The organism is Streptomyces sp. Pv4-95 (genome assembly GCF_045782725.1).
GTDB lineage: Bacteria > Actinomycetota > Actinomycetes > Streptomycetales > Streptomycetaceae > Streptomyces.
On record NZ_CP127172.1, the window covers coordinates 4,928,528 to 5,043,013 of the forward strand.

The window sequence follows — 114,486 nt, forward strand, 5'->3', positions numbered from 1 at the left end:
TCGCGGACGGCGAGGACACCCGGCTGATCGCGGCGGGTATGGCGATCGCGCCGAGTACCGCGCGCACCCACGTCCAGCGGGTGCTGATGAAGCTTGAGGTGGGCTCGCGGCTGGAGGCCGCCGCGCTGGCCGCGCGTACGGGGCTGCTGGAGCGGGCGGCGGCCGGCGGGGCGGCGGCAGCCGCGGCGGCGGGGACGGAGGAACCGGAGGAACCGGAGGGTGGCGCCCCGCCGCCGTAGCGGACGGTGGGTCAGGCCGCGGGGCCGTCCCCGGTCTCCTCCTGGAGTTCCGAGACCGTCGGCGGTACGGCCGGCCGCAGCTTCAGCCAGATCAGGAAGAAGAGCCCGAGGGCGAGCATGCCCAGGCCCGTCCACAGGTTGATGTTGATGTCCTGGGCCTTCTTGAGGTCCGCGTCGGAGGCCGTGATGCCGGCGATGGTGACGATCACGCCGTAGACGACGAACAGGCCGCCGATGATGCGCCGTACGTCGAAGAGTCGCGCGGCGGTCGCGGACTCGCGTTCCAGTTCCTCGACTTCGTGCTGGTAGTCGCTCATGGTGCGTTCCTCGGCAGGCTCAGAAGGAGAAGGGGATGTAGCAGACGGCGGCCAGGACGACGGCGCCCCAGCCCAGCAGGGCCGGCTTGCGGTACCACGCGTCGTCGCCCTCGGCGGGCAGCTCTTCCATACCGGGTGACCTGGAGCCGTAGACCAGGCCGGCGAGGGACGCGGCCGGCTTGGGCTTGGTGACCAGGGTGACGATCAGCATCACCACGGCGCCGACGACGAACGCGACGATCGAGGAGACGAAGTTGGCGCCCTGCTCGGAGGGGATCGAGATGATGCCCTGCTTGTAGAGCCAGAAGTAGTTCACCATCGCGGCGACGGTGCCCGACAGCAGTCCCCAGAAGCCGGCCGCCGCGGTGGTCCGCTTCCAGAACATGCCGATGATGAAGACGACGAACAGCGGCACGTTGAAGAAGGAGAACAGCGTCTGGAGGTAGTTCATGATGTTGCTGAAGGACGAGGCGATGAACGCCGTGCCCATGCCGATCAGCACGCCGACGGCGGTGACCACCCGGCCGGTCTTCAGGTAGTACCCGTCCTCGCGGCCCTTCTTGAGGTACGCGGCCCATATGTCGTTGGTGAAGACCGTGTTGAAGGACGACACGTTCGCGGCCATGCCCGCCATGAAGGCGGCGAGCAGACCGGTCACGGCTATGCCGAGCACGCCGTTGGGCAGCAGGTCGCGCATCAGCACCGGAATGGCGTCGTTGTACTGCAGCCCGTCCTTGGACTTGCCCAGGGTCGGCTCCATGACCAGCGCGATCAGGCCGGGGACGACCACGACCAGGGGGATGAAGATCTTGGGGAAGGCGGCGATCAGCGGGGTGCGCTTGGCGGCGGAGAGGTTCTTCGCCGACAGCGCGCGCTGGACCTCGGCGAAGTTGGTCGTCCAGTAGCCGAAGCTCATCACGAAGCCCAGGCCGAGCACGATGGTCAGCCAGTTCGCGCCGAGCGGGTTGCCCTCACCGATGCCGGTGCCCTCCCAGGCGGTGAGGAACGCGCCGCCGTGCGAGGAGGAGAGCGAGTCCGTCAGGCCGTCCCAGCCGCCGACGCGCTTGAGGCCGACGATGGTCAGCGGGATCAGCGCGGCGAGGATGACGAAGAACTGCAGCACCTCGTTGTAGATCGCCGAGGAGAGGCCGCCGATGGTGATGTACGCCAGGACGAAGAAGCCGGCGATGACGATCGCCACCCACTGCGGCCAGCCCAGCAGGGCCTGCAGCACGATTGCCATGGCGTAGAGGTTCACGCCCGCGATCAGCACCGAGGAGACGGCGAAGATGACCGACGACAGCAGGTGCGAGGACGGGCCGAACCGGTGCAGCAGGAACTCCGGTACGGAGCGGACCTTGGAGCCGTAGTAGAACGGCATCATCACCAGGCCCAGGAAGACCATCGCCGGGATGGCGCCGATCCAGTACCAGTGGACCGTATAGGCCCCGTACTGCGCTCCGTTGGCGGCCATACCGAGGATCTCGGTCGCGCCGAGGTTCGCGGCGACGAACGCGAGACCGGTGACCCAGGCGGGCAGTGACCTGCCGGAGAGGAAGAAGTCCAGGCTCGTCTTCACGCTTCGTTTGGCCGCGAACCCGATGCCGAGGACGACGACGAAGTAGATGGCCAGGATGGTGTAGTCGAGCCCGTTGGTGGGCAGCCGGAGCCCTTCGGCCAAGGTGATCATGGGGCACTCTCTTCGAGAATCTGGGGTTGCCCCCAGGACACAGCGGTGTGCTCGATCTGAACGAACAAAAAGCTACGCGTGGGTCCTCCGAAACTGAACACTTTTGTTGGTTCAGTTTGTTGGATAGTGATCCACTACGTCGTTTTGCCCAAGCCTGCCCCTGTATGGCGATCGGGCTGTTCCTCGGGGTGCCCCTTGATCTCCGCCGCGACTCCCTCGACATTGACGCCGCTGTTGCCTTGTGCTTCATTGTGTTTGTTTGTGTTTGGTCAGAGCGTGGAGGAGCTCCCGTGAAGAAGACGTCGACCCGGCTCGCGGACGGCAGGGAACTCATCTACTACGACTCCCGCGACGACGCGGTCCGCGACGCATACGACCGCCGCCCCCTCGACCCCGTGTCCACCGCCTCCGAGATCCGCCACGACCGGCTGCTCGGCGACTCCGTCGCCATCGCCTCGCACCGCCAGGGCCGCACCTACCACCCGCCGGCCGACGAATGCCCGCTGTGCCCCTCCCGCGACGGCCGGCTCTCCGAGATCCCCGCGCCCGACTACGACGTGGCCGTCTTCGAGAACCGCTTCCCCTCCCTCGCCGGCGACAGCGGCCGCTGCGAGGTGGTCTGCTTCACCTCCGACCACGACGCGTCGTTCGCCGACCTCACCGAGGAGCAGGCCGCCCTGGTGCTGGAGGCATGGACCGACCGCACCGCGGAGCTGTCCCAACTCCCGGACGTGGAGCAGGTCTTCTGCTTCGAGAACCGCGGTGCCGAGATCGGCGTGACCCTCGGGCACCCGCACGGCCAGATCTACGGCTACCCGTTCGTCACCCCGCGCACCGAGCGCATGCTCGCCTCGCTCGCCGCGCACCGCGAGGCCACCGGCGGCCGGAACCTCTTCGACGACGTCCTCGCCGACGAGACCGCCGACGGCCGCCGTGTCGTGCTGGAGGGAGAGCACTGGACGGCGTTCGTCCCCTACGCCGCCCACTGGCCGTACGAGGTGCACCTCTACCCCAAACGTAGGGTTCCTGACCTGCTCGCCCTCGAACAGGCCGCGCGCACAGAGTTTCCACAGATCTATCTGGAAGTCTTGCGTCGGTTCGACCGGATTTTCGGCGCAGGCGAGAGCGGGAAGGCGGGGGAGGGCGATAGCTCGCAGGGTCGGACCGGCGCAGCCCGTACGCCCTACATCGCCGCCTGGCACCAGGCGCCGGTGCGGGCCGCGGACCGCACCGGGTTCGCGCTCCACCTCGAGCTTTTCACCATTCGCCGCACTTCCGGCAAGCTGAAGTTTCTCGCGGGTTCCGAATCCGGCATGAACGTGTTCATCAACGATGTGCCGCCGGAGGCCGCGGCCGAGCGACTGCGAGAGGTAGCGAGCGAGTGAGCAAGAAGTACCTGGTCACAGGCGGTGCGGGATATGTCGGCAGTGTCGTCGCGGCACATCTTTTGGAGGCCGGCCACGAGGTGACCGTGCTGGACGACCTGTCCACCGGCCACCGCGAAGGCGTCCCCGACGGCGCCCGCTTCATCGAGGGCCGCATCCAGGACGCCGCCCGCGTGCTCGACCCCTCGTACGACGCGGTGCTGCACTTCGCCGCGTTCTCCCAGGTCGGCGAGTCCGTCACGGACCCCGAGAAGTACTGGCGCAACAACGTCGGCGGGAGCATGGACCTGCTGGCGGCCATGCGCGACGCCGGTGTGCGGACCCTGGTCTTCTCCTCCACCGCCGCCACCTACGGCGAGCCCACCGTCACCCCGATCACCGAGGCCGCCGCCACCGCGCCGACCAGCCCCTACGGCGCCGGCAAGCTCGCCGTCGATCACATGATCACCGGTGAGGCCACCGCCCACGGCCTGGCCGCCGTCTCGCTGCGCTACTTCAACGTGGCGGGCGCCTACGGTGCCTGCGGCGAGCGCCACGACCCCGAGTCGCACCTCATCCCGCTCGTCCTCCAGGTCGCCCAGGGCAAGCGCGAGGCGATCTCCGTCTTCGGCGACGACTACCCCACCCCCGACGGCACCTGCGTACGCGACTACATCCACGTCGCCGACCTCGCCGAGGCCCACCTCCTCGCGCTGGACGCGGCCACCGCCGGTGAGCACCTGATCTGCAACCTCGGCAACGGCAACGGCTTCTCCGTGCGCGAGGTCATCGAGACCGTGCGCAAGGTCACCGGGCACCCGATCCCCGAGATCGTCGCCCCCCGCCGCGGCGGCGACCCCGCCGTCCTGGTGGCCTCGGCCCGGACCGCCATCGACCGGCTCGGCTGGTCGCCCAGCCGCGCCGACCTCGCCGGAATCGTCGCCGACGCCTGGGAGTTCGCCCAGTATCTCGACCGGACAAAGGAGTCCTGATGACCGTTCACGAAGCCGCTGTCCCGGCCACCGAGCACCCGCACGGCGCACCCCGCACCGCCGCGGCGTTCCGCGCGGTGTACGGCGCCGCGCCCGAGGGCGTCTGGGCGGCGCCCGGCCGGGTCAACCTGATCGGTGAACACACCGACTACAACGACGGCTTCGTGATGCCCCTGGCCCTGCCGCACACCACCATCGCCGCCGCCTCGGCCCGCCCCGACGGCGTGCTGCGCCTGCACTCGGGCGGCGCCGAGGGCGGCGTCGTCGAACTGCGCGTCGACGACCTGCGGCCCGCCTCGGGTGGGGGGTGGGCCGCCTACCCGGCCGGCATCGCCTGGGCGATGCGGGAGGCCGGCCTGCCGGTGGGCGGCGCGGACCTGCACTTCGACAGCACGGTGCCCACCGGCGCCGGACTGTCCTCCTCCGCCGCCCTGGAGGTCGTCACCGCGCTCGCCCTCAACGACCTGTACGCGCTCGGCCTCGAACCGCTGCGGCTGGCCCGGCTCGCCCAGCGGGCCGAGAACGCGTTCGTCGGAGTTCCCTGCGGGATCATGGACCAGACCGCCGCGGCCTGTTGCACACCGGGCCATGCCCTCTTCCTCGACGCCCGCGACCTCTCCCTGCGCCAGGTCCCGTTCGACCTGGCGGGCGAGGGGCTGCGGCTCCTGGTCGTCGACACCCGGGTCAAGCACGAGCTGGGGGACGGCGCGTACGCGGAGCGGCGCGCCGGCTGCGAGCGTGGCGCGCGGGCGCTCGGAGTGAGTGCCCTGCGCGAGGTGCCGCACGCGCTTCTGCCCGAGGCGCTGCCGAAACTCGCCGGCGAACCGGTCGTCCAGGACCTCGTACGCCACATCGTCACCGAGAACCACCGCGTCGAAGAGGTCGTCGCGCGGCTCGACGCGGGCGACACCCGCGCCATCGGCCCGCTGCTGACGGAAGGCCACCGCTCGCTCCGCGACGACTTCAAGATCTCCTGCGTCGAGCTGGACCTCGCCGTCGACACGGCCGTCGCGGCGGGGGCGTTGGGAGCGCGGATGACCGGCGGCGGCTTCGGCGGCTCGGCCGTCGTGCTGGTCGAGGAGGCGGACGCGCAGCGTGTCACCGACGCGGTCACCACGGCCTTCGCGGCGGCCGGCCACACCGCGCCGCGGATCTTCACCGCGGTGCCCGGCGCGGGGGCGTGCCGCCTGGCGTAGTACGCCCCCGGGGCCCGGCCGCGGCCGCACCGGGCGGCCGCACCCCGGGCCCGGGGCGGAGCAGTTTCGCCAATCCCCTTCCGCTGTCCCACCTCGTCCGTACCCTGAGTCCAGCGCCGGTGGGGGCCGGCTACGACAAGCGGGCGAGCTGGGCTCCTCCTCGTCGAGCGGGCGAGGGGGGAGGGCGCGAGCACCGGGGTGGGGTAGTCATGCGGCACGGCGCGAGCCGTGCGGCCGAGGCGATCTTCAATACCGGCGTCGTGCCCGCTAAGGTCCGTTCACCGAGACAGGGGGTCTCCGTGCAACGCATCCGGGTTCTGGTGGTCGACGACCACCGCATCTTCGCCGAATCCCTGGCGGCCGCGCTCGCGGCGGAACAGGACGTCGACGTGGCCGCGGCGGGCAGTGCTCCGGCCGCCCTGCGCAGTCTGGAGCGTGCGGCAGCCGAAGGCCGCCGCTTCGATGTGCTGCTCGTGGACGCCGATCTGGCCGCCGTCGGCCCGCCGTTGGCGGTCGTGCCACCGCAGCCTTCCGTCCGCGACGGCGCACCGCGCGGCACCCCGCCGGCCGGCATCGCGCTGGTCTCCGGCCTGCGCACCAGCCATCCGTACCTGCGCACCGTCGTCCTCGCCGAGCGCGACGACCCGCGCCGCGCGGCCGTCGCCCTGCAGGCCGGCGCCTCGGGATGGGTCGCCAAGGACTGCTCGCTCTCCCGGCTGCTCGCCGTCATCCGCGGCGTGCTGCGCGACGAGACGCATCTGCCGCCCGCGCTGCTGACGGGCGTGCTGCGGGAGCTGACGGCGGCCCGCAAGCACCGTTCGGACAGCGAGCGGCTGGTGGAGTCGCTGACGCCGCGTGAGCGCGAGGTGCTGCGCTGCATGGTGGCGGGCCTGGGCCGGAAGGCGGTCGCGGAGCGGCTGTTCCTCTCCCCGCACACGGTGCGTACCCATATGCAGAACGTGCTCGGCAAGCTCGGTGTGCACTCCACCCTCGCGGCGGTGGCGCTCGCCCGGCGGGCCGGTGTCGGGCCGGTCGAGATCGAGACGGTGACGGCCGCGGCGGCCACGGTCCCGGTGCCCTGACAGGCCCTCCCGCGGCTATCCGCGGGAGGCCGGGCCCTCGGCGCCTTCGTCCGTTTCCGCTGCCGGCTCCGGGGCGGTCAGGACGGCGACGCCCCGGGCGGGCAGGGTGATCCGCTCCGTGGGCGCGGTGCTGCCCGCGCCGGTCGCCGCGGCGAGGGCGTCCGACAAGGGCCGGGGCAGCGCGACATCGACGGCCTCGGTCCGGTGGTTGAGCAGGAAGGTGTACTTCCGGGACGGTGCGTGCGGCCCGCCGTCGGCCTCCCGGACGGTGGCCTGGACGCCCTCCGGCAGGTCCGGCAGTACGGGCGTCACCCCGGCGTGCGCCCGTACGTCGTCCAGCAGTGCGCGCAGCGGGCCCGGTTCGAGCCGGGTGCCGAGGTACCAGACCGTGCCGCGGCCGTACGCGTGGCGCGTCACCGCGGGCCGTCCGGCGAGGTCCCCTTCGGTGAAGTGCGCGAGCGCCTCGGCCCCTTCGAGGTCGATGGCCTCCGACCACAGGTCCGCCCGCCCGGCGCAGGGCCCGCCCTCGACCGCCACCGTGCTGCCCGCCTCCAGCGGCCAGAACTCCTCCACGCGCAGCCCCAGCAGCTCGCGCAGCGGCGCCGGATACCCGCCGGGGTGCACGCGGTCGTGCTCGTCGACGATGCCGGAGAAGAACGACACCACCAGCCGGCCGCCGCCGCGTACGTAGGTGGCCAGCCGGGTCGCGTCGCGCGCCGTGAGCAGATAGAGGTTGGGCACGACCACCAGGCGGTATCCGGACAGCTCCCGGTCCGGCGGCACCACGTCGCAGGCCACGCCCGCCTCGAAGAGCGGCCGGTAGTGCGCCAGCGCGATGCGGGAGTGGTCGAGCGCGGTGGACGGTTTGGAGTCCAGCTCCAGGGCCCACCAGCTGTGCCAGTCCGCGAGCAGGGCCACATCGGCGCGCGAACGCGTCCCGGCGATGTCCGGCAGGGCCTTGAACTCCGCACCCAGGGCGGTGACTTCGCGGTGGACGCGGGTGCGGGTGCCGCCGTGCGGCAGCATCGCCGAGTGGAACTTCTCCGCGCCGCCCAGGGACTGCCGCCACTGGAAGTAGAGCACCGCGTCCGCGCCCTGGGCGACGGCCTGCCAGCTCCACAGCCGCATCGCGCCCGGCGGCTTGGGGCCGTTGCGGGGACGCCAGTTGACCGCGCCCGGGGCCTGTTCCAGCAGCAGCCAGGGCTGCCCGGAGCGCGCAGAACGCATCAGGTCGAAGGCATAGCCCGCCCGTACGTGGTCGTCCGGCTCGTGCGGGTCCTGGTAGAAGTCCAGCGCCATCACGTCCATGTGCGTGGACCAGGCGAACGCGTCGACGGGCTTGTGCTGCGGCATCAGGTTGGTGGTCACCGGCACCCCGGGGGTGCGGCGGTCCAGCACCGCCTTCTCGGCGAGGTAGCAGGCGCGCAGCGCGTCGTCGCCGAACCGCAGGTAGTCCAGCTGCTGCGCGGGGTTGGGGAAGGTCGGCGCCGCACGCGGCGGCAGCACCTCGGCGAAGTCGCTGTACGCCTGCGACCAGAAGGCCGTCGACCAGGCGTCGTTGAGGGCGTCGACGGTCTCGTAGCGCTCGCGCAGCCAGCGCCGGAAGTCGGCTGCGGAGACGTCGCAGAAGCACTGCCGGGTGTGGCAGCCGTACTCGTTGCCCACGTGCCACAGGGCGAGCGCCGGATGGCCCGCGTAGCGGTCGGCGAGCTGCTCGACGAGGCGGACGGCGTGCTCGCGGTAGACGGGGCTGGAGGGGCAGTAGTGCTGCCGGCCGCCGGGCCAGCGGCGCTGCCCGTCGGGGCCCTCGGGCAGGATCTCGGGGTGGGCGCGGGAGAGCCAGGGCGGCGGTGAGGCGGTCATCGTCGCCAGACAGACCTCGATGCCGGCGCCGGCCAGCCCGTCCATGACGCGGTCGAACCAGCCGAAGTCGTAGGCGCCGGGCCGGGGTTCGACCTTGGCCCAGGAGAAGATCCCGGCGGTGACCATGGTGACGTGGGCCGCCTTCATCAGCTTCAGATCCTCGGCCCACACCTCCTGCGGCCACTGCTCGGGGTTGTAGTCGCCGCCGAATCGGATGCCCATCGGACCCCCTGGGTCGAAGTTCACAACGCGGTTCGCGCCCTGGGCGGGCAGTGGTTCACGAGGAGTTCTTGTACACGCTCCAGCCGCCGTCCACGACGAGGTTCGCGCCGGTGACGAACGACGCCTCGGGGGAGAGCAGGAAGGCGATGGCGGCGGCGACCTCCTCGGGCCGCCCCAGCCGCCGGGCCGCGGTCTCCTCGGCGGTGGCCTGGCGCTCCTCGTCGCCGATGCCGTCCCACGCGGCGGTCAGGACCGGGCCCGGCAGCACGCTGTTGACCCGCACCTCGGGCCCGTACTCCACAGCCAACTGCCGCCCCAGGCCGGTCAGTCCGGCCTTGGACGCGGCGTAGGCCGGGCGGCCCGGCAGCCCCATCAGGGCATGCACGGACGAGGTCAGCACCACGCCGCCGCGCTGGGCGCGCAGGTCGTCAAGCGCGGCGCGGACGCCGAGGAACGAGCCGGTGAGGTTCACCGCGAGCTGCCGTTCCCAGTCCGCGAGCGGGGTGCGGTCGGCGGCCGCGACGTAGGGCAGGAAGGCGTTGCTCACGAGTCCGCCGACGGGCCCGTAGCGCTGCCGCGCCGCCTCCACCGCCCGCTGCCAGTCGTCCTCGCGCACCACGTCGCAGTGCTGGTAGGAGGCCAGGCCGCCGGCCGCCCGGATGCGCCGCGCGGTGTGCTCCCCGCGCCCGTCGTCGATGTCCAGCAGGAGTACGCCCGCGCCCTCCGCCGCCAGCCGGTCGGCGGTGGCCGCACCGATGCCGCCCGCCGCGCCGGTGACCAGGACCGTACGGCCCTGGAACCGCCTGCCGTAGGGGCCACCGGGCGCCGGGTGCGGTGGGTGCTGGCTCATGGCGCGAATCCAAGCCCACCGGCGGGCGGCGGGCAAGAGGACCTCGGGCGGGCGGAAGCCGTGCGCCCGGCGGCCGTCAGCCCGGGATGTTGTCGAACGGGCCGGTCAACCGGCGTAGCAGACCGGCCAGTTCGCTGCGTTGCTGACGGGAGAGTTCGGCCAGAATGGCCCGCTCCTGGGCCAGTAGTCCGGCCAAAGAACGGTCGGCCCTGTCGCGGCCCTCGGCAGTGAGCCTGACCAGCACTCCGCGCCGGTCACTGGGGTCGGGCAGCCGCTCGACGAGATCCTTCTTCGCGAGCCGGTCGATGCGGTTGGTCATGGTGCCGGACGTGACCAGAGTCTGCGTCAGCAGCGCGCCGGGGGAGAGCTGATAGGGCGCCCCGGCCCGGCGCAGCGCGGTGAGGACGTCGAACTCCCACGGCTCCAGGCCGACCTCGGAGAAGGCGATGCGGCGAGCCCGGTCGAGGTGTCTGGCCAGCCGGGAAACACGGCTGAGGACCTCAAGTGGTTCCACGTCGAGGTCCGGGCGCTCGCGGCGCCATGCTGCGACCAGTCGGTCGACCTCGTCCTCCATGACGATCAGTGTAAAGGGTCTGTCGATGTGGAGTCTCTTGACGTCGAGATATATTTTCCCGGACTATTGGGCATCGTCGGCGCGAGCCCGGGTTCTGCCCGAGGCGGCCTGAAACAACCTGTGCCAGCCTGCATTCCCGCAAAGGGGTTTTGAACATGCACGTCGCACCAACCTGGGACCCGCAGCAGTACCTCCGCCACTCCGAGCTCCGCACCCGCCCCTTCCTCGACCTGCTCGCCCGGATACCCGACCTGCCCCGGCGCGAACGCCCCGCGCGCATCGCCGACCTCGGCTGCGGTCCCGGAAACGTCACCGCCCTGCTCGCCGCACGCTGGCCCGACGCGCACATCACCGGCTACGACAGCTCCCCCGAGATGCTCAAGGAGGCCGAGACCCACGCCGGACCCACCGCGGGCGGCGGCCATCTCGACTTCGCCCCCGCCGACGCGGGCGACTGGGTGCCCGACGAGCCGTACGACCTGATCGTCTCCAACGCCGCACTCCAGTGGGTCCCCGACCACCCCGAGTCCTTCGCGCACTGGATAAAGGGCCTCACCCCCGGCGGCACCCTCGCCTTCCAGGTCCCCGGCAACTTCACCGCGCCCAGCCACGCCCTGCTCGGCGAACTGTGCGACGCACCCCGGTGGCGCGAGCGCCTCGACACCCACGGGCGCCGCTTCGTCCACATCCTGCAGCCCGCCGACTACCTCCAGCGCCTCACCGGCCTCGGCTGCGACACGGACGCCTGGGAGACCACCTACGTCCAACTGCTCCAGGGCGACGACCCCGTCCTGGACTGGGTCAAGGGCACTGCCCTGCGCCCCGTCCTCACGGCCCTGGAGGACGATCCCGCAGCAAGCGACGCCTTCCTCGCGGAATTCCGCGACCTGCTGCGCGAGGCGTACCCCACCGGCAGTCACGGCACGGTCTTCCCCTTCCGCCGCATCTTCGCCGTGGCCCGCAAGCCCGAAACGGCCTGAGCCGCCCCTCCCTCGGAGCTGACGCCATGATCACCGGCCTCGACCACGTCCTGCTCGCCGCGCTCCCCGGCACCGAACCCGCTCTGCGGGCCTTCTACGGCGACCTCCTCGGCATGACGGAGATCGCCAAGCCCCCGGCGCTCGCCGCCCGCGGCGGCTGCTGGTTCGAGGCCGGCACGGCCCGGCTCCACCTCGGCGCCGACCCCGACCACCGCGCCGCCCGAAAGGCCCACCCGGCCTTCACCGTCACCGACATCGACGCCCTCGCCGCCCGCCTCACCGCCGCTGAGGTCCCCGTCGCGTGGGACCACGACCTCCCGGGCCGCGGCCGCTTCCACTCGACCGACCCGGCGGGAAACCGACTGGAGTTCCTGGAGGACACCGGGGACGGCGTCGAGCCCTGAGCGGGTGTGCCGCGCTCCCGGTCGGCCCCGGGCGTACGGCGCAGCCGGGCAGTCGCGGCGGCGGTGCCCCGCCGAGCCGTCACCGGGGCACTTCGCGAACACCTGTGAGGGAGATCACGACGCGTTGATCCACGGGCAGTGCAACCTGCCGATGGGCCGATGGGTCAGGTAAGCGCCCAGGTTCGGTCCATGAAAGAGATCCATGCTTCCTCGTGCTCTGTCGGCCGCTGCTGTCCTCGCCGCCGTCTGTTCCGTGTCACTGCTCGCTTCTCCTGCCGCGCACGCGAGGGGAGCGGACCCCACGGCAGGCGGTGCGCCCTCGGTCTCGGCCACCACCGGGCCCTCGGCCGCACCGTCCACCGGTCCTGCCGAGGAGGGCTCCGCGGCCGGGCAGCCGGGCGACGCGGCGGCCTCTCCCGAGCGGGCCGAGCCGAAGCCGCCGGCGGCGACGACGTCGGCACCCTCCCCCTCCCCGACGTACACCCGCCCGGCGTTCTGCACCGGCATCCCCGAGGAGGAGCGGGGAAAGACGGAGCTCCGCGACCTCCCGAGCAAGATCGTCGCCGGGTCCGGATGGCACGGGTTCACCTATCGCGTCAGCAACGTCTCCACGGTCACGCTGCGGGAGACGGACGTGACCCTCTATCTCGGCACCGCCGACCCGGACATCGACGACGTGTCCGAACTCGCCGTCACCGTCGAGTGGTTCGACCCGCGAAGCGGCGCGTGGAAGCCCGTCGAGGGAGAGGGCGCGGAGTGGGACGACAACCAGGACTTCGCCACGGTGGGCAACCTCGAACCGGGCGACTACGCGGACGCCAGGATGCGCATCAAGATCGCCGCGAGTGCGAAGGCGGGCACGGGCTACTTCTTCACCACCGGGCACTCCTACGGCGAGGACGGCCAGTGCGGCCACGACGAGATCAGCCAGTTCGACTTCACCGTCCTGTCGGCGGGCAGTGAGCCCGGCAAGGTCGAGGACGCCGAGGGCAAGCCGGGCAGCGCGGACGGTAAGGCCGGGCCGGCCAAGGGCCGAAGCGCGATCAGCAGGGGGCACCATGCCCCGCAGGGCGGTCTCGCCGAGCTGCCGGTCAGCGGCAACCTCGCCGAGACCGGCGCGTCGAGCGCCCTGCCGACCGCGGCAGGCATCGGCGGCGCCGCGGTCCTCGCGGGCGCGGGCGCCATATTCGCCGTACGCCGCCGCCGGGCCGCGGTGAGCGAGTAGGGCAAGCGCAGGCCCTGAGGGTCGCCGGCGGCAGGGCCCACCCTCCGGGGGCCCGCCGCGCCGTATGACCGGCCGGGCGGGGCCGGGCGGCCCCGCTCAGGCCCGCCGGTGTCCGATCAGGCGGGGCTTGGCCTCCAGGCCGTCGAGGCCGTGCCAGGCGAGGTTCACCAGGTGGGCGGCGACCTCGGACTTTTTCGGCTTGCGGACGTCGAGCCACCACTGGCCGGTCAGGGCGACCATGCCGACCAGGGCCTGGGCGTAGAGCGGGGCCAGTTTCGGATCGAAGCCGCGGGCCTTGAACTCCAGGCCCAGGATGTCCTCGACCTGCGTGGCGATATCGCTGATCAGCGACGCGAAGGTGCCCGTCGACTGGGCGACGGGGGAGTCCCGGACCAGGATCCGGAAGCCGTCGGTGAACGTCTCGATGTAGTCGAGCAGGGCGAACGCGGCCTGTTCGAGGAGTTCGCGGGGATGGCCGGCGGTCAGGGCGCTGGTCACCATGTCCAGCAGCTGCCGCATCTCGCGGTCCACGACGACCGCGTACAGGCCCTCCTTGCCGCCGAAGTGCTCATAGACCACCGGTTTGGACACACCGGCCTTCGCCGCGATCTCCTCCACGGAGGTGCCTTCGAAGCCGCGCTCGGCGAAGAGTGTGCGACCGATGTCCAGCAGCTGCTCACGGCGCTCCGCGCCGGTCATCCGGACCCTGCGGGTCCGCCTGGAACCCGTGCCGGAGGAGTTCGTGCCCTTGCTGTTGCTCACGCTGCTGCCGTCGATCGCCACCCGTCAATCATGCAGCCTGAGCGGCCTTGTCCTTGCGCCGGGACTCGACGCGCGCCGCGCTCGGCCACCGGACGTCGTACGCCCAGCCCGCCTTCTCGAACCAGCGGATGAGCCGGGCGCTGGAGTCCAGCTGCCCCTTCAGCACGCCGTGCCGGGCGCACGTCGGGTCGGCGTGGTGCAGGTTGTGCCAGGACTCCCCGCAGGAGAGCACCGCCAGCCACCACACGTTCCCGGAGCGGTCCCGCGACTTGAACGGGCGCTTGCCGACCGCGTGGCAGATGGAGTTGATCGACCACGTGACGTGGTGCAGCAGCGCCACCCGCACCAGGGAGCCCCAGAAGAACGCCGTCAGCGCGCCTGTCCAGGACCAGGTCACCAGACCGCCCACCAGCGGCGGCAGCGCGAGCGAGACCGCCGTCCACAGGACGAACTGACGGGAGACGGCACGGATCGCGGGATCCTTGATCAGGTCCGGTGCGTACTTCGCCTGCGACGTCTGCTCCTCGTCGAACATCCAGCCGATGTGCGCCCACCACAGGCCCTTCATCAGGGCCGGCACCGTCTCGCCGAAGCGCCACGGCGAATGCGGGTCGCCCTCGGCGTCGGAGAACTTGTGGTGCTTGCGGTGATCGGCCACCCAGCGCACCAGCGGCCCCTCCACCGCCAGCGAGCCCATGACGGCCAGCGCGATACGCAGCGGCCGCTTGGCCTTGAAGGCGCCGTGGGTGAAGTAGCGGTGGAAGCCGATCGTGATGCCGTGGCAGCCGATGTAGTACATCGCCACCATCAGCCCCAGATCCAGCCAGCTCACCCCCCAACCCCAGGCGAGCGGCACCGCCGCGACCAGGGCCAGGAACGGCAGCGTGATGAACAACAGCAGCGTGATCTGTTCGACGGACCGCTTGCTGTCACCGCCCAGCGTGGCGGACGGAAGCGGTGTACCGGCGGAGATCGGGGACTCTTCGGCGGTCTCTGGTCCTGCGGTCATGTGGTGTCCCTCGTCGGGGGGCTCGGGGGCACGGCTACGGCTACGGGACCGTAACCTACGGTTTCGTAAGTATGGCAGCGACACCGCCACGAGCAAGGCCGTGACACCGGCCCGCACGCGGGGTGACAGCGCTGCCGACGCGGGGTGACAGGGCTCACACCAGCGCCGATAGCAATGATGCCCAGCAATCGGACGGTGTGATCCGCCGAGATTGGGGAGACCTATCCTGGGGACGTCGGACAGCGCGGTCCGCAACCCGCCCGCTAATCAGACGTGCTCAACACTGCAAGGAGCCGCACCTGTGAGCAGTGCCGACAACACCTCCGCCGACCTCGCGTCCACGCAGTCCGGCCGGTACGACCGGCCCGGCGTCGAGAGCGACGGCAGCGGTGTCACCGACCACAAGGACAACGTCGCCCTGCGCGCCGACATCCGGCGCCTGGGCGACCTCCTCGGCGAAACCCTCCTCCGGCAGGAGGGCCAGGAACTCCTGGACCTCGTCGAGCGGGTCCGCGCGCTGACCCGCTCCGACGGTGAAGCCGCCGCCCGGCTCCTCGGCGACACCGACCTCGCCACCGCCGCCAAGCTCGTCCGCGCCTTCTCCACCTACTTCCACCTCGCGAACGTCACCGAGCAGGTCCACCGAGGCCGCGAGCTGCGCTCCCGCCGCGCCGCGGAGGGCAGCATCCTCGCCCGCACCGCCGACATGCTCAAGGACGCCGACCCCGAGCACCTGCGCGACACCGCGCGCCACCTCGGCGTCCGCCCGGTCTTCACGGCGCACCCCACCGAGGCCGCCCGCCGCTCCGTCCTCACCAAGCTCCGCAAGGTCGCCGAACTGCTCGACCTCACGGACTCCGCCGAGCGACGCCGCGCCGACCTCCGCCTCGCCGAGAACATCGACCTCATCTGGCAGACCGATGAGCTGCGCGTCGCCCGCCCCGAGCCCACCGACGAGGCTCGCAACGCCATCTACTACCTCGACGAGCTCGGCCGCGGCGCCGTCGGCGACGTCCTGGAGGACCTGGCCGCCGAACTGGAGCGCGCCGGCACCGAGCTGCCCGCCGGCACCCGCCCGCTGACCTTCGGCACCTGGATCGGCGGCGACCGCGACGGCAACCCCAACGTCACCCCCCAGGTCACCTGGGACGTCCTGCTCCTCCAGCACGAGCACGGCATCACCGACGCGCTGGAGCACGTCGACGAACTGCGCGGTGCCCTGTCGAACTCCATCCGCAACTGCGGAGCCACCGAGGAGCTCCTGGAGTCCCTCCGCCGCGACCTGGAACTCATCCCGGAGATCAGCCCCCGCTACAAGCGCCTGAACTCCGAGGAGCCCTACCGCCTCAAGGCCACCTGCATCCAGCAGAAGCTCGTCAACACCCGCGAGCGCCTCGCCGGGGACACCCCCCACGTCCCCGGCCGCGACTACCTCGGCACCGCGGAACTCCTCGACGACCTCGCGCTCATCCAGAACTCGCTGCGCGAACACCGCGGCGGCCTGGTCGCCGACGGCCGCCTGGAGCGCACCCTGCGCACCATCGCCGCCTTCGGCCTGCAGCTCGCCACCATGGACATCCGCGAGCACGCCGACGCCCACCACCACGCCCTCGGCCAGCTCTTCGACCGCCTCGGCGAGGAGTCCTGGCGCTACGTCGACATGCCGCGCGACTACCGCCGCAAGCTCCTGGCCAAGGAACTGCGCTCCCGCCGGCCGCTGGCGCCCACCCCCGCGCCCCTCGACGAAGCCGGCGCGAAGACCCTCGGCGTCTTCCGCACCATCGTCAAGGCCAAGGAGACCTTCGGACCCGAGGTCATCGAGTCCTACATCATCTCGATGTGCCAGGGCTCCGACGACGTCTTCGCGGCCACCGTGCTCGCCCGTGAGGCCGGCCTCATCGACCTGCACGCCGGCTGGGCCAAGATCGGCATCGTGCCGCTCCTGGAGACCACCGACGAGCTGAAGATCGCCGACCAGCTTCTCGACGAGATGCTGTCCGACCCCTCCTACCGGCGCCTCGTCGCCCTGCGCGACGACGTCCAGGAGGTCATGCTCGGCTACTCCGACTCCTCCAAGTTCGGCGGCATCACCACCTCCCAGTGGGAGATCCACCGCGCCCAGCGCCTGCTGCGCGACGTCGCCCACCGGCACGGCGTACGCCTGCGCCTCTTCCACGGCCGCGGCGGCACCGTCGGCCGCGGCGGCGGCCCCTCCCACGACGCGATCCTCGCCCAGCCCTACGGCACCCTCGAAGGCGAGATCAAGGTCACCGAGCAGGGCGAGGTCATTTCCGACAAGTACCTCGTGCCGTCCCTCGCCCGGGAGAACCTCGAACTGACCGTCGCGGCCACCCTGCAGGCCTCCGCCCTGCACACCGAGCCCCGCCAGTCCGACGAGGCCCTCGCCCGCTGGGACGCGGCCATGGAAACGGTCTCCGAGGCCGCCCACGGCTCCTACCGCAGGCTCGTCGAGGACCCCGACCTGCCCGCGTACTTCTTCGCCTCCACCCCCGTCGACCAGCTCGCCGAACTCCACCTCGGCTCGCGCCCCTCGCGCCGCCCCGACAGCGGCGCGGGACTCGACGGCCTGCGCGCCATCCCGTGGGTCTTCGGCTGGACGCAGTCCCGCCAGATCGTCCCCGGCTGGTTCGGCGTCGGCACCGGCCTCAAGGCCGCCCGCGAGGCCGGACTCGACAGCGTCCTGGACGAGATGCACGAGCACTGGCACTTCTTCCGCAACTTCCTGTCCAACGTCGCGATGACGCTGGCCAAGACCGACCTGCGGATCGCCCAGCACTACGTCGACACCCTCGTCCCGGACAACCTCAAGCACGTCTTCGAGGTGATCAAGGCCGAGCACGAGCTCACGGTCCAGGAAGTCCTGCGCATCACCGGAGAGAGCGAACTGCTCGACTCCAACTCCGTTCTGCAGCAGACCTTCCACATCCGCGACGCCTACCTCGACCCGATCTCCTACCTCCAGGTGTCCCTGCTCGCCCGTCAGCGCGAGGCGGCAGCCCGTGGCGAAGAGGCCGACCCGGTCCTCGCCCGCGCCCTGCTGCTCACCGTCAACGGCGTCGCCGCCGGCCTGCGCAACACCGGCTGACCCCGGCACGGCACACGGCAGTCGCACCACACGGCAGCGGCCCGCCCCCTCGCACGAGGGGACGGGCCGCTGCCGTCTGCCGTACCGGGAACACCCGGTGTCTGGCTAAAACCCTTGCAACGCCGCGAACGCCGCCCCCAGCAGCACCGCACCGCACAGGCCCATCACCCACGCCGTACGCCGCAGCCGCATCCCACCGGCCACCACCAGCGCGGCCAGCAGCAAGGCGCCCGCGAACGGCACCCACGCGTGCAGAATCCCCGCAGGACCGGTCCGCACCGCCTGCGCCGTACCCGGCTCCACCGTCACCTCGACGCGTTCGCCCTCGGCGGGCGCGGCGGCCTCCACGATCGACACCTTCGACCGGGTCTTGCCGTCCCCCTCGGTCGGCACATACGGACCCGTGCACCGGTCGTCCTCGCAGCGCGCCACCGTCATCGTGCCGCGCTCCTGCGCCTTGACGAGCATCGCGTACTGGGCGGTGTTCCACGACGTCCACACCCCCGCCGCCAACAGCAGCAGCGCCAACAACCCCATGAGCACCGTCCGCACGACGAGCAACGCGCCATAGGCGCTCTCACCCGCCCGCCGGGTGCGGCTGCGGCGGACGGAACGGGTGCGTGTAGTGCTACTGGGCATGGCGGCGATCCTTGGCCATCCGACAGCGGTCGGTCAACCTGTCACCTGCGGTTCGTCAGGGCCTGACCCGCGTTGTCCGGATCAGGTGTTGTACGTGCTCTGCGCCCGTTCCAGACCCTCGATCACCAGGGCCTCCACCGCGTCCGCCGCACGGTCCACGAAGTAACCGAGTTCCTTGCGCTCCGCCGACGAGAAGTCCTTCAGCACGAAGTCGGCCACCTGCATCCGCCCCGGCGGACGCCCGATCCCGAACCGCACCCGGTGATAGTCCGGACCCGAGGACTTCGTGATCGACTTCAACCCGTTGTGCCCGTTGTCGCCGCCGCCCGTCTTCAACCGCAGCGCACCGTAGTCGATGTCCAACTCGTCATGAATCACCACGATGTTGGACACCGGCACCTTGTAGAAGTCCCGCAAGGCCGTGACCGGCCCGCCCGACACGTTCATGAACGACATCGGCTTGGCCACCACCACCCGACGGCCCGTGGGCCCCGGCGCGCCGATGCGGCCCTCCACGACCTGTGCCCGAGACTTGTGCGCCTTGAAGCGGCCGCTCATCCGCTCCGCCAGCAAGTCCGCCACCATGAAACCGACGTTGTGGCGGTTCGCCGCATACTCCGGCCCCGGATTGCCCAGCCCCACCACAAGCCACGGATCTGCGTCCGTCATCTCTCCCACTCCCACAACCGCCACCACACCGAACCCCGTCAACCACCTGCCGCCCACCGCGCATCGAGCGGCCGGCCACGGGCAACTGCCCATGAAACAGCCCAACCGCCACCCCGCACCCAAAGGCGCGCGGCAGCGGCTGGACAGAGCGCTGTACTGCTACGGCAATCAGGCCTGCTCGGCCTCGTCGGCCGCCTCGGCGGACTCCTCGGCCGGAGCCTCCGCCTGCGCCGCGACAACCTGCAGCACGACGACGTCGTCCTCGACGGCCAGCGTCGAACCGGCCGGCAGGGTGATGTCCTTCGCCTGCACCGAGTCGCCGGCGTCCAGGCCCGCCACGGAAATCGTGACCGACTCCGGGATGTGGGTCGCCTCGGCCTCGACCGGCAGGGTGTTCAGCAGGTGCTCGAGCAGGTTGGCGCCCGGCGCCAGGTCGCCCTCGGTGAGGATCGGGATCTCGACGGTGACCTTCTCGCCCTGGCGGACGGCCAGGAAGTCGACGTGCACGAGGAAGCCGCGGATGGCCTCACGCTGCACGGCCTTCGGGATGACCAGGGTGTCCTTGCCGTCGACGTCCAGACGGATCAGCACGTTCGGGGTCTTCAGGGCCATCATCAGCGCGTGGCTGTCGACCTTGACGTGCTGCGGCTTGTCACCGTGGCCGTAGACCACGCCCGGAACCTTGCTCTCGCGACGCGTACGACGGGCCGCGCCCTTACCGAAGTCGCTGCGGACCTCAGCGGCGATCTTGACCTCAGCCATGACTGCACTCCTCGTATCTCAGGAAACTGCTGACCGTTACCCGGCCCACGACAGACCTGCTACGAAGAGCGCGCCGATAACGGACCAGCCGCACAAAGAAGTGCGGCCTCCCTCGCCGAGCAACTCCGTGAGTCTACCCGGCGGGAAGGCCGCCCCCAAGTCGATCAATGCCGACCTACATCACAGCTGAACTCACTGCTCCTCGAAGAGGCTCGTCACCGAACCGTCCTCGAAGACCTCGCGGATCGCCCGCGCCACCGTCGGGGCCATCGACAGCACCGTGATCTTGTCCAGTTCCAGCTCACTCGGCGTCGGCAGCGTGTTCGTGAACACGAACTCGCTCACCTTCGAGTTCTTCAGGCGGTCCGCCGCGGGACCGGACAGCACGCCGTGCGTCGCCGTCACGATCACGTCCGAGGCGCCGTTCGCGAACAGCGCGTCCGCCGCCGCACAGATCGTGCCGCCGGTGTCGATCATGTCGTCGACCAGGACGCACACCCGGTCCTTCACATCGCCCACGACCTCGTGGACGGTGACCTGGTTCGCCACGTCCTTGTCGCGCCGCTTGTGCACGATCGCCAGCGGCGCGCCCAGGCGGTCGCACCAGCGGTCCGCCACCCGCACCCGGCCGGCGTCCGGCGAGACCACCGTCAGCTTGTTCCGGTCGACCTTCGCACCGACGTAGTCGGCCAGCACCGGCAGGGCGAAGAGATGATCCACCGGGCCGTCGAAGAAGCCCATGATCTGATCCGTGTGCAGATCGACCGTGACGATGCGGTCCGCGCCCGCGGTCTTCATCAGGTCCGCGATCAGCCGCGCCGAGATCGGCTCACGGCCGCGGTGCTTCTTGTCCTGACGCGCGTACCCGTAGAACGGCACGACCACGGTGATGCTCCGGGCCGAGGCCCGCTTCAGCGCATCGATCATGATCAGCTGTTCCATGATCCACTTGTTGATCGGAGCCGTGTGGCTCTGGATCAGGAAGCAGTCCGCGCCGCGCGCCGACTCCTGATAGCGGACATAGATCTCACCGTTGGCGAAGTCGAACGCCTTCGTCGGGACCAGGCCCACACCCAGCTGGTGCGCGACCTCCTCGGCCAGCTCGGGGTGGGCGCGGCCGGAGAAGAGCATCAGCTTCTTCTCGCCGGTCGTCTTGATCCCGGTCACAGCAAATCTCCTCGAATCCCTGTTTGCGTGCGCTAATCACGGTACGCCCCGCACGGCGCACCCGTTGCACGGTCACCGCTCGCCTGCGGACTCCTGGCGAGCGGACGAAGCGGCCTGCGCAGCCGCGCTTCCGGGCCGCTTGCGCGCGACCCAACCCTCGATATTCCGCTGCTGGCCTCGCGCGACCGCCAGCGAACCCGGGGGCACATCCTTGGTGATGACCGAGCCGGCGGCGGTGTACGCGCCGTCCCCGATCGTGACAGGAGCCACAAACATGTTGTCCGAACCCGTCTTGCAGTGCGACCCGACGGTGGTGTGGTGCTTGGCCTCACCGTCGTAGTTCACGAACACGCTCGCCGCACCGATATTCGTGTGTTCGCCGATCGTCGCATCCCCCACGTACGACAGGTGCGGCACCTTGGTGCCCTCGCCGATGGAGGCGTTCTTCATCTCGACGTAGGTGCCGGCCTTCGACCGCGCACCGAGCACCGTCCCCGGGCGCAGATACGCGTACGGGCCCACGCTCGCGCCCGCGCCGATCTCCGCACCCTCGGCCACCGTGAAGGATGCCACCGCGCCCTCGCCGACCACCGTGTCCGTCAGCCGCGAGTTGGGGCCCACCTCGGCGCCCGAACCCAGCACCGTCGTGCCCAGCAGCTGCGTCCCGGGGTGCACCACGGCATCCGGCTCGAAGCCCACCGTCACGTCCAACCAGGTCGTCGCGGGGTCCACCACCGTCACACCGGCGAGCATCGCCCGCTCCAGCAGCCGCTCGTTCAGCAGCCGGCGTGCCTCCGCCAGCTGGACGCGGTTGTTGATGCCCAGGATCTCGCGGTGGTCCGCGGCCACCGCGGCACCGACCCGGTGCCCGGCCTCGCGCAGGATGCCCAGCACGTCCGTGAGGTACTCCTCACCCTGGCTGTTGTCCGTACGCACTCGGCTCAGCGCGTCCGTCAGCAGCTTCGCGTCGAAGGCGAAGACACCCGAGTTGATCTCGTGGATGGCACGCTGCGCGTCGGTGGCGTCCTTGTGCTCGACGATCGCGGTCACCGCGCCGGTCGCGTCGTCCCGCACGATCCGCCCGTAACCGGTGGAGTCGGGGACCTCGGCCGACAGCACCGTGACGGCATTGCCGTCCGCGGCGTGCGTCTCGCTCAGCGTCCGCAGCGTCTCGCCGGTCAGGAGCGGGGTGTCGCCGCAGACCACGACGACGGTGCCGTCGAGGGTGATGCCGTCGTCGCTCAGCTCCTCCAGGCCCATGCGGACGGCGTGGCCGGTGCCGTTCTGCTCGTGCTGCACGGCGCTGCGGACGCCGGGGTCGACGTCGAGGAGATGCGCCTGTACCTGGTCACGCGCGTGGCCCACGACCACGACGAGGTGCTCGGGGTCCAGCTCGCGGGAGGCGGCGACGACATGGCCGACGAGGGAGCGGCCGGAGATCGTGTGCAGGACCTTTGGGGTCGCCGACTTCATGCGGGTTCCCTCACCCGCTGCGAGAACGACGACGGCTGCCGGGCGGTTGGCGCTCACGGGGATGCCCTTCGGCTTCTTGGCTACTTCGGGTGGTGGTCACCCGAAGGATACCGGGGCGTATCGAAGCCGAAACGCGGGCGGGTCCCGACCTGGTGGTCAGGACCCGGATATCGCTGGGCTCCCCTGCCAGGACTCGAACCCGGACATAAGGCACCAAAAGCCTCAGTGCTGCCAATTACACCACAGGGGATGGTATAGAGGGTCAAACCGGACAGTGCGTCAGGCCGGCCGCTCGGCTTCCCACACTATGCCGTACCGCCGATGTTCGATGCGACGGTATAGCTCCGCACTTTGTAGCACCCGGGCCGCCGGGATACCTCGGTGACCCTCTCCTGCGTTCTTCCGGACGGCCGGGTGTCGCCGAGGTAGTCGACGCCGGTGTCGCCGGCGGGGCCGGCCACGGGAGCAGGTTGCCGTGCGGGCGTGCCGCCGGGGGCGGAAATACGGGCGATTCCATAGTTCGAGGGATATCCGGCGGTAACGGCTCGTAACGGGTCCGGTACGTGGTGGGAACTCCTCGGGGGAATGGGTGCGACCGCCCGTAGGCTGGTCGGTATGACCGCAACGGGGGCAAGTGCAGGAGCGGGTGTGAGAGGCGCGCCAAAGGCCGGGCCGTGGTGGTGGCCCCGGCGGCGAAGCGCCGTGCTGGATGTCTTCCTGGCGTTCGCCTCGACGGTGGAGTGCGTGCTGGAGGGCGCGCGCTTCGCGCAGGAGGCGCAGGTGCCGGAGGCGGCAGGGATGCTGCTCGGTGTGGTGGCGGGGCCGGTGCTGCTGGTGCGGCGGCGCTGGCCGATCGCGGTGGTGCTGGTGTCGATCGCGGTGATGCCCGCGGAAATGGGCGCGCTGCTGGGCGTGGTGGGGCTGTACACGCTCGCGGCGTCGGATGTGCCGCGCCGGATCACGGCGCTCCTGGCGGGGATGACCGTCGTGGGGACGCTGATCACGACCTTCCTCAGCATGCGGCAGGACGTCGCGTCACAGGAGGACTTCAACCCGCCGGTGTGGTTCGTGCCGGCGATGGCGGTGGCCGTGGGGCTGGTCGTCACGGCGCCGCCGGTGCTGTGGGGCCTGTATGTGGGGGCCAGGCGGCGGCTGGTGGAGAGCCTGCGGGAGCGGGCGGACGGCCTGGAGCGCGAGCTGTCGCTGCTGGCGGACCGCGCCGAGGAGCGCGCGGAGTGGGCGCGTAACGAGGAGCGGACGCGGATCGCGCGGGAGATGCACGACGTGGTGGCGCACCGGGTGAGCCTCATGGTGGTGCACGCCGCGGCGTTGGAGGCGGTGGCGCTGAAGGACCCCGAGAAGGCGTCGAAGAACGCGGCGTTGGTGGGGGACATGGGCCGGCAGGCGCTGACGGAGTTGCGGGAGATGTTGGGGGTGCTGCGCACGGCCGACGGGTCGGCCGTACGGGCTCCGGCATCGGACGCGCCGGAGCGGCTGGTCGCGGTCGCGTCGCAGGCGAAGGCGAGGTCGTCGGCGGGGGCGCAGGTGCCGTCGCCCGAGGCGGCGACGGCCGGGGCCGCCCTGCGGGATGCCGGAACGCCGGAGCCGGCGGCCGGTGAGTCCGAGGGGGAGGGGCCGTGGCTGGCGGAGCTGGGCGAGCTGGTGGGCCAGTCGCGGGCGGCCGGGATGGTCGTGGAGTTCTCGGTGCAGGAGACGGACGGCGCGATCGACGACGGGGGCGGGGAACCCGCGGACGCCGGGGATGCCGCCGGGAGCTATCCGCCGGGGGTGGAGCAGACCGTCTACCGGGTGGTCCAGGAAGCGTTGACGAATGTGCACAAGCACGCGCCCGGTGCGCGGGCGCGGGTGCGGGTGGCGCACCGGGTCGGTGAGCTGGCGGTGCAGGTGGAGAACGGTCCGTCGGCGCGTGGGGCGACCGACGCCGGACTGCCCAGCGGGGGCAACGGTCTGCTGGGGATGCGGGAGCGGGTCACGGCCCTGGGCGGCGTCTTCGTGTCGGGGCCCACGGAGGCGGGGGGCTTCCGGGTGTCGGCGGTGGTGCCCGCGTGCCGCGGAGCGGCGTAGCGCTGCCCGGCTGACGCCGCCGGTGACGGCGCTCGCTTCCGGGGGCCGTCGATGTGGCGGCGTTCCGGCGGCGCAGCGGTGAGCGCGGTGAGGGGGCCGGCGTACGGAGGCGGGCTCGTCGTCCGGTGGGGTCCGCGGGGCCCGCGGTTCAGCCGGCGAGCGTGAGGCGGCTGGGGCGGGTGCCGAGGACGAGGGTGCCCAGGGCGGCGTCGATGCTCGCGCCGAGGTACCAGTCGCCGGTGTGGTCGAGGCTGTAGACGCGGCCTTCGGTGTCGATGGCGAGGATCGCCTGGCCGGTGGGGGCGCCGTCGGGCGTGGGGATCTCTTCCCGGCCGAGGGGCGCGACGTGCGTGTCGAGGGCCCGGCCGAGGTCGCCGAGGGTGCGGGCGAGGTGGAGGCCGTGCAGGGGGTCGATGGTGAACGGGGTGGGGGCGATGTGGCGGCCCGGCCCCGGCCCGGCGATGCGCAGTCCGCCGAACTCCGCCCAGGCCTCGACCGCTGCGGGGAAGATCGTGTGGCGGTGGCCCGCGGGGGAGGAGTGCGCGCGGAGGGTGTCGGCCCAGTGCTCTGCCTGCTTTATGTCCCAGCGGCCGGTTTGCCAGCCCGCTTCCTGGAGCGCGATGTCGACGGCCGGGGGGAAGCGGGTGGATCCGGCGCGGTCGTGGGCGGGACCGGGCGCGGGGACGGCGGAGGCGCGCGGGGTGGCGGGCGGCATGGTGGCGGTCAGCTCCCGTTGGGTGTCGTGCCGCCGACGGGCATGACGCCGAAGTGGGCGAGGAGCGCGTCGCAGGAGCGACAGGGCGGGGCGTAGCTGCCGTGCCGGGGGTCGCCGTCCTCGCGGATATGACGTGCGGTGATCTTGGAGTGTTTCAGGGAGCGGCGGGCCTCGCCATTGGTGAGCGGTTTGCGGGAGGCGCGTTTGCCGCGGCCGGCTTCCACGGATGTCAGGTGGCGGGAGAGCAGGACGGCTTCGGGGCAGCGGCCGGTGAAGCGCTCACGCTGTGCGGTGCCCAGGGTGTCGAGGAAGTCCTGGACGAGCGGGTGCAGGGCGGGGGGCTGTTCCGCCTTGCCCGCGGTGCAGGTGAGGGTTTGTCCGCGTACGGACAGGGCCGCGCCGACGGTGGGGAGGATGCCGTCGCGGCGGTGGCGCAGCGCGGGGGCCCGATCGGCGTCGGCGGTGCCGCTCCAGCCGATGCGGGGGTCGCCGTTGGCGGCGGTGTGGTGCGCGGTGGTGCTCATGGTCGTGCTTCCCTCCCTGCAATCCCCCGGTTGCGGGGTCAGCCTGCCAAATGTGCTGGGCGTTGCGGTAGTCGGAGGTGCTGTCGGCGATGTCACTGGGGTGTGACAGTCCGTCTGCTGCACGGGCAACAGGGCTGGTGGGCGGGGTGGTGCGCGGGCGGGTAGGGGGCGCGGGGCCGGGGGGTGACGGCGGCGTGTCGGCGGGCTGACGGGCAGGGGCGGCCGCGGGGGGAGGGTGTTGCGGCACGGCATAGGCTGTGCGTCAAAGCCAGCTTCAGCCAGGGGGCAGACGCGATGACGACAGGTCGGCTCGGGCTGGGGGCACTTCCCGGCCCTCAGGCCGGGGGGCAACCCGCGCCACCGAACACCGCCTATGCCGGGCAGGTCGTGCATTTTCCGGATCCGGTCCGTGCCGCGAGGTACCCCGCAGGGGTGCGGATGGACGGGAGAGGATTCCCGGAGTTCTCGCCGTACGCGCGTGCCGCGGCGGAGATCGCCGAGCCGCCGGAGGGTTTCGGGGTCGACGAGCTGCGGCTGACGGACTACGTCTCCGCGAATGCCGCGCTGCACGCCCAGGGACACGAGCTGTGGGTGGACGTCCCCGCGGTGGCGACGCCGCACGGCTGGACCTGGCACCACGTCGCGGGTACCCGGCGGATGGAGCTGGTTCCCGTCGAGGTGAAGGCGCTGCTGCGGCATCACGGCGGGCTGGCGACGACGGCTGTGGAGCACGGCAAGCGGGGCACGCGGCCGTTGCAGGAGACCCGGCCGGTGCACTTCAAGCTGCCGCTCCGTGACCTGTCGGTGGGTGAGGAGCAGCTGGCGCAGGCCGAAGAGGCGCTGGGCTACCGGCTGCCGGGTGCCTACCGTGCGTTCCTGAAGGCGGCGGGCGGGTGCGCGCCGGTCGGCGCGGCCCTGGACGCGGAGTTGGGACTGCTGATCGACCAGCCGTTCTTCACGGTGCGTGACGACGCCGCGGTGAACGATCTGGTCTACGTGAACAAGTGCCTGCGGGATCACTTCACCAAGGACTATCTGGGAGTCGCGTTCGTGCAGGGCGGTGTGGTCGCGGTGAAGGTGCGCGGCGAGGCGCTGGGGTCGGTGTGGTTCTGCCCGTACGACGATGCGCGTGATCAGGACGGCTGGTCGGTGCAGGAGCGGGTGGAGCGGCTGTTGTTGCCGTGCGGTGCGGACTTCGACGAGTTCCTGCAGCGGTTGGCGGGAAATCCGCCGGAGTTGGACACCGTGGCGAACCTGATGGTGGACGGCGGCTTCGCGCGCGCCGTTCCGGTGGAGGGGTGAGCGCGATGGTGACGTTCGCGCAGGCGCAGGAGCGCGCGGAGCGCTGGGTCAACGGCGAGGTGCCGGCGCCGCAGCACCGCGAGGTGCGGGTGCGTGAGTTCGATCTGGGCTTCGTGGCCTGGGCCGAGGACCGGGAGGGCGGCCCGCGCGGTGACGGCGGCCGCAGCCGGCTGGTGATCGCGCGGGACAGCGGCGAGACGACGCTGTGGCCCGGGCTGCCCGTGGGCGAGGTGATCCGGCGGTACGAGGAGGAGTACGGCTCCGCGGCGGACGCCGGGTACGGCGCGGCCGAGCCGCCGCCGCAGCGGATCGATCTGGAGGCCACGTCGTTCCTGCTGACCCCGCCCGAGTGGTTGCAGGAGGCGGCGGACGCGATCGGCATTCCGGACCGACGGCACGGGGGCGCGGCGCCGGCGGCCGCGACGCCCGAGGCCCCGGCCGCGTCGGCCCCTTCGGGTGCCGCGGACGCCTGGGCGGACGTCAACGTGAACGCTCCCGGAGCGGAGGACGGTCTGGTCGACGGCGGCTCCGGCGCGTTCGCGCGGGCCGATGAGGCCGGCGCGGCGCCGGGCCCTGCCGCCGGTGGACACGGTGCGGCGGACGCGTCCGGCGAGACGCCGTGGGCCGCGGCGGACACCACCGGCGGCACGGGAGCCGACGACCGTTCGGTGGATCTGCCCGCGACGGTGTTCGCGCCGCCGCTCGCCAATCTCGACGAGAACGACGACGTTCCGCCGCCGCGCACGCGGCCCGAGGCGAAGACCGAACTGCTGCGCGGCGGCAGTCAGTTGCCGCGTACGCAGGTCTCGCCCGCGGTGGAGGTGCCGGGGGCCGGCGGGCCGGAGGGCCAGGGCGGCCCAGGAGGGCCGGGCGGGCTGCCCGTCCCGCCGCCGATGCCGCCCGCCCCGCCGCCGCTGCCCGATCTGCCGCCGCCGTCCGGTCCGCCGGCCGCCGATGTGCCGCCGCCCGAGGGTGCCGGCGTGCCCGGCCCCGGAGTGCCGCCGCCCCCTGGCCCGCCCGGCGCCGGCGTCCATGCCGCGGCGACGATGCTGGCGGACGGCTCCTCGCTGCCCGGCAACGCCGGGGGGCCGCCGCCTCCCGGTGCGCCCGGTGTCCCCGGCGCCCGGGGCCAGGACCCCGCGAAGATCGCGGATGCCGCGACGAGCAAGGCGGAGGTGCCTGCGCCCGGCCCCACGCCGCCCGGCCCCGGCGCGTCCGGTGCGCCGGCCGGTGGCTACGTACCGACGCAGATGGTGTCGCAGCTCGACGCGGCGGACCTGGACCTCAGTGCGGTGGACGGCCCCGGCGACGCCGACGCACCGGGCTCCGGCGGTGCCGCCTCGGACGGTCCGGCCGGTGGCGGGGTGCACGCGGCCGCGACGATGTTCGCCGACGGCGCGGCCCTGCAGAACCAGCTCGCGGGCCAGGGCGGCTCCGGCGGTCCGGGCGGAGCGGGCGGCCCAGGGGTGCCGCCGCCGCCCTCGCCCCCCGGGGTGCCCGGTGCGCCCAAGCCTCCTGGGCCGCCCGGCAGGCCCGGGGCCGCGGGCAGCCGTGGCTCCGGTCAGGGCGGTCCGCCCCCGCCGCCGTCCGCCCCGCCCGCGCCGCCTGCCGCAGGCGGTGGCGGGGTGCACGCCGCGGCGACGATGCTCGCCGACGGTGCGGCGCTGGAAGGCCCCGGTGGCCCCGGTATGCCGCCGCCGGCCGGGCCCGTCGGCCCGCCTCCCGGCGCACCGGTGGCCCCGCCGGCTCCGGCCCCGCAGGCCCCGCCCGGTGCGCCGGGTCCCGGCGGCCCGGGTGCGTACGGCTATCCGCCGGCGCCCGGCGGCCTGCCGACCGTCGGCCCCGGCTACATGGCGGTGCTGAGCTACCGCGCGCCGGACGGCTCCGAGCAGAAGATCGTGCGTCGCTCGGCGCCCGGTCTGCCGCACCCGGAGTGGCAGCTGCTGCACGAGCTGCGGGGGATGAACATCCCGCCGCAGCAGGTGCTGGAGCTGCACACCGAGCTGGAGTGCTGCGATCTGCCGGGCGGCTACTGCGCCCGGATGATCCGGGACAACTGGCCGCAGGTGCGGATCAGCCACACCGCCGCGTACGGCAGGGACCATGTGTCGCGGCAGCAGGGCGTGCGTCATCTCATCGAGCATCAGGGCGAGTTGCACCAGGTCGCGGACGGGCCGGCGCGGCCCGCTCCGGTGCGGGCGCCGTTGCCGCATCCCTCGCAGGTGCAGCAGGCGCCGCCGGTGCCGCCGCAGGCCATCGGCCAGGAGCTGGAGCAGTCCTTCGGCCCGCAGGCGATCTTCCGCTTCGATCAGCGGGCGGTCTCCCGGCACGGCGTACCGGACGTGGTCGCGCAGACGCTGGTGTGGGCCGGGCTGCCGGTCGACTTCGGACCGTTCTTCTGGGCGCAGGCGCAGCCGGGCCGCCCGGTGCCGACGCTGGCGGAGCTGGCGGCGGAGCGGATGGTGCAGCCGGCGTCGGACGCGGGCTCGTATCTGGTGATGGGCAACGACTTCGGCCGTCAGCTGTGTGTGCAGTACGGCACGGCGAACATCGTGGCGATCCCGATGGAGGGCGGCCCGGGCGGGCAGCCCGCGGCGCCGCAGTTCGTCAACTCCGGGCTGCCGGAGTTCGTGCGCTGCCTGGCGATGCTGGGGCGGATGTGGCGGCTGCGGTTCGGGCTGACGCCCGAACAGGCCGGCCGCTGGACCGTCGACTTCCAGGCGCAGCTGGTGGCGCTCGACCCGCCGGCGCTCGGCTCGCCCGAGACCTGGTGGTCGGTGCTCCTGGAGCAGATGTGGGACGGGCTGCTGTAACGCCCGCCCTCGGGAGCCGGTGACGGGCGGTGGGAAGAGGCCGCCCGTCCCGGCACCGGCTTCCTCGGGACGGCCGGTCCGACGGGGCAGCCCGTTCGGCAGGGGCCCGCCTGCCTCGGCGAGGGCGGGCCCGCCGCCGACGGCCCGCCAGATCTCCCCGCGCGCCGTGCTCCTGACGGGTGGTCCGCCCTCACTCGTACGGCTACCTGCCGCTCTTCCGCCTGCGGGCCGGAGCGGGCGCCGCGATCATGCGTACATGGGTCAGCCGCCACCGCCGTCGTCGACGACGCTGTACCGCGCCGGGCGGAGGCGTCGCAAGGGACGCCGGCATCCGTCGGCGCCCGGCGGGCGCCACACCTGGTCCTGGCCCCGGCGGATCCTGGTGACGCTGCTGGTGCTGGTCGTGCTTGTGCTGGCCGGCACGGCGGTACTGTACGTGTGGGCCGACAGGCAGGTGCGCCATGTGGACGCGCTGGGCGACTACGCGGGACGCCCGGCCGCGGGCAAGGGCACCAACTGGCTGCTGATCGGCTCCGACAGCCGGGCCCGGCTGACACCGGAGCAGCGGCGGGAGCTGCATGTCGGCAACAGCGGGAGCCGCAACACCGACACGGTGATGCTGCTGCACTCCGGCGACCACGGGCCCTCGCTGGTCAGCCTGCCCCGCGACAGCTACCTCCCGGTGCCGGGGTACGGCAGGGGGAAGCTCAACGAGGCCTACGCGGACGGCGGGCCGAAGCTGCTGGCCCGGACCGTCGAACAGGCCACCGGGCTGCGCGTCGACCACTACGCCGAGGTGAACTTCCTCGGTTTCGTCCAGGTCGTCGACGCGCTCGGCGGGGTGACGCTGTGCCCGGACAAGCCGCTGCGGGACGAGAAGTCGGGGGCGGACTTCCGGGCGGGCTGCCAGGAGATGAACGGCACCCAGGCGCTGGCGTACGTACGCGCCCGTTACAGCGACCCCGCGGGCGACCTCGGACGGGTGAAGCGGCAGCGGCAGCTGATCAGCGCGGTGGCGAGCGAGATGCTCGGCCCGGGAGTCCTGCTCAACCCCTTCCGGCTGGTGCCGGTGCTGGATGCCTCGCTCGGCGCGGTGACCGTGGACGAGGACTCGGGCGCCTGGGAGCTGGCCGGTCTGGGCTGGTCGATGAAGGGCGTCGCCGGGGGCGACGGCGCGGCGACGACGGTCCCGCTCTCGGGCTCCGGCGTGTCCGTGCCGGGCTCCGGATCCGTGCTGCTGTGGGACGACATCGGGGCGCGGCGACTCTTCCGCGCCTTGCGCAACGATGAGCCAATTCCGACTTCCGGCGACAATTGACGCATCCTGGTGGGGTGAGATGGGCGGAGTGTCGCGATAGGGCCGCTTCGGGCAGATCCACAAAGATGTGCGCGGGACTGTGCGGAACCGTGCGGGACCGCGCGACTGCTGTGCGCGGCGGAGAGGGGCTTGAGGGATGAGTGCATCGGTTTCGCCTCACGGGTTCGAGACCGTACGAGGACGTGGCTACCGGCAGGACGATGTCGACCGGCGCGTGGAGGGACTCTCCGTCGACCGCGACTCGTGCTGGGAGCGCGCCGCGCGGCTGACCGTGCTGTCGAACGAGATGGCGGCGGAGCTGACGGAACTGTGCGCGTACATGGCGCAGATGCCGCCGCAGCGCTACGAATCCCTCGGCGAACAGGCCCAGCTGATCCTGACCACCGCGGAATCCGAGGCCGCCCGGCTGCGGGCCGAGGCGGCGGAGGCGATCGAGCGGGCCCGCGACGAAGCCGCGGTCCACGCCGACGAGGTCCGGGACGCGGCGGACAAGGCGGCGCACACGCTGTACGCGGAGGCGGACGCGTACGTCCGGCACGTCCAGGAGACGGCGTGGGCCGAGGCGGCCGCCCTGACGGACGCGGCCACCCTCGACGCCGAGCAGTGGCGCGGGGAGGCGGGCCGGGAGCTGGAGGAGGTGCGCCGGCGCACCGCGCAGCTGTACGAGGAGCAGGAGGACCGGCAGGCCGAGGAGTGGGACGCGGCCGGCCGTGAACTCGCGGATCGTGAGGCGGAGCTGGACCGGCGCATCGAGCAGCTCGACGCGGAGGGCGAGGCCCGGCTCGACGAGTGCCGGCGCGAGCACGCCGAGACCGAGGAGGCGCTCCGGCACGCACAGGAGGACGCCGAGGCCCGGGGCGCGGAACTGCTGGCCCAGGCCAGGGCCGAGGTGGAGCGCATCGAGCGCACGACGGAACGGGTCCTGCGCGAGCACGAGGAGGAGCGCGAGGAGGTCCGGGCCCATATGGCGCACGTGTGCGACAGCCTCGCGACGCTCGCCGAGGCGGGCGCAGAGGACGGCGAGGCCGGGCCCGGGGTGGTGCAGGAGTGGCTGCCGGGAGTGGCGCCCGAGGCGGCGTCCTCCGATTCCGGGGACGGAGCCGCCGGCGGGCCCGGGGCGGCGACGGTGCCTTCGCCGGCGGCGCAGCGGGAGCGCGGGCCGCAGGCCGCGGACGACCCGGCCGGCCGGGACGCCGACGGCAGCGGCGTGGACGTCGCGGACGTCGTTGACGGAGCGGGCGGAACGGACGTCGCCGACGGGGAGGAGGCGCAGGCGGAGGAGCCCGGCGGGACCCCCCGGGAGGGAGGCAAGGACGTCCATCCCCACGACTACGACGTCGACAGCGTCTACGACTACAACGAGGACATCGACTCCGACTACGCCAACGCCCCGGGCACGACCACCGCACCGGCCGCGGACGCGGGCGTCGGGCCCGACGACGGAGAGGGGGCGGGGCCGGCCGACACCAGGTCACCCGTGGACCCCGACGAGGAGGACACCCTGGAAACCGAGCTGCCCCGCATTCAGGACTGAGCCGCCGCCTCGCCCGGGCGCGCCTCCTGGGCCCCGGTCGGCTCGGCCCGCCCCGGTGCGGCGATGTCCCTCGCCCCGGTCCCTGCCCCGGTCCCTGCCCCGGTCCCGGTCCCGGTCCCGGCCCCTGCCCCGGCACCAGGGCCGGCCTCGGGGGCACGGACCTGCGAGCCGGGGACGTCCGTGTCGCCCGGGGCGGCCGGAGCAGCCGGGGCGCCCGGCCCGCCGTCCGTGTCCTCCGCCGTCTCCCGCGCCGTGCGGGCGTCGGCGTGCACGGGGAAGTGACGGGGCGCCAGCAGGAGCAGGGCCGTCAGCGCGAGGGCGGCGGCCGCGACGGCGCCGAGGTAGACGTGGTCGACGGTGGTGTCGACGGCGCGCCGCAGGTAGTCGGTGGCGTGCGCGGTGAGGGAGCCGGCGCGCTCCAGTGCGTGCGAGACGGCGTCGAGGTCGCCGGGCAGCCCGGGGCGTATCTCCCGAGGGGCGTGGGCCAGGCGGTCGTTGAGCGTGGCATTGGCGATGGCGCCGAAGAGGGCCGCGCCGATGGACTGGCCGACCTGGCGGCAGAAGAGTATCGAGGCGGTGGCGGTGCCGCGCTCGGCGTAGCCGACCGAGGACTGCACACCGATGATCAGCGGGAGCTGGAAGAGTCCGAGGGCGGCGCCCAGCGCCAGCATGATCAGGGCGGGCTGCCAGGCGGCGCCCGGGTAGGGCAGCAGGGGGAAGACGAGCAGGATCAGCCCGGCCGCGCCGATGCCGATGACCGCACAGTTGCGGATGCCGATGCGGTTGTAGACGTGGCTGCTCAACGCGGCCGAGACCGGCCAGCTCAGGGTCATCACCGAGAGCACGAAGCCGGCGGCTATGGGGCCCAGACCCAGGACGGACTGCGCGTAGGTGGGCAGGAAGACGGTGGGGGCGACCATCAGCAGGCCGAGGGCGCCCAGGGCGAGATTGACGGCCGCGATGGTGCGGCGGCGCCAGACCCAGCCGGGGATGATCGGTTCGGCGGCGCGGCGTTCGATGAGGACGGTGGCCGTCGCGCACACCGCGCTGCCGGCGAACAGCAGCAGCGAAGGGGCGGAGAGCCAGGGCCAGGCGACGCCGCCCTGCACGAGAGCGGTCAGCAGCAGACCGCCGCAGGCGAAGATGGCGAGCGCGCCGGGCCAGTCGACCCGGGCGCGGCGGGCGGGCGCCGCCTCGCTCCCCGTCCCGCGCCGCGCGTCCTCGACGAAGTGGCGGAGGATCAGCCAGAGGGCGACCGCGCCGACGGGCAGGTTGACCAGGAAGATCCAGCGCCAGTCGGCGTAGGCGGCGAGCAGGCCGCCGAGGGCGGGTCCCGCGACCGCCGAGGTGGCCCAGACCGAGGAGAGCTTCGCCTGGATCTTCGGGCGTTCCTTCATCGGGTAGAGGTCGGCCGCGATGGTCTGGACGGTGCCCTGGAGGGCGCCGCCGCCCAGGCCCTGCAGGACGCGGAAGGCGATCAGGGAGGCCATGTTCCAGGCGCCCGCGCAGGCCAGCGAGCCGACGAGGAAGAGCACGATGCCGGTGACCAGGATCGGCTTGCGTCCGAAGGTGTCGGAGAGCTTGCCGTAGACGGGCAGGGTGACGGTGACGGCGAGCAGGTAGCCGGAGAAGAGCCAGGAGAAGACGGAGAAGCCGCCGAGGTCGCCGACGATCTGCGGGATCGCGGTGGCGATGATCGTGGAGTCGAGGGCGGCGAGGGCCATGCCGAGCATGAGGGCGGCGACGACCGGGCCGCGCCTGCGCGTGCCGGCCGCTCCCGCCGCGGGGCCGGTGCGGTCCGCAGAGCCCGTCTCCCGGTCCGTGGTGCTGGCGCTGTTCCTCGTGGTGCGGCTCACCGGGCCCCCTCCGCAGTTGTGTGTAGCCGACACCATTCCATGCGGGGTCACTGGGCGGAACGGGGCTTCTCGGTGGGTGGACGCCGTCCCGCGGAGCGGCGGGGGGTGCGGTGGGGGGCGCGGCGCGGGTGCGGCGGCGGGTGCGGTGTCCTCGTGCCACGGGCCGCCGCCGTGGTGCGGACTCCCGGGCGCCGGGGCCTCCCGGGCCCGTATCCGCTCGGGCCGCGGGGTGCCGGTGGGCGGGCGTAAGGTGGGCAACCCCGGCCCGTTCGACGTGTCGGGCTGCTCGCGTTGTTCGCCTCGCTGGGACGGAAGCCTTTTCATGAGCCTGACTGGTCTGCTCGACGCCGTCGTACAGGACCCGGCGCTCGCCGAAGCGGTGCAGGCCGCGGCCGACGGGAACCGTCCGCACGTGGATCTGGTGGGCCCGCCCGCGGCCCGTCCCTTCGCGGTGGCCGCCCTCGCCCGCGACGCGGGCCGGCCGGTCCTCGCGGTGACCGCCACCGGCCGTGAGGCGGAGGACCTGGCCGCCGCGCTGCGCACCTTGATGCCGGCCGGTGAGGAGAACTCCGTCGTGGAGTTCCCGTCCTGGGAGACGCTGCCGCACGAGCGGCTCTCGCCGCGCTCGGACACCGTCGGCCGCCGGCTCGCGGTGCTGCGCAGGCTCGCGCACCCGCGGGCGGACGACGTGATGGCCGGCCCCGTCTCGATCGTCGTCGCGCCCATCCGCTCCGTGCTTCAGCCGCAGGTCAAGGGGCTGGGGGACCTGGTCCCGGTCAGCCTGCGCACGGGCGGCAGCGCCGACCTCGGCGACATCGTCGACGGGCTGGCGGCCGCCGCCTACACGCGCGTCGAACTGGTCGAGAAGCGCGGCGAGTTCGCGGTCCGCGGTGGCATCCTGGACGTCTTCCCCCCGACCGAGGAGCACCCGTTGCGGGTGGAGTTCTGGGGCGACGACGTCGAGGAGATCCGGTACTTCAAGGTCGCCGACCAGCGGTCGCTCGAGGTCGCCGAGCACGGTCTGTGGGCGCCGCCGTGCCGTGAACTGCTGCTGACCGAAGACGTCCGGACGCGGGCCGCGGCGCTCGCCGAGCAGCACCCGGAGCTGGGCGAGCTGCTCGGGAAGATCGCCGAGGGCATCGCCGTCGAGGGCATGGAGTCCCTCGCGCCCGCCCTGGTCGACGAGATGGAACTGCTGCTTGACGTGCTGCCCAAGGGCAGCATGGCCGTGGTGTGCGATCCGGAGCGGGTCCGGACACGGGCCGCGGACCTGGTGGCCACCAGCCAGGAGTTCCTGCAGGCGTCGTGGGCGGCCAGCGCGGGCGGCGGCGAGGCACCGATCGACGTGGGCGCGGCGTCGCTGTGGGGGATCGCGGACGTCCGGGAGCGGGCCCGCGAGCTGGACATGATGTGGTGGTCGGTCAGCCAGTTCTCCTCCGGCGACATCGGGTCCGACGCCGCCGGTGAGGAGCTGACGGCCGCCGATGTCGCGGCGGCCGGGGACACCCTCAAACTCGGCATGCACGCCCCCGACACCTACCGCGGGGACACCGCGCGGGCGCTCGCCGACACCAAGCAGTGGCTCGCCGACGGCTGGCGAACGGTGTTCGTCACCGAGGCGCACGGCCCGGCGGCGCGCACCGTCGAGGTGCTCGGCGGCGAGGGCATCCCGGCGCGCATGGAAGCCGAGCTGTCGCAGATCGCACCGAATCTGGTCCACGTGACCTGCGGCTCCCTCGACAACGGCTTCATCGACCAGGGGCTGCGGCTCGCGGTACTGACCGAGACGGATCTGTCCGGGCAGAAGGCGGCGTCCAAGGAGCTGGGCCGGATGCCGGCCCGTCGCCGCAAGACCATCGACCCGCTGACGCTGCAGGCCGGCGACTTCATCGTGCACGAGCAGCACGGCGTGGGCCGCTACATCGAGATGGTGCAGCGGACCGTGCAGGGCGCCACCCGCGAGTACCTCCTCGTCGAGTACGCGCCCGCCAAGCGCGGCCAGCCCGGCGACCGTCTCTACATCCCCACCGACCAGCTGGAGCAGGTCACCAAGTACGTGGGCGGGGAGGCCCCGACGCTGCACCGGCTGGGCGGCGCCGACTGGACGAAGACCAAGGCGCGCGCCAAGAAGGCGGTCAAGGAGATCGCCGCCGACCTGATCAAGCTGTACTCCGCGCGGATGGCGGCCCCCGGCCACGTCTTCGCCCCGGACACCCCCTGGCAGCGGGAACTGGAGGACGCCTTCCCGTACGCCGAGACGCCCGACCAGCTCACCACCATCGCCGAGGTCAAGGAGGACATGGAGAAGTCGGTCCCGATGGACCGGCTGATCTGCGGCGACGTCGGCTACGGCAAGACCGAGATCGCGGTCCGCGCGGCCTTCAAGGCGGTGCAGGACGGCAAGCAGGTCGCGGTCCTGGTGCCGACCACGCTCCTCGTCCAGCAGCACTTCGGCACGTTCACCGAGCGGTACAGCCAGTTCCCGGTCAAGGTCAGGGCGCTGTCCCGCTTCCAGACCGACACCGAGGCCAAGGCCGTCCTGGAAGGGCTGCGGGAGGGCTCCGTCGACCTCGTCATCGGCACCCACCGGCTGTTCTCCTCGGAGACCAAGTTCAAGGACCTGGGCCTGGTCATCGTCGACGAGGAGCAGCGCTTCGGTGTGGAGCACAAGGAGCAGCTGAAGAAGCTGCGCGCCAACGTCGATGTGCTGACCATGTCCGCGACGCCCATCCCGCGGACCCTGGAGATGGCGGTCACCGGCATCCGCGAGATGTCGACGATCACCACCCCGCCCGAGGAGCGGCATCCGGTCCTGACCTTCGTCGGCCCGTACGAGCAGAAGCAGATCGGCGCCGCCATCCGGCGTGAACTGCTGCGCGAGGGCCAGGTCTTCTACATCCACAACCGGGTGGAGTCCATCGACCGGGCCGCCGCGCGGCTGCGCGAGATCGTGCCCGAGGCGCGGATCAGGACCGCTCACGGCCAGATGGGCGAGACGGCGCTGGAGCAGGTCGTCGTCGACTTCTGGGAGAAGAAGTTCGATGTGCTGGTCTCCACGACGATCGTCGAATCGGGCATCGACATCTCCAACGCCAACACCCTGATCGTCGAGCGCGGCGACAACTTCGGCCTCTCCCAGCTCCACCAGCTGCGCGGGCGGGTGGGCCGCGGCCGGGACCGCGGCTACGCCTACTTCCTCTACCCGCCGGAGAAGCCGCTCACCGAGACCGCGCACGAGCGGCTGGCGACCATCGCCCAGCACACCGAGATGGGCGCCGGTATGTATGTCGCGATGAAGGACCTGGAGATCCGCGGTGCGGGCAACCTCCTCGGCGGTGAGCAGTCCGGGCACATCGCCGGCGTCGGCTTCGACCTGTACGTCCGGATGGTCGGCGAGGCCGTCGCGGACTACCGGGCGTCGCTGGAAGGCGGTGTGGAGGAGGAGCCGCCGCTGGAGGTCAAGATCGAGCTGCCGGTCGACGCGCACGTCCCGCACGACTACGCGCCGGGCGAGCGGCTGCGGCTGCAGGCGTACCGCGCCATCGCCTCCGCCACGACCGAGGAGGACATCGCCGCGGTCCGCGAGGAGCTGACCGACCGCTACGGCAAGATGCCCGAGCCGGTGGAGAATCTGCTGCTGGTCGCCGGGCTGCGGATGCTGGCGCGCTCCAGCGGCGTCGCCGACATCACCCTGCAGGGCTCCAACGTCCGCTTCGGTCCCGTGGAGTTGCGGGAGTCGCAGGAGCTGCGGCTCAAGCGGCTGTATCCGCGGACGGTGCTCAAGCCGGCCACCCGGCAGATCCTGGTGCCCCGGCCGACCACCGGCAAGATCGGCGGAAAGCCGCTGGTCGGCCGGGAACTGCTGTCGTGGGTGGGGGAGTTCCTGACGACGATCCTGGGTTCGTAGCCGATCCCGGGGGCGTGAGGGGGCCTTCGCGGCGGGCCGGCGCGGTTCCCTGTGTGCCGCGCCGGCCCGTTCAGCGCACCCGTGCCGCGATCAGGCGCGCGCAGGCGTCCGGGGTGGCGGCGGCGGTGTCGACCTCCATGTCGTAGCGGACGCCCTTGTGGACGAGGTCGGCCTGGGCGGCGGCCATCCCCACCACCCGGTCGCCGCGGGCCCGTTCGCGGGCCGCGGCGGTCTCGGCGTCGCAGCGGACGCCGACCCACAGCACCTCAAGGCCCTCCAGCGCGGACTGCCACCGCCGCTGGCCTTCGTGGCCGCCGAGGAACACCTCGTCGAGGATGACGCCGGTGCCGCCGCGGGCCATCGCGGCGATGCCGTTGCGCCAGGCGGACTCCAGGGCCCGGTAGGCCGGGCCGACCGTGACCTGCCCGTCGGGCGCGACGAGCAGACCGTCCGGCGAGTCCTGCAGGGTCGGTGGGAGGGCTTCACCGAAGGTGTCGACACCGAAGGTCAGCCAGGGGCGGGGGAGGGTGTGCTGCAGGGCGCGGGCCAGGGACGAGGTCCCGGAGCTGGAACCGCCGTTGAGGACGATCACGTCGGTGGTCATCGCGCCACCCTAGGCACTCAGCGCTCGGCCGTCCTGCGAAATACGACGAGGTCCGCGACGCCGCCGAGGGGCGCGTACTTCGCCTCCGGGTGGCGGCGCGCGGCGTCGGCGAGGGCCTGCTGCGGGGAGCGGTTGTCGTGCAGTTGCACCGCGATGTAGTCGGGGGAGATGCCGTCGGTGTCGCCGGTCCACAGCACACGGGTGCGGCCGGTGAGACGGCTCAGCGGCCGGATGTCGGCCTCCACGGTCGCGCCGTCCGGTATCCGCTCCAGCAGCCGCTCGGCGGCGGTGACGGCCGGCGGCTTGCGGTAGGTGACCGCTTCGGTGAGACGGGCCAGCGGGAGTGTGGTGGTCAGTGCCAGCGCGGCGGCGAGCGCGGCGGACGGCAGGTGCAGGGCGTACGCGCGCAGCCAGGGCCGGGCGGAGAGCCGGGTGTGCGCGAGGGCGTCGACGAGGGCGAGGAAGACCACCGGCATCAGGACGGCGTTGTAGTGCCAGTCGATGCCCCAGTAGTGCGCGTCGTGGGAGAGGAAGCGCCAGCCCACGGTGGGCAGCGCTATCAGCAACAGCGGGGAGCGCAGCGCGAGCAGACCGGTGGTGGGCAGCAGGATCCACAGCGTGGTGCGGACGGCGGTGTCGACCGGGATGGCGGGGCCGCCGCCCTCGCCGCCGAGTTTGGTCCAGTAGTCGTAGGAGCCGGAGCCGTTGAAGGCGGGGATGACCAGGCCCAGGGTGACGGCGGTGGCGGTGATGCCGAACGCGACCAGGGCGATGGCCGCCGGGGTGGCCCTGCGGGTGCGGATCAGCACGACCGCCCCGATGGCGGCGGCGGTCACCCCCAGGTCCTCCTTGACCAGCACCAGGGGCGCGGCCCAGCACACCGCCGCGGTCCACCGCCCGCGCAGCACCGCTTCGAGGGCGAAGGCGAGCAGCGGCAGCGCGAAGGCGATCTCGTGGAAGTCGAAGTCGACCGCCTTCTGCACGCCCCAGGACAGGCCGTAGGCGAGGCCGACGGCCAGGCCCCTGGCGCGGCCGAGATAGCGGGCCGCGGCCCGGGTGACGGGCAGGGCGGACAGCGCGAACAGGGCGGCCTGCGCGGTGAGGAGGGTCGCGGGGGAGGGCAGCAGCCGGTAGAAGGGGGCGAGCAGAATCAGTACGGGGCTGAAGTGGTCGCCCAGGATGTTGGTGCCCGGCCCCTTGAGGTCGACGACCGGCGCCGAGAGGTGCGCGTAGCCCCGTACGGCCTGCTCGAAGATCCCCAGGTCCCACGACGCGGTGCCCATCGAGCGGAAGCGGCACAGGGACAGCGTCGCGTAGGCGAGGAAGAGGAATGCAGCGGTCCAGTACGGGTCGAGGCGGGGCGCCCGCAGGCGGTGCGCAAGGCGCCGCAGCCGGCCGGCCGGCGCGCCGTCGGTGGCCGCGGTCGCGGGGCGGGCGCCGGTGGCCGCCCCGGGCCGATGCCCGGTGCTGCCGTCCGCCGCCGTTGCTGCGGCCGTGTCCATGAGGGTCCTCACTCTCAACTTCCGAAAAGATACTCGAAGCGGCGAACCGGTCGAACCCGGCGGCCGCCGCAGCCCGCCCTCCCCTCCGACGCTCCGGATTGGACGCCGCTTTGATACGGTCCGCGCTCCTCGCCCCTCCCCGCGACCGCCGCGAAACGGGAGGGGGCCGCGCCACCGCGCCTGCCCTGACCGCCGCAGCGGTCTCCGCGCTCGCCGCCCTGCTGGCCCTCACCGGCTGCTCCCCGTACGAGGGCCGGGGCGGCAGTGATTCAGACGCGGGTGCGAGCCCGTCCGTTCCCGCGCCCGAGGGGCGCGCGGGCAGCGCGCTGCGTGCGGTGGCGTCCCTCGACGTCAAGGGCCGTGCCCCGAAGACCGGTTACGACCGGGACCGGTTCGGCTCGCCCTGGGCGGACACCGACAGCAACGGCTGCGGTACCCGGGACGACATCCTCAAGCGCGATCTGCGGGCCACCGCATTCCGTGACGGCGACTGCGTCGTGGTGTCGGGGACCCTGCCCCAGGACCCGTACACCGGGCGGTCGCTGCGCTACGAGCGGGGCCGCAGCAAGGTCGACATCGATCATGTGGTGGCGCTGTCGGACGCCTGGCAGAAGGGCGCGCAGCAGTGGCCGGGGAGCAAGCGGGTGGCCTTGGCCAACGACCCGCTCAACCTGATCGCGGTGGACGCTTCGGCCAACCGGCAGAAGGGCGACGGGGACGCGGCGACCTGGCTGCCCGCGTTCAAGGCCGCCCGCTGCGACTACGTCGCCCACCAGGTGGCGGTGAAGAAGAAGTACGGGCTGTGGGTGACGCGGGGCGAGCGGGACGCGATGGCGCGGGTGCTCACCTCCTGTCCGCGAGAGCGCCTGCCGGCCGGCGGCGGCCCCACCGAGGCGCCGGCGCGGTTCTCGGCGAAGTAGCGAGGACGCCCGGGGGAAAGGCGACACCCGAACGCCACCGTGCCGAACCGTTACCGGGCGGAACCGCCACCGGGAGAGATCGTTGGCCGAAGCAGTGGCCTGGGCCACGCCGACTCCATAGCATCGATCACTCAAGGTCGAGACTCCGTCGCACGATCTGCCGGGAGGCCAAGTGTTCCGCCGTAGGACAGCGCTCTCCGTATCCGCCACCGCCGCTCTGCTGGCCGCAGCCCCGCTGCTGGCCGCCTGCGGCGCCGACGCGCACCCCGGTGCCGCGGCCGTGGTGGACGGGAAGCGGATCACCGTCTCGCAGCTGCAGGCGAAGGTGCGGGATGTCCGCGAAGCCCAGGGCAAGTCCCCGCAGGGCGGACAGATGATCAGCAACACCGGCCGGCTGAGCCTCGCCACCCTCAACGGACTGATCTTCGACGAGGTGTTGGAGCGCGCCGCGAAGGATGCCGGTGTCGAGGTCACCCGTGACGACATCCAGAAGTGGCGGGCGGCGGCCGAGAAGCGGGCGGGCGGCGCGGAACGGCTGAAGGCGCTGTGGCTCCAGCAGGCCATCGCCCCGGACGAGATCGACGCCATGGTCCGCAACCAGCTGCTGCTGGACGGCGTCGCCGAGCACCTCGGGGCCGACCGCGGGCAGCCGCAGGGCCAGCAGAAGCTCGCCGAGGCGCTGTCGAAGACCTCCCGGTCCATGGGCATCGACGTCAACCCGCGCTTCGGCACCTGGGACGACCAGGAGGTCATCCTCGGCGAGACCAAGGACCCCTGGATCACCACCGGGCGCACCGCGGAGCAGCAGCAGACCTGAGCGGGACGCCGGCTGCGGTTGCCCGGCGGGCGGGGCCGACCGGCGCCGGGCCTGTCGGAGGGGTGCGTTACGTTCGATACGTGAACGCTGACGCCTCCCACGCCGACTCCGGCGCCGACGCCCCCTCGCAGGGCGGCGGCACCGGTCGCCTGGTCCTGCTCACCACCAGCCACCGGGTCGCCCCCGGACTGCTGTCCTGGCCCGCGTGGCAGACGCTGCGCACGGCCGGGCGGGTCCTGTGCGCCGACCCCGGCCATCCGCAGCTGCCCTATCTGCGGGAGGCCGGTATCGAGGTGGAGGAGGCATCCCTCTCCGCGCGCGAGCTCGTCGACCACTGCGTGGCCGGGGACCGTACCGCCGTCGTGCTGACCTCCGCGGCCGGCGAGAGCGCGCTGACCGACGGCCTTGCGCGGCTGGCCGGCTCAGGCCGGGAGACCATGCCCGACCTGGAACTCCTGCCCGGCTCCTACGACCTCCCCGGCGCCCGGCTGCTGGATCTCGTCCAGGTCATGGACCGCATCCGCGCCGAGTGCCCGTGGAGCAGCATCCGCACGCACCACGACCTCGCCAAGTACGGCCTGGAGGAGGCCTACGAGCTGGTCGAGGCCATCGAGGAGGGCGACCGCGCGGCGCTGCGCGAGGAGCTGGGCGATGTGCTGCTCCAGGTCGTCTTCCACGCCCGGATCGCGCAGGACGACCCGGATGAGCCGTTCTCCCTCGACGATGTCGCGGGCGGCATCGTCGAGAAGCTGATCCACCGCCATCCGCATGTCTTCGGGGACGCGGCCGCCACCACCCCCGACGACGTCAAGGCGCACTGGCTGCGCACCAAGGCGGTGGAGAAGCGGCGGGAGTCGGTGACCGACGGCGTACCGCCGGCCCAGCCCGCGCTCGCCCTGGCCGGCAAGCTCGCCTCCCGGGCCCGTACGGCCGGTATCGAGGCGGAACCGGCGGGCGAGGGCGTCGGCTACGAACTGCTGGCGCTGGCGGTGCGGGCGGAGGCCGAGGGCACCGACCCGGAGACCGCGCTGCGCGCCGCGGCCCGCACCTACCGCGACGCGATCCGGGCCGCCGAGGGGCTGCCGCCCTCGGGCCGGTCCTCCGAGGAGGACGCGAGCGCCTCGGACGCCGACGACGAGCTGTTCGACGACTGAGCGGGCCGAGCCGACGGGGCCCCGGTGCCGTCCCCCACCGGGCGGGCGGCACCGCCGTCGTGCGGCCCGGACCTCCGGCGCAGCCGGTCCACGAGCCACACCGCCGCGACGGCCGCGGCGAGCGCCGCGCCCAGGACGCACACCCCGCCCCAGCCGGCCGCGCTCCAGACCACCGAGGTGAGCGCCGAGCCGACCGCGCCACCGGCGAAATAGCTCGCCATGTAGGCGGAGTTGAGGCGGTTGCGGGCCTCGGGCCGGACCGCGTAGACCACGTTCTGGTTGCTGACGTGCACCGCCTGCACGGCGAGGTCCAGCACGATCACGCCGACCAGCAGGGCCGCGAGCGCCCACGCCCCGCCGGCGCCGCCGGCCGCCAGCAGACCCCACGACCCCAGCAGCAGGAACGCCCCCGCGCCGGTCACCCGGTGCACCAGGCCCCGGTCCGCCAGCCGTCCGGCCGCCGACGCGGACAGCGAACCGGCCGCCCCCACGAGCCCCAGCAGCCCGATGGCCGACTCCTGCCAGCCGTAGGCAGGACCGGACATCAAGAACGCGACGGCCGTCCACAGCACGCTGAAGCCGGCGAAAGCCAGCGCCCCGATCGCGGCCCGCCACCGCAGCACCGGCTCCTGCACGAACAGCGCGAGCGTCGAGCGCAGCAGCGCCGGATAGCGCAGGCCGGCCGTGGTGCGCAGGGCGGGCAGCCGGAGCCGCAGCAGCACCGCCACCAGCAGCATCAACGCGGCGTTGACCCAGTAGACGGTGCGCCAGCCGCCGAGTTCGGCGAGCATCCCGGAGGCCGTACGGGCCAGCAGAATGCCCAGCAGCAGCCCGGTCATGACGGTGCCGACGGTCCGGCCGCGTTCGGCGGGCGCCGAGAGGGTCGCCGCGTACGGCACCAGGACCTGGGCGGCGACCGACGCGAGACCGGTGAGCGCGGTGCCGGTCAGCAGCAGCGCGGCGTTGGGCGCGCTCGCCGTCACGGTCAGGAAGCCCGCGGTGGCCACGCACAGGGTCACCGCGAGCCGGCGCCGCTCCAGCAGATCGCCGAGCGGCACGAGCAGCAGCAGCCCGAGCCCGTAGCCGACCTGGGCCACGGTCACCACCAGCGCGGCGGTTGAGGCGGACAGCCGCAGATCCCGGCCGATGACGTCCAGCAGCGGCTGGGCGAAGTAGTTTCCCGCGACGGACAGGCCGGTGGCGACCGACATCAGCAGCAGTGTGCCGCGCCCCAGCCGGCCGGTGCCCGCGTCCGGCTCCGCCGTGCTCCGCTGCTCCGGCCCCGGCGTCTGCTCGGGCTCCATGTGGGTGTCCTTTCCCGCCGCCCGCGGCCACCGTGACTCCGGGCCCGCCCAGCGTGCGCCGTCCACGATCGATGAGTCCAACGCATAGTTGTCATCGCACTCATCGTGGAACGCGATCGATGGCTACGATCGGGCGATGGAGCTCCAGCAGATGCGGTACGTGGTCGCCGTCGCCGAGACGGGCGGCTTCACCCGCGCCGCCGAGCGCTGCCATGTGGTGCAGTCCGCCCTCAGCCACCAGATCGCCCGGCTGGAGAAGGAACTCGGCGCCCGGCTCTTTCACCGCACCAGCCGCAGCGTCCGGCTGACCGTCGCCGGTGCGGCCTTCGTCCCGGTCGCGCGGCAGGCCCTGCAGGCGGCGGAGCGGGCCCGCGCCGAGGTGGAGGCGACGACCGGAGAGGTGCGCGGGCGGCTGGCGGTCGGCGCCATCTCGACGGTCGCGGCGGTCGACCTCGCCCGGGAGCTCGGAGCGTTCCGCGCCCGCTGTCCGCAGGTGTGCGTCAGCCTGCGGATGGACATGAGCGACGACCTGATCGAGCAGGTCAGGCAGGGCGGCCTGGACGTCGCCTTCGTCGGTCTGGTGCCCGGCGCGCGCACCGCCGGAGTCCGGGAGAAGGAGCTTGCGCGCGGCGAGCTGGTCGCGGTCGTACCACCCGGCCACCCGCTGGCCCGGCAGGAGTGGACACGTCTGGCGCGGCTCGCCGAGGAGACCTTCGTCGACTTCACGGCCGGCTCGGCCGCCCGCCGCCAGCGCGACGAGGCGTTCCGCGCGGCCGGCCTGACGTCCGAGGTGGCGTTCGAGGTGACGACCGTGGAGTTCCTGGCGAAGCTGGTGCGCGCCGGGCTGGGGGTCGGCATGGTGCCCGAGGCCATCGCCTCGGAGCTGCCCGGCCTGCACATCCTGCGGGTGCGGCCGGCGCCCGAGCGCAGCGAGCGCGTGGTGTGGAGCGGCCTGGGCCCGTCGCCGTCGGCCGTCGCGTTCCTCGCGGGCCTGGGCGTGGAGCCGGGGCCGCGGTAGCCCACCGGGCGGGCGCCGGTCGCGCACGGCGGAGCGCGGTGCGCCCGTGCCGGTCCCCGCGCACCCCGGGCGCAGGCCGTGACTCCGCGGGCGCGCCGGTGCACGCCCACCGGTTACGGTCGGTGGGTGCACGACATGCCCGACGCCACCCCCGCCGACGCCCCCGCGAGCTGCCCGGCAGGCTCCGCGGCTCCGCCCGCCCCCGAGCTGTTCACCTGGGAGTTCGCCTCCGACCCGTACCCCGCGTACGCCTGGCTGCGCACCCACGCGCCGGTGCACAGGACCGCACTGCCCAGCGGCGTCGATGCCTGGCTGGTGACCCGCTACACCGACGCGCGGCAGGCCCTCGCCGACGCCCGGCTCTCCAAGAACCCCCGGCATCACAGCGAGGCCGCGCACGGCAAGGGCAAGGTCGGCATCCCGGGCGAGCGCAGCGCCAACCTGATGACGCATCTGCTCAACATCGACCCCCCGGACCACACCCGGCTCCGCCGCCTGGTGGCGAAGGCGTTCACCCCGCGCCGGGTCGCGGCCTTCGCCCCCCGGGTGCAGGAGCTGACCGACTCCCTCATCGACGACATGATCGCCAAGCAGCCGGACGCGGAGACCGGAGCGGCGGACCTCATCCACGAGTTCGCCTTCCCGCTCCCCATCTACGCGATCTGCGATCTGCTCGGCGTCCCGCGCGAGGACCAGGACGACTTCCGGGACTGGGCCGGGATGATGATCCGGCACGGCGGCGGACCGCGCGGCGGGGTCGCCAGGTCGGTGAAGAAGATGCGCGGCTACCTCGCCGAACTGATCCACCGCAAGCGCGAGTCCCTGGGCGACGAGGCGGACGAGGACCTGATCTCCGGCCTGATCCGGGCCTCCGACCACGGTGAGCACCTCAGCGAGAACGAGGTCGCGGCGATGGCCTTCATCCTGCTCTTCGCCGGCTTCGAGACCACCGTCAACCTCATCGGCAACGGCACCTACGCGCTGCTGCGCAACCCCGCGCAGCGCGAACTGCTGCAGAAGTCGATGGAGGCGGGGGACACCGAGCTGCTCGCCACCGGCATCGAGGAGCTGCTGCGCTACGACGGCCCGGTCGAGCTGGCGACGTGGCGGTTCGCGACGCAGGAGCTGACGCTGGGCGGGCAGCGCATCGCCGAGGGCGACCCCGTCCTGGTGGTGCTGGCCGCGGCGGATCGCGACCCGGAGCGGTTCCCCGAACCGGACACCCTCGACCTCACCCGGCGCGACAATCAGCACCTGGGATACGGGCACGGCATCCACTACTGCCTGGGCGCCCCGCTGGCCCGGCTCGAAGGGCAGACCGCCCTCGCGACGCTGCTGACCCGGCTGCCGGACATCCGCCTTGCGGCGGAACCTGATGATTTGCGCTGGCGCGGCGGTCTCATCATGCGCGGACTGCGGTCGCTTCCGGTGGAGTTCACGCCTCCGCGGCCCTGACCGGGGACGGGTCCGGAATTGACGCTCCGTCACCTGTGTGACCTTTACGTGATCTCCACTACACCGGCTTGTGACTACCCGTGACCCCGGCTACCTTTCGACCGAACCGAAGAGCTTCACCCGATCGGCGGAAGTCAAACCTGGTGCACCGGATGTATTGGTGCGCCGGACGCGGCCGGCGATCGGACAACTCCACCGCCGCGCGAAAGGCAACCGCATGCGTTCCGGGAACGGCCGACACAGGCGCCCCCGTCAAGCACCGGCCATCTTTGTCACGGCGGGGGTCACCGGCGCCGGCATCGCCCTGCCGCTGCTCGGCGCGAGTGGCGCACACGCCGCCGACACCGCGACGTGGGACCGCGTCGCGCAGTGCGAGAGCGGCGGGATGTGGAGCGCGGCCTCGGGCAACGGCTTCTACGGCGGCCTGCAGCTGACCCAGGACATGTGGGACGAGTACGGCGGCGCGGACTACGCCTCCCGCCCCGACCTCGCCAGCCGCTCCCAGCAGATATCCGTGGCCGAGGCGATCCTGGACGACCGCGGGCCCGACGCCTGGCCCAGCTGTGCGGTGAACGCCGGGCTGACCGCGGACGGCTCCTCGCCCGAGGTCGACCCGGGCGGCGTGAGCCTCCTCGACCCGGACCTCCTGGACCCCTCCGACGGCTCCGGCCCGTCCGACTCCTCGGACCCGTCGGACCCGTCGGACTCCTCGGACTCCTCGGACTCCTCGGACTCCTCGGGCTCCTCCGACTCCTCCGGCCCGTCGGAAGGCGACGAGCCGTCCGACGCGACGCCCTCCCCTGACGCGTCGGATCCCGCCGAGCAGTCCGGGCCCGCGGATTCCGATCCGTCCGACTCCGGCTCCCCGACGGCGGACGACCGGCGCGACGACTCCTCCCGTGGCGATGACCCCTCCCGTGCCGACGGCCGGGACGAGGGCGGCAGCCGCACCGACGGGACGGGCGCGCCGGATGACGCGTCCGCGGGCGGCGACTCCACGGCGGATGGGACGCCCGGCACGGGCAGGCACCGCGGCGGCGCCGAGGAGAGCGGTGAGGGCGCGGACGAGGCGGACGACAGCGGCCGCTCGTCGGGCCGGCACGCCTCCCGTGACGGTGACGCGCATCAGACCGGTCCGGCCGGCGGCGACTACACCGTGCGCGCCGGTGACAGCCTGTCAGCCATCGCGGAGGCCCGTGAGGTGCCCGGTGGGTGGCCCGCCCTCTACGACCGCAACGAGGGCGTCGTCGGCGCCGACGCCGACCTGATCAAGCCGGGGCAGATCCTCGATCTCGGGCACATCGAAGGGTAGTTCGCTCACCTTCGCCCCCTTTTGGGAAAGTGAGACAAGGCTCTCGTTCCGGGGTGCGGCGTCCAGCTCCCGCGCCGTTCCCAAACCTGGGTCCACCTGCAGAAATGGGTGCACCCTATGATCAAAAACGGTCAACTTGGTTCAGATGGTGGGGTTTGAACACCAAGGGGGTTACTGCTTACGGTCAGGACCGCTCGCCAAAGCGGGCCCTTCGATCACACGCCGAATCCTGCCGGTGGTCGAAGGCGGTCGACGCGCAAGCGCCGAAGGCAGGAGCGGGGGACCCAAGGTAAGCGCCGGCCCCACCCGTGAAAGCGGGTCAACCGGCTTGGGGTGAAGTCGCATGTCATGTACACGCGGCCGGGCAACTCACATGGCCCGAACCCGACAGCTCACCTCGCAGGCGTCGGTGAGGAAACGAACGAACCATGCTGAACAACAAGGGCAAGCACCGTCGTCCCTCCAAGGCCGTCCGCGTCGCCACCCTCGCCGGTGTCGCCGGTGCTGCCGTGGCCGTCCCGCTCATGGGCGCCTCCTCCGCCTCCGCCGCGTCCGTCGAGACCTGGGACGCCGTCGCCCAGTGCGAGTCCGGTGGCAACTGGTCGATCAACACCGGCAACGGCTACTACGGCGGCCTGCAGTTCTCCAACTCCAGCTGGGCCGCCGCCGGTGGCACCCAGTACGCCGCGCGCGCCGACCTGGCCACCAAGAGCCAGCAGATAGCCGCCGCCGAGAAGCTGCTCGCCATCCAGGGCCCGGGTGCCTGGTCCTGCGCCGGCGCCGGCAACCTGACCGCCGGTGGCCCCTCCCCCGACCTCGACACCTCCGGCGACGCCCCGCAGGGCAACACCGGCGAGAAGGCCGAGAAGCCTGCGCCGGCCCCCGCGCCCGAGAAGTCGAAGCCGGCCCCGAAGTCCAACGCCTCCGGCAACTACACCGTCAAGGCGGGCGACACCCTCGCCAAGATCGCCAAGGCGCACGGCACCACCTGGAAGGCGCTCTACTCGGACAACAAGTCCGTCATCGGCGGCAACCCGAACCTGATCATCCCCGGCCAGAAGCTCGACGTCTGAGCCGACCCCTGCACAGGGGCGCCGAGGACCTCACCGTCTCCGGCCGGCCGGGTGGTCCGTGCGTACGGCGGTACGCACGATCCGCCCGCCCCGGCTGAGGGGTCCGGGGCCGGGCAGCCGGTGTGAACGAACCGGGGACGGACCGCTCTCCCCACGCCGTCCCCCGTGACCATCGCGTCCATCGCGTCTGCCCTCCGCTCCACCCGCTCGTGCAGGAGACCGCCCCGCGGCGGCGCGCCATCCCCCATCGCGCCGCGGCGGGGCTTCTCCATGTCGGCGGCCCGGATTTCGCGTCGCGGAAGAGGGTGCGCACCCGTCCCCGGCAGGCGGTCTTGACCAGCATCGTCAGGCAACTTTTCCCGCTCGGCGAACAATGTGGCGAAACCTCCCATGAGCTGGGCTTTTGGGCCTCTTTTCGTCCCACTGAGCGGGCCGAGGGCGAACGGATGCGCCCAAGGCCGTTAGGCTCGTGCTGCAGAACTCCAGACACCCATGAAGGAGACAACGTGCCGTCCATCGACGTCGTCGTAGCCCGCGAAATTCTCGACTCGCGAGGTAATCCCACGGTCGAGGTCGAGGTCGGCCTCGACGACGGCAGCACGGGCCGTGCCGCCGTTCCGTCCGGCGCCTCGACCGGTGCCTTCGAGGCCATCGAGCTCCGTGACGGCGACCCGAGCCGCTACATGGGCAAGGGCGTGGAGAAGGCCGTCCTGGCCGTCATCGAGCAGATCGGCCCGGAGCTCGTCGGCTACGACGCGACCGAGCAGCGGCTGATCGACCAGGCGATGTTCGACCTGGACGCCACGGACAACAAGGGCTCCCTCGGCGCCAACGCCATCCTCGGCGTCTCCCTCGCCGTCGCGCACGCCGCCTCCGAGGCCAGCGACCTCCCGCTGTTCCGCTACCTCGGTGGCCCGAACGCGCACGTCCTGCCCGTCCCGATGATGAACATCCTCAACGGTGGGTCGCACGCCGACTCCAACGTGGACATCCAGGAGTTCATGATCGCCCCGATCGGCGCGGAGTCCTTCTCCGAGGCGCTGCGCTGGGGCGCCGAGGTCTACCACACCCTCAAGAAGGTCCTGAAGACCAAGGGTCTGGCCACCGGTCTCGGCGACGAGGGCGGCTTCGCCCCGAACCTCGGCTCCAACCGCGAGGCCCTCGACCTCATCCTGGAAGCCATCAAGGAAGCCGGTTACGCCCCCGGCCAGGACATCGCCCTGGCGCTCGACGTCGCCGCCTCCGAGTTCTACAAGGACGGCGTCTACCAGTTCGAGGGCAAGGAGCGCTCGGCCGCCGAGATGACGGAGTACTACGAGGGGCTCGTGGCGGACTACCCGCTCGTCTCCATCGAGGACCCGCTGTTCGAGGACGACTGGGCCGGCTGGAACGTCATCACCGAGAAGCTCGGCTCCAAGGTGCAGCTCGTCGGCGACGACCTGTTCGTCACCAACCCCGAGCGCCTGGCCCGCGGCATCGAGGAGAACTCCGCCAACGCGCTGCTGGTGAAGGTCAACCAGATCGGCTCGCTGACCGAGACCCTGGACGCCGTCGAGCTGGCCCAGCGCAACGGCTTCAAGTGCATGATGTCGCACCGCTCCGGCGAGACCGAGGACGTCACCATCGCCGACCTGGCCGTCGCCACCAACTGCGGCCAGATCAAGACCGGTGCCCCGGCCCGCTCCGAGCGCGTCGCCAAGTACAACCAGCTGCTGCGCATCGAGGAGATCCTCGACGACGCCGCCGTCTACGCCGGCCGCTCCGCCTTCCCGCGGTTCCGCACCGCCAACTGACGCGAGCGCAGCGCACCACTTCGAAGCGTCCCCGGCAACGGTCCCGTACCGTTGCCGGGGACGGCTTTGCTTGCGACGCCCGCAGGGCGGCGGAGCCGGCGCGTAGTGTGCACCGTCCGGTGATCAAGGGGAGGCGATGTGTCCGCGGACCGGTTCTCGACCGCGACCCGACTCAAGGCGCTCGGCGAGCAGGCCGCCGCCCGGGTCTACCGCGCCCGGCCGCCCCGCCGCAACCGCCTCACCGGCCGCGCCGCCCTGCTCGCCCTGGTGATGTGCTCGTTGGTCGTCGCCCTCGCCTACCCCATAAGGCAGTACGTCTCCCAGCGTTCGGACATCGCCGACCAGCGCCGCAAGGCGCAGGAGGCCGGCCGGGAGCTGAACCGGCTGCGCGACGAGAAGGCCCGCTGGCAGGACCCGGAGTACGTCCGGCAGCAGGCCCGCCGGCATCTGCACTACATCGCGCCGGGTGAGACCGGATATATCGTCCAGGACGGCCCCCGCACCGGTGCGGTGCGCAAGGCGCCGGCAGCCGCACAGCGCCCCTGGTACGAGAATCTGTGGGACGGCGTCGACTCCGCCGACCGGCGGTAGCGCCGCCGCACCGCCCCAGTCCGCCTCGTTCCGTCCGGCCCGTCACGTCCCCCGCACCACCGACCTCACCGAAAGCGCACATGGACACCGCCCCGCCCCAGACCGAGCCCACCGAGCCCACCGCCGAGGACATCGCCGCCTTCAAGGAGCAGTTGGGCCGCCCGCCGCGCGGGCTGCGCGCCATCGCGCACCGCTGCCCCTGCGGCCAGCCGGATGTCGTCGAGACGGCGCCGCGCCTGGAGGACGGCACCCCCTTCCCCACGCTGTACTACCTCACCTGCCCGCGTGCGGCCTCCGCGATCGGCACGCTGGAGGCCAACGGCGTGATGAAGGAGATGACCGAACGGCTGGCGAGCGACCCGGAGCTGGCCGCCGCCTACCGGGCGGCACACGAGGACTACATCCGGCGCCGGGACGCCATCGAGGTGCTCCAGGGCTTCCCGAGCGCGGGCGGTATGCCCGACCGGGTCAAGTGCCTGCACGTCCTGGTCGGCCACTCGCTCGCGGCCGGGCCGGGCGTCAACCCGCTCGGTGACGAGGCCATCGCGATGCTGCCGGAGTGGTGGGCGAAGGGGCCGTGCGTGTCGCCGTGCCAGGACACCCCCGAAGGAGATGCCGAATGAAGCGGGTCGCCGCCATCGACTGCGGTACGAACTCCATCCGGCTGCTGGTCGCGGACGTCGATCCGGCGACGGGCGAGCTGAAGGACCTGGACCGCCGGATGCAGATCGTCCGGCTGGGCCAGGGCGTGGACCGCACCGGGCGGCTCGCGCCCGAGGCGCTGGAGCGCACCTTCGCGGCGTGCCGCGAGTACGCCGCGGTGATCAAGGGCCTGGGGGCCGAGCAGCTCCGGTTCGTGGCGACCTCCGCCTCGCGGGACGCCGAGAACCGTGCGGACTTCGTCCGCGGCGTGGTCGACATCCTGGGCGTGGAGCCCGAGGTGATCACCGGCGACCAGGAGGCGGAGTTCTCCTTCAACGGCGCCACCAAGGAGCTCGCGGGCCGTGCCGACGTCGAACCGCCCTATCTGGTGGTGGACATCGGCGGCGGCTCGACCGAGTTCGTGCTCGGCTCCGATTCGGTGCGTGCCGCGCGGTCGGTGGACGTCGGCTGTGTGCGGATGACCGAGCGGCACCTCCTGCGGGACGGCGAGATCAGCGACCCGCCGTCCCCCGGCGATATCGCCGCCATGAAGACCGACATCGCCGCGGCGCTGGACCGGGCCGAGGAGACGGTGCCGCTGCGCGAGGCCACGACGCTCGTCGGCCTGGCCGGCTCCGTGACCACGGTCGCCGCCATCGCCCTGGGGCTGGACCACTACGACTCCGAGGCGATCCACCACGCCCGGATCCCGCTGGCCAAGGTCCGGGAGATCACCGGGGATCTGCTGACGTCCACCCACGCCGAGCGTGCGGCGAGCCCGGTCATGCACCCCGGCCGGGTCGATGTGATCGCCGCGGGCGCGCTCGTGCTGCTGTCGATCATGGAGCGGGTGGGCGCGGAAGAGGTCGTCGTCAGCGAGCACGACATCCTGGACGGAATCGCCTGGAGCGCCGCCTGAGCGCTCTTCCACGTGTACGGCCCCGGCAGCCACGGCTGCCGGGGCCGTCGCGTGAGGCGGGCGCTCACGCCACCCCTGGGCACCGGGGCGCGCGACGGCTCGGCGGTCATGAGTGCGCGAGGGCGTGGAAAGCAAGGCACCGGCCTCGAAATCCCGTCGTTTGAGCGGGTGGTGTCGCGTCTGAGCGTCGCGAAGGGGGCTTCGAGGGGGTCTCCGCGCGGGTCGTCGGAGAAAGTTCGTGAAATCCTTCACATGAAAAAGGCGCTCGATGGGCGAACAAGGTGGCCGTAACGGCCGCATTCGAAGGCTCCGAGCCTCGACGACCCGAAGAATGCGCGATTTCAGGGGTGTTACAAGTATCCGGCCGCGGCGGGTGGTTCAGGCGCCCGGCGCCTCACAATCCCTGATCAACAGGGGTCTCCAACGCTTCGCCCTACACGGTGGTTCCCCGGTCGCGCTATGGCGTCGGTCACGAAGCCGGCGGAGTGTAGCAGACACCTCTGCACTGCTTGTGAAGGGGCTCACGAGCGACCCCCCATGTGGGGGTGGATACTCGATTGCATGAGCACCACGGAGCGTCCCCGGATCCTCGTTGTAGGCGGTGGGTACGTAGGCCTGTACGCGGCACGTCGCATCCTCAAGAAGATGCGGTACGGCGAGGCGACCGTCACGGTCGTCGACCCGCGCTCGTACATGACGTACCAGCCCTTCCTCCCTGAAGCTGCGGCCGGCAGCATCTCTCCCCGCCACGTCGTGGTTCCGCTACGACGCGTGCTGCCCAAGGCGGAGGTTCTCACCGGCCGGGTCACCACCATCGATCAGGACCGCAAGGTCGCCTCGATCGCCCCGCTGGTCGGCGAGGCGTACGAGCTGCCCTTCGACTACCTGGTCATCGCGATGGGCGCGGTCTCCCGCACCTTCCCGATCCCCGGCCTGGCCGAGAACGGCATCGGCATGAAGGGCGTGGAAGAGGCCATCGGCCTGCGCAACCACGTCCTGGAGCAGCTGGACAAGGCCGACTCCACGACCGACGAGGACGTCCGCCGCAAGGCGCTGACCTTCGTCTTCGTGGGCGGTGGCTTCGCGGGTGCGGAGACCATCGGCGAGGTCGAGGACATGGCCCGCGACGCCGCGAAGTACTACAGCAACGTCAAGCGCGAGGACATGCGCTTCCTGCTGGTCGACGTCGCCGACAAGATCCTCCCCGAGGTCGGCCCGAAGCTCGGTGCCTACGGCAAGGAGCACCTCGAAGGCCGCGGCGTCGAGGTCTACCTCAAGACCGGCATGGACTCCTGCGTCGACGGTCATGTCGTCCTGAACAACGGCCTCGAGGTCGACTCCAACACCATCGTGTGGACCGCGGGCGTCAAGCCGAACCCGGCCCTGTCCCGCTTCGGTCTGCCGCTCGGCCCCCGTGGCCACGTCGACACCCAGGCCACCCTGCAGGTGCAGGGCACGGACTACATCTGGGCCGCGGGCGACAACGCCCAGGTGCCCGACCTCGTCGGCCGCAAGGCGGGCAACGAGAACGCCTGGTGCCCGCCGAACGCCCAGCACGCGCTGCGGCAGTCCAAGGTCCTCGGCGACAACGTGGTCTCCGGCATGCGGGGCTTCCCGCAGAAGGAGTACAGCCACGCCAACAAGGGTGCGGTCGCCGGTCTCGGCCTGCACAAGGGCGTCGCGATGATCGTCATGGGCAAGATGAAGATCAAGCTCAAGGGCCGTCTCGCCTGGTACATGCACCGCGCGTACCACGGCATGGCGATGCCGACGTTCAACCGCAAGATCCGCGTCTTCGCCGACTGGACCCTTGCCATGTTCCTCAAGCGCGAGGTCGTCTCGCTCGGCGCCATGGAGAACCCCCGCGAGGAGTTCTACGAGGCGGCCAAGCCGGCCCCCGCACCGGCGGCCCCGGCCACCTCCGGCGACAAGCCGAAGGCCAAGGCTTCCTGAACCTCCGGTCGGTACTCCGACCAGCCCGAAGGGCGTCCGCCATCCGTGGGGCGGACGCCCTTCGGCGTGTCCGCTCTGGCGGGACACGGGCGTTTTGCTGTTCCCTTACGTAGAACGGGACTACACCGGCGCCCCATTGGCGTTTACGTGGTGGGTGAAACTTCTTCGCCCGGCTCGTCAACACGGAGGTGTGCGACATGGCAGAAGCCGCTGGACGGCTCACCAAGCTCGCCGAGGAGGTGCTGGGAGTTCCCCTCCCGGTCCGCATCCGCGCCTGGGATCGCAGCGAGTCCGGCCCGCCGGGGGCACCCACACTCGTCATCCGCAACCGCCGCGCACTGCGCCGCCTCCTGTTCAAGCCGGGCGAACTCGGCCTGGCCCGCGCCTGGGTGGCCGGTGACGTCGACATCGAGGGCGACCTCTACACGGCGCTCGACCTGCTCGCCGAACTGATCTGGGAGCGCGGCACCGCCGCCCCCGAACCGCGCCGCGCCGCCGCCCTGCGCACCCTCGCCCGCCCGGAGGTCCGCGCCGCCGGCCGGGAGTTGCTGTCGCTGGTCGGCCTCCCGATACCGCCCGCCCCGCCGGCCGAAGAGGCCAGGAACCGCCGCGGGCCGCTGCACACCCTGCTGCGCGACAAGGAAGCCATCAGCCACCACTACGACGTCGGCAACGACTTCTACGCCCTGGTGCTCGGCCCGTCCATGGTCTACTCCTGCGCCTACTGGCCGGCCGCCGACGCCGGCGCCACCCTGGAGGAAGCCCAGCGCGACAAGCTCGACCTGGTCTGCCGCAAGCTCGGGCTCAAGGAGGGGCAGCGGCTGCTCGACGTGGGCTGCGGCTGGGGCTCGATGGTGCTGCACGCCGCGCGCGAGTACGGCGTACGGGCGGTCGGCATCACCCTCTCCGAGGAGCAGGCGGTCTTCGCCCGCAAGCGGATCGCCGAGGCCGGGCTCGCCGACCGCATCGAGATCCGGGTGCAGGACTACCGCGAGATCCACGACGAGCCGTTCGACGCGATCTCCTCGATCGGGATGGCCGAGCACGTCGGCCGGACCCTGTACGCCGAGTACGCCCGCGCCCTGTACGCCCTCCTCAAGCCCGGCGGGCGGCTGCTCAACCACCAGATCGCCCGCCGACCGATCACCGACGAAGAGGCCTACCACGTCGATGAGTTCATCGACCGCTATGTCTTCCCCGACGGTGAGCTGGCGCCCGTCGGCCGGACCGCGGGGGCACTGGAGGACGCCGGCTTCGAGGTGCGCGACGTCGAGGTCCTGCGAGAGCACTACGCGCTGACGCTGCGCAGCTGGGTGGCCAACCTGGAGGAGCACTGGGCGGAGGCGGTCACGCTCACCACCCCGGGCAGGGCCCGGGTCTGGCGGCTCTACATGGCCGCGTCCGCGCTGTCCTTCGAGCGCAACCGGATAGGGGTCAACCAGGTGCTGGCGGTGCGCACGCCGGAGTCCGGTGCGTCCGGGGTGCCATTGCGCGCCCGTGCCTGGGAGGGATGAGGCGGCGCTGTAGACAGACAGGCCGAGGGGACGGGCAGGGCGCCGGGGGAGGACCTCTCCCGGCGCCCTGCCGCCGCGTTCACTCCGGCACGGCGCAGTCGAAGGCGTGCAGATACGCGTTGACCGGCAGGATCTCGCGGAGGGTCAGGCCGGCCTCGGTCATGCGGCTGACGAGGCTCTCCTTGGTGTGCTTGGCGCCGCCGACGTTGAGGAGCAGCAGCAGGTCCATGGCCGTGGTGAACTTCATCGAGGGGCTGTCGTCGATGAGGTTCTCGATGATCACGACCCGGGCGCCGGGCGGGGCGGCAGCGACGACGTTGCGCAGGGTCGTGCGGGTGCTCTCGTCGTCCCACTCCAGGATGTTCTTGATGATGTAGAGGTCCGCCCGGACCGGGATGTCCTGGCGGCAGTCGCCGGGCACGATCCGCACCCGGGGGGCGAGCGGGCCGCCGTCGCGGAGCCGGAGATCGGCGTTCGCCACCACGTCCGGCAGGTCCAGCAGCGTGCCCTCGACCGTGGGGTGCTTCTCCAGCAGACTGGCCAGCACATGGCCCTGGCCGCCGCCGATGTCCGCCACCGACGCCGCCCCGGTCAGGTCGAGCAGCTCTGCGATGTCCTCGGCCGACTGTCTGCTGGAGGTGGTCATGGCGCGGTTGAAGACCTGCGCGGAGTCCTTGGCGTCCTGGTGGAGGTAGTCGAAGAACCCCTTGCCGTACAGGTCGTCGAAGACGCTGCGGCCCGAGCGCACGGCCTCGTCCAGCCGCGGCCACGCCTCCCAGGTCCACGGTTCGGTGCACCACAGGGAGATGTACCGAAGGCTGTTGGGGGCGTCGTCCCGCAGCAGCCGGGACATCTCGGTGTGGACGAACGCCCCGTCCGCGGTCTCCTCGAAGATCCCGTAGCAGGACAGGGCGCGCAGCAGCCGGTGCAGCGGCCGGGCCTCGGTGTGCACCGCGACGGCCAGTTCCTCCGCGGTCGCGGGCGCGTCGCCGAGGGCGTCCGCGACGCCGAGCCGGGCCGCCGCGCGTACGGCGGCCGCGCACGCCGCTCCGAAGACCAGCTCCCGCAGCCGCATCGCCGGCGGGGGTGTGGGGCTAACGGTGGTCATGCCGCCTCGATTCTCCCGGTGAAGGGGTGACGCCCGTCAGCACAGGTTCGCCGGTTCCGACGAGCGGCACATGTTGCGGATGAAGCGGTTCCCGGTGCCCGTGTCACGGTTGGCCAGGTCGGCCGGCTTGTTGAGGAGCAGCAGGTTGTCGCTGATGACGTTGCGTTCGTTCTGGGTGCCCACGAAGCTGCGGAAGAGGACGATCCCGCCGGACATCGGCGAGGTGCCGACGTTGTTGCGGATGTAGTTCCCCTGCACCAGCGTCTCCTCGGCGCCCGTCAGGACGATGCCGGAGCCCTGGATGAACGGCAGGCGGCTGCTGCCGGGGCAGTGCTTGTTGTTCTCGATCACCTCGTTGCCGCGGACCTTCATCGCTCCCGCCCTGGGGCGCGACTCGTCACCCACGATGAACACGCCGGCGCAGTTGCCGGTGAGTTCGTTGTCGTCGACCGTCAGGTTCCTGACGCGCCGGACGGTGATGCCGATGCGGTTCCCGGTGAGCAGGTTGTCCTCGATCGCCGCGCCGCGGGTGTCGAGGGCCCCGCCCTCCTCGTTGACGGTGTTCGCGAGGAAGATGCCCGCGTCGCCGTTGTCGATGGCCTTGTTGTTCTGGAAAGTGCCGCGGACGGACTTCTCCTGCGCGATGCCCCACTGGCCGTTCTTGCGCGAGGTCACCCCGCGGACGGTCAGCCGGTCGGTTCCGGTGGCCCAGACGCCGTTCTTCTTGAAGCCCGCGACGGTCAGGGAGCGGATGGTGACGTTCTCGACCGGTTCCCCGGCCGTGCCGGTGACGCAGATGCCGTTGCCGCTCTGCGCGCAGGCGCTGTCCGCCCTGTTCCCGTCCGGCACGATCTCGGTCCGCGGGCCTGCCCCGCGGAGCGTCACACCGGAGGTGTCGATCCGGACGCTCTCCCGGTAGGTGCCGGGCGAGACGACGACGGTGTCACCTGCTCGTGCGGAGTCCACAGCCTCCTGGATCGAATCGCCCGCGCGGACGACATGCCGGACCTTCATATCGGTAGGTGGCGCGGCGCCGAGACATGTGGCGGTCACTGTCGCGGCGCTGAGCGCGTACATGATGTGGCGTTTCCTCATGAGGCCGAAGCTATGGGCGATCATCCTGGTTCGCACCATGTGATAACCCAATGCGCGTTTTGCGTGCATCCATCGGCTTCCCGGGCGGGCGACCGGCCGCCCGGCCCGGTTCTCCGCGGAGGCCGGGGCGAACGCCGAGAGCCCCGGTCCCGTGGCCCGCCCCCGCTCGGCGGGGGCGGTGACACACGGGGCTCCGGGGCCCTCGGGCGGTGCGGGCGGCGGCTACTCCGCCTTGATCGCCTCCAGCATGTTGAGCCGCGCCGCGCGGCGGGCCGGCCAGAGGGCGGCCAGCACCCCGACGACCGCGGCCAGGGCGAGGAAGATGCCCATCCGGCCCCACGGCAGCACCAGTTCGTACGTCGCGAGGGAGCTGCCGATCAGCTCACCGGCCGCCCAGCCGAAGAACACGCCGAGGCCGATACCGAGCACCCCGCCGAACAGCGAGATCACCAGCGACTCCAGGCGCACCATCCGCTTGATGCCGCGCCGGTCCAGGCCGATCGCGCGCAGCATGCCGATCTCCTGTGAGCGCTCGAAGACCGACATCGCCAGGGTGTTGATGACCCCGAGCACCGCGACGATCACGGCCATGGCCAGCAGGCCGTAGAGCATGTTCAGCATCAGATTGAAGATCTGGGCGATGCTGTCGGACACGTCCTTCTTGTCCTGGACGGTGATGGCCGGGTTCTTGCCGAGGGCCTCGACCAGCGAGTCCTTCGTCGCGTCGGTGGCGCCGTCCTTCGTCTTGACCATCACCCGCATGTCGGTGATGTGCTTCTGGTGCGGTGCCAGGGTGGCGTTGTCGAGGATGATGCCCCTGATCATCTCGTTGCCCTCGTAGACGCCCGAGACGCTCAGCGTGCCCTTCTTGCCGTCCTCGAAGGTCACCGGGAGGCGGGAGCCGACCCGCCAGCCCTTCTCCTTGGCAGTGGTGGCGTCCACCACGGCCGCGTCGCCGCTCAGCCGCCCGAGGGAGCCGTCGGTGAAGTCGAGCTGGGTGAGCTTGCCGAAGTCCCCGCCGTTGACGCCGGTCAGGTACTCCGTTCCGGTGCCGACGCGGGAGGGGGAGTTGCGCAGCGGGCTGACGGCGGTGACGTCGTCCAGGTCCCCGAGCTTCTTCGCGACCTCGGGGGAGAGCGGCGTCATCCCCGCCATGGAGACGACGTAGTCCGCCTTCAGCGCGGACGTGGCCATCTTGTCGATGCCCTTCTGCACGCTGCCCGCGATCACCGTCAGGCCCGTGATGAGGGTGAGGCCGACCATCAGCGCCGACGCCGTGGCCGCGGTCCTACGCGGATTGCGCACGGCGTTTTGCCGGGCGAGGCTGCCGGAGATGCCGAACGCGCGCAGCACGGGCGCCGCCAGGGCGATCAGCGGGCGGGACAGCAGCGGCGTCAGGACGAACACGCCGATCAGCAGCAGTACCGCTCCTCCGCCCATCACGGCCTTGCCGTCGTCCATGCCGGTGGCGGTCAGCACGCCGGCCGTACCGGCACCCGCGAAGAGCGCGCCGATGGTGTTGCGGGCCACCAGCGACTTGGTGGTGGCGGTGGCGTGCACGCTGTTCATCGCGGCGACCGGCGGGATCTTCGCGGCGCGGCGGCCGGGCAGCCAGGCGGCCAGGACGGTCACGACGACGCCGACGAGCAGCGAGGCCAGGATCGTGGACGGGGAGACGACGAGCGGGCCGTCGGGCACCGTGGCGCCGGTGCCGTTCATCAGGGTGCGCAGCCCCGCGCCGATCCCGATACCGGCCGCGAGGCCCGCGACGGCGGCGATCGCGCCGACGACGAACGCCTCGATCAGCACCGACCGGGTGACCTGGCGGCGGCTGGCGCCGACCGCCCGCATCAGGGCCAGCTCCTTGGTGCGCTGGGCTACGAGCATGGTGAAGGTGTTGGCGATGATGAAGATGCCGACGAACAGGGCGATCCCGGCGAAGGCCAGCAGGCCGGTCTTCATGCCGTCCATGCTCTGGGCGATCTGCTCGGCCTGGTCGTCGGCGAGCTTCTTGCCGGTGGTGGCCTCGACGCCGTCCCGGGGCAGCACCTTGTCGACGGCGGCCTTCAGGGCGCTCTGGGACGTGCCCGGAGCCGCCTGCACATCGATCTCGCTGTACGCGCCGGGCGCGGCGAACAGCTTCTGCGCACTGGCGGTGTCGAACAGCGCCAGGCTGCCGCCGGCCGCCACGGTGCCGTCGTCGGTGGTGAAGATGCCGGTCAGCTTCGCCTCGCGGACGGGGCCGTCGACGGAGATCCGGACGGTGTCGCCGACCCGGTAGCCGGCCCGGTCCGCGGTGTGCGCGTCCAGCGCGATCTGCGCGCCGCCGCGGGGCGCGGCGCCGTCGCGCAGCGGGTAGCGCGCGTCCTTGCCGTCCTTGCCGGGGTAGTAGTTCCCGCCGCGGGTCGAGAAGCCGTCACCGATCAGCTTGCCGTGCTTGTCGGCGACGGCGGTGAACCCGGACACGGTGCCGGTGGCGGAGGCCGCGCCGGGCACGGCGGCGACCTTGTCGAGCAGCTTCTGGTCGAGGTCGGGCGCGCCGCCCGGGGCGCCCGACCGGCTTTCGGAGCCGTGCGGCTGGAGGGCGACGTCGACGTGGTCGAAGCCCTTTTGGGAGCTGCGCTGGAACGCGTCGGAGATGGTCGAGGTGAAGACCAGGGTGCCGGAGACGAAGGCCACGCCGAGCATGACGGCGAGGACGGTCATCAGCAGCCGGGCCTTGTGCGCGAGCACATTGCGCAAGGCGGTACGGAACATGTGTCAGTCAGTCCTGGAGGAGAGGTCCGGAGTGCGGGTGGCTGCCGCTGGTCAGCTCGTACGCCCCTTGGCGTCGAAGCCCTTCATGCGCTCCAGCACCATGTCCGCGGTCGGGTCCGGCATGTCGTCGACGATGCGCCCGTCGGCGAGGAAGACCACGCGGTCCGCGTAGGACGCCGCGACCGGGTCGTGCGTCACCATCACCACGGTCTGGCCCAGTTCGCGCACGGAGTTGCGCAGGAAGCCCAGTACCTCGGCGCCGGAGCGGGAGTCGAGGTTGCCGGTGGGCTCGTCGGCGAAGATGATCTCCGGCCGGGAGGCGAGCGCCCGGGCCACCGCGACGCGCTGCTGCTGGCCGCCGGAGAGCTGGCTGGGGCGGTGCTTGAGGCGGCCCGCCAGACCGACGGTCTCCACGACCCGGTCGAGCCAGGCGCGGTCCGGCTTACGGCCGGCGATGTCCATCGGCAGGGTGATGTTCTCCAGCGCGTTCAGCGTGGGCAGGAGGTTGAACGCCTGGAAGATGAAGCCGATCTTGTCGCGGCGCAGCTGGGTGAGCTTCTTGTCCTTCAGTCCGGTCAGCTCGATGTCGCCGATCCTGGCCGAGCCACCGGATATTCCGTCCAGTCCCGCCATGCAGTGCATCAGCGTCGACTTGCCGGAGCCGGAGGGGCCCATGATCGCGGTGAACTGGGCCTGCCGGAAGTCGACGGAGACGGCGTCCAGGGCGACCACCTGGGTCTCACCCTGTCCGTAGACCTTGGTGAGATCCGTGGCGCGGGCGGCCACCGCGGTGGAACGGGTGGCGGTGGGGACGCCGGAGTGAGTGGTGGTCACGGGAACGAGCTCCTGTCGGGACGACGTACGGGTGACGCGGTGGCGGGGTCCGCCATGCCGCGCGAGGTTCCCTTCCATCGTGAGTGAGGAAAGGGGGCGCGAACGTCAACCCTGGTGCCCGTCCTGCGCCAGCCCTGGGGCGTACCCCGCAATCACCCGGTCATCCCTGGGGAGGAGACGGAACCCTGATGCCGGGCCCCTCGGATGTTCGAGTCCGCGCGGGTGATCACGGCACCCGCCAGACATCGACTTCCGGTCAATTCGGGCACGAATTTCGCCGCACCGTGCAACCCCGAAGCGAGGCTTCAGGCATGTGCCGAAGGCTTGTACCGGTCACTGATGCACCCTCAGTTGCCAATAAAATAAGACAACCTCGGGATGAGCGGCCGATCTCTGCGGTGCGCTGCGGGCTACGCTCGTGCTGCCCTCTTTGAGGTGGCATGGGGGATCCCACGCCCGGATGGTGGAATGCAGACACGGCGAGCTTAAACCTCGCTGGCCTTCGGGCCGTGCCGGTTCAAGTCCGGCTCCGGGCACTGCCGGCGACCGGCTCATCGAGCGGCTGATATATCTGAATTTTCAACGAAAGAGGGGCCGTCGGTCAAGACCGGCGGCCCCTCTCGCTGTGCCGCTTCGGCGCCTCAGTGCTCCAGGAGCGCGAACAGCGCCTCCCAGCGGGCCACGATCTCCTCCGTGGAGAACCGCTGGATGTTCTCGCGGGCGGCTTCGCCCATGCGGTCACGCAGTGCCTTGTCGGACATCAACGTGTCGAGATGGCGGGCGAATTCGGTGACATTGCCCGGCGGGGCGAGGAGGCCGTCCTCGCCGTCCGTGATGATCTCGTGGACGCCGGGGGCCACGTCGAAGGCCACACACGGAACGGCGGTGGCCATCGCCTCCATGGGAGCCAGCGGGAATCCCTCGCCGCGCGAACTGAGCGCGAACACCGCGCTCTCCCGCAGCACTCCGGGCACATCGGCGGTCCGCCCCATCCATTCGACGGAGGTGGCGACGCCCAGCTCGGCGGCCTGCTTGCGCAGCGCCTCCGCTTCCTCGCCGGAGCCGTACAGGCGCAGCGTCCAGTCCGGGTGCTTCGACGCGACCTTCGCCCAGGCCTCCAGGAGCAGGTCCACGCCCTTCTCCTCGTGCAGCCGGCCGATGCTCACCACGCACCGCCGGGAGCGGTCGGAGGGCACCTCGGGGAAGAACGGCAGCGGATTCGGCATGAAGCCGACGTTGTCGAGCCGCTGCCGGATCCAGTGGTCGGCGTCCTCGCGGGTGAGGGCGAGCAGCCGGTCGGTGTCCGCGTAGAACCGCTTCACGCGCTGGAAGCGGGAGGACTTGCGGCACGTCGCGAACGACTCGTGGGTCATGCCGATCACCTGGAGCCCGGCGGTGTCGGCGAGCGCCACCCACTCCATCGCCCACACCTGGGTGACGATCACCACGCCGTCCCGCCGGGCCGCCCGGAACAGCCCGGTGAGCTTGGCGGCCTGTTCGCGCATCCCGGCCTCCCGGGCGGCGCGGCGCCGCTGCTCGACGAGGTTGAGCCTGCCCTTGATGCCGCGCGCGGGCCGCACGCTCGGCGGGTGCTCGTCGTAGAGCGTGGTGGTCCGGTAGGGCAGGTCGTCGGCCAGCTCGTGAACCCGGCCTTCCGGCGGCGGCACCACGCCGACGACGTGCACGCGGTGCCCGCGCTCGCTGAACAGGCGCGCCATCTGGTGCGACCAACTGGTGATACCGCCCAGCTCGTTGACGCTGTTGGAGACGAGGAAGATGTCCCGCGGCGGTGCTGCGTTCGGCTTGGTCATCAACGGCTCCACTGCGCGAAGAACTGGTCGACGATGCTCTGTGCGGCGTTGCCCCGGTCGAATTCCCCGAACTTCTCGACGAATTCCCGGCGGGCCGCCGCGTACTCCAGGGACTGCGTCTCGAAGGACTTCACGGTCTCGTAGAAGTCCTCCTCGGTACGGACCACCGGGCCCGGCGCGTGTTCCAGGAGATCGAAGTAGGTGCCGCGGCCCTCGTGCACGTACTCGTCGTAGTCGTAGGTGAAGAACACCAGCGGGCGGTCGAGCAGCGCGTAGTCGAACATCACCGAGGAATAGTCGGTGATCAGACCGTCGGCCAGCTGCAGCACCGGAGTGATGTCGTGGCGCGCCGACACGTCGATGACGCGGCCCTGCACCGTCGGGGGCAGCACCACGTGATTGAGGTAGTGCGACCGCACCAGGAGGACATAGCGGTCGCCGAACTGGTCGGCGAAACGCTCCACGTCGAAGGGCAGCTCGAAACGGCCGTGCCGGCCGCCCGCCCGGCGGAATGTCGGCGCGTACAGCAGCACCGTCTTGTCCTCGGAGATCCCCAACTCGGCCGCCAGCTCGCCGCGTTCACGACGGCCCAGTTCCGCTTCCCGCTCCCGGGCCCTGACGAGGGCGTCGTTGCGCGGGTAGCCGACCCGCAGCAGCGTCTTCTCCTTGAGCCGGAAGGCCTTGGCCAGGGTGCGCACATCGTGCTCGGAGCGGATCAGGAACCGGTCGAAACGGTCCAGGGAACGCTGCTGTTCCGCCTGCTGCTGCCGCGTCGTGGCCTTCAGGGCCGGCTGGTCGAAGCCCATGTTCTTCAGGGCCGAGCCGTGCCAGGTCTGGATGTAGGTCGTTTCCGGGCGCTTGGTGAGCTTGAGCGGATAGCTCTGGTTGTCCACCCAGAACTCGGCCTGTGCGAGCGCCTTCAAATACGGCAGCGACCACCGCCGCACCAAGGTGGCGTCCTTGGGGAAGTCCTTCGGCGATCCGGTGTAGGACCAGATCGCCTCGAATTCCAGGCCCTGCCGGCGCATTTCCTCGTAGAGGGCGCGGGGGCTGTCGCTGTACTGCTTGCCCAGGTGGCTCTCGAAGACGACCGTGCGCTTCTTGATGGGCAGCCGGCTGAACACCTCGTGATAGGCGCGGAGTTTGTTGTCCCCCGAGACGAGGTTCTTGCGCAGCGCGCGCGCCTTGCGGAAGCCCGTCTTCGCCAGCGTCCCCGGCCTGCCGCGCACCCCGCGGGCGATCAGTTCCTGCACGCGCTCGCCGTTGCGGCTCTCGCTCAGCAGCTGGAACGCGAGGTGGCCCTTGGCGGAGACCTGCGCCTCGATGTGGTCGGCGACCAGGCGCGTCAGCCGCGGCCGGACCGGCAGCGGGCGCCCGGACAGCGCGGTGTCGGCGACGGTCAGCCGGGTCGTGGTGGGCACCCCGTCGATCTCCAGGCGCAGGCGCACGTCCCAGATGGTGTCGACGACGCCCAGCGGACGCAGCCGCGCGGTGAGATCCGCGGCGGCCTCCCAGTGGACGGTGTCGCCGTCGTGGCGCAGCACGTGCACGGGGAAGTGGAAGGACTGCAGGCTGCGTCGGCGGGCGCTGAACTCCAGCTCGCCGGTCAGCCGCGCGCCGGCGGGGATGACGCCGAGCGGATTGGTGATCGAGCCCTCCAGCGACACCGCGCCGCCGTCCTCGGCGAACCGGGTCAGCTGGTTGCGCAGGAACAGCTTGTTGACCGGCTTCTCGTGGTAGCCGAGGTCGGTGACGTCCAGCACACCGCGGCCGAACGGGTCGTCGAAATGACCGCCGCACCAGTAGATGCGGCCGTCGCGCTCGGTGAGCGGCGAGGAGACCTTGTCGCGGTTGATGAGGGTGTCGACCGCGGGAATGAGATTGTCCCAGTCACCCTGTTGCAGCAAGTACGCACAGATGGCCTGGATCGGCTGGACCCGCTCGAATGCCTCCGGCGCGATGCTCGACAGGTATTCCCGGGAGAGTTCGGCGAACTCACGGCGGTAGGACGCGTCCCGGAAGGGCAGATCGCGCAGGTGCAGTACGAGGTCGTGCTTGAGGAATTTGACGTCCTTGGCGAGCTTCAGCTCGCTCAGCCCGCGCTCCGCCAGCAAGGCGTCGATGCGCCGGTGGACCTCCAGCCGGTGGGCGTAGTTGGTCATCTCGTGCCGGCGGTTGGTCACCGACTTCACGGCGGCCCGCTCGTACACGTGCCAGAAGTAGACCTGGTTGGGGATCAGCGTGATCCGACGCGCCGCGAGGTAGGCGTCGGCGATGAACATCAGGTCTTCGTAGAACATCCCCTTGGGGAACCGGAGATTGTTCTCGACAAGGAAATCCCGGCGATAGCACTTGTTTGTGGACAAAGTGTCCCAAACGAAGAGGTCCGGCAATTCCTCCACGGACTCCAGCGTGCGCGTGGTGCCGTACAGCCACGCATACCATTCGTCGCGCTTCTGGTTTCGGGTGTCCTTGTGCAGCCGGACGCACAGACCGGAGACAATATCCGATCCGCTTTCCTCGGCGGCCTCCAGCATATTGCGGCACGCATTGATTTCCAGGACATCGTCACTGTCCAGGAACATGACGTACTTACCCGTGGTGTGCTGAATTCCCACATTGCGGGGCTCGCCCCCGGCACCGCTGTTCTCCGGCAGCTGGAAGGCTCTTACCCGTCCCTTGTGAACGGCGGCGAGATGCTGCGCCACTTCGAAGGAGCGATCGGTGCTGCAATCGTCGACGATCACCACCTCGACGTCCCGGAGCGTTTGATCCAGTACGGACTGGACAGCGGTCGGCAACCGGTCGGCGTCGTTGTAGACGATCACGACTACTGAGACGTCAGGCACAGGCACCTCAACCCTCTTATCGCTACTGTTTCCCGCCAGAATAGACCCATCTGCACCCTTGACCGGCGGACCGCTCGCACCTGCACGACTACCGAAGGTCACCGGCGGGGCGGGCCCGGCCGGGTGCCTCCACCGGCCCGGCGGCGGGCTTTCGGGAATCGCCGCAGATCCACCCGCCGGGCAGGTTCCGGCTACCAGGGAAGACGGGCGCCGCCGCGAAACGGTTGCCTGCCGGGCAACGGCGAAACGACCGGCCCGCGGAAGGGCACGCACGGTCCTGATCCGTATGGGGGTTCTGGTGCGGGGACGGCGCGGGCTCCGAAACGGCTCCGCCGCGGGCCCGCCGTGGCGGTGACGCGAGCCCCGAGCCGCGTTCGGATTCGGGTGCGTCCGCCGCTTTCTCCATTCACCCCGAGAGAGGCGGGGGCTTCTTGCCGACGGGGTATTTATCGACCCGCCGAGTGGAAATTGGCGGTGTTTCCCTAAACCGGGGAGCCGGGCGCCCGGTCCCGCAGACCCGCCGGGCGGCGTGAGCCCCCGCCCTCCGGGTAGGAGCCGTCCGGAGGCGCCTCGCCCGCGGCCGTCCGGGTGGCGGTGGCACGGGCGGCCCCTGGAGTACGGACGGCGCCTGCCCCGTGTGCGGGCCGTCGGGCACCTCCGGGGCCTCTCGTACGTACTCCATGTAGCGGACGCGTCGCCCGAAGTTCAGGAGAAGATCCTGCTCAAGAACTAGGGACGCGTCTTTGCCAAGCCATTACGCTTGCGTCAAGGCCGCGCAGGGCGGCCATGGAGGAGTGAGATGAGGAGCAGCAACCCGGTCTTCTCGCGTCGGGGATTCAGCCGCGACACCGGCTACGCGGGCTTCAACGCGCCGCCGCAGGCCGGGGGCCCCGCAGCGAATCCGTACGCCGGCGCGAACCCTTACGCGCAGGGCGGCAATCCCTACGCGCAGGCCACCGCCCCCTACCCGCAGGCCACGGACCAGCAGGACGCCACCCAGGCGCCGCCGCAGTACACGCCGCAGACGCGCCCGATGACGATGGACGATGTCGTCGCGCGCACGGGCATGACGCTCGGCACGGTGATCGCGGGCGCGACCGTCGGCTGGCTCTTCCTGACCGAGAACCTCGGCTTCGCGCTCGGCGCCGGTCTCGTCGCGATGGTGCTGGCACTCGTCCAGTCCTTCAAGCGCAAGCCGTCGCCCGCGCTGATCCTGGCGTACGCGGCGCTGGAGGGCCTCTTCCTCGGTGCGCTCAGCGGCTACATCAACGCCATTCCGAAGCTGAGCGGCGCCCCGATGCAGGCGGTGCTGGGCACGATGGCGGTGTTCGTCGCCATGCTGATCGCGTACAAGACGCGGATCATCAGGGTCAACGCCCGCTTCACCCGCTTCGTGATGATCGCCGCCATCGGCTTCGTGCTGCTGTCGATGGTCAACCTGATGTTCATGGTGTTCGGCGGGGGTGACGGCCTCGGCTTCCGCAGCGGCGGCCTCGGCATCCTCTTCGGCGTCGTGGGCGTGGTGCTCGGCGCGCTGTTCCTGGCGCTGGACTTCAAGCAGGTCGAGGACGGCGTCGCCTACGGCGCTCCGCGCGAGGAGTCCTGGCTGGCGGCGTTCGGTCTGACGCTGACGCTGGTGTGGATCTACATGGAGATGCTGCGCCTGATCTCCATCCTGCGCGGCGACTGACGGCGACCGCGCCGGCCGGTCCGGCGCCGTCGGCACACCGCACGACAGGCACGGCCGACAGAACGGACAGAAGGGCCCGCGGGCAACTGCCCGCGGGCCCTTCTGTGTCGGGATGACCGTCCCGTCAGGGCGTATCAACGCTTGCGGGCGGCACGCCTGAGGTCGTGTTCGTGGACGATCGCCTTGGCGTGTCCGTAGGCGAGGTTGTGCTCGCCACGGAGCCAGCTGACCTTTTCGTCGAAGCGGAAGAGAGATGGGCCTTCGTCAACGGTGCGAAGCCAGTCGGAGATTTCCCGGCCGGTGCAGGATGGGATGCGGGAGAGCATGTTCCGGTGGGTCTCTTCGGAGAAGAGCTGAGACATCGGCGCCTCCGGACGCGGTCGATGCTGGTTCTTCAGCCCACCGTGCCTGAGCGTTCGGGCGTTGGCAACCACCCAGGAGGGGCACATAGGCTCACCGCGTGCTTGACGTGATGCCTTTGCAGACTGCCGTGGACGCCCTCGCCGACCGGCTCAGGTCGCTGCCGCAGAGCGCCCTTGCCCGTGGTGCCGCCGCCGAAGGACTGGCCCTCGCCAGGGAGTTGGCCCGGCGCGCGCAGCGGATCGAGTGCCCGGAGCGGGAGCCCCACGAGCTGCCGGACGCCGGGATGTTCGCGGCCGGCGACCAACTCGCCGTGGCCGGCCATGATCTGGTCGAGGCGCTGCGGGCGGCGGCGGCCGGCCCCGCGGGCGAGGCGACGGCCCAGGGCGTGGAAAAGGCCCCCGCCGAAGAGCTGGCGGAGGCCGTGCGACTGGTCGGTGAGACCGCGGGACGCTGCTAGGGGAACTGCCGGGGGGACGCGGGAGCGGGCGCGGCGGACCGTGGCGGCCCGCCGTCTGCTCGTCCGGTCAGAGCGAGGCGATGACGCGGTCGGCCAGGATGTAGACGCTCTCCTGGTCGTCCTCGCCCCAGGCGAAGGTCAGGGCGTACGCACCTGAGATGCCGGAGCCGCCCAGCAGCACCGGGGCCTGGCCCTCGCGCAGCGCACCGGCGATGCTCTCCGCGGTCTCGCGGTGCCCGGGGGTCAGGCAGAGCGTGGTGCCGTCGGTGAAGACGTAGACATCGAGGGTGCCCAGCGGGCCGGGGCGCACGTCCGCGAGCGGCGTGCCCTGGTCGGCCAGCTCCTCCAGGCGCGCGACGGTGCGCTCGTGGTCGCCGATGACCGGCGCCGGGGAGAAGTCCGGGTGCGAGGGGTGGCGCCGGCGTGCGGCGGCCAGCTCGGCGGACTCGGGCTCCTCGACCGGCTCGAACTCCACGTCGAGCGCATCCAGAGCCTCCACGGACTCCAGGGCGTTCATCGGCTCCAGGGCGTCCGGGCCCAGCAGCGGCTCCAGGCCGGCCAGGTCCGCCTGACGCGGCAGGAACGGCTGGTTGTCGAGCCGGTCCAGCTCAAGGCGCTCGGGGTGGCCCGCACGGGCGTCCAGGCCCTCCTCGCCGAGGCCGGCCTGCCCGCCCAGCATGGACGTGGCGTCCGTGGCGTCCCTGGCCTCCTGAGCCGCCCAGAACGCACGGGCCTCGGCCAGCTCGCGCTCCCGCTCCTCGGCCAGCGCGTCCGCGACCGCGGCACGTATATCGGCCAGTGGGGTCTCGGCGGCGGGGGTGGCGCGGGCGGCCGGGATGGACGCGGCGGCCAGGGCCTCCGCGTCGCTGCCCTCGGCGGCGTCCGTGCGGGCGGCGACGAGCTCGGCGTGCAGTTCGGCGATCTGGCGGCGCAGGCCGCGCGCCGTGTGCAGGGCTGCGGCGCCCAGCGCTACGGCGACGGCCGCTGCCGTCGGCATGACGAGGGTGGTGACGCTCATGCGTCCTCTCCACTTCGCTCGGCGGCCCCGACTGCGCGGGGCGCGCACCTGTTCATGGACTTCCCCTGGCCGCCATTGGCCGGAGGGACCCCCGTGATGCGCTCGCTCATTGGCGTACTCCCGATAGCAGAATGTCCCCCGACTTCCTACATCAGCCTGCCGGTGGTCGGCGACCGTTCCCAGTGCACTATGTCCCGAAATGGACGGGGCTAAGGCCCTCATGCGTTCGGGTGGCCCCATGCTGACCTGCAAGAACGCATTTCCGTCGGGGCGTTGGTCACAATCCTGGGAGCGATTGGGTCGCGATCTTGTCACCAGGTGACGCAGGTCACTCGGCGTCGCTGTACGTGTCCGTACCATGCCGAAGGGTGCGCGCCGAGGGCGAGTTGGGGAGTTCCTCCCCGCATGCCCTCCGCACGCACCCTTTGCCGGCCCCGGCGAACCCACCGCCAAACCGCCCCGCCCCGCGACGCGAACCGGATAAATGGCTCACTTCAGCTGCTCGGAACGGCGACCGCATCGACCCCGGCGGATGGTCGCGCTGCGCTTCGCCTGCGCTGCGGGCAGGTGCCACCCTCCTTCGTCGGGTGACCCCTACCCTCCGCTCCGGCTCAGCTCAGCCGCACGGGTTGATGGTCGCGCTGCGCTTCGCCTGCGCTGCGGGCAGGTGCCACCCTCCTTCGTCGGGTGACCCCTACCCTCCGCTCCGGCTCAGCTCAGCCGCACGGGTTGATGGTCGCGCTGCGCTTCGCCTGCGCTGCGGGCAGGTGCCACCCTCCTTCGTCGGGTGACCCCTACCCTCCGCTTCGGCTCAGCTCAGCCGCTCGATGACCATCGCCATTCCTTGGCCGCCGCCCACGCACATCGTCTCCAGGCCGAACTGCTTGTCGTGCCACTGAAGGGAGTTGATGAGGGTCGTGGTGATGCGGGCGCCCGTCATGCCGAAGGGGTGGCCGACCGCGATGGCGCCGCCGTTGACGTTCAGGCGGTCCAGGTCGATGCCCAGGTCGCGGTAGGAGGGGATCACCTGGGCGGCGAACGCCTCGTTGATCTCGACCAGGTCGATGTCGGACACCGACAGGCCGGCACGGGACAGCGCCTGCTTGGACGCCTCCACCGGGCCGTAGCCCATGATCTCGGGGGAGAGGCCGGAGACGCCGGTGGAGACGATCCGGGCCAGCGGGGTCAGGCCCAGCTCGCGCGCCTTGGTGTCGGACATGATGACCAGCGCCGCGGCACCGTCGTTGAGCGGGCAGCAGTTGGCGGCCGTCACCAGACCGTCGGGGCGGAAGACCGGCTTGAGGCCGGAGACGCCCTCCAGCGTGACGCCGCCGCGCGGCCCGTCGTCCTGGGAGACGACCGTGCCGTCGGGCAGCGTGACCGGAGTGATCTCCCGCTCCCAGAAGCCGTCCTTGATCGCCTTCTCGGCGAGGTTCTGCGACCGCACGCCGAACTCGTCCATGTCCTGACGCGTGACGCCCTTGAGGCGGGCCAGGTTCTCGGCGGTCTGCCCCATCGAGATGTACGCGTCGGGGATCAGGCCGTCCTCGCGCGGGTCGTGCCAGTCCGCGCCTTCCTGCTCGGCGCGGGCCGCGGTGCGGGCCTCGGCGTCGGCGAAGAGGGGGTTGTGGGTGTCCGGCAGGCCGTCGGAGCTGCCCTTGACGGACCGCGAGACGGTCTCGACGCCCGCGGAGATGAAGACGTCGCCCTCGCCGGCCTTGATGGCGTGCAGCGCCATCCGGGTCGTCTGGAGCGAGGAGGAACAGTAACGGGTGACGGTGCAGCCGGGGAGGTGGTCCATCCCCATCTGGACGGCCACGATGCGGCCGAGGTTGTGGCCCTGCTCGCCGCCGGGGAGGCCGCAGCCCAGCATCAGGTCGTCGATGGTGGTCGGGTCCAGCTCGGGCACCTTGGCGAGCGCCGCCTCGATGATCTTCGCGGTCAGATCGTCGGGGCGAAGGTCCTTCAGCGACCCCTTGAAGGCGCGGCCGATCGGGGAGCGGGCGGCTGAGACGATCACGGCTTCGGGCATCACGGCTCCAGTGAGAAGGTGTGGCGCGGCGAGGATCCCCGCGTCTGCCGGGGGTGCCTCGGGGGACGGAACAGTCGGACGACGGGGCAGGACTGTGAGGGAAGTTACCTGCACGTAGTGCCGAGGTCACGGGTCGCGCGCTGTGATGAGGGCCTCTTTTCTAAGCGGGCGCTTATGAGGTGAGGGGAGGGCCGGCGACCTGCCCGCACCCTCCCCTCGCCCCGCGCCGCTCCGCTCAGTGCGTGACCGGCGGCCGGTCCGGCGACTCCGGGTCCGGCAACTGACGACGCCTGCGGTGCTTGAGCAGTGCCCACGGGGCGCGGGAGGCCGTGACCTCCGTACCGCCCTCGGAGGCGGCCCGTGCGGCGGCCTGCTCGACCGGCAGGATGCCCTCGCGGCGGGCGGGCTCCGGCCGCTCCTCCTCGGGCCAGAGGCCGAGCGCGGCGCACAGCGTCGGCAGCACCGCCATCGCGGCGGTGGCATAGCCCTCCGCCGACGGGTGGTAGTTGTCGGGGCCGAACAGCTCCCGGGGACGCGCCTCGAACTCCGGGCCGAGCAGATCCCCGAGCGAGACCGTACGGCCGCCGCTCTCGACCACACCGATGGTCTGCGCGGCCGCGAGCTGGCGGGAGAGGCGGCGGGCCACCCAGCGCAGCGGCTGGTAGACCGGCTCGATGGTGCCCATGTCCGGGCAGGTGCCGACGACGACCTCGCAGCCCGCTTCGTTCAGCCGGCGCACCGCGTCCGACAGCAGGCGCACCGACTCCGCGAACGGCATCCGGTGCGTGACATCGTTGGCACCGATCATGATGACGCAGACATCGGGCCTGGTGCGCTCCTCGGCCAGCATCAGATCGACCTGGCGCTCCAGGTCGTCGGACCGGGCACCGGGCAGGGCGACGTTGCGGAAGTCGACGGGAAGTTCGGCGACCGCGGCGAGGCCCGAGGCGAGCAGCGCGCCCGGGGTCTGGCGGGGCCGGCTGACACCCTGGCCGGCGGCGGTGGAGTCGCCGAGGAAGCCGAGCCGCAGCGGCGGCCGGTCGGAGCGGTGGCCGAAGGCGGCGCCGTAGCGGCCGTCGGCGCAGGGAGGAATGTCGCTGGAGCCGCCGACCGTACGGCGCGCGAGGCGGACCTCGGTGAGCAGCACTCCGACGGCGGCGACGCCGAGCAGACCCACCCCGCCGCCGCCGACCGCGGCGGCGGTAGCGATCCGCCGGGCCACCCTCGCCCTGGACATCGTCATCGGCATAGGCCGGGCACCTCCCCGTGCAGTGCGTGCGCGCCTCGGCCGCGGGAGCCCGGCGCGCTACGAAAACGGCAAGAACTCGTACAACAGGTTGTTGCCCCGTTGTGCGCAGATCGCAACGCACCGGGTCTCCGGTGCGGACGGGCAATAGGCTGGCGGAACGGGCGCAGGACAGCGTGCCCCCGACCGCGGAGACCACCGTGCAGTTTTACGAATCGATGATTGAGCTAGTCGGCAACACCCCGCTCGTGCGGCTCAACAACGTCACCCGAGGGATCCAGGCCACCGTCCTGGTGAAGGTCGAGTACTTCAACCCCGGCGGTTCGGTCAAGGACCGCATCGCGGTGCGCATGATCGAGGCCGCCGAGCAGTCGGGTGAGTTGCAGCCCGGCGGCACCATTGTCGAGCCGACGTCCGGGAACACCGGCGTAGGACTCGCGATCGTCGCCCAGCAAAAGGGTTACAAGTGCATCTTCGTCTGCCCTGACAAGGTGTCGACGGACAAGATCAATGTGTTGCGGGCCTACGGCGCGGAGGTGGTCGTCTGCCCGACGGCCGTGGACCCCGAGCACCCGGACTCCTACTACAACGTCTCGGACCGGCTGGTGCGCGAGACGCCCGGTGCCTGGAAGCCCGACCAGTACAGCAACCCCAACAATCCGCGCTCGCACTACGAGACGACCGGGCCGGAGCTCTGGGAGCAGACGGACGGGCGGATCACCCACTTCGTGACCGGTGTCGGCACGGGCGGCACGATCAGCGGGACCGGCCGGTACCTCAAGGACGCGAGTGAGGGCCGGGTGCAGGTCATCGGGGCCGACCCGGAGGGGTCGGTCTACAGCGGCGGCTCCGGGCGTCCGTACCTCATCGAGGGTGTCGGCGAGGACTTCTGGCCGTCCGCCTACGACCGTACGGTCGCGGACGAGATCGTGGCGGTCTCCGACAAGGACGCCTTCCAGATGACACGGCGGCTCGCCAAGGAGGAGGGCCTGCTGGTCGGCGGCTCCTGCGGGATGGCAGTGGTGGCCGGCCTGGAGGTCGCCTCGCGGCTCGGGCCGGACGATGTCGTGGTCGTGCTGCTGCCGGACAGCGGCCGCGGCTATCTCTCGAAGATCTTCAACGACGAGTGGATGGCGGACTACGGCTTCCTGGAGGAGAGCGGCACCGCGGCCCGCGTCGGCGAGGTGCTCAAGCACAAGGAGGGCGCCCTGCCCTCGCTGGTGCACATGCACCCGGAGGAGACCGTCGGCGAGGCGATCGACGTACTGCGCGAGTACGGCGTCTCGCAGATGCCGATCGTCAAGCCGGGCGCCGGGCACCCCGATGTGATGGCCGCCGAGGTCGTCGGCTCGGTCGTCGAGCGGGAACTGCTCGACGCGCTCTTCACGAAGAGCGCGTCCCTCGACGACCCGCTGGAGAAGCACATGTGCCCGCCGCTGCCGCAGGTCGGCTCGGGCGAGCCGGTCGCCGACCTGATGGCCGTCCTGGAGGGCGCCGACGCGGCGATCGTGCTCGTCGACGGCAAGCCGACCGGCGTGGTCAGCAGGCAGGACCTGCTGGCCTATCTGGCGCGCGCGGTGGCCCACTAGCGGGCTGGGCGCGTCGGCGGCCCTTGCGGCGGCGGCCCGGCAGGGCCGTCACGGCGTCAAGTGGCCGTCAGGGAACGGGCGGTCGCCGCAAGGTGTACGTATGCGTCACGTGCTCGCAGCACGGGCTTAACACTCGTCCTGCACATTGGTGACCAGGCGATACGGACCTCCGGAGCGGCTCCCGGACTTCCACGGTCGCCAGGATGCGACGACCGGCCCTGACCCGGGTCGCGTCCCTTGCGGGGACCGCCGTCGTCCCGCCCCCGGCTCAGCCGGGGTGCGGCGGTCCCCGCAACACCTTTCTCCTGACGCGCCGTCGGTTCCGTTGCCGGGACCGCGGTTGCGCGTCCGTCAGGTTCCCGAAGGGTCTCCCCGCACTCGCGCCCCCGGGTGAACGGCGCCGCTAGCCGGCCGGGGTCCGCTGCTCCTCGCGGACGGTGGAGTCCGGGACGCGGGCGGTGTCGCGGTGGGCGACGGCCCAGTAGAGGACAGCCGGCACGGCGAGTCCGACCAGCCAGGAGATGTCGGCGCCGCCGAGCGGGGCCACCAGCGGGCCGGTGTAGAAGTGCGTGGTGAGGAAGGGGAGCTGGGCGAGCACCCCGAGGCCGTAGACGGCCAGTGCGCGGACGTTCCAGGCGCCGTAGCGGCCCGCGGGGTCGCTGAGCGCGGGGATGTCGTACCGCTCCTTGGAGATCAGGTAGTAGTCGACCAGGTTGACCGCCGACCAAGGGGTGAAGAAGGTCAGCAGGAACAGCAGGAAGTCCTTGAACGAGGTGAGGAAGGAGTCCTTGCCGAGGAGGGCGACGGCGGTCCCGGCCACCATGATTCCCGCGATGTAGAGGGACCGGCCACGGGCGGAGAGCGTGCGCTGGCCGCGGAAGCCGCTGACGCTGGTGACCAGCGACATGAAGCCGCCGTAGGTGTTGAGGATGTTGATGGTGAGCTTGCCCAGAGCGATGACGAAGTAGAGCAGCGAAGCGATCAGCCCGACGCCGCCCAGGCCGACGATGTAGCCGACCTCGTGCCCCACGAACGCGGCGGGCGCCGCGGCGGCGGCCAGCGCACCGAACGTCATCGACCACTGCGAGCCGAGCACCGAGCCGGACAGCGTCCACCAGAAGGTGGCGCGTGCCGAGGTGCGGCGGGGCAGGTAGCGCGAGTAGTCGGCGACGTACGGGCCGAAGGCCAGCTGCCAGGACGCCGACAGCGAGACGGCGAGCAGGAAGACCGGCAGCCCGAAGTCGCGGTCGTGCAGGAGGTCGGCGAGGTCGGCGCGCTGCGTCAGGCGGATGCCGAGGTAGACGAAGGCGACCGCGCAGACCAGACCGGCGATCTTGCCGAGGGTGTGGATGAGGCGGTAGCCGACGGCGGCCGCGAAGGCGGTGACGGCCGCGAAGAGGATGATGCCGGGCGTCTCGCCGAGGTGGGTCAGCTCCCCGACCGCCTGGCCGGCCAGCACGCTGCCGCTGGCGAAGAACCCGATGTACATCACGATGACCAGGGCGAGCGGTACCACCGCGCCGCGCACGCCGAACTGCGCCCGCGAGGTGATCATCTGCGGCAGTCCCAGGCGGGGGCCCTGCGCGGAGTGCAGGGCCATCACCGCGCCGCCCAGGAGGTTGCCGAGGAGCAGCCCGATCACCGACCAGAAGGCGTTCGCCCCGAAGACGACGGCCAGGGCGCCGGTGATGACGGCGGTGATCTGGAGGTTGGCGCCGAGCCAGAGGGTGAACTGGCTGAAGGCGCTGCCGTGCCGTTCGTCGTCCGGGACGACGTCGATCGAGCGCTGTTCCACCACGCCTGCCATAGGTGCCGCCTCTTCCGCCGCCGGTGCATGAGGTTCGGGACAGGCATGCGCACGAGCTGCCTGTATGAGTCCATGCAGAATCGCTTCGGATGAATGGAAGGTCAATAGGTGGGGGTTAAATACTGGTAACCGGCGCCTCCGGGCGGGCGGGAACGGTCTGCTCCCGGGCAGGGGAGCTGTCTCGGGGTCTGCCGGAAACCGCTGGGCCGCGCGTGGTGGGATCTGCCGGGCCGCGCGTGGCGGGAACCGCGCGCGGCCGGGATCGTCAGGCCGCGGGGGCGTCCATCGGCCGCAGCTCGTCCGCGTACGAGACCGAGATCCGGCGCATCAGCCCGTCCTCGGTGATGTCGTACTGCCCCAGGCGCCACAGCGGCGGTGAGTAGGCGTGCACCGAGACGGCGTCGTCGGTGGCGCCGGTGAGCCGGTGGATGTGGTCCGGGCCGAAGCAGAACGACGAGCCGGCGCCGACGGCGGTGGCCAGGTGCTCGCCGCCGATCCGCGGGTTGGACTCGGTCAGGACGCCCTGGACGACCCGGACCGCCCCGGAGGAGACGTCGTGGTCGTGCCAGCCGGTGTCGTTCTGCCGGGTCCAGCACAGCAGCCAGACGTCGACGTACTCGTCGCGGTGGACGGACGCGAAGTGGCGCTCGGTGTCGGAGAACGCGACCTGCTCGCGCCACAGGTCGGGGCGGGCGGCGAGCGAGTCGACCAGGGTGCGCAGCTCGCGCTTGTCGAGGTCGCGCTCGGGCAGCGCGTGGAACGGCTCCTCGGCCCGCGCCCGCGCCTCGGCGTCGGCCTGGGAGGTGCGGTACGTCATGGACGGACTCCTTTCGTCGGGCCCAGCAGGCGGGCCGGGTTGGCGGTGCGCAGGGCGTGGACGGCGGCGTCCGCGCCGAGGTCGGGCAGGACGGGCCGGGCGTAGGGACGGTCGCTGCCGGTGACGACGACATCGATGCCGACGGCCCGGACGAGCGCGTCGACCGCGCGGGTCCCGTAGGAAGAGGTCTCGTAGAAGGCGTGGTGGTCGACCCGGCCGCGGTCCCGGCCGCCGCCGCGGGCGACCAGCCGCTCGCCGTGCAGCGGCGCGAGGCCCGCGAGCGCGGCGAAGCAGACCCGCAGGTCCGGGTGGTGCGGCCGGCCGAAGGCGCGGAAGGCGAACCAGGAGGCGTGCAGCTGCTGCACGTACGGCACCAGCGCGGGCCACCAGGCGGGGGCGGATTCCTCGGCGGGCGGGGCCGCGCCGGGGTGGATGAACAGGGGCTTGCCGAGGGCGGCAGCGACATCGAGGAGTGGCGCGCAGCGCGCCCACCCGGCCGCGTCGAGCAGGGCGGTGGCCGGCAACTGCAGCCCCACGCAGCCGCGTTCCAGCTCACGCCGCACACTCCCGGTGTCCGGCTCGGTGGTGGACAGGCACGGGGTGGCCCAGACGCCGAACGGGGCGGGCAGGTCCAGCGCGCCGTCGTGGAAGGCGGCGAGGAGCGGTGCGGCCTCCCGCGGCGGCAGATATTCGATGCCGAGCGGGCTGGAGAGCGAGACCAGCGCCAGATCGAGGCCGTCCGCGCGGGCCAATCGGGCGCGGGCCGCGATGTCGTGGTCGGCGGGGTCCACGGCGTACGGCGGTTCACCGGGCAGGTGCAGGGTCCAGCCGTCGAGCAGGGGCGGGGTGCTGCGGGCGCGCAGCAGCGCGAGGAACTCGGGCGGCCAGAGGTGCTGGTGAACGTCGGTGGGCACGGGGCCTTCCTCGGGGCGGGGGCGGAGAGGGCTGGTGGCGGTGGGCGTGGCCGTGGGGCCGGGGCGGGCGCCACCGGTCGGGGTGCGAGGGGCGACGGCTCGGCCGTGCGCGGGTCGCGCGGCGCCTGGTTAACCGCTTCACTGATGCGTTTAAGTGAAGCGGTTAACACGAAGGGCTGTCAAGGCCGCGGCCGTTCTTGGCACGGCCGGGGCCGCCGCCTTGGGTAGGCTTCCGGTCATGGCCAGGCCCAATAAGCGCACCACCCTCCGCGAGGTGGCCGAGGCCACCGGACTCTCCACCGCGGCCGTCTCCTACGCACTGCGTGGCAAGCACGTCTCCAAGGAGACCGAGGAGCGGGTGCGCAAGGCCGCCGCCGAGCTCGGCTACGAAGCCGACCCGATCGCCCGCGCCCTCGCCAGCGGCCGCACGAGCATGGTCGGCGTCCTGGCGGGCGATCTGCAGGACCTCTGGCAGCAGCAGCTGATGGCCGCGATAGGCCGCGAGCTGCTGGCCGGTGACCGCTACGCGCTGATCCTGGACGCGGGCGGTGACCCGGTACGCGAACTGGCCCTCGCCAAGCAGCTGCGCGACCAGCGCGTGGACGGCCTGCTGGTGTCGCCGGTCGACCCCTCGGCGGAGGGGTGGGCGCAGATCGCCGACGCGGTGCCGGTGGTGTCCATCGGTGACGCGCTGAGCCGGGCCAGGACGGCGGGCGAGGTGCTCTTCGACAACCGCGCCGGGATCGACGCGGTCCTGGACTACCTCCGCGGCCTGGGCCACCGCCGTGTCACGGTGCTGACCCCGACCGGCCCCTCGACCCCCGACCGCCCCGCCGACGTGTATGTGCGCGAGGCCGCCGACCGGCTCGGCATCGGCGTCGAAGTGCTGCCCTGCGCACAGGAGTTGGGCGAGGCGACGGCAGTCGCCCGCCGGGTCCTGACCGGCGCGGGACACGCCGGGGAGACCGCCCCCACGGCCGTCTTCTGCTTCTCCGACTCCATCGCCTACGGCGTCTACGCCGCGGCCGCCGAGGCGTCCCTGGCCGTCGGCCGGGACCTCTCCGTCGTCGGCTTCGACGATCACCCCGTCTCCCGTGTCCTCACCCCGCCGCTGACCACCCTCGACTGGGGGCTGGCCGACATCGCCAAGGAGGCCGGGCGGCTGGCGGTCGCGGCCATCGAGGGCCGCCGCGTCCGCCGCAAGCGCATCCTGTGCGCCCCCCGGCTCTCCGAGCGGGGATCGGCGGTCCGGGCGCCGGGCTGACGGCGCGCGGTGCGGGCGGCGGCGCTGCCGGCCGGCCCCGGTCGGGAGCCGTGGCCCGAGGGCGCCCCGGGCTCTCGCTGCGAACCTTCCGCGGAAGGAGGAGACTGGTGCCGGGCGCTCCGGTAGCGTCGAGCCACGCGTGCCGGGCGGTCGGCCGACGGGTGAGGGGCGGTCCTCGATGAAGCGGTCAGCAACCAGCGATGTCACGGTCGAGGCGGACGTGCGGTCCGCGCCGGCGGCAGGGGATCTGGCGGACCGGCTCGAAACGCACCGTACGGAGCTGACCGGCTACTGCTACCGCATGCTCGGGTCGGCCTTCGAGGCCGAGGACGCCGTGCAGGAGACCATGGTGCGGGCCTGGCGGAGCCACGACAGGTTCGAGGGGCGGTCCTCGCTGCGGTCCTGGCTGTACCGGATCGCAACGAACGTCTGCCTGGACCTGCTCAAGGGCAGCAGCCGGCGGGCACGGCCGATGGACCTGGCGTCCCCCGCGAGCGTGGACACCCCCGTCGGTACGGGACTCCCCGAGGCCACCTGGATCGGCCCGATGCCGGACGGCCGGGTGCTGACCGGTGCCGAGGACCCGGCCGAGGCGGCCGTCGCCCGGGAGTCGATCCGGCTCGCGTTCGTCTCGGCACTGCAGCGGCTGGCGCCCCGGCAGCGGGCGGTGCTGATCCTGCGCGAGGTGCTCAGCTGGTCGGCGAGCGAGGTCGCAGAACTGCTCGGCAGTTCCGTCGCCTCGGTCAACAGCGCCCTGCAGCGGGCCCGTGCCACGCTCGCCGCGTCCGCGGACACCGCGACCGAACCGGCGGAGCCGCTGGGCGAGGCGGAGCAGGAACTGCTCAAGCGGTATGTCGACGCCTTCGAGCGCTTCGACATGGAGGCACTCACCGCCGTCCTGCACGAGGACTCGACGCTGTCGATGCCGCCGTACGAGCTGTGGCTGCGCGGCCGCGAGGACGTCGTGAAGTGGATGCTCGGGCCGGGCCACGGCTGCCGGGGATCCCATCTGGTGCCCCTCTCGGCGAACGGCCGGCCGGCGTTCGGGCAGTACCGCGGGGACGGCACGCCGTGGGCGATCCAGGTCATCGAGATGGCCGGCGGGCGGATCACCGGGCTCCATTCCTTCCTCGACACCGACCGGCTGTTCCCGCTGTTCGGACTGCCGCCGCGGTACGCGGGCTGACCGCGAGACGTCCCTTCAGCGGTCGGCTGCGTCCGACGGGTCCGACGGGTCCGTCGCGTCGGTGGGCAGCACCTCGCAGAGGCCGGTCAGGGCCAGCAGGAGGCCGAGTGCTTCGGGGACGTGCCGCAGCCGCAGGTGGTGGCCGTGCCGGCGGGCGGTGAGCTGGAGCCGGAGCAGTGCCTCGACGGTCGGGGCGTCGGGTGCGACCAGGGCCCGGACGTCGCAGAGGACCGCGGCCGGCGGGCGGTCGCGCAGGAGCGCGCGCAGCCGGCGCTGGAGCGTGGGGATCTCCGCCGCCGGGATCGAGGGGCCCGTGGGGCGAAGGGCCGGGTGCGGGCCGGCCGGCGGCCGTACGTGTCCCGTGCCGGGCTCCGGTGGCTCGTACGGGGTGGGCACGGTCGGCCTCCAGTCGTGGCGTGCGTGCCGCGGGGAGGGCAGCGCCTGTAAGGAAGACCGTCCGGGACGGGCAAAGTCATCGGGTCGGCCGCGGCCCATGGATGTCCCGGAACCCGAGCCGCCCGCCGGAAGACGCACGAGGGACTTCGCCGTCTCCTGGCCGGGCAGCGGGCAGCGGGCGCCGGAGCAGAGCACCGAAGGCACGGCAGCCGGTGCTCGGGGCGCGGGGGTGCGGTGCGGTCAGCTCAGGTGGTGCTTCTTCAGCCAGGCCTCGGCCACCCGGTCCGGGTCCTGCTTCTCCTTGTCCACCTGGCGGTTGAGCTCGGTCAGGTGGCTCGTGGTGAGGGCGTTGCCGAGGCGGGCGAGCGCCTTGCGGACGGTGGAGTCGGCCTTGCGGGAGGCGATCAGCGGGACGATGTGCTGGGCGGGGATGAGGTGCTGGGGGTCGGCGAGCAGCACCCAGCGGTTCTCCGCGATGTCGACGTCGGTGGTGAAGACATTGCCGACGTCGATGTCGCCCTTCTTCAGGGCGCCCTTGACCAGCGGTCCTGAGGAGTCCAGCGACTTGAACTCCTTGAACTCCACGCCGTACCGGTCCTTGAGGCCGACCACCCCGACGACCCGCTTCTTCATCTCCGGGGCGGCGCCGAACACCAGCTTGCCGTTCACCTTCTTCAGGTCGGTGAGCGACTTCAGCCCGTAGCGTTCGGCGGTCTCGCGGGTGACGGCGAAGCTGTCGCGGTCCTCCGCGGCGGCGTACGGGAGGATCTCCAGCCCGTTCGGCACCACGGTGGCCAGCGCGTTCTGCATCGCGCCCGCCTCGGTCTCGGTGGCCTTGTCGTCGAGGTAGAGCAGCAGGCTGCCCTGGTATTCGGGGAGCAGGTCGATGTCGCCGGAGCGCAGGGCCGGCACGACGATCTCGCGGGAGCCGAGGTTGGGCTTGACGGTGGTCTTGACCCCGGCGGCGTTCAGCACGCCCGCGTAGAGGTGGCCGAGGATCTGGTTCTCGGTGAAGTTGGCGGTGCCGATGGTCAGGCCGCCGCTGCTGTTGCCGCTGTCGCCGCCGGCACCCGACCCCTTGAGGGAGGTGATGCCGGAGGAACAGGCGCCCAGCAGCGGGACGGAGGCGCCGGCGAGCAGGGCGGTCAGTGCGGTACGGCGGGTCATGGGGGACCGGGGTGTGGGGTTCACCGGGGTGCGGCGGTTCATCGGGACTCCTGGGTCCGTACGGGAGGGGGCGGCGAGGGCGCGGGCGGTGCGGTCAGCGGGCGGCGGCGGGGCGGCCGCGGAACAGCAGCCGCTGCAGCCCGCCCAGGGCCAGGTCGGCGATGACGGCGAGCACGGCGACGAGGGCCGCGCCGCCCAGCACCTGCACCAGGTCGCGCTGCGCGAGCCCGTCGAAGACGTAGCGCCCGAGTCCGCCGAAGCTGACGTAGGCGGCGATGGTGGCGGTGGCCACGACCTGCACGGTCGCGAGCCGGATGCCGGTCATGATCAGCGGCAGTGCCAGCGGGAGTTCGACCTGCCACAGCACCTGGTGGCCGCGCAGCCCCACGCCCTTCGCGGCGTCCTTGACCTCCGGGTCGACGGCGGCCATGCCCGCGTAGGTGTTGGTGATGATCACCGGGACGGCGAGCGCGACCAGGGACACGTACACCGGCCAGACGCTCAGGCCGCCCGCGAGGAAGACCAGGGTGACCAGGCCGACGGTGGGCAGCGCCCGGCCGAAGGAGGAGACATTGACGGCGAGGAACGCGCCCCGGCCGGTGTGCCCGATGAGGAGGCCGATCGGCAGGGCCAGCACGGCTGCGGCGAGGGTGGCCAGCACCGAGTACTCCAGGTGCTCCAGGAGGCGGGCGGCGATGCCCTCCGGCCCCGCCCACTGCGCGGAACTGGTCAGCCAGGACGCGAGGTTCTTCAGGAGTTCGAGCATCGTCGTCTCACGCTCGCTTCCGCGGCTTGGAGGTGCGCTGGGCGGAGGTGCCGCGCCGCCAGGGCGTGCACAGCCACTGGACGGTCACCAGCAGGGCGTCGGCGACCAGGGCGAGCAGCAGGGTCAGGGCCACGCCGGCGACGACCGGGGTGGGGAAGTTGCGCTGGAAGCCGTCGGTGAAGAGCTGGCCGAGGCCGCCGTAGCCGATGTAACTGGCCACGCTCACCAGGGAGATGGACATCACCGTGGCGACCCGCACCCCGGCCATGATCACCGGGAGGGCGAGCGGCAGCTCGACGGTGAGCAGGGTGCGCAGCGGCCTGGTGCCCATCGCGGTCGACGCCTCGCGGGCCTTGGCCGGGACCGCGTCCAGGCCCTCGACGGTGTTCCGCACGAGCACGACCAGCGTGTACGCGGTCAGCCCGACGATCGCGGTGGTGCGGGTCAGGCCGGTGACCGGCAGGAGCAGCACGAAGAAGGCGAGGGAGGGGATGGTGTAGAGGATGTTGGAGGCGCCGAGGACGAAACCGCGCAGCGGGCGTACCCGGTGGGCGAGGACGGCCAGCGGCAGGGCGATCAACAGGCCGATCAGCACGGCCGGGACGGCGGTGGCGAGGTGGTCCGCGGTGAGGACGGCCAGCTCGCTCGCGTGGTCGGGGAACCAGCCCCATTCGATGGTCATGCGCGACGCTCCGAGCCCTCGGCGCCCTTGCCGGCCGAGGCGGTGGCGTCGGCGGCTTCCTCGGCGGTCGCGGTGTCATCGGGGGTGTCGGCGCCGTCGGTGGCGTCGGCGGCTTCGGGGTTGCCCGCTTCGGCCGTGGGGGGCTTCGCCGCCGCCCTGCCCGCCTCGGCGTGGCTGCGGCCGGCGCGGTCGTGGACGGCCTCGCGGGAGGTGAGCCCGGCGAAAGCGCCGTCCGAGGTGACCCGGGCGACGGCCGCGGCGGGCGAGGAGACGGCTTCGTTGAGCGCCGAGAGCAGGGAGTCCTCGTCGCGCAGCGGGCGTACGGGCTCCAGCGCGGCCTCGCCCGCCGTCCCGGAGCCGGGCAGTGCGTCGGTGTCCAGCCACCCCAGCGGTTCCCCGCCCGGTCCGGTCACCAGGCGCCAGCGGCCGTCGGCGCGGGAGATCCGGGAGACCGGCTCGTCGGCGCGTACCGCGGCGCCGGGCGTGCAGGGGACGTCGGCGAGGGTGGTCAGCGACAGCAGCTTCAGCCCGCGCTCGGCGCCGAGGAAGCCGGCGACGAAGTCGTCGGCGGGACGGGCCAGCAGCTCGGCGGGCTCGGCGCACTGGACGAGCCGTCCGCCGGTGCGGAAGACCGCGATGCGGTCCCCGAGGCGGACGGCCTCGTCGATGTCATGGGTGACGAAGACGACGGTCTTCTGCAACTCCTCCTGGAGGCGCAGCAGTTCGTTCTGCAACTGGGTGCGGACGACCGGGTCGACGGCGCCGAACGGCTCGTCCATGAGCAGGACCGGCGGGTCGGCGGCGAGTGCGCGGGCGACGCCGACGCGCTGCTGCTGGCCGCCGGAGAGCTGGTGCGGGTAGCGCTTGCCGGAATCGGCGGGCAGTCCCACCAGCTCCAGCAGCTCGGCGGCGCGGGCGCGCGCCTTGCGGCGGCCCCAGCCGAGCAGGAGCGGGACCGTGGCGATGTTGTCGAGGATGGTGCGGTGCGGGAACAGCCCGGACTGCTGGATGACGTAGCCGATGCCGCGGCGCAGTTCTGCGGCGTCCGCTTCCAGGATGTCCCGGCCGCCGACGCTGATCGTGCCGGAGGTCGGGTCGACCATCCGGTTGATCATCCGCAAGGTGGTCGTCTTGCCGCATCCGGAGGATCCGACGAGGACGGTGACGCCGCCCTCGGGGAAGTCCAGCGACAGATCGTCAACGGCTGTGGTGCCGTTCGGGTATCGCTTGCTGACTGCGTCGAACTTGATCATCCGCTGCCCCTTGCCCGGCCTGTATAACGTCATGCAGAGTCTTAGGCGCGTGAATAGAAGTCAATAGGTTGGTGTTAATCGCCTGTTACTTCGGTTCACGGTACGGACCTGGGTGTCGGATTTTCATCCACAAAGCGCGCTATAAGAGGGAGTTGAGCCCCTTGGTATCCCACATGCTGGACGCCGGTCGGCGGGCCGCGCGGCTCGTCGCACTCGACGGCAACGGGCTGGGCACCGCCGACGTCGCCGCCCTCGCGGAGCGCACCGCGCGCACCGCCGCGCCCGACCCCAAGGCACTCGCCCATGCGGAGGAATCCTGGGACACCGCCCGCCGGCTCGCCGCCACCGGACGGGTCTACGGCCGCAGCACCGGCGTGGGTGCCAACCGCACCGAGGACGTCGGGACCGCCGATGCCGAACACGGCCTGCGCCTGCTGCGCAGCCACGCCGGCGCCATTGGCGACCCGCTGCCCGCCCGCGAGGTCCGCGCCATGCTCGTGGTCCGCGCCAACCAGCTGCTGGCGGGCGGCGCCGGCCTCCACCCCGCCGTCATCACCGCACTGCTGAGCGCCCTGGACGGCGGTGCGCATCCCGTCGTCAACGAATTCGGCGCGGTCGGCACCGGCGACCTCGCCGCCCTCGCGCAGACCGGGCTGGCCCTCGCCGGCGAACACCCATGGGCCTGCGAGCCGGGCGGCCGCGCGCCTGCCGCCATCCCCCTCGACAGCAACGACGCCCTTGCGCTGATCAGCAGCAACGCGCTCACGCTGGGCCAGTCCGCGCTCGCCCTCGACGAACTGCGCCGTCTCCTGGCCGCGTCCCTCCCCGTCGCCGCGCTCTCCCTCCTCGCCGTCGGCGGCTCCTACGAGCCGTTCGCGGAACCCGTCATGCGGGCCCGTCCGCACCCGGGCTCGGCGGCCGCCGCGGCACGTCTGCGCACCCTCTCCGGTGTCCCCGACCGCCCCTCGCCACCCCTGGGGCGCATCCAGGACCCGTACGGCTTCCGCTGCATCCCGCAGATCCACGGTCCCGCGCTGGACGCCGCCGACACCCTCGAACAGGTCCTGGCCGTGGACCTCAACGCCGCCGCCGAGAACCCGCTGATCAGCGTCGAGGACCAGGCCGCCTACCACCACGGCAACTTCTACGCCGCGCACGCCGCGCTCGCCCTGGACACCTTCCGGCTGGCGGTCCTGCAGACCGCCCGGCTGTCCACCGCCCGCCTCGCGGCCCTGTCCGAGCCGGACTTCACCCGGCTGCGGCCGTTCCTGGGGGACGCCGCGCCGGCCAGCTCCGGCGTGATGATCCTCGAATACGCGGCCGGTGCGGCGCTCGGCGAGATGCGCGCCGTCTCCCACCCGGCGTCGCTCGGCCACGCCGTGCTCTCCCGCGGGGTGGAGGAACAGGCCAGTTTCGCCTCCCTCGGCGCCCGTCAGACGCTGCGTGCCTGCACCCACTACCGTCATGTCCTGGCCTGCGAACTCGTCGCCGCCGTACGCGCGTTGCGGATGCGGTCGCTGGAACCCGAGCCCGGTCTGCCGGTCGCCGCCGCCTACGCCCTCGCCACCGAGGTGCTGGACCCGCGGATGGAGGACCGGCCGCTGACCGACGACGTGGCCGTGGCGGCGGGGCTGCTCGACCGGCTGGCGGACCTGTGACCGCCGACGGTCCGGTGGGTGGCGCGGCCGGGCCGACCGTGGCGGGGCGGGCGCGTCGCCACGGAGCCGACGCGCGGCCGGGTCCTGACGCGTCCGCCGGACCTGAGGGGCCCAGGAATTCCGTACAGTCGGTCGACACACGACAAGGCCCCCGACCGGGCCGGGAAGAAGAGGCGATGAGCGGGGACGGGGACAAGGGCGGCCCGGCCGACGGCACGCGGCCCGACACCGGTACGGCCGACGAAGCGCCCGCGGCCGCCGCGGGGGATTCCGGCGTGCCGGCGCCGGGCGGCGCGGGTGGCACACCGGCCCCGGAGGCAGCAGCGGCCGAGGACGTCACCGGACCGGCGGCCCGCCTCCAGAAGCTGTTCGAGGGCCACCGGCTGACGCCCACCCAGCGCCGTATCGCGCACTGCATGGTGCGCCGGGCCGCGGACGCGCCGTTCCTCTCCAGCGTCGAGCTGGCCGACCTGGCCGGCGTGAGCCAGCCCTCCGTCACCCGCTTCGCCGTCGCCCTCGGCTTCGACGGCTACCCGGCGCTTCGACGCCATCTGCGGGAGGTCGCGCCCGCCGAGAGGCCCGGTGGCACCGGCGCCTACAACGAGTACCAGCAGGCGGTCCAGGCCGAGATCGAGAACCTCCGCCACCTCTCCGCGGTCCTCGCCGACCCGTCCCCCGTCATCCGGGCCGGCCGTCTCTTCGCCGCGTCCCGGCCGCTGCCGGTGCTCGGTCTGCGCGCCGCCTCCGCCCAGGCCGGCGGCTTCGTCTACTTCGCCCGCAAGGTCCACCCCGACGTCCGCCTCCTCGACGAGGGCGGCACCATGCTCACCGACCGCATCGACGCCGCGGTACGCGCCGGCGCGAGCGTCCTGCTGTGCTTCGCGCTGCCCCGCCACCCGCGCGAGGTCGTCGACGCCCTGGAGTACGCCCGCGCCGCAGGACTGACCGTCGTCACCGTCGCGGACAGCGCTTTCGCCCCGGTCGCCCAGCACACCGACCTGCTGCTGCCGGCGCCGGTCGGCACCGGCCTGGCGTTCGACACGGTGTGCGCGCCCATGCTGCTGGGCCGGGTCCTGCTGGAAGCGATGTGCGACGGCCTGCCGGACGCCCAGGCCCGCTTGGAGGAGTTCGACGCGAGGGCGGCGGAACGGGGCCTCTTCGTGGAGTGAGCGGAGCGCCACTCCGTCGTGGACAGCGCTGCTTCTTCGCCGTGCGAGGGGGCATGCGCGCGGGACCGGGGCCCGGCCCGGTCTCAGAAAATCCTCATCCTGCCCCGCTACGCTCCGCCGCCGATACAGAGGTGACCCACTGACGCCGCGTGCTGCTGCGACGCGGCCGTCTCGGCTGGAGGAGGTCTGACGTGGGGCGCGGAGCGATTGCGCTGGCACGGGTGGCGGTCATCGTGCGGGCACCGGCCGGCTGGCTGTGGTGGTCCGGACTGGCGGCGGCGGGCATCGGGGTGCTGGTGCCGGGGCTGACCGGGCGGACGATCGGGGTACTGGCGGGGGCGGCGCTGTGCCTCGTCGCCGCATGTGGGGTGTTCGCCGCCCGGCGGGGCCGCTACACGGGCCTGGCGGCCGAGGCGTCCCGCGCCGGCAAGGCCGTCATCCTTCAGGACCGGTCGGTCACCCTGCGGGTCTGGCGGCGGGCGCACCGCCGGTGGCTGCTCCTCGCGTTCGTCGCGGCGGTCGGCTCGTCGTTCGCCCTGCCCGCGGCCGGCGGGCTGCTGATGGCGGGCGCCGCGCTCGGGCTGTGGGCCAAGGCGTCGTGGCTGGGCCGCTGGGAACGGGCGCACGAGTCACTGCTGTGGGTCCGCACGGAGTCCGCGGGCCGGGGCGGCGCCGCGGGCAAGGACGTCCGGGGATACCTCACCACCGGGGTGGCGGCCGGCGATGCCGCCCCCGGGGGCGCACGCGGCACGGGGACGCCGGCCGCGGTGCGCCCGACGCCGGCTGCTGCGGCGCGGCGGTAGCCGCTACGGGTAGGGGTTGCGGGTTGCGGGTAGGGGTGCAGCCCTATCCGAGGTCGTGCAGGGCGTTGGTGTGGGCGCCGCCGCTCTCCGCGGTGAGTTCCTCCAGGGTCTGCGGTGTGCGGATGGTCGCGAAGCGGACGCCGCCGGGGTCCGCGGCGTAGCCGTAGATCCCCGGGCGGGGCAGCGAGTTGTAGGCGAAGTGGGTGGAGAAGTAGTAGGCGCCGGTGTCCAGCAGGGCGGCATGGTCGCCGGACTCCAGGCGGGGCAGCGAGCGGTTCTCGGCGACCAGATCGCCGGCGAAGCAGCAGGGTCCCGCGATGTCCTGCGCGACCGGCGCACCCGGCTTGGGCAGGCCCGCGCCGTCGTAGGCCGCGACCCGGATCGGCCAGGCATCCGGCACGAAGACCGTACGGGTGGCGACCTGGGCACCGGCGTGGGTGATCGCGATGGGGCGGCCGCCGGCCGTCTTCGCGTACTCGACGCGGGCGAGGACCGTGCCGTGCTTGGCCAGCAGCGAGCGGCCGAACTCGGTGACGAGGCCGTAGCGTCCGGAGAACAGCCCGGGGACGGTGGAGCGCAGCAGCTCGGCGTACTCGCGGTAGGTCGGGCGCATGTCGTCCGAGGCGAAGTTGACCGGCAGGCCGCCGCCGATGTCGAGGGTGTCGATCTGCCGGCGTCCCGCCTTGTCGTTGATCTCCTCGGCGAGGTCGAACAGGGACCGGACCCCCTCGGCCATCAGCTCCAGGGGCATGCCCTGGGAGCCGACATGGGCGTGCAGCCGCGTCAGCCAGGGGCGGTCGAGGCAGGACCTGACGACCCAGTCGTGGGCGCCCTCGTCGCGCAGCGCGATACCGAACTTCGAGGTGTCGGTCGCGGTGCTCATCGCGCCGATGGTGCCTCCGCCGACCTGCGGATTGACGCGTAGCCCGATGGGCGCGCTGCTCGGCGCGGAGGCCATCAGGGCGTCGATGCGCTCCAGTTCCGCACGGTTGTCGGCGTTGACGGCGATCCCCAGGGCCAGCGCCTCGCGCAGCTCGGCGGGGGTCTTGGCGGGGGAGTCCAGGACCGTAGCCGTGGCCGGCACCCCGGCGGCCCGGGCCAGCGCCAGCTCGCCGGGGCTGGCCACCTCGCAGCCCAGCCCCTCCTGCGCCAGCAGCCGCAGGACGGGCACCAGCGAGGCGGCCTTCACCGCGAAGGCGTGCAGGACCGGGGTGTCCGGGGCGGCGAACTCCTCGAAAACGGCGCGGAGTTCCCTCGCCGAGCGTCGGATCCCGACGATGTCCAGGAGCCCGGCCACCGGCTCGTCGGGGCCCAGCAGGCCCTCGGCGACGGCTGCCTGTACGGCGCGGTCTCGGTCCGTGAAGGTCATGGAGCCAGTCATGGGGCAACTCCATCATTGGGTGGGGGCGTCGCGCCATCGGGTGCCGGGCGTCGGCGGGTCCCGACGAGCCGGCCGCGCTGCGGGGCCCGGCCGACGGGGAGCGGGGCGTTACGCCGCCCGGGCACCGCTCAGGACCGCCTTGCGGTGGCGTTCGGTCAGTCGGGAGCCGGACTCCCGGCGGGCGGCACGGCGCAGCAGGGGCACCGCGAGCAGGAAGCCGAGGACGGCCCACGCGGTCAGGACCAGCGCCACCGTCGGCAGCTCCCAGGAACCGGCCGGCTCCGCGGCGCGGGCGGCGTCCGGCAGCAGCGCCGAGCGCAGCCCTTGCGCCATCCACTTGAGCGGGAAGACCGAGGCCACCTTCTGGACCACCACGGGCAGCGAGCTGAGCGGGAAGACCGCGCCCGAGGTCACCAGCAGCGCCATCACCGGCAGCATGATCAGCGCCAGTGCCTCGCGCGGATTGGGCAGCACCGCGCCGATGGCCGCGCCCAGCGGCACGACCGCGAGCAGGCCGAGCGCGGTGACCCACAGCAGGGTCAGCCAGCCGGCGGGCTCGTACGGCAACGGCCCGTTCACCAGCAGCGCGGCGGCGCCCAGCAGCACCGCGAGAGTGCCCAGCGCCATCACCACCACCAGCAGCGACTTGGCGACGAGGTACGCCGGTATCCCGCCGGGCGTGGCGCGCAGCCGCAGCAGGGCGCCCTCCTCCCGTTCGGTCACCAGGATCTGCGGGAGGTTGACCAGGCCGATCTGGAGCAGCAGATACGCGGCGAAGCCGGCCAGCGTCAGGTGCGCGAGCGGGACGTGCGTGCCGGGCACGTCACTGTGGATGGTGCCGGCGAGCACCAGCGCGACGACCACGTTGATCAGATGGCCGCTCATCTCCTTGGGGTTGCGCAGGAGGTGTTGCAGCTCGATGCGGCCGCGCAGTATCCCGGCCCGCCAGTAGCGGCGGCGAGCTGACCCCGAAGGCCGGGGGGCGCCACCGGCCCCTTCGTGGCGCGGGATCCCCGCGTCGTCTGTCCCCGCATCCCCCGTGACCCGGGCCCCGGTCCCGCCGTTCGTGTCCGGTCCCTCCGGCATGTGCGTCCCCCTCATGGTGCTTCTTCCCCCGCTCACGCTGCTTCCCCGTTGCGGGGCGTGGTCGCGTTCTCGGGCTCGGCCCCGCTCTCACCGAGTCCTGCGCCGGCCCCGCCTTCGCCTTCTGCGGTCCGCGTCGGGACGTCCCCGTCACGGCGGCCGTCCGCACCGTCGCTTCCGCCCGCACCGCCGTCCGCGTCCGCGCCGGTGTCCTCCTGGCGCACCATGTGCAGATAGGTGTCCTCCAGCGTCGGGCGGCGGACCTCCAGCCCGGCGATCGGCCCCCCGGTCTCCTGATGGAGGTCCCACACCAGCCCGGAGGGGTCCGCGGTGCGCGCGCGGCGCGCCGTCCCGTCGGCCGCGGTCCAGCGCACCTCGGCCCTCGCGGCGGCCCGCGCGGCCAGCTCCGCGGGCGTCCCGCGGGCCCGGATACGGCCCTTGACCAGTACCGCGATCCGGTCGGCCAGCCGCTCGGCCTCCACCAGGTCGTGGGTGGTGAGCAGGACCGTGACGCCTTCGTCGCGGGCGAGCCGCTCGACCAGGACGTGGAAGTCGCGGCGCGCCTCCGGGTCGAAGCCGGTGGTCGGCTCGTCCAGGAAGAGCAGTTCCGGCCGGCCGACGAGGGCGAGGGCCACGTCCAGACGCCTGCGCTGCCCGCCGGACAGCTGGTCGACCCGCTTGCCGCGCTGCTCCGCCAGGCCCACCAGGGCCAGCAGCGCGGCGGGCTCGCGCGGGTCGGGGTAGTAGCCGGCGAAGTGCGTGAGCAGCTCGGCGACCCGCCAGCGGCGGTGGTCGCGCCAGGACTGCAGGACCAGGCCGATCCGGGCGCGCCAGGCATCGCCACCGTGCGCCGGGTCGGTGCCCAGGACCCGGACCTCGCCGGCGGAGCGCTTGCGGAAGCCCTCCAGGATCTCGACGGTGGTGGTCTTCCCGGCACCGTTGGGGCCGAGCAGCGCGAAGATCTCTCCGCGGTGGATGTCCAGGTCGATGCCGTGCAGGACATCGACGCCGCCGTATGCCATCCGGACGTCGCGCACCTGGATGACGGGGTCGCCGCCGGCCGGGTCGCCGGCGGGGCGCCCGGGTGCGGGCTGCGAGGTGGAGGTCATCGGCCGGCCTCCGCGTGGTGCGCCGCCCCGGTGGCCTCGGTGGACGCCGGCGCCTGCCGCTGGGGGCCCGCGCCCTCGACGATCGCCCGGAGCGCCGCGACGTGTCCTTCGAAGGCGGTCCTGCCGCGGTCGGTCAGCCGCACCCTGGTCCGCCGCTTACGGCCGCCGCCCTCCTTGTGTATCTCCAGGTAGCCGGCCTCTTCCAAGGTGTGCAGCTGCTTGGAGAGCGCGGAGTCGCTGAGCGAGAGGCTCTCGCGGATGAACGGGAAGTCGGCCCATTCCGTCGCCGCGAGGAGCGCCACCACGGAGAGCCTGGTGGCGGGATGGATCAGTTCGTCGAAGCCGCTGGGGGTGCTCATCGGTCGGCCCTCGCACGGTCCGCGGCGCCCTCGCGCAGCGAGTTGGCCGACCAGCGGTTCGCCGGCCCGGTGAACAGCACGAAGACGGCGGCGGAGGCGGTGGCCTGGATCAGGCTGCCGAACGGCAGCTCCAGCGATTCGACCAGGTGGCCGGAGAGCAGGATCGTGCCGCCGGTCGTCACCGCTCCGGCGAGGAGCGGGGCCAGCGACCGCCAGGTGTGGCGCGAGCGGTGCAGCCGCATACGGGACCTGCGGTTGTAGACCACGGCGAGGCCGAGGAGCACCGCGACGTAACCGGCGAGTACCAGCCAGACGCCCCACTTGGGCAGGTCCAGGCCCATGCTGGCGAGGAAGACCCACATGATCGCCGCCGTGGTGTACGTGGCTCCTGGGCCGCCGGACGCACAGCGCTCCATCTCGTCGTACACCCGCTCCTGCGGCACCCGGATCCGCTGCAGATCCCTCCATGCCTGCTCGGCATCCACCGGTGTGGTCATGGCCTTCGCCTCCCCGAGACGGTTTTCCCCGTTGACTTGCCTACTGGGAAAGTTAGCGCCAACTTTCCCGGTAGGCAAGTCCAAATCGGGGTGGGGTTGAAGTGCCGCGCCGAGCGCTGGCGCCTGGCTGGTTCGCGTGCCCCTGACGGAACAGGTCACCGCGCCCTGTTGACTAGAGGTATTCAGTAGCTCCAAGATGTGAATATCTCAATCCATTCAATGGCAGGGAGGCAGGGCCCATGTCGGGACCGCGACCCGTGCGGGCGCCGCGCGGTACGGAGCTGAGTGCTCGGGGATGGCAGCAGGAAGCCGCGCTGCGGATGCTGCAGAACAACCTCGACCCGGAGGTGGCGGAACACCCCGACCAGCTCGTCGTCTACGGCGGAACGGGCAAGGCCGCCCGTGACTGGCGCTCCTTCGACGCGATGGTGCGCACGCTCACCACGCTCAAGCAGGACGAGACCATGCTGGTCCAGTCCGGCAGGCCGGTCGGCGTCATGCAGACCCACGAGTGGGCGCCCCGGGTGCTCATCGCCAACTCCAACCTGGTCGGCGACTGGGCCAACTGGGAGGAGTTCCGGCGCCTGGAGGCCCTCGGCCTGACCATGTACGGGCAGATGACGGCCGGCTCCTGGATCTACATCGGCACCCAGGGCATCCTCCAGGGCACCTACGAGACCTTCGCGGCCGTCGCGGCCAAGAAGTTCAACGGCACCCTCGCCGGCACGATCACCCTCACCGCCGGACTCGGCGGCATGGGCGGCGCCCAGCCGCTCGCCGTCACGATGAACGACGGCGTCGCCCTCTGCATCGACGTCGACCCGCGCGCCATCGAGCGCCGCATCGAGCACCGCTACCTCGACGTGCGGGCGGACAACCTCCAGCACGCCCTGCAGCTCGCCGTCGAAGCCCGCGACCAGCGCAAGCCGCTCTCGATCGGTCTGCTCGGCAACGCCGCGGAGCTGCTGCCGCAGATGCTCGCCGAAGGCGCGCCGATCGACATCGTCACCGACCAGACCAGCGCCCACGACCCGCTGGCCTACCTCCCGATCGGCGTCGACTTCGACGACATGGCCGCCTACGCCGCCGAGAAGCCCGCCGACTTCACCCAGCGGGCCCGCGAGTCCATGGCCCGGCACGTCGAGGCCATGGTCGGCTTCATGGACGCCGGCGCCGAGGTCTTCGACTACGGCAACTCCATCCGCGGCGAGGCCCAACTCGCCGGATACGACCGCGCCTTCGCCTTCCCCGGCTTCGTGCCCGCCTACATCCGGCCGTTGTTCGCCGAGGGCAAGGGCCCCTTCCGCTGGGCGGCGCTCTCCGGCGACGCCCGGGACATCGCGGCCACCGACAAGGCCATCCTCGACCTCTTCCCGGAGAACGAGTCGCTGGCCCGCTGGATCAAGCTGGCCGGTGAGCGGGTGCACTTCCAGGGCCTCCCCGCCCGGATCTGCTGGCTCGGTTACGGCGAGCGCGACAAGGCCGGCGAGCGGTTCAACGAGATGGTCGCCGACGGCACCCTGCGCGCGCCGCTGGCCATCGGCCGCGACCACCTCGACTGCGGCTCGGTGGCCTCGCCGTACCGCGAGACCGAGGCCATGAAGGACGGCTCCGACGCCATCGCCGACTGGCCGCTGCTCAACGCCATGGTCAATGTCGCCTCCGGCGCCTCCTGGGTCTCGCTGCACCACGGCGGCGGCGTCGGCATGGGCCGGTCGATCCACGCCGGCCAGGTGACCGTCGCCGACGGCACGCCGCTGGCCGGCGAGAAGATCCGCCGGGTGCTCACCAACGACCCCGGCATGGGCGTCATCCGGCACGTCGACGCCGGCTACGAGCGCGCCGACGAGGTGGCCGCCGAGCGCGGCGTCCGCGTCCCGATGCGCGAGGGCGAAGGCGGGGGCGCGTGACCGCCTCGTTCCACGAGATGTGGCAGGAGCTGCGGCCCATCGGCCGCAGCTCCGCCTCAGGGGGCTACCGCCGCTACGCCTGGACCGGCGCGGACACCGACTGCCGCGCGTGGTTCCAGGCGCAGGCCGAGGCCCGCGGGCTGGCCTACGAGCTGGACCGCAACGGCAACCAGTGGGCGTGGCTCGGTGCGACGACGTACCGGGACGTGGCCCCGGGAGACGCCGTCGTCACCGGCTCCCACCTGGACTCCGTACCCGACGGCGGCGCCTTCGACGGGCCGCTGGGCGTCGTCTCCTCCTTCGCGGCACTGGACGAACTCCGCGGCAGAGGAGCGGACTTCGTCAAACCGCTGGCGATCGTCAACTTCGGCGACGAGGAAGGCGCCCGCTTCGGACTGGCCTGCGTCGGCTCCCGGCTGGCGGCCGGGGCCCTGACCGCCGAGGCGGCGCAGCAGCTGCGCGACGGCGACGGCATCACCCTGCCGCAGGCCATGGAGAGCGCCGGATACGACCCGGAGGCCATCGGCCCGGACCCCGAACGGCTCGCCCGTATCGGCGCGTTCGTCGAACTCCACGTCGAGCAGGGCCGGGCCCTGGACCTCTCCGGTGACCCGGTCGGCATCGCCTCCGCCATCTGGCCGCACGGCCGCTGGCGGTTCGACTTCCACGGCGAGGCCAACCACGCCGGCACCACCCGCCTCGACGACCGGCGCGACCCGATGCTCAGCTACGCCGCGACCGTGCTCGCCGCCCGGGAACAGGCGCGACTGGCCGGCGCCCTGGCCACCTTCGGGAAGATCAGCGTGGAGCCGAACGGGGTCAACGCCATCCCCTCGCTCGTCCGCGGCTGGCTGGACTCCCGCGCCGCCGACCAGGAGACACTGGACACCGTCGTCGCAGGGATCGAACGGGCGGCGGCAGAGCGGGCCGCCCGCGACGGCGTGGACCTTCGCGTCGTGCGCGAGTCGTTCACCCCCGTCGTGGAGTTCCAGCACGCCCTGCGGGACGAGCTGGCCGCGATCCTGGGCAAGGCGGGGGACCGTCCGGTGCCCGTGCTCGGCACCGGCGCGGGCCACGACGCCGGTATTTTGTCCGGAACCGTCCCCACCGCCATGCTGTTCGTCCGCAACCCCACCGGCGTCTCGCACTCACCCGCCGAAAAGGCGGAGGAGGACGACTGCGTCACCGGGGTCACCGCACTCGCCGACGTACTGGAGGGGCTGGCGTGCCGCTGACGCCGCAGGCAACACCGACGACGTACTGGCTCGAACACGCCTGGCTCGGCACGCATGTCGAGCCGGGCGTCACCCTGGACGTGCGGGACGGGCGCATCGCGGCCGTACGCACCGGAGCCGCCGCCCCGCCGCCCGGCGCCGTCACGCTGCGCGGTCTGACCCTGCCCGGCCTCGCCAACGCCCACAGCCACGCCTTCCACCGCGCCCTGCGCGGCACCGTGCAGGTGGGCTCCGGCACCTTCTGGACCTGGCGCGAGGTGATGTACAAGGTCGCCGCGCGCCTCACACCGGACAGCTACTACGCCCTCGCACGCGCCGTCTACGCCGAGATGGCGCTGGCCGGCATCACCTGCGTCGGCGAATTCCACTACCTCCACCACGCGCCCGGCGGCGCCCGCTACGACGACCCCAACGCGATGGGGGAGGCACTGATCGCGGCCGCCGCCGACGCCGGTATCCGCATCACCCTGCTCGACACCGCCTACCTCTCCGCCGGCTTCGGCGCCCCGCCCGAGCAGCACCAGCTGCGCTTCTCGGACGGCACCGCCGACGCCTGGGCCCAGCGCGCGGACGCGCTCAAGGACGGCCGCGATCACGCCCGCATCGGCGCCGCCATCCACTCCGTACGGGCCGTCCCCGCCGACCAGCTGAGCACCGTCGCCCACTGGGCGCAGGAGCGGCGGGCACCCCTGCACGTCCACCTCTCCGAGCAGACCGCGGAGAACGACGCCTGCCACGAGGCGCACGGCCGCACACCCACCCGGCTGCTCGCCGACCACGGCGCCCTGGGCCCCCGCACCACGGCCGTGCACGCCACCCACCTCACCGACCAGGACATCGCCCTGCTCGGCGGGGCGAGCACCGGCGTGTGCATGTGCCCGACCACCGAACGCGACCTCGCCGACGGCATCGGCCCGGCCACCCGGCTCCAGGGCCACGGCAGCCCGCTCTCCCTCGGCAGCGACAGCCACGCCGTCATCGACCTGCTCGAAGAGGCCCGCGCGATGGAGCTCGACGAGCGGCTGCGCAGCCGCACCCGGGGGCACTGGACGGCCGCCGCGCTGCTGCGCGCCGCGACCGCCGACGGCCACGCCGCCCTGGGCTGGGACGACGCCGGCGCCATCGAGACCGGCGCGCTCGCCGACCTCACCACGATCGCGCTGGACTCCGTACGCACCGCCGGACCGCCGCCCCGACTCGGCGCCGAGACGGCAGTATTCGCCGCCTCCGCGGCGGACGTACGGCACACGGTCGTCGGCGGAAGGCAGATCGTCCGGGACGGTGTGCACACGCTGCTGCCCGACGTGCCCGCCGCCCTCGCCGCATCCATCGCCGCAGTGAGCGGCTGACGCGCCCCCCGCCGCTGAAGGAGAACACCCCCGCGATGACGACGAACTCCACGCCGACCACCGCCATCACCCACATCGCCCAGCTGGTCACCAACGACCCCTCCCTCGGTGAAGGCCCCCTCGGTCTGATCCAGGACGCGGCCGTCGTCATCGACGGTGACCGCATCGCCTGGGTCGGTACGACCAGCAAAGCACCCGCCACCGACAACGCCGTCGACGCGGCCGGCCGCGCGGGCATCCCCGGCTTCGTCGACTCCCACTCCCACCTCGTCTTCGGCGGCGACCGCACCGCGGAGTTCAACGCCCGGATGTCCGGGCGCCCCTACTCCGCCGGCGGCATCCGCACCACCGTCGCGGCAACCCGCGCCGCCACCGACGAGGCCCTGCACGCCAACGTCGCCCGCTACCTCGCCGAGGGGCTCCGCCAGGGCACCACCACCCAGGAGACCAAGTCCGGCTACGGGCTCACCGTCGAGGACGAGGCCAGGGCACTGCGCATCGCCGCGGCGCACACCGACGAGGTCACCTTCCTCGGCGCCCACATCGTGGCGCCCGAGCACGCCGACGACCCCGCGGCCTACGTCGACCTCGTCACCGGCCCGATGCTGGACGCCTGCGCCCCGCACGCCCGCTGGGTCGACGTCTTCTGCGAGAAGGGCGCCTTCGACGGCGACCAGGCGCGCGCCATCCTCACCGCGGGCAAGGCCAAGGGCCTGCTGCCGCGGGTGCACGCCAACCAGCTCGGGCACGGGCCCGGCGTACAGCTCGCCGTCGAACTGGGCGCTGCCTCCGCCGACCACTGCACCCATCTCACGGCCGCGGACATCGACGCCCTCGCACAGTCCGAGACGGTCGCCACTCTCCTGCCGGGCGCCGAGTTCTCCACCCGCGCCCAGTGGCCCGACGCGCGTCCGCTGCTCGACGCGGGCGCCACCGTCGCGCTGTCCACCGACTGCAACCCGGGCTCGTCCTTCACCAGCTCCATGGCGTTCTGCATCGCGCTGGCCGTCCGCGACATGGGGATGACCCCCGACGAGGCCCTCTGGTCGGCGACCGAGGGCGGTGCCCGCGCGCTGCGCCGTACGGACGTGGGCCGGATCACTCCCGGCGCCCGTGCCGACCTGGCCCTGCTGGACGCGCCCTCCCATGTCCACCTCGCCTACCGGCCCGGGGTACCGCTGGTCACGGACGTCTGGCACAAGGGAGTCCGCGTCTAGGAGCGCGAGGACGCGGAAGAGGGGCCGGAGCGGGCTCTGAGCGGCTCTCACGGCCGCGAAGGCCGGGGGGCTTCCCCCGCACGGTCCAAGCGGCCGCCGGCGCGCGAGGCGCCCACCCACGGCCACGGCGGCGTGCCCGGCAGCCCCGGGGCCCGGCCACGCCGCCGTGGCCCCGCTCCCGGCCGGGTCGGGCCGGAAGCGGAGCCATGGCAGCCGGTGGGACCCCGAACAGCAGAGGAGGGCCCGTCCCGAGTACCGCTCGGGGCAGGCCCTCCTCTGCGCGGGCGGCTGTCGGTCGGCGGACCGGCAGTGACCGCGGACCGTCACTCCTCGATCATCAGCCCCTTGCGGAGCCGCCCCAGCGTGCGGGACAGCAGGCGGGAGACGTGCATCTGCGAGATGTTCAGCTCCTCGCCGATCTCCGACTGCGTCATGTTCGCGACGAACCGCAGCGAGAGGATCTTGCGATCGCGCGGCGGCAGCTCGGCGATCAGCGGCTTGAGCGACTCGACGTACTCGATGCCCTCGAGACCGTGGTCGTCGTAGCCGATGCGGTCCGCCAGGGCACCCTCGTTGTCGTCCTCCTCGGGCTGGGCGTCCAGCGAGCTCGCGGTGTACGCGTTGCTCGCGGCCATGCCCTCGACGACCTCGTCCCGGGTGATGCTCAGGCGGTCGGCGAGCTCCTGGACCGTGGGGGCGCGGTCGAGCTTCTGGGCCAGCTCGTCGCCCGCCTTGGCGAGGTCCAGACGGAGTTCCTGCAGACGCCTCGGTACGCGCACCGACCAGCTGGTGTCGCGGAAGAAGCGCTTGATCTCGCCGACGATGGTCGGCATCGCGAACGTCGGGAACTCGACGCCACGGCTGAGTTCGAAGCGGTCTATCGCCTTGATCAGGCCGATCGTGCCGACCTGGACGATGTCCTCCATGGGCTCGCTGCGCGAGCGGAACCGGGAGGCCGCGAACTTCACCAGGGCGAGGTTGAGCTCGACCAGGGTGTTGCGGACGTACGCGAACTCGTGCGTGCCTTCCTCCAGCGACTCCAGCCGCTCGAAGAGGGTCTTGGACAGTGCCCTCGCGTCCACCGGACCCACCTCGTCGTACGGCGGGATCTCGGGCAGGCCCTCGATCTCAGCAATTTCCGCCAGTTCTGATTCGGCGGGCATCGGCTGGGAAGGGATCTGACCGGTCGGGTCGGACGGGGGTGTCGACGACGCGTTCTGCCGGGTGTCTTCGGTGCGCAGTTCGTCGATCCGGGGTGACATGGTGTCCTCCATGGTTCTCGGCATAAGGCTGCCGATGGCTCTACGTGAAGCGTGGGTGTGCGGCGCCTCCAAAGCCGGCCGTTTCGAACGTGACTGTTCTTGCCTACCTGGGTTTACCTGAAGATGGCAAGTGCGTGTTGCCCGTATTTCGCGCTATATGAGGATTGTTCGGCTACCCGTGCGTCCGGTGAGGGCGTAGGGTTCGACGAGTTCAGTCGTATAACGCAAACCCATCGCCGAGACAGCAAGAGAGGTGCGCTCGCATGGACCGCGGGACGGTCGACAGTGCAAGCCGGGGCCGGCTGCACGTCGTGATCCGGCATGACGGCGCCAGCGCGGTCGTGACCGTCGCGGGTGAGCTTGATCACCACACCGCCGATCTGTTGCGTGAGTCACTGGAAGGCTGCGTGGACGACGGCTACGCACGCCTGGTGATCGATTGCTCACCCCTTGAGTTCATGGACTCCACGGGGCTCAATGTGCTGCTGGGCGCCCGCCTGAAGGCGGAGGCCGCCGGCGGTGGTGTGCACCTGGTGGGGATGCAGCCGGTGGTCGCCCGGGTCTTCGAGATCACGGGCGCCGACGCGGTCTTCACCGTGCACGACACGCTCGACTCGGCGCTGTCCGACTGACCGTGGCGGGGGTGTCCGGAAGGTTGCGTTCCGGGCACGTAGTCCGTGTCACAACTTCCGTACCCAAGAAGTGGGTGTTCTCACGGTCCGGTCGGGCAGGAGACATCTGAATCCGTTGAATCAGTCAGTTTCTGTTTTCCGTGAACAGGCGAATCGGTGAGGTGAAGCGCTGATGAGCACCACCCGGCCGTACCCGCCGGGCGATCTCGGCCCGGAAGCGGGTGGCGCCGGCGCCTCTGCCGCTGCCCCGGCCGCCGCCCCGGTGGGTCAGGTCCGTCGGCTGCGTCTTGCGGGCACCCGAGGGGCCGTGGCGCGTGGCCGCGACTTCGCCCGGCAGGCGCTGCACGACTGGGGCTGGCTCCCGGCCGCCAACGCCGATCAGCGGGCCGCCGCCGAGGACGTGCTGCTGGTCGTCTCGGAGCTGATCACCAACGCCTGCCTGCACGCCGAAGGGCCCGAGGAGCTGCGGCTGCGCTGCACCTCGAAGATGCTGCGGCTGGAGGTCAGCGACCTCGGCGCGGGCTCGCCCGAGCCCCGCAGTCCGCACCGCCCGGGCCGGCCGGGGGGCCACGGCATGTTCATCGTGCAGCGGCTGTGCCTGGACTGGGGCGTCGTACGTAACCCCACGGGCGCGGGCAAGACGGTCTGGGCGGAGCTCGCCGGACCCGCTGCCTGACAAGGCGCGAACCAGAGTGTGAAGAGCGGGCCCGCGGGCCCGCGCTTTGGCGTGTTCGGACCCGAATCCCCCCGCCGTCGCGCGCCCGGCCGGATCGGGGCTGCGCTGTGCCTTCCCTCCACAAGGTCCCCGGCGTACCTTGAGCGCCCAATCTGATGTGCCGTCAGTAAATCCGGCGGCGCGCTCTCCGGGAGAAGGGGAACTCACAGTGGCCCGCTTCCACGCACAGCACCGCGGCCGCCCGCGCCGGACGGCCGGTCTTGCCGCGGCCGTTGCCATGACGGCGGGGTCCGCGGTGATGCTCACCGCGCCGGCCGCGCACGCCGAGGTCGTCGACGTCAACTACCAGTGCAAAACGCCGATAGGCAACAAGGGCGCGGTCTCGCCCATCGACATCAAGGGCACCCCGAGCGGCAGCGCGTACAAGCTCGTCATGTCCTTCCAGAAGGGGGTCTCCTCCAGCCCGGTCGAGCTGGGCAAGGGGGCGATGAAGCCGAGCGCGCTGATCAAGCTGGGCGGTGCCGAGAGCGGCACGGTCCCGGTCTCGGGGCCCGCCAACGACAAGGCCATTCCGGCCAACACCCCCATAAAGATCAGCGACTTGAGCGGCACCTATACGCCGAAGGGCAGCGGCAAGGTCACCTTCACCGCCTCCACGCTCACCATCAAGGCCCTCGGCACCACCACCACCTGCACGCCGAGCAACAGCCCCGAGCCCTCGCTCAGCCTGGACGTCAAGGGCTCCGGCGGCGCGGGCGGCAGCAGCGGTGGCGCGAGTGGCGGCTCCACGGGCTCCTCCGGTGGGGAGCTGCCGCAGACCGGCCCCGCGGACTCCGCCGTCGCCCTCGGCACGCTCGGCGGCACCGTGCTGCTGGCGGGCACGGCCGGTGTCCTCTGGCTGACCCGCCGTCAACAGCGCGCCTGACGCGTCCCGGGCCCCGTACGCCTGAGTCGAGCGCCGCGGCGCCGTCCGCCAGTACACCCGCACCCCGCTCTCCGCACGCCAGGAGCCGCCGATGCCGTTCCGTACCCGCGCAGTGGTCACCGGCGCGGTCCTCGCGACCGCCGCCGTGCTGCTGTGCCCCGCCGCGGCCGTCGCCCGGACGGCCGCCGCACCGGCCGCGGCGCTCCCCGCCGCTCCTCCCGCGCCGGGCTGGTCCGTCGCACCCGCGCCCGGCAGCGGGGCCCGGCCCGGTGCGCAGGACCGCCCCTTCTTCTACCTGGAAGGCGCGCCGGGGACCGTCATGACCGACCGGCTCTCGCTCAGCAACCCCACCGGCCGGCCCGTCACCGTCCGGCTCCACGGCAGAGCCCTCGGCCCCACCGGCAGCGGAGCCCTGGCCGTGCGCGGCCCCGACCGCGGATCCGGTCCGGGCTCCTGGATCGCACCGGCCACCGAGCGGGTCGAGGTCCCGGCGCGTACCCGGGCGAGCGTGCCGTTCACGGTGACCGTGCCCCGCGAGGCGCTCCCCGGCGACCACCCCGCGGCGCTCGTCGCCACGAGCGGCGGACGCGACAGGACGGTACGGATCCATCTGCGGGTGGCCGGGCCCGCGCTGTCCGCGCTGAGCGTGGAGGACGTGTCGGTGACCCGGCGGGGGAGTACCGCGGTCATCGGATACACGCTGGTCAACCGCGGCAACACGGTGCTCACACCACGGCTCGCGGTACGCGCGGACGGTCGCCTCGGGACGGAACTGCGCCGTGCGGCACGCACCCTGCCGGTCGACCTGCTGCCCGGCCGACGCCTCGCGCGCACCGAGATCTGGCGGGATCCGCCCGCGTTGGACGCGGTGGACGTACGCCTCGACGTGACGGCCGCCGGCGGGGCGCAGGCCACCGGCGCCGCGACCTACACGGCCGTCCCGTGGACCGCGGCGGCCGGAGCGGCGCTCGCCCTGACGGCGGGCTGCGGCTGGTTGGCGCGACGGCGCCGGAGGCGGGCGCGGCAAGGCCGCGGGGCCCGGGGGAGCGAGGGTGGCGAAGCCCTCGCCGAAGTGGTGTGCCGGGAAAGGGAATTGGCTAGTACGGGAGCCGGTGCGGCATCGGGACCGGGATCGGGAGTGCGCTCGTGAACCGCGAAACGGATCGTTCGGTGGACCGTGGGTGGGGCACGCCCGCGCTGCTCGCGGCGGAGCACGCGGGACCGCCCCGGGCACGCGCCCGTCCCCTGCGCGGCCGCCTCCTCCGCCGGGCCGTCGGGGCACTCGCGCTGTGCGCGGCCTCGGCCCTTCCGACGCTGCCCGCGACGGCGCATGCCACCGGCCACCCCTCGGCCGTCGGAGCCACCGCCGTGGCCCGCGCCCCCGCGGCCGACGACCGGCCCTCCGTCCGGCTCTCCGACAAGGAGGCGGGCAAGGGCGGCACGATCACGGTGACCGGCAGCGGCTGGCGTCCCAAGGCGCTGCTCACCCTGCTGATCTGCGGCCAGAACATGATCGGCGGCACCAACGCGTGCGCCAACGGCGACGGACGGGCCGTCACCACCGACAGCCGCGGGGCGTTCCGCAGGAGCCTGCCGGTCGCCGAACCGCCCAAGCCCTGCCCCTGTGTGGTGCACGTGGCCACGGTGACCGGCGCCACGGCGGACGCGGACGCCGCCTTCACCGTGGCCGGGCACCCCGTCGCGCCGTTGCCGAAGGAGCGCCCCGGCGGACGGCTGACGGCGCTCGCCCCGCCGCGCCTCACGGGCAGCAGCGGCCTGCTGAACTGGTTCGGCGCACCGCCCCGGCGCACGCTGACCGTCACCGTCGGCAACCTCGGCCCGACGGCGGCCCGGAACCCGGTCTTCCAGGTCGGTACCTCGCACGGCGTCTTCGCCCCCGAGTGGGAGGAGCAGCAGTGGCGCGGGACCGTACCCGCCGGGCGGAAGGCCGAGATCACGCTGCCCGTGGAGCTGGCCGCCGGCGCGCACGGCGACTACCTGGTCTCCCTCAAGTACGGGGGCAAGATCCTGGCCGAGCAGCCCTGGGGGGTCGGCAGGCCGTGGGGCGTGACGCTCTTCTGGGTGCTGCTGTGCCTGGTGGTCCCGATGGCCGTGTTCCGTATCGGGATGGCGGTCGTGGAACGTGTACGCCCCGCACGCGCGGCCCCCGTCCGCCCACGGGCGGCGGCGCACGGCGACGGGAAGTCCCTGATCCGTCGCGGCACGAGGTACGGCAGGAAGAACCGCAGGAAGGACGAGAGAACCACGGCGGCAACCGGTGAGCCGGACGGCTCCGCCGCGCTGCCGTGGTTCACCCCGGACACCGCACCGTCCACCACCACATCAACCGAACGACCGACGTCGAAAGGTTCTGCGTGATGAGGAAACGGAGCAGAGCGGGTGTGGCCTCGGCGGCCGCGCTGATGCTCGCGGGTGCGGGCGTGCTGGTCGCGGCCGGTCCCGCCCAGGCAGCAGAGGTGGCGTACCTGACGGAGTGTCTGCCGCCGCCCATATCCGGACTGCCGCCGATCGAGGGCACCACCAAGGTGGCGGTCAGCGCGCCGGCGACGGCGAAGGTCGGCGACGAGATCGAGGTGGTCTGGAAGACGATCGAGGGGGCGTCGAAGAACCCCGACATCCTGGACCTGGCGGCGGACACCGTCCAGCCGACCGGCACCGTCAAGGTGGCGGGCGCGCAGGCCGGTGAGCTGGCGATGAAGGGGCCACGGCAGAACCCGCCGATCCCCAAGAACAGCCCGATGAAGCTGTCCGACATGACGGCCAAGCTCAAGCTGGAGAAGCCGGGCGAGGTCACGCTGACGCCGGGCTTCTACAACATCAACGTCAACAAGCCGATCTCCACCGACACCAAGTGCACGCCCAAGGAGGAGGTGAAGCCCGCGGTCACCATCACGGTGACCGACGGTGGCGGGACGGGCGGGACGACGGGCGGGGGCACCGCGGGCGGTGCGGACGGCGGTACGACGGCCGGCACCTCGGGGACCTCCACCGGGACGACCTCCGGCACGTCCGGCGGCGACTCGGGCGGGGGCGACGACGGAGGCACCAGCGCCGGCTCGGGCGGCTCCGGCGGCTCCGGCGGCTCGGGCGGCTCCGGCGGCGACCCCGACGGCACGGCGTACCAGGGCAAGGAAGTGCAGGTGCCCTACGCCTGCAAGACCCCCATCGGCGACAAGAAGGCCACCTCGCCGGTCCAGATCAACGGCGTGAAGAAGGGCGGGGCCTACGACCTGACGGTGAAGTTCGGCAAGTCCGTCATGGACAGCCCGGCGGACATCCCCAAGGACTCGGTCAAGCCCTCGATGGAGGTCGCGGTCGGCGGCGCGGACAAGGGATCGGTCAAGGTCGAGGGTCCGACGAACGCCGAGCCCATCAAGTCCGGCCAGCCGATCGAGATCCCGGACCTCAAGGGCACGTACAAGCCGGGCGCGGCCGGGAAGTCGACGCTGACCCCGGGCGTACTGACCGTCAACGCCCTCGGGACGACCACGACCTGCACCCCGGAGAAGGATCCGGGCGTCTCGCTGGCACTGGACACCACCGCGCAGCCGGGCGGCACCGCGGGCGGCTCCTCAGGGGGCGCGGCCGCGTCCGGCGGCTCGGCGGGGCCGGCGAGCGCCTCGGGCGGCAGCGGCAGCGCGTCCGGCGGCCTCGCCGAGACGGGCGCGAGCGGCCAGGGCAGCCTGCGGGCCCTCGGCCTCGTCGCCGGCACCGTCATGCTGCTCGGCGGAGCGGTCTTCACCTTCACCCCGTGGCGGCGGCTCCGGGGGTAACCGCTCCGGGCGGGCCCGTACGGCGGCACCTGCGAGCCGGACGGGCCCTGCGCCCCGGAACGCGAAGGGCCCGGCACGCAAGCGCGTGCCGGGCCCTTTCCGCAGGTGCGGGTCGCGTCAGCGGACGTCGCCCATGAGGGCCACGATCTTCTTGCGGTACGCGTACACCGCGAAGCCGGCCAGTACCGCCAGGGCCGCCTCCACCGCCAGTACGGTCGTACCGCTCAGGTCCACACCGCCGATGGACAGCAGACCGGTCACGCAGTCACCCGCGGTGACGGCGAGGAACCAGACGCCGAGCATCTGGCTGGCGTACTTCTGCGGCGCCAGCTTGGTGGTCACCGACAGGCCGACCGGGGAAAGGCACAGCTCACCGATGGTCTGGATCATGTAGATGGAGATCAGCCACATCGGGCTGACCTTCGTGCCCTCGGCGGACATCATCATCGGGACGATGAAGACGAAGAACGAGCCGCCGATGAGGACCATCGCCATCGAGAACTTCACCGTGGTGCTCGGCTCGCCGTCCCGGCGTGCCAGCCACAGCCACAGCCAGGCGAGGACGGGCGCCAGCGCCATGACCCACAGCGGGTTCACCGACTGGAACCAGGAGGACGGGAAGCTCATCCCGAAGACCTCGCCGGCGGTGTTCTTCTCGGCGAAGGCGGACATCGTCGAGCCGCCCTGGTCGAAGATCATCCAGAACACGGCGGCGGCCACGAAGAACCAGATGTAGCCGCTGACCTTGGTCTGCTCGCTCTCGCTGAGCTCCTTGTCGCGCTTGATGCGCGCCAGCACCGTGACCGGGATGATCAGGCCGGCCAGCGTGATCGGGATCAGCGCCCAGTTCAGGGTGAAGTGGCCGGACATGACGACCGCGCCGTAGAAGACCGCCGCGACGGCGATCCAGATCAGGCCCTTGCGCAGCCACATGGCGCGCTCCTCGGCCTGGAGCGGGGTCGGCACGACGCTGCTCTGCGGGCTGAGGTGGCGGGTGCCGATCAGGAACTGCACCAGGCCCAGGGCCATGCCGAGCGCCGCGAGCGCGAAGCCCAGGTGCCAGTTGACGCTCTGGCCGACGGTGCCGATGACCAGCGGAGCGGCGAACGCACCGAGGTTGATGCCCATGTAGAAGATGGTGAAGCCGCCGTCACGACGCGGGTCCTGCGGACCGTCGTAGAGGTGGCCGACCATCGTCGAGATGTTCGCCTTCAGCAGGCCGGAGCCCATCGCGACGAGCGCGAGACCGACGAAGAACATCGCCTGGCCCGGGACGGCCAGCGCCAGGTGGCCGGCCATGATGACGCCGGCCGAGATGGCCACGGTCTTCCGCGGTCCCCAGATCCGGTCGCCGAACCAGCCGCCGGGCAGGGCGAGCAGGTAGACCATCGCGAGATAGACCGCGTAGATGGCCGAGGCCGTGCCGACCGTCATGGCCAGACCGCCGCCCTGGGCTCCCTTTTCGGCGTCCGCGCCGCCGGAGATCAGGTAGACCACGAGCAGGGCTCGCATGCCGTAGAAGCTGAAGCGCTCCCACATCTCGGTCATGAAGAGAGTGGCCAGTCCGCGGGGGTGGCCGAAAAGGGTTTTGCCGCCGTTCGCAGGGTTCCCCTGCTGGGCCGCGTCCTTCGTCAGGCTGGACGCCATTGGTCTTCCTTGCTCTCTCGGGACGCGTTCGACACCGATACGCGCCCGGGTGGGGGGTGACCGGCACCGGCGCAGACATGTCCGCCCCCACGTCCGGGGGTTCGGCGCCTCACGAGGAGACGCCGGCAGGACGGTCGTACACCGGGATCCACGCCCCCCGTGCTGCTGGCGCGGCGGACCCGGTCGAGAGGTCGATCACTGCGTGCGGCCCTGGTGGTTCCAGCTCCGCACACAACAGGGACCGACAACACCAGTAGGAGTCGTGGGTCCCGAGGTTGTGCGATGGACGTCCGGCCACCATACGTCCGGTTCAACCATCAATGGGGTGCGTGAGACAACGCTCACACTGCCGTCGGGAACCGGACGGGGCGGCGCCGTCCGCGGGTCCGCAGGTCAGCGTCGTCGTGCGCGCCGGGAAGGGTCCCGCGTCGCGGCTCCCCGCCGGTCCGCCCCTCGGGCGCAATACATCGGACTACCATCGGGCCATGACCCGTGTACTGCTCGCCGAGGATGACGCGTCCATCTCGGAGCCGCTCGCCCGCGCACTGCGCCGCGAGGGTTACGAAGTCGAGGTGCGCGAGGACGGCCCCACGGCGCTCGACGCCGGTCTCCAGGGCAATATCGACCTGCTCGTCCTCGACCTGGGCCTGCCCGGCATGGACGGCCTGGAGGTCGCCCGCCGGCTGCGCAACGAAGGCCACTCCTGCCCCATCCTGGTGCTGACCGCCCGCGCCGACGAGGTGGACACCGTCGTGGGGCTGGACGCCGGCGCCGACGACTACGTCACCAAGCCCTTCCGGCTCGCCGAACTCCTCGCCCGCGTACGCGCGCTGCTGCGCCGCGGCTCCACCGCCGAGCCCCAGCAGCCGCCGGCCACCCACGGCGTACGCATCGACGTCGAGTCGCACCGCGCGTGGATGGGCGAGGAGGAACTCCAGCTCACGGCGAAGGAGTTCGACCTGCTGCGGGTCCTGGTGCGGGACGCCGGCCGGGTCGTCACCCGCGATCAGCTGATGCGCGAGGTCTGGGACACCACCTGGTGGTCGTCGACGAAGACGCTCGACATGCACATCTCCTGGCTCCGCAAGAAGCTCGGTGACGACGCCGCCAACCCGCGCTACATCGCCACCGTGCGCGGCGTCGGTTTCCGCTTCGAGAAGAGCTGAGGCGCCCGCGCCCCTGCCGTCGGGTGGGAAGCCCCGAGAGAACCGCCGATTTCCTGCCCGGAGGGCACCGTGCGCCGCCGCCTGATCAACTCCACGCTCGCCGTGGTGCTCGTCGTGATCGCCGTCTTCGGCGTCTCGCTCGTCATCGTCGAGACCCGCACCATCCAGGCGGGCGCGCAGGAGAGCGTGGCGTCCGAGGCGGTCCGGCTCGTGGGCATAGTGGAGAGCCGGCTGGGCAGCGGGGAGAAGATCACCCCGGAGATCCTCTCCGAGCAGATCACGGCCAAGCGGTACGCCCGGATCCAGGTGCCCGGCAGGCCCGCGATCGAGATCGGGCAACGCCCCTCGGGCGATGTCATCGAGTCGGAGGTCAAGGGCGACCGCGGTGAGTCCGTGACGGTCCAGGAGTCCCGCTCCACCGTCAGCGCGGAGATCGGCAGGACGCTGCTGGTGATCCTGGCCGTCGCGCTGCTGGCCATCGTCGCCGCCGTCATCCTCGCCGTCCGCCAGGCCCGCCGGCTGACCGCGCCGCTCACCGACCTCGCCGAGACCGCCGAACGGCTCGGCTCCGGTGACCCGCGTCCGCGCCACCGCCGCTACGGGGTGCAGGAGCTGGACCGGGTCGCCGATGTGCTGGATGCCAGCGCCGAGCGGATCGCCCGGATGCTGACCGCCGAGCGCAGGCTGGCCGCCGACGCCTCCCACCAGCTGCGCACGCCGCTGACCGCGCTGTCGATGCGGCTGGAGGAGATCACCGTCACCGACGACCCGGACACCGTGAAGGAAGAGGCCACCATCGCGCTGGCCCAGGTGGAGCGGCTCACCGACGTCGTCCAGCGGCTGCTGACCAATTCCCGCGATCCGCGCAGCGGCTCGGCCGTCGCCTTCGACCTCGACGAGGTCGTCAAGCAGCAGATCGAGGAGTGGCGGCCGGCCTACCGCAGCGCGGGGCGGGCCATCGTCCGCTCCGGCAAGAAGGGGCTGCGGGCCGTCGGCACGCCGGGCGCCGTGGCGCAGGTGCTGGCCACCCTCGTGGAGAACTCGCTGATGCACGGCGACGGCACGGTCGCGCTGCGCATCCGGGTGACCGGCAACCAGGCGGTCGTCGAGGTCACCGACGCCGGGCCCGGGGTGCCCCCGGACCTGGGCTCGCGGGTCTTCGAGCGGACCGTCTCCGGCCGCAACTCCACCGGCCTCGGGCTCGCCGTCGCGCGGGATCTGGCGGAGGCCGACGGCGGGCGGCTGGAGCTGCTCCAGCAGTACCCGCCGATCTTCGCGCTGTTCCTGGCCCGGGAGGCCGAGGGCGGCGAGGGCTGAGCGGCTCGCGAGGCGCCCGCCCGCTACTCGCGGGTGGCGCTCCGCGGTCGCTGCGAGCCGTCGGCGAGGAAGGACTCCGCGGTCTCCACGGCCGTGCGCGCGGGCAGCGCGCGGAAGACCCAGGAGCGGTAGGACCAGAAGCGGAAGAGCGTGGCGACGCCGATGCCGACGAACTTGAAGATGTTGCTCTGGAGCGGGGTGTCCCAGTCGAAGCCGTACGTCGCGGCATAGAGGATGCCGTTCTCGATCACCAGGCCCACGACGCTGAACAGCAGGAAGAGCGAGAGCTCCCTGGTGCGGCCCCGCTTGTCGCGGTCGCGGTAGGTGAAGTAGCGGTAGCCGAGGTAGTTCGTTCCGGTCGCCACCACCGTCGCCACGATGCTGGCCCGCACGACGGGCACCTCGGTCAGGTGGCGCACGAGGTTGAACACCGCGAAGTTCACGATGACCCCCGCGCCGCCCACGGCCCCGAACTTCACGACCTCCCGGGTGAGCGCCTCCAGCCGCGACCGCAGTGCGCTCCGTTCACTCATGGTGATCGTTCAGCTCCCCGTCGTGGGCGGATGTCCGCGGTGGTCGGTCGGTCCTGGTCCGCACCTCATGCTAACCAGCGCTGCCGGGCGCTGCCGCCGCGGTCCCGGGCCCGGGACCGAGGGGCCCGCGGCGGTGCGTCAGCGGACGGTGACGCGGTAGTTCAGGGTGCGGGCGCCGGCCTCGTCGGCCGCGCCGGGGCCGCAGGCGCGGCAGCGCAGCAGCCGCAGGTCCGTACGCCCGGCACGGACCGCGGTGAAGTCGAGGTAGCGCGAGCCGCCGGTGCCGGACGGTGGCGGCTCGTCGGCGTCGACGTGTCCTCCGGCGGCCTTCAGAACGGCCGGATCCGGACGGGGCTCGGCGACGATCCAGCGGAAGCCGTCGGCGGGGTCCTCGGCGACCCGTATGGCGAAGCGTTCGCCGGGGGCGACCGCTATCTCGGTGCTGCGGTCGTCGTAGACCTTCGGTCCGGACAGCTGGCTGAGCACCGAATGGACCGCCACCAGCAGCGCGGCGAGCGCGACGATGACCACCAGCACGCCGGGGTTCCTCGATATGCCGCTCTTCCCCATCGGGCCTCCCCTTCGCCCTGCCCCGAGCCCCTGACCACTGAGCCTAACGGCCCTTGTTGATCTTCAGGCGGAGATCGTCGAACTGGCGAACTTGGATGATCCTCCAAGCGGGGGTCGGGGCAGCGCCCTCGGGCGGATACCCTGGGGAGCGTGACGTTCCCGGTAGTCGGCATGGTCGGTGGCGGTCAGCTCGCCCGTATGACCCACGAGGCGGGCATCCCCCTCGGCCTCAGATTCAAGCTCCTCAGTGACACCCCGCAGGACTCGGCGGCCCAGGTGGTCAGTGATGTCGTCATCGGCGACTATCGCGATCTGGACACGCTGCGCGCCTTCGCCAAGGGGTGCGATGTGATCACCTTCGATCACGAGCACGTGCCCACCGAGCACTTGCGGGCGCTGGAGGCGGACGGCATCCCCGTCCGCCCCGGCCCGGACGCGCTGGTGCACGCCCAGGACAAGGGGGTGATGCGGGCGAAGCTCGACGCGATCGGCGCCCCCTGCCCGCGGCACCGCATCGTCTCCGACCCCGCGGATGTCGAGCGCTTCGCGGCGGAGGGGGCGGGCTTCCCGGTGGTCCTCAAGACCGTCCGAGGGGGCTATGACGGCAAGGGCGTATGGATCGTGCGATCCTCCAAGGACGCGGCTGATCCGTTCCGCGCCGGGGTGCCCGTCCTGGCGGAGGAAAAGGTCCCCTTCGTCCGGGAACTGGCCGCCAACGTCGTCCGCTCGCCGCACGGCCAGGCCGTCGCGTATCCGGTCGTGGAGTCCATCCAGGTCGACGGCGTCTGCGACACGGTCATCGCCCCGGCGCCCGACCTGTCCGCCGAGCTCTCGGCGCGGGCCCAGCAGCTCGCCCTGCGCATCGCGGACGAGCTGGGTGTCATCGGCCATCTCGCGGTCGAGCTCTTCGAGGTCAGGGACGCCGACGGCGAGCCCGCCGTCCTGGTCAACGAACTCGCGATGCGTCCGCACAACTCCGGCCACTGGACCCAGGACGGCGCGATCACCTCGCAGTTCGCCAACCACGTCCGTGCCGTGCTCGACCTGCCGCTCGGCGATCCGCGTCCGCGCGCCACCTGGACGGTGATGGCCAACGTCCTCGGCGGCGACTACCCGGACATGTACACCGCGTATCTCCATTGCATGGCACGCGATCCGCAGTTGAAGATCCACATGTACGGCAAGGACGTGAAGCCCGGCCGCAAGGTCGGTCACGTCAACACCTACGGCGACGACCTGGCCGACGTGCGCGAGCGCGCCGCGCACGCCGCCGGCTACCTGCGAGGAACGATCACCGAATGACCGACGCCGCGACGCCCGACCACCGCCCCGCTCCGCGCACCGACGACACCGGGGCGCAGGCCGGCCCCGTCGTCGGCATCGTCATGGGCTCCGACTCCGACTGGCCCGTCATGGAGGCCGCGGCCAAGGCCCTCGACGAGTTCGAGATCCCCTACGAGGTCGACGTCGTCTCGGCGCACCGCATGCCGCACGAGATGATCGCGTACGGCGAGGAGGCCGCCGGACGCGGCCTGAAGGCGATCATCGCGGGGGCCGGGGGAGCGGCCCACCTCCCCGGGATGCTCGCCTCGGTCACCCCGCTGCCGGTGATCGGCGTCCCCGTCCCGCTGAAGTACCTCGACGGCATGGACTCGCTGCTGTCCATCGTGCAGATGCCGGCCGGAGTGCCGGTCGCCACGGTCTCGGTCGGCGGAGCCCGCAACGCCGGCCTGCTCGCCGCCCGCATCCTCGCCGCCCACGACAGTGAACTCCTCGGCCGGATGCGGGAGTTCCAGCAGGAGCTGAACGAACAGGCGACGGAGAAGGGCAAGAGGCTGCGCAACAAGGTCGCCTCACCGGCCGGTTTCGGCTTCGGGGGCAAG

The 114,486-nt window shown here is 72.1% G+C and carries 95 protein-coding genes, 2 tRNA genes and 1 riboswitch (2 of these 98 only partly in view); of the genes, 51 read left to right on the forward strand and 46 right to left on the reverse strand.

What is annotated here, in order from left to right; all coding sequences use genetic code 11:
• A protein-coding gene (locus QOM21_RS21660; RefSeq protein ID WP_407552412.1) for a response regulator transcription factor crosses the window boundary here: on the forward strand, positions 1-239 show its 3' end. 499 nt of this gene lie to the left of the window's left edge; only the last 239 of its 738 coding nucleotides appear in the window; its start codon lies off the left edge, out of view; the stop codon is at positions 237-239.
• 11 nt (positions 240-250) lie between these two features.
• Here QOM21_RS21660 and QOM21_RS21665 read toward each other — a convergent pair whose 3' ends face one another.
• On the reverse strand, positions 251-556 hold the full coding sequence (locus tag QOM21_RS21665; RefSeq protein ID WP_407552414.1) for a hypothetical protein: 306 nt from the start codon (positions 554-556) through the stop codon (positions 251-253).
• Positions 557-575: 19 nt separating this feature from the next.
• The gene (locus QOM21_RS21670) at positions 576-2,246 is read right to left on the reverse strand and encodes a sodium:solute symporter family protein (RefSeq protein WP_407552416.1); all 1,671 of its coding nucleotides are present in this window, start codon (positions 2,244-2,246) and stop codon (positions 576-578) included.
• 290 nt (positions 2,247-2,536) lie between these two features.
• Between QOM21_RS21670 and galT the strand changes: the two genes are divergently transcribed.
• The 4 genes from galT to QOM21_RS21690 all read left to right on the forward strand — a co-directional run bounded on the left by galT (position 2,537) and on the right by QOM21_RS21690 (position 6,880).
• On the forward strand, positions 2,537-3,631 hold the full coding sequence (gene galT / locus QOM21_RS21675) for a galactose-1-phosphate uridylyltransferase (RefSeq protein ID WP_407552417.1): 1,095 nt from the start codon (positions 2,537-2,539) through the stop codon (positions 3,629-3,631).
• Complete coding sequence (gene galE / locus QOM21_RS21680) at positions 3,628-4,602, forward strand: UDP-glucose 4-epimerase GalE (RefSeq protein WP_407552418.1); 975 nt, start codon at positions 3,628-3,630, stop codon at positions 4,600-4,602. The genes galT and galE overlap by 4 nt, the downstream gene beginning before the upstream one ends.
• Positions 4,602-5,798 (forward strand): galactokinase, encoded by a 1,197-nt coding sequence (gene galK / locus QOM21_RS21685; protein WP_407552420.1) that lies wholly within the window; start codon positions 4,602-4,604, stop codon positions 5,796-5,798. The genes galE and galK overlap by 1 nt, the downstream gene beginning before the upstream one ends.
• 299 nt (positions 5,799-6,097) lie before the next feature.
• Positions 6,098-6,880 (forward strand): LuxR C-terminal-related transcriptional regulator, encoded by a 783-nt coding sequence (locus QOM21_RS21690; protein ID WP_407552422.1) that lies wholly within the window; start codon positions 6,098-6,100, stop codon positions 6,878-6,880.
• 15 nt (positions 6,881-6,895) lie between these two features.
• Here QOM21_RS21690 and QOM21_RS21695 read toward each other — a convergent pair whose 3' ends face one another.
• The 3 genes from QOM21_RS21695 to QOM21_RS21705 form a co-directional block, all read right to left on the reverse strand.
• Entirely contained in the window at positions 6,896-8,965 is a 2,070-nt protein-coding gene (locus tag QOM21_RS21695) for a beta-galactosidase (RefSeq protein WP_407552424.1), read from the reverse strand.
• Between the two features lie 55 nt (positions 8,966-9,020).
• Complete coding sequence (locus QOM21_RS21700) at positions 9,021-9,815, reverse strand: SDR family NAD(P)-dependent oxidoreductase (RefSeq protein ID WP_407552426.1); 795 nt, start codon at positions 9,813-9,815, stop codon at positions 9,021-9,023.
• A 76-nt stretch (positions 9,816-9,891) separates the two neighbouring features.
• Positions 9,892-10,389: a MarR family winged helix-turn-helix transcriptional regulator gene (locus tag QOM21_RS21705; protein ID WP_393892463.1), complete on the reverse strand. Its 498-nt coding sequence runs from the start codon at positions 10,387-10,389 to the stop codon at positions 9,892-9,894.
• Positions 10,390-10,544: 155 nt separating this feature from the next.
• On the opposite strand from QOM21_RS21705, the gene QOM21_RS21710 reads away from it, so the two are divergent.
• From QOM21_RS21710 to QOM21_RS21720, 3 genes are all read left to right on the forward strand, one after another.
• Complete coding sequence (locus tag QOM21_RS21710) at positions 10,545-11,369, forward strand: trans-aconitate 2-methyltransferase (protein WP_407552428.1); 825 nt, start codon at positions 10,545-10,547, stop codon at positions 11,367-11,369.
• A gap of 26 nt (positions 11,370-11,395) precedes the next feature.
• The gene (locus QOM21_RS21715; RefSeq protein ID WP_407552430.1) at positions 11,396-11,773 is read left to right on the forward strand and encodes a VOC family protein; all 378 of its coding nucleotides are present in this window, start codon (positions 11,396-11,398) and stop codon (positions 11,771-11,773) included.
• 202 nt (positions 11,774-11,975) lie between these two features.
• Entirely contained in the window at positions 11,976-12,998 is a 1,023-nt protein-coding gene (locus QOM21_RS21720; protein ID WP_407552432.1) for an LAETG motif-containing sortase-dependent surface protein, read from the forward strand.
• A 96-nt stretch (positions 12,999-13,094) separates the two neighbouring features.
• On the opposite strand, the gene QOM21_RS21725 is transcribed toward QOM21_RS21720, so the two are convergent.
• Positions 13,095-13,781: a TetR family transcriptional regulator gene (locus tag QOM21_RS21725; protein WP_407552433.1), complete on the reverse strand. Its 687-nt coding sequence runs from the start codon at positions 13,779-13,781 to the stop codon at positions 13,095-13,097.
• A gap of 7 nt (positions 13,782-13,788) precedes the next feature.
• Positions 13,789-14,769: an acyl-CoA desaturase gene (locus QOM21_RS21730; RefSeq protein WP_407552435.1), complete on the reverse strand. Its 981-nt coding sequence runs from the start codon at positions 14,767-14,769 to the stop codon at positions 13,789-13,791.
• 418 nt (positions 14,770-15,187) lie between these two features.
• Between QOM21_RS21730 and ppc the strand changes: the two genes are divergently transcribed.
• Positions 15,188-17,875: a phosphoenolpyruvate carboxylase gene (ppc, locus tag QOM21_RS21735; RefSeq protein ID WP_407555748.1), complete on the forward strand. Its 2,688-nt coding sequence runs from the start codon at positions 15,188-15,190 to the stop codon at positions 17,873-17,875.
• A gap of 105 nt (positions 17,876-17,980) precedes the next feature.
• On the opposite strand, the gene QOM21_RS21740 is transcribed toward ppc, so the two are convergent.
• The 6 genes from QOM21_RS21740 to QOM21_RS21765 form a co-directional block, all read right to left on the reverse strand.
• Positions 17,981-18,514, reverse strand: coding sequence for a hypothetical protein (locus QOM21_RS21740; protein ID WP_407552437.1), 534 nt, complete (start codon positions 18,512-18,514; stop codon positions 17,981-17,983).
• Positions 18,515-18,595: 81 nt separating this feature from the next.
• Positions 18,596-19,183, reverse strand: a complete 588-nt coding sequence (pth, locus tag QOM21_RS21745; RefSeq protein WP_407552439.1) for an aminoacyl-tRNA hydrolase — start codon at positions 19,181-19,183, stop codon at positions 18,596-18,598.
• A 168-nt stretch (positions 19,184-19,351) separates the two neighbouring features.
• On the reverse strand, positions 19,352-19,945 hold the full coding sequence (locus QOM21_RS21750; RefSeq protein WP_407552441.1) for a 50S ribosomal protein L25/general stress protein Ctc: 594 nt from the start codon (positions 19,943-19,945) through the stop codon (positions 19,352-19,354).
• A gap of 192 nt (positions 19,946-20,137) precedes the next feature.
• The gene (locus QOM21_RS21755) at positions 20,138-21,112 is read right to left on the reverse strand and encodes a ribose-phosphate diphosphokinase (protein WP_407552443.1); all 975 of its coding nucleotides are present in this window, start codon (positions 21,110-21,112) and stop codon (positions 20,138-20,140) included.
• 72 nt (positions 21,113-21,184) lie between these two features.
• Positions 21,185-22,642, reverse strand: a complete 1,458-nt coding sequence (gene glmU / locus QOM21_RS21760; RefSeq protein ID WP_407552445.1) for a bifunctional UDP-N-acetylglucosamine diphosphorylase/glucosamine-1-phosphate N-acetyltransferase GlmU — start codon at positions 22,640-22,642, stop codon at positions 21,185-21,187.
• Positions 22,643-22,763: 121 nt separating this feature from the next.
• Positions 22,764-22,835 (reverse strand) — tRNA-Gln (locus QOM21_RS21765).
• A 365-nt stretch (positions 22,836-23,200) separates the two neighbouring features.
• On the opposite strand from QOM21_RS21765, the gene QOM21_RS21770 reads away from it, so the two are divergent.
• Positions 23,201-24,670, forward strand: coding sequence for a sensor histidine kinase (locus QOM21_RS21770; protein ID WP_407552447.1), 1,470 nt, complete (start codon positions 23,201-23,203; stop codon positions 24,668-24,670).
• A gap of 148 nt (positions 24,671-24,818) precedes the next feature.
• Here the strand turns inward: QOM21_RS21770 and QOM21_RS21775 are convergent, their stop codons facing one another.
• Together QOM21_RS21775 and QOM21_RS21780 are read right to left on the reverse strand one after the other, a co-directional pair.
• Positions 24,819-25,385, reverse strand: a complete 567-nt coding sequence (locus tag QOM21_RS21775; RefSeq protein WP_407552448.1) for an SUKH-3 domain-containing protein — start codon at positions 25,383-25,385, stop codon at positions 24,819-24,821.
• 8 nt (positions 25,386-25,393) lie between these two features.
• Positions 25,394-25,909: a YwqJ-related putative deaminase gene (locus QOM21_RS21780; protein ID WP_407552450.1), complete on the reverse strand. Its 516-nt coding sequence runs from the start codon at positions 25,907-25,909 to the stop codon at positions 25,394-25,396.
• A gap of 294 nt (positions 25,910-26,203) precedes the next feature.
• On the opposite strand from QOM21_RS21780, the gene QOM21_RS21785 reads away from it, so the two are divergent.
• The 4 genes from QOM21_RS21785 to QOM21_RS21800 all read left to right on the forward strand — a co-directional run bounded on the left by QOM21_RS21785 (position 26,204) and on the right by QOM21_RS21800 (position 32,876).
• Positions 26,204-27,211 carry an SMI1/KNR4 family protein gene (locus QOM21_RS21785; protein ID WP_407552452.1) on the forward strand — a complete coding sequence of 336 codons (1,008 nt, stop codon included), beginning with the start codon at positions 26,204-26,206 and terminating at the stop codon, positions 27,209-27,211.
• A 5-nt stretch (positions 27,212-27,216) separates the two neighbouring features.
• Complete coding sequence (locus QOM21_RS21790; RefSeq protein ID WP_407555749.1) at positions 27,217-30,024, forward strand: SUKH-4 family immunity protein; 2,808 nt, start codon at positions 27,217-27,219, stop codon at positions 30,022-30,024.
• A gap of 256 nt (positions 30,025-30,280) precedes the next feature.
• A complete protein-coding gene (locus QOM21_RS21795) occupies positions 30,281-31,342 on the forward strand; it encodes an LCP family protein (RefSeq protein WP_407552454.1) in 1,062 nt (353 codons plus the stop codon).
• Between the two features lie 136 nt (positions 31,343-31,478).
• Complete coding sequence (locus QOM21_RS21800) at positions 31,479-32,876, forward strand: cellulose-binding protein (protein WP_407552456.1); 1,398 nt, start codon at positions 31,479-31,481, stop codon at positions 32,874-32,876.
• Here QOM21_RS21800 and QOM21_RS21805 read toward each other — a convergent pair.
• Positions 32,867-34,609 carry an MFS transporter gene (locus QOM21_RS21805; protein ID WP_407555750.1) on the reverse strand — a complete coding sequence of 581 codons (1,743 nt, stop codon included), beginning with the start codon at positions 34,607-34,609 and terminating at the stop codon, positions 32,867-32,869. The two genes, QOM21_RS21800 and QOM21_RS21805, sit on opposite strands and share 10 nt — an antisense overlap.
• Positions 34,610-35,054: 445 nt before the next feature.
• On the opposite strand from QOM21_RS21805, the gene mfd reads away from it, so the two are divergent.
• Positions 35,055-38,639, forward strand: a complete 3,585-nt coding sequence (mfd, locus tag QOM21_RS21810) for a transcription-repair coupling factor (RefSeq protein ID WP_407552458.1) — start codon at positions 35,055-35,057, stop codon at positions 38,637-38,639.
• Positions 38,640-38,709: 70 nt separating this feature from the next.
• Here the strand turns inward: mfd and cpt are convergent, their stop codons facing one another.
• A complete protein-coding gene (cpt, locus tag QOM21_RS21815; protein ID WP_407552460.1) occupies positions 38,710-39,243 on the reverse strand; it encodes a chloramphenicol phosphotransferase CPT in 534 nt (177 codons plus the stop codon).
• Positions 39,244-39,260: 17 nt separating this feature from the next.
• On the reverse strand, positions 39,261-40,745 hold the full coding sequence (locus QOM21_RS21820) for a DUF2079 domain-containing protein (protein ID WP_407552462.1): 1,485 nt from the start codon (positions 40,743-40,745) through the stop codon (positions 39,261-39,263).
• Positions 40,746-40,930: 185 nt separating this feature from the next.
• On the opposite strand from QOM21_RS21820, the gene QOM21_RS21825 reads away from it, so the two are divergent.
• The 3 genes from QOM21_RS21825 (at position 40,931) to QOM21_RS21835 (ending at position 43,636) form a co-directional block, all read left to right on the forward strand.
• Entirely contained in the window at positions 40,931-41,665 is a 735-nt protein-coding gene (locus tag QOM21_RS21825; protein WP_407555751.1) for an HNH endonuclease family protein, read from the forward strand.
• 172 nt (positions 41,666-41,837) lie between these two features.
• Complete coding sequence (locus QOM21_RS21830; protein WP_407552464.1) at positions 41,838-42,482, forward strand: SurA N-terminal domain-containing protein; 645 nt, start codon at positions 41,838-41,840, stop codon at positions 42,480-42,482.
• A gap of 80 nt (positions 42,483-42,562) precedes the next feature.
• Positions 42,563-43,636: a nucleoside triphosphate pyrophosphohydrolase gene (locus QOM21_RS21835; protein ID WP_407552466.1), complete on the forward strand. Its 1,074-nt coding sequence runs from the start codon at positions 42,563-42,565 to the stop codon at positions 43,634-43,636.
• Here QOM21_RS21835 and QOM21_RS21840 read toward each other — a convergent pair.
• Entirely contained in the window at positions 43,531-44,940 is a 1,410-nt protein-coding gene (locus tag QOM21_RS21840) for an MFS transporter (protein WP_407552468.1), read from the reverse strand. The genes QOM21_RS21835 and QOM21_RS21840 overlap by 106 nt on opposite strands.
• A gap of 136 nt (positions 44,941-45,076) precedes the next feature.
• On the opposite strand from QOM21_RS21840, the gene QOM21_RS21845 reads away from it, so the two are divergent.
• The 10 genes from QOM21_RS21845 to QOM21_RS21890 all read left to right on the forward strand — a co-directional run bounded on the left by QOM21_RS21845 (position 45,077) and on the right by QOM21_RS21890 (position 57,210).
• Complete coding sequence (locus tag QOM21_RS21845; RefSeq protein WP_407552469.1) at positions 45,077-45,958, forward strand: LysR family transcriptional regulator; 882 nt, start codon at positions 45,077-45,079, stop codon at positions 45,956-45,958.
• A gap of 135 nt (positions 45,959-46,093) precedes the next feature.
• Positions 46,094-47,413 carry a cytochrome P450 gene (locus tag QOM21_RS21850; RefSeq protein ID WP_407555752.1) on the forward strand — a complete coding sequence of 440 codons (1,320 nt, stop codon included), beginning with the start codon at positions 46,094-46,096 and terminating at the stop codon, positions 47,411-47,413.
• 217 nt (positions 47,414-47,630) lie between these two features.
• A complete protein-coding gene (locus tag QOM21_RS21855) occupies positions 47,631-48,725 on the forward strand; it encodes a transglycosylase family protein (protein WP_407552471.1) in 1,095 nt (364 codons plus the stop codon).
• A 210-nt stretch (positions 48,726-48,935) separates the two neighbouring features.
• Positions 48,936-49,146, forward strand: a riboswitch (cyclic di-AMP (ydaO/yuaA leader).
• Positions 49,147-49,153: 7 nt separating this feature from the next.
• Positions 49,154-49,798 carry a transglycosylase family protein gene (locus QOM21_RS21860; RefSeq protein WP_407552473.1) on the forward strand — a complete coding sequence of 215 codons (645 nt, stop codon included), beginning with the start codon at positions 49,154-49,156 and terminating at the stop codon, positions 49,796-49,798.
• A 506-nt stretch (positions 49,799-50,304) separates the two neighbouring features.
• A complete protein-coding gene (gene eno / locus QOM21_RS21865) occupies positions 50,305-51,591 on the forward strand; it encodes a phosphopyruvate hydratase (RefSeq protein WP_407552474.1) in 1,287 nt (428 codons plus the stop codon).
• A 138-nt stretch (positions 51,592-51,729) separates the two neighbouring features.
• Complete coding sequence (locus QOM21_RS21870) at positions 51,730-52,182, forward strand: septum formation initiator family protein (protein ID WP_393892437.1); 453 nt, start codon at positions 51,730-51,732, stop codon at positions 52,180-52,182.
• An 80-nt stretch (positions 52,183-52,262) separates the two neighbouring features.
• The gene (locus QOM21_RS21875; protein ID WP_407552476.1) at positions 52,263-52,805 is read left to right on the forward strand and encodes a DUF501 domain-containing protein; all 543 of its coding nucleotides are present in this window, start codon (positions 52,263-52,265) and stop codon (positions 52,803-52,805) included.
• Positions 52,802-53,743 (forward strand): exopolyphosphatase, encoded by a 942-nt coding sequence (locus tag QOM21_RS21880; RefSeq protein ID WP_407552478.1) that lies wholly within the window; start codon positions 52,802-52,804, stop codon positions 53,741-53,743. Before QOM21_RS21875 ends, QOM21_RS21880 begins: the two co-directional genes overlap by 4 nt.
• 561 nt (positions 53,744-54,304) lie before the next feature.
• The gene (locus tag QOM21_RS21885) at positions 54,305-55,696 is read left to right on the forward strand and encodes an NAD(P)/FAD-dependent oxidoreductase (RefSeq protein WP_393892434.1); all 1,392 of its coding nucleotides are present in this window, start codon (positions 54,305-54,307) and stop codon (positions 55,694-55,696) included.
• A 197-nt stretch (positions 55,697-55,893) separates the two neighbouring features.
• Complete coding sequence (locus tag QOM21_RS21890; protein ID WP_407552480.1) at positions 55,894-57,210, forward strand: class I SAM-dependent methyltransferase; 1,317 nt, start codon at positions 55,894-55,896, stop codon at positions 57,208-57,210.
• A gap of 79 nt (positions 57,211-57,289) precedes the next feature.
• On the opposite strand, the gene QOM21_RS21895 is transcribed toward QOM21_RS21890, so the two are convergent.
• From QOM21_RS21895 to QOM21_RS21910, 4 genes are all read right to left on the reverse strand, one after another.
• Positions 57,290-58,318 (reverse strand): methyltransferase, encoded by a 1,029-nt coding sequence (locus tag QOM21_RS21895; protein ID WP_407552482.1) that lies wholly within the window; start codon positions 58,316-58,318, stop codon positions 57,290-57,292.
• 36 nt (positions 58,319-58,354) lie between these two features.
• The gene (locus QOM21_RS21900) at positions 58,355-59,413 is read right to left on the reverse strand and encodes a nitrous oxide reductase family maturation protein NosD (protein ID WP_407552483.1); all 1,059 of its coding nucleotides are present in this window, start codon (positions 59,411-59,413) and stop codon (positions 58,355-58,357) included.
• Between the two features lie 222 nt (positions 59,414-59,635).
• Entirely contained in the window at positions 59,636-62,170 is a 2,535-nt protein-coding gene (locus QOM21_RS21905; RefSeq protein WP_407552485.1) for an ABC transporter permease, read from the reverse strand.
• A gap of 51 nt (positions 62,171-62,221) precedes the next feature.
• Positions 62,222-63,004 (reverse strand): ABC transporter ATP-binding protein, encoded by a 783-nt coding sequence (locus QOM21_RS21910; RefSeq protein ID WP_407552487.1) that lies wholly within the window; start codon positions 63,002-63,004, stop codon positions 62,222-62,224.
• 454 nt (positions 63,005-63,458) lie between these two features.
• Here QOM21_RS21910 and QOM21_RS21915 point away from each other — a divergent pair.
• Positions 63,459-63,540, forward strand: a tRNA-Leu gene (locus QOM21_RS21915).
• A gap of 105 nt (positions 63,541-63,645) precedes the next feature.
• On the opposite strand, the gene QOM21_RS21920 is transcribed toward QOM21_RS21915, so the two are convergent.
• Together QOM21_RS21920 and QOM21_RS21925 are read right to left on the reverse strand one after the other, a co-directional pair.
• The gene (locus tag QOM21_RS21920) at positions 63,646-64,815 is read right to left on the reverse strand and encodes a glycosyltransferase (RefSeq protein WP_407552488.1); all 1,170 of its coding nucleotides are present in this window, start codon (positions 64,813-64,815) and stop codon (positions 63,646-63,648) included.
• A complete protein-coding gene (locus QOM21_RS21925; protein ID WP_407552489.1) occupies positions 64,815-67,664 on the reverse strand; it encodes a CDP-glycerol glycerophosphotransferase family protein in 2,850 nt (949 codons plus the stop codon). Before QOM21_RS21925 ends, QOM21_RS21920 begins: the two co-directional genes overlap by 1 nt.
• A gap of 799 nt (positions 67,665-68,463) precedes the next feature.
• On the opposite strand from QOM21_RS21925, the gene QOM21_RS21930 reads away from it, so the two are divergent.
• On the forward strand, positions 68,464-69,354 hold the full coding sequence (locus QOM21_RS21930; protein ID WP_407552491.1) for a Bax inhibitor-1/YccA family protein: 891 nt from the start codon (positions 68,464-68,466) through the stop codon (positions 69,352-69,354).
• 134 nt (positions 69,355-69,488) lie between these two features.
• On the opposite strand, the gene QOM21_RS21935 is transcribed toward QOM21_RS21930, so the two are convergent.
• Positions 69,489-69,716: a DUF4287 domain-containing protein gene (locus QOM21_RS21935; protein WP_393892426.1), complete on the reverse strand. Its 228-nt coding sequence runs from the start codon at positions 69,714-69,716 to the stop codon at positions 69,489-69,491.
• Between the two features lie 98 nt (positions 69,717-69,814).
• Here QOM21_RS21935 and QOM21_RS21940 point away from each other — a divergent pair, with 98 nt between their 5' ends.
• Positions 69,815-70,174, forward strand: coding sequence for a hypothetical protein (locus QOM21_RS21940; RefSeq protein ID WP_407552493.1), 360 nt, complete (start codon positions 69,815-69,817; stop codon positions 70,172-70,174).
• A 67-nt stretch (positions 70,175-70,241) separates the two neighbouring features.
• On the opposite strand, the gene QOM21_RS21945 is transcribed toward QOM21_RS21940, so the two are convergent.
• From QOM21_RS21945 to QOM21_RS21955, 3 genes are all read right to left on the reverse strand, one after another.
• Entirely contained in the window at positions 70,242-71,192 is a 951-nt protein-coding gene (locus tag QOM21_RS21945; protein WP_407552494.1) for a hypothetical protein, read from the reverse strand.
• Between the two features lie 811 nt (positions 71,193-72,003).
• Positions 72,004-73,224, reverse strand: coding sequence for an acetyl-CoA C-acetyltransferase (locus QOM21_RS21950; protein WP_407552496.1), 1,221 nt, complete (start codon positions 73,222-73,224; stop codon positions 72,004-72,006).
• Between the two features lie 235 nt (positions 73,225-73,459).
• The gene (locus QOM21_RS21955; protein ID WP_407552498.1) at positions 73,460-74,473 is read right to left on the reverse strand and encodes an SGNH/GDSL hydrolase family protein; all 1,014 of its coding nucleotides are present in this window, start codon (positions 74,471-74,473) and stop codon (positions 73,460-73,462) included.
• Between the two features lie 197 nt (positions 74,474-74,670).
• Here QOM21_RS21955 and QOM21_RS21960 point away from each other — a divergent pair, with 197 nt between their 5' ends.
• Entirely contained in the window at positions 74,671-76,059 is a 1,389-nt protein-coding gene (locus QOM21_RS21960; RefSeq protein WP_407552500.1) for a cystathionine beta-synthase, read from the forward strand.
• A gap of 403 nt (positions 76,060-76,462) precedes the next feature.
• Here the strand turns inward: QOM21_RS21960 and QOM21_RS21965 are convergent, their stop codons facing one another.
• From QOM21_RS21965 to QOM21_RS21975, 3 genes are all read right to left on the reverse strand, one after another.
• Positions 76,463-77,866, reverse strand: coding sequence for a purine-cytosine permease family protein (locus QOM21_RS21965; RefSeq protein WP_407552501.1), 1,404 nt, complete (start codon positions 77,864-77,866; stop codon positions 76,463-76,465).
• A 265-nt stretch (positions 77,867-78,131) separates the two neighbouring features.
• Positions 78,132-78,683 carry a cysteine dioxygenase gene (locus QOM21_RS21970; protein WP_407552503.1) on the reverse strand — a complete coding sequence of 184 codons (552 nt, stop codon included), beginning with the start codon at positions 78,681-78,683 and terminating at the stop codon, positions 78,132-78,134.
• Positions 78,680-79,597 (reverse strand): amidohydrolase, encoded by a 918-nt coding sequence (locus tag QOM21_RS21975; RefSeq protein ID WP_407552505.1) that lies wholly within the window; start codon positions 79,595-79,597, stop codon positions 78,680-78,682. The genes QOM21_RS21970 and QOM21_RS21975 overlap by 4 nt, the downstream gene beginning before the upstream one ends.
• A gap of 238 nt (positions 79,598-79,835) precedes the next feature.
• Here QOM21_RS21975 and QOM21_RS21980 point away from each other — a divergent pair, with 238 nt between their 5' ends.
• Together QOM21_RS21980 and QOM21_RS21985 are read left to right on the forward strand one after the other, a co-directional pair.
• Positions 79,836-80,861 carry a LacI family DNA-binding transcriptional regulator gene (locus tag QOM21_RS21980; RefSeq protein WP_407552506.1) on the forward strand — a complete coding sequence of 342 codons (1,026 nt, stop codon included), beginning with the start codon at positions 79,836-79,838 and terminating at the stop codon, positions 80,859-80,861.
• Positions 80,862-81,039: 178 nt separating this feature from the next.
• Positions 81,040-82,047 carry a sigma-70 family RNA polymerase sigma factor gene (locus QOM21_RS21985; protein ID WP_407552508.1) on the forward strand — a complete coding sequence of 336 codons (1,008 nt, stop codon included), beginning with the start codon at positions 81,040-81,042 and terminating at the stop codon, positions 82,045-82,047.
• A 15-nt stretch (positions 82,048-82,062) separates the two neighbouring features.
• Here QOM21_RS21985 and QOM21_RS21990 read toward each other — a convergent pair whose 3' ends face one another.
• The 5 genes from QOM21_RS21990 to QOM21_RS22010 all read right to left on the reverse strand — a co-directional run bounded on the left by QOM21_RS21990 (position 82,063) and on the right by QOM21_RS22010 (position 86,311).
• Entirely contained in the window at positions 82,063-82,443 is a 381-nt protein-coding gene (locus QOM21_RS21990) for an STAS domain-containing protein (protein WP_407552510.1), read from the reverse strand.
• Positions 82,444-82,683: 240 nt separating this feature from the next.
• Positions 82,684-83,610, reverse strand: coding sequence for an ABC transporter substrate-binding protein (locus QOM21_RS21995; protein ID WP_407555753.1), 927 nt, complete (start codon positions 83,608-83,610; stop codon positions 82,684-82,686).
• Positions 83,611-83,704: 94 nt separating this feature from the next.
• Positions 83,705-84,376, reverse strand: coding sequence for an ABC transporter permease (locus QOM21_RS22000; RefSeq protein ID WP_407552511.1), 672 nt, complete (start codon positions 84,374-84,376; stop codon positions 83,705-83,707).
• 7 nt (positions 84,377-84,383) lie between these two features.
• Complete coding sequence (locus tag QOM21_RS22005) at positions 84,384-85,058, reverse strand: ABC transporter permease (protein ID WP_407552512.1); 675 nt, start codon at positions 85,056-85,058, stop codon at positions 84,384-84,386.
• The gene (locus QOM21_RS22010) at positions 85,055-86,311 is read right to left on the reverse strand and encodes an ABC transporter ATP-binding protein (protein WP_407552513.1); all 1,257 of its coding nucleotides are present in this window, start codon (positions 86,309-86,311) and stop codon (positions 85,055-85,057) included. Before QOM21_RS22010 ends, QOM21_RS22005 begins: the two co-directional genes overlap by 4 nt.
• Before the next feature lie 173 nt (positions 86,312-86,484).
• On the opposite strand from QOM21_RS22010, the gene QOM21_RS22015 reads away from it, so the two are divergent.
• From QOM21_RS22015 to QOM21_RS22025, 3 genes are all read left to right on the forward strand, one after another.
• Positions 86,485-87,969, forward strand: coding sequence for an aromatic amino acid ammonia-lyase (locus QOM21_RS22015; RefSeq protein ID WP_407555754.1), 1,485 nt, complete (start codon positions 86,485-86,487; stop codon positions 87,967-87,969).
• A 176-nt stretch (positions 87,970-88,145) separates the two neighbouring features.
• Positions 88,146-89,138, forward strand: coding sequence for a MurR/RpiR family transcriptional regulator (locus QOM21_RS22020; protein ID WP_407552514.1), 993 nt, complete (start codon positions 88,146-88,148; stop codon positions 89,136-89,138).
• 191 nt (positions 89,139-89,329) lie between these two features.
• Positions 89,330-89,941: a hypothetical protein gene (locus QOM21_RS22025; RefSeq protein WP_407552516.1), complete on the forward strand. Its 612-nt coding sequence runs from the start codon at positions 89,330-89,332 to the stop codon at positions 89,939-89,941.
• A gap of 43 nt (positions 89,942-89,984) precedes the next feature.
• Here the strand turns inward: QOM21_RS22025 and QOM21_RS22030 are convergent, their stop codons facing one another.
• From QOM21_RS22030 to QOM21_RS22050, 5 genes are all read right to left on the reverse strand, one after another.
• Positions 89,985-91,310 (reverse strand): diaminopimelate decarboxylase, encoded by a 1,326-nt coding sequence (locus tag QOM21_RS22030; RefSeq protein WP_407555755.1) that lies wholly within the window; start codon positions 91,308-91,310, stop codon positions 89,985-89,987.
• 120 nt (positions 91,311-91,430) lie between these two features.
• Positions 91,431-92,408, reverse strand: a complete 978-nt coding sequence (locus tag QOM21_RS22035) for an ABC transporter permease (protein WP_407552518.1) — start codon at positions 92,406-92,408, stop codon at positions 91,431-91,433.
• 32 nt (positions 92,409-92,440) lie between these two features.
• Positions 92,441-93,514 carry an ABC transporter ATP-binding protein gene (locus QOM21_RS22040; RefSeq protein ID WP_407552520.1) on the reverse strand — a complete coding sequence of 358 codons (1,074 nt, stop codon included), beginning with the start codon at positions 93,512-93,514 and terminating at the stop codon, positions 92,441-92,443.
• Positions 93,511-93,873 (reverse strand): transcriptional regulator, encoded by a 363-nt coding sequence (locus QOM21_RS22045; protein ID WP_407552521.1) that lies wholly within the window; start codon positions 93,871-93,873, stop codon positions 93,511-93,513. The genes QOM21_RS22040 and QOM21_RS22045 overlap by 4 nt, the downstream gene beginning before the upstream one ends.
• Positions 93,870-94,370: a hypothetical protein gene (locus tag QOM21_RS22050; RefSeq protein ID WP_407552523.1), complete on the reverse strand. Its 501-nt coding sequence runs from the start codon at positions 94,368-94,370 to the stop codon at positions 93,870-93,872. Before QOM21_RS22050 ends, QOM21_RS22045 begins: the two co-directional genes overlap by 4 nt.
• Before the next feature lie 239 nt (positions 94,371-94,609).
• Here QOM21_RS22050 and hutU point away from each other — a divergent pair, with 239 nt between their 5' ends.
• The 4 genes from hutU to hutI are packed head-to-tail and all read left to right on the forward strand — an operon-like array spanning position 94,610 to position 100,081.
• Positions 94,610-96,280 (forward strand): urocanate hydratase, encoded by a 1,671-nt coding sequence (gene hutU / locus QOM21_RS22055; protein ID WP_407552525.1) that lies wholly within the window; start codon positions 94,610-94,612, stop codon positions 96,278-96,280.
• A gap of 17 nt (positions 96,281-96,297) precedes the next feature.
• On the forward strand, positions 96,298-97,515 hold the full coding sequence (locus QOM21_RS22060) for an allantoate amidohydrolase (RefSeq protein WP_407555756.1): 1,218 nt from the start codon (positions 96,298-96,300) through the stop codon (positions 97,513-97,515).
• Positions 97,506-98,864, forward strand: a complete 1,359-nt coding sequence (locus QOM21_RS22065; protein ID WP_407552527.1) for a formimidoylglutamate deiminase — start codon at positions 97,506-97,508, stop codon at positions 98,862-98,864. Before QOM21_RS22060 ends, QOM21_RS22065 begins: the two co-directional genes overlap by 10 nt.
• Positions 98,865-98,899: 35 nt before the next feature.
• On the forward strand, positions 98,900-100,081 hold the full coding sequence (gene hutI, locus QOM21_RS22070) for an imidazolonepropionase (protein WP_407552528.1): 1,182 nt from the start codon (positions 98,900-98,902) through the stop codon (positions 100,079-100,081).
• A gap of 323 nt (positions 100,082-100,404) precedes the next feature.
• Here hutI and QOM21_RS22075 read toward each other — a convergent pair whose 3' ends face one another.
• Positions 100,405-101,244: an RNA polymerase sigma factor SigF gene (locus QOM21_RS22075; protein WP_407555757.1), complete on the reverse strand. Its 840-nt coding sequence runs from the start codon at positions 101,242-101,244 to the stop codon at positions 100,405-100,407.
• Positions 101,245-101,606: 362 nt separating this feature from the next.
• Here QOM21_RS22075 and QOM21_RS22080 point away from each other — a divergent pair, with 362 nt between their 5' ends.
• The 6 genes from QOM21_RS22080 to QOM21_RS22105 all read left to right on the forward strand — a co-directional run bounded on the left by QOM21_RS22080 (position 101,607) and on the right by QOM21_RS22105 (position 107,370).
• Positions 101,607-101,975 carry an STAS domain-containing protein gene (locus tag QOM21_RS22080; RefSeq protein WP_393892403.1) on the forward strand — a complete coding sequence of 123 codons (369 nt, stop codon included), beginning with the start codon at positions 101,607-101,609 and terminating at the stop codon, positions 101,973-101,975.
• A 172-nt stretch (positions 101,976-102,147) separates the two neighbouring features.
• Positions 102,148-102,651 carry an ATP-binding protein gene (locus QOM21_RS22085; protein WP_407552530.1) on the forward strand — a complete coding sequence of 168 codons (504 nt, stop codon included), beginning with the start codon at positions 102,148-102,150 and terminating at the stop codon, positions 102,649-102,651.
• Positions 102,652-102,859: 208 nt separating this feature from the next.
• Entirely contained in the window at positions 102,860-103,576 is a 717-nt protein-coding gene (locus QOM21_RS22090) for an LPXTG cell wall anchor domain-containing protein (RefSeq protein WP_407552532.1), read from the forward strand.
• A 91-nt stretch (positions 103,577-103,667) separates the two neighbouring features.
• Positions 103,668-104,726, forward strand: coding sequence for a hypothetical protein (locus tag QOM21_RS22095; RefSeq protein WP_407552533.1), 1,059 nt, complete (start codon positions 103,668-103,670; stop codon positions 104,724-104,726).
• Positions 104,727-104,821: 95 nt separating this feature from the next.
• Entirely contained in the window at positions 104,822-105,955 is a 1,134-nt protein-coding gene (locus tag QOM21_RS22100; protein ID WP_407555758.1) for a hypothetical protein, read from the forward strand.
• A complete protein-coding gene (locus QOM21_RS22105) occupies positions 105,955-107,370 on the forward strand; it encodes a hypothetical protein (RefSeq protein WP_407552535.1) in 1,416 nt (471 codons plus the stop codon). Before QOM21_RS22100 ends, QOM21_RS22105 begins: the two co-directional genes overlap by 1 nt.
• A 117-nt stretch (positions 107,371-107,487) precedes the next feature.
• Here QOM21_RS22105 and QOM21_RS22110 read toward each other — a convergent pair whose 3' ends face one another.
• Complete coding sequence (locus QOM21_RS22110) at positions 107,488-109,017, reverse strand: peptide MFS transporter (protein WP_407552537.1); 1,530 nt, start codon at positions 109,015-109,017, stop codon at positions 107,488-107,490.
• 485 nt (positions 109,018-109,502) lie between these two features.
• Between QOM21_RS22110 and QOM21_RS22115 the strand changes: the two genes are divergently transcribed.
• Positions 109,503-110,183: a response regulator transcription factor gene (locus tag QOM21_RS22115; RefSeq protein WP_393892397.1), complete on the forward strand. Its 681-nt coding sequence runs from the start codon at positions 109,503-109,505 to the stop codon at positions 110,181-110,183.
• A gap of 69 nt (positions 110,184-110,252) precedes the next feature.
• Complete coding sequence (locus QOM21_RS22120; RefSeq protein WP_407552539.1) at positions 110,253-111,500, forward strand: ATP-binding protein; 1,248 nt, start codon at positions 110,253-110,255, stop codon at positions 111,498-111,500.
• A gap of 23 nt (positions 111,501-111,523) precedes the next feature.
• Here QOM21_RS22120 and QOM21_RS22125 read toward each other — a convergent pair whose 3' ends face one another.
• Positions 111,524-112,033, reverse strand: a complete 510-nt coding sequence (locus QOM21_RS22125; RefSeq protein WP_407552541.1) for a GtrA family protein — start codon at positions 112,031-112,033, stop codon at positions 111,524-111,526.
• Positions 112,034-112,171: 138 nt separating this feature from the next.
• Entirely contained in the window at positions 112,172-112,603 is a 432-nt protein-coding gene (locus QOM21_RS22130; RefSeq protein WP_407552543.1) for a protease inhibitor I42 family protein, read from the reverse strand.
• Positions 112,604-112,753: 150 nt separating this feature from the next.
• Here QOM21_RS22130 and QOM21_RS22135 point away from each other — a divergent pair, with 150 nt between their 5' ends.
• Both QOM21_RS22135 and purE read left to right on the forward strand, forming a co-directional pair.
• Positions 112,754-113,905 carry a 5-(carboxyamino)imidazole ribonucleotide synthase gene (locus QOM21_RS22135; protein WP_407552545.1) on the forward strand — a complete coding sequence of 384 codons (1,152 nt, stop codon included), beginning with the start codon at positions 112,754-112,756 and terminating at the stop codon, positions 113,903-113,905.
• Positions 113,906-113,988: 83 nt separating this feature from the next.
• Positions 113,989-114,486, forward strand: the 5' portion of a protein-coding gene (purE, locus tag QOM21_RS22140; protein WP_407555759.1) for a 5-(carboxyamino)imidazole ribonucleotide mutase. 3 nt of this gene lie beyond the right edge of the window; only the first 498 of its 501 coding nucleotides appear in the window; the start codon lies at positions 113,989-113,991; its stop codon lies off the right edge, out of view.

What these genes read in the sequence shown, in the direction of transcription:
- QOM21_RS21855 (WP_407552471.1), top strand. Translation starts at nt 47,631, where the DNA reads ATGCGTTCCGGGAACGGCCGACACAGGCGCCCCCGTCAAGCACCGGCC.
- galK (WP_407552420.1), top strand. Translation starts at nt 4,602, where the DNA reads ATGACCGTTCACGAAGCCGCTGTCCCGGCCACCGAGCACCCGCACGGC.
- QOM21_RS21995 (WP_407555753.1), bottom strand. Translation starts at nt 83,610, where the DNA reads ATGACCCGCCGTACCGCACTGACCGCCCTGCTCGCCGGCGCCTCCGTC.
- QOM21_RS21800 (WP_407552456.1), top strand. Translation starts at nt 31,479, where the DNA reads ATGAGTGCATCGGTTTCGCCTCACGGGTTCGAGACCGTACGAGGACGT.
- QOM21_RS21895 (WP_407552482.1), bottom strand. Translation starts at nt 58,318, where the DNA reads ATGACCACCGTTAGCCCCACACCCCCGCCGGCGATGCGGCTGCGGGAG.
- QOM21_RS22035 (WP_407552518.1), bottom strand. Translation starts at nt 92,408, where the DNA reads ATGCCGGAGGGACCGGACACGAACGGCGGGACCGGGGCCCGGGTCACG.
- QOM21_RS22005 (WP_407552512.1), bottom strand. Translation starts at nt 85,058, where the DNA reads ATGACCATCGAATGGGGCTGGTTCCCCGACCACGCGAGCGAGCTGGCC.
- QOM21_RS22080 (WP_393892403.1), top strand. Translation starts at nt 101,607, where the DNA reads ATGGACCGCGGGACGGTCGACAGTGCAAGCCGGGGCCGGCTGCACGTC.
- QOM21_RS21945 (WP_407552494.1), bottom strand. Translation starts at nt 71,192, where the DNA reads ATGAGCGTCACCACCCTCGTCATGCCGACGGCAGCGGCCGTCGCCGTA.
- QOM21_RS21920 (WP_407552488.1), bottom strand. Translation starts at nt 64,815, where the DNA reads ATGACCAAGCCGAACGCAGCACCGCCGCGGGACATCTTCCTCGTCTCC.
- hutU (WP_407552525.1), top strand. Translation starts at nt 94,610, where the DNA reads ATGTCGGGACCGCGACCCGTGCGGGCGCCGCGCGGTACGGAGCTGAGT.
- QOM21_RS22015 (WP_407555754.1), top strand. Translation starts at nt 86,485, where the DNA reads ATGCTGGACGCCGGTCGGCGGGCCGCGCGGCTCGTCGCACTCGACGGC.
- QOM21_RS21710 (WP_407552428.1), top strand. Translation starts at nt 10,545, where the DNA reads ATGCACGTCGCACCAACCTGGGACCCGCAGCAGTACCTCCGCCACTCC.
- QOM21_RS22060 (WP_407555756.1), top strand. Translation starts at nt 96,298, where the DNA reads ATGTGGCAGGAGCTGCGGCCCATCGGCCGCAGCTCCGCCTCAGGGGGC.
- QOM21_RS21860 (WP_407552473.1), top strand. Translation starts at nt 49,154, where the DNA reads ATGCTGAACAACAAGGGCAAGCACCGTCGTCCCTCCAAGGCCGTCCGC.
- QOM21_RS21820 (WP_407552462.1), bottom strand. Translation starts at nt 40,745, where the DNA reads ATGGACACGGCCGCAGCAACGGCGGCGGACGGCAGCACCGGGCATCGG.
- QOM21_RS22095 (WP_407552533.1), top strand. Translation starts at nt 103,668, where the DNA reads ATGCCGTTCCGTACCCGCGCAGTGGTCACCGGCGCGGTCCTCGCGACC.
- QOM21_RS21705 (WP_393892463.1), bottom strand. Translation starts at nt 10,389, where the DNA reads ATGGAGGACGAGGTCGACCGACTGGTCGCAGCATGGCGCCGCGAGCGC.
- QOM21_RS22130 (WP_407552543.1), bottom strand. Translation starts at nt 112,603, where the DNA reads ATGGGGAAGAGCGGCATATCGAGGAACCCCGGCGTGCTGGTGGTCATC.
- QOM21_RS22010 (WP_407552513.1), bottom strand. Translation starts at nt 86,311, where the DNA reads ATGATCAAGTTCGACGCAGTCAGCAAGCGATACCCGAACGGCACCACA.
- QOM21_RS22020 (WP_407552514.1), top strand. Translation starts at nt 88,146, where the DNA reads ATGAGCGGGGACGGGGACAAGGGCGGCCCGGCCGACGGCACGCGGCCC.
- QOM21_RS22045 (WP_407552521.1), bottom strand. Translation starts at nt 93,873, where the DNA reads ATGAGCACCCCCAGCGGCTTCGACGAACTGATCCATCCCGCCACCAGG.
- QOM21_RS21665 (WP_407552414.1), bottom strand. Translation starts at nt 556, where the DNA reads ATGAGCGACTACCAGCACGAAGTCGAGGAACTGGAACGCGAGTCCGCG.
- QOM21_RS22085 (WP_407552530.1), top strand. Translation starts at nt 102,148, where the DNA reads ATGAGCACCACCCGGCCGTACCCGCCGGGCGATCTCGGCCCGGAAGCG.
- QOM21_RS21770 (WP_407552447.1), top strand. Translation starts at nt 23,201, where the DNA reads ATGACCGCAACGGGGGCAAGTGCAGGAGCGGGTGTGAGAGGCGCGCCA.
- QOM21_RS22105 (WP_407552535.1), top strand. Translation starts at nt 105,955, where the DNA reads ATGAGGAAACGGAGCAGAGCGGGTGTGGCCTCGGCGGCCGCGCTGATG.
- QOM21_RS22040 (WP_407552520.1), bottom strand. Translation starts at nt 93,514, where the DNA reads ATGACCTCCACCTCGCAGCCCGCACCCGGGCGCCCCGCCGGCGACCCG.
- QOM21_RS21880 (WP_407552478.1), top strand. Translation starts at nt 52,802, where the DNA reads ATGAAGCGGGTCGCCGCCATCGACTGCGGTACGAACTCCATCCGGCTG.
- QOM21_RS21950 (WP_407552496.1), bottom strand. Translation starts at nt 73,224, where the DNA reads ATGCCCGAAGCCGTGATCGTCTCAGCCGCCCGCTCCCCGATCGGCCGC.
- QOM21_RS21985 (WP_407552508.1), top strand. Translation starts at nt 81,040, where the DNA reads ATGAAGCGGTCAGCAACCAGCGATGTCACGGTCGAGGCGGACGTGCGG.
- QOM21_RS21890 (WP_407552480.1), top strand. Translation starts at nt 55,894, where the DNA reads ATGGCAGAAGCCGCTGGACGGCTCACCAAGCTCGCCGAGGAGGTGCTG.
- QOM21_RS22075 (WP_407555757.1), bottom strand. Translation starts at nt 101,244, where the DNA reads ATGCCCGCCGAATCAGAACTGGCGGAAATTGCTGAGATCGAGGGCCTG.
- QOM21_RS21695 (WP_407552424.1), bottom strand. Translation starts at nt 8,965, where the DNA reads ATGGGCATCCGATTCGGCGGCGACTACAACCCCGAGCAGTGGCCGCAG.
- QOM21_RS22000 (WP_407552511.1), bottom strand. Translation starts at nt 84,376, where the DNA reads ATGCTCGAACTCCTGAAGAACCTCGCGTCCTGGCTGACCAGTTCCGCG.
- pth (WP_407552439.1), bottom strand. Translation starts at nt 19,183, where the DNA reads ATGACGGACGCAGATCCGTGGCTTGTGGTGGGGCTGGGCAATCCGGGG.
- QOM21_RS21700 (WP_407552426.1), bottom strand. Translation starts at nt 9,815, where the DNA reads ATGAGCCAGCACCCACCGCACCCGGCGCCCGGTGGCCCCTACGGCAGG.
- QOM21_RS21955 (WP_407552498.1), bottom strand. Translation starts at nt 74,473, where the DNA reads ATGCCGATGACGATGTCCAGGGCGAGGGTGGCCCGGCGGATCGCTACC.
- QOM21_RS22110 (WP_407552537.1), bottom strand. Translation starts at nt 109,017, where the DNA reads ATGGCGTCCAGCCTGACGAAGGACGCGGCCCAGCAGGGGAACCCTGCG.
- QOM21_RS21885 (WP_393892434.1), top strand. Translation starts at nt 54,305, where the DNA reads ATGAGCACCACGGAGCGTCCCCGGATCCTCGTTGTAGGCGGTGGGTAC.
- QOM21_RS21775 (WP_407552448.1), bottom strand. Translation starts at nt 25,385, where the DNA reads ATGCCGCCCGCCACCCCGCGCGCCTCCGCCGTCCCCGCGCCCGGTCCC.
- QOM21_RS21730 (WP_407552435.1), bottom strand. Translation starts at nt 14,769, where the DNA reads ATGACCGCAGGACCAGAGACCGCCGAAGAGTCCCCGATCTCCGCCGGT.
- QOM21_RS21720 (WP_407552432.1), top strand. Translation starts at nt 11,976, where the DNA reads ATGCTTCCTCGTGCTCTGTCGGCCGCTGCTGTCCTCGCCGCCGTCTGT.
- cpt (WP_407552460.1), bottom strand. Translation starts at nt 39,243, where the DNA reads ATGACCACCGACGTGATCGTCCTCAACGGCGGTTCCAGCTCCGGGACC.
- QOM21_RS21715 (WP_407552430.1), top strand. Translation starts at nt 11,396, where the DNA reads ATGATCACCGGCCTCGACCACGTCCTGCTCGCCGCGCTCCCCGGCACC.
- QOM21_RS22030 (WP_407555755.1), bottom strand. Translation starts at nt 91,310, where the DNA reads ATGACCTTCACGGACCGAGACCGCGCCGTACAGGCAGCCGTCGCCGAG.
- QOM21_RS21780 (WP_407552450.1), bottom strand. Translation starts at nt 25,909, where the DNA reads ATGAGCACCACCGCGCACCACACCGCCGCCAACGGCGACCCCCGCATC.
- QOM21_RS21970 (WP_407552503.1), bottom strand. Translation starts at nt 78,683, where the DNA reads ATGACGTACCGCACCTCCCAGGCCGACGCCGAGGCGCGGGCGCGGGCC.
- QOM21_RS22125 (WP_407552541.1), bottom strand. Translation starts at nt 112,033, where the DNA reads ATGAGTGAACGGAGCGCACTGCGGTCGCGGCTGGAGGCGCTCACCCGG.
- QOM21_RS21980 (WP_407552506.1), top strand. Translation starts at nt 79,836, where the DNA reads ATGGCCAGGCCCAATAAGCGCACCACCCTCCGCGAGGTGGCCGAGGCC.
- QOM21_RS21965 (WP_407552501.1), bottom strand. Translation starts at nt 77,866, where the DNA reads ATGGCAGGCGTGGTGGAACAGCGCTCGATCGACGTCGTCCCGGACGAC.
- QOM21_RS21790 (WP_407555749.1), top strand. Translation starts at nt 27,217, where the DNA reads ATGGTGACGTTCGCGCAGGCGCAGGAGCGCGCGGAGCGCTGGGTCAAC.
- QOM21_RS21750 (WP_407552441.1), bottom strand. Translation starts at nt 19,945, where the DNA reads ATGGCTGAGGTCAAGATCGCCGCTGAGGTCCGCAGCGACTTCGGTAAG.
- QOM21_RS21740 (WP_407552437.1), bottom strand. Translation starts at nt 18,514, where the DNA reads ATGCCCAGTAGCACTACACGCACCCGTTCCGTCCGCCGCAGCCGCACC.
- mfd (WP_407552458.1), top strand. Translation starts at nt 35,055, where the DNA reads ATGAGCCTGACTGGTCTGCTCGACGCCGTCGTACAGGACCCGGCGCTC.
- QOM21_RS21935 (WP_393892426.1), bottom strand. Translation starts at nt 69,716, where the DNA reads ATGTCTCAGCTCTTCTCCGAAGAGACCCACCGGAACATGCTCTCCCGC.
- QOM21_RS21930 (WP_407552491.1), top strand. Translation starts at nt 68,464, where the DNA reads ATGAGGAGCAGCAACCCGGTCTTCTCGCGTCGGGGATTCAGCCGCGAC.
- QOM21_RS21845 (WP_407552469.1), top strand. Translation starts at nt 45,077, where the DNA reads ATGGAGCTCCAGCAGATGCGGTACGTGGTCGCCGTCGCCGAGACGGGC.
- QOM21_RS22050 (WP_407552523.1), bottom strand. Translation starts at nt 94,370, where the DNA reads ATGACCACACCGGTGGATGCCGAGCAGGCATGGAGGGATCTGCAGCGG.
- QOM21_RS21905 (WP_407552485.1), bottom strand. Translation starts at nt 62,170, where the DNA reads ATGTTCCGTACCGCCTTGCGCAATGTGCTCGCGCACAAGGCCCGGCTG.
- QOM21_RS21850 (WP_407555752.1), top strand. Translation starts at nt 46,094, where the DNA reads ATGCCCGACGCCACCCCCGCCGACGCCCCCGCGAGCTGCCCGGCAGGC.
- QOM21_RS21840 (WP_407552468.1), bottom strand. Translation starts at nt 44,940, where the DNA reads ATGGAGCCCGAGCAGACGCCGGGGCCGGAGCAGCGGAGCACGGCGGAG.
- QOM21_RS21785 (WP_407552452.1), top strand. Translation starts at nt 26,204, where the DNA reads ATGACGACAGGTCGGCTCGGGCTGGGGGCACTTCCCGGCCCTCAGGCC.
- QOM21_RS22115 (WP_393892397.1), top strand. Translation starts at nt 109,503, where the DNA reads ATGACCCGTGTACTGCTCGCCGAGGATGACGCGTCCATCTCGGAGCCG.
- QOM21_RS21795 (WP_407552454.1), top strand. Translation starts at nt 30,281, where the DNA reads ATGGGTCAGCCGCCACCGCCGTCGTCGACGACGCTGTACCGCGCCGGG.
- QOM21_RS21875 (WP_407552476.1), top strand. Translation starts at nt 52,263, where the DNA reads ATGGACACCGCCCCGCCCCAGACCGAGCCCACCGAGCCCACCGCCGAG.
- QOM21_RS21805 (WP_407555750.1), bottom strand. Translation starts at nt 34,609, where the DNA reads ATGCTCGGCATGGCCCTCGCCGCCCTCGACTCCACGATCATCGCCACC.
- hutI (WP_407552528.1), top strand. Translation starts at nt 98,900, where the DNA reads ATGACGACGAACTCCACGCCGACCACCGCCATCACCCACATCGCCCAG.
- QOM21_RS21900 (WP_407552483.1), bottom strand. Translation starts at nt 59,413, where the DNA reads ATGAGGAAACGCCACATCATGTACGCGCTCAGCGCCGCGACAGTGACC.
- QOM21_RS21670 (WP_407552416.1), bottom strand. Translation starts at nt 2,246, where the DNA reads ATGATCACCTTGGCCGAAGGGCTCCGGCTGCCCACCAACGGGCTCGAC.